General features: G+C 45.3%; 101 protein-coding genes and 3 pseudogenes (1 of these 104 running past the window's edge). 54 read left to right on the top strand and 50 right to left on the bottom strand.

Annotated features, from left to right (window positions below; translation table 11 throughout):
* The 3 genes from WFI24_RS02460 to WFI24_RS02450 all read left to right on the top strand — a co-directional run.
* A protein-coding gene (locus tag WFI24_RS02460) for a Gfo/Idh/MocA family protein (RefSeq protein ID WP_145321882.1) crosses the window boundary here: on the top strand, positions 1–647 show its 3' portion. Its footprint begins 526 nt before the window's first position; 647 of the gene's 1,173 nt are visible here — the last part of the coding sequence; the start codon falls outside the window, past its left edge; the stop codon is at positions 645–647.
* Between the two features lie 62 nt (positions 648–709).
* Positions 710–1,435 (top strand): ThuA domain-containing protein, encoded by a 726-nt coding sequence (locus WFI24_RS02455; RefSeq protein WP_336758478.1) that lies wholly within the window; start codon positions 710–712, stop codon positions 1,433–1,435.
* Between the two features lie 96 nt (positions 1,436–1,531).
* The gene (locus tag WFI24_RS02450; RefSeq protein ID WP_336758477.1) at positions 1,532–2,638 is read left to right on the top strand and encodes a Gfo/Idh/MocA family protein; all 1,107 of its coding nucleotides are present in this window, start codon (positions 1,532–1,534) and stop codon (positions 2,636–2,638) included.
* 161 nt (positions 2,639–2,799) lie between these two features.
* Here the strand turns inward: WFI24_RS02450 and WFI24_RS02445 are convergent, their stop codons facing one another.
* Entirely contained in the window at positions 2,800–3,618 is an 819-nt protein-coding gene (locus WFI24_RS02445) for an SPL family radical SAM protein (protein ID WP_336758475.1), read from the bottom strand.
* Positions 3,615–4,199, bottom strand: a complete 585-nt coding sequence (locus WFI24_RS02440) for a bifunctional transcriptional activator/DNA repair enzyme AdaA (RefSeq protein ID WP_336758473.1) — start codon at positions 4,197–4,199, stop codon at positions 3,615–3,617. Before WFI24_RS02440 ends, WFI24_RS02445 begins: the two co-directional genes overlap by 4 nt.
* Positions 4,200–4,580: 381 nt before the next feature.
* On the opposite strand from WFI24_RS02440, the gene WFI24_RS02435 reads away from it, so the two are divergent.
* The 3 genes from WFI24_RS02435 to WFI24_RS02425 are packed head-to-tail and all read left to right on the top strand — an operon-like array spanning position 4,581 to position 7,277.
* Entirely contained in the window at positions 4,581–5,561 is a 981-nt protein-coding gene (locus WFI24_RS02435; RefSeq protein ID WP_336758471.1) for a Gfo/Idh/MocA family protein, read from the top strand.
* Positions 5,562–5,600: 39 nt separating this feature from the next.
* A complete protein-coding gene (locus WFI24_RS02430; RefSeq protein ID WP_336758469.1) occupies positions 5,601–6,371 on the top strand; it encodes an SAM-dependent methyltransferase in 771 nt (256 codons plus the stop codon).
* A gap of 12 nt (positions 6,372–6,383) precedes the next feature.
* Positions 6,384–7,277: an NAD-dependent epimerase/dehydratase family protein gene (locus WFI24_RS02425; RefSeq protein ID WP_336758467.1), complete on the top strand. Its 894-nt coding sequence runs from the start codon at positions 6,384–6,386 to the stop codon at positions 7,275–7,277.
* A gap of 228 nt (positions 7,278–7,505) precedes the next feature.
* Here the strand turns inward: WFI24_RS02425 and WFI24_RS02420 are convergent, their stop codons facing one another.
* Complete coding sequence (locus WFI24_RS02420) at positions 7,506–8,522, bottom strand: LacI family DNA-binding transcriptional regulator (protein ID WP_336758466.1); 1,017 nt, start codon at positions 8,520–8,522, stop codon at positions 7,506–7,508.
* A gap of 413 nt (positions 8,523–8,935) precedes the next feature.
* On the opposite strand from WFI24_RS02420, the gene WFI24_RS02415 reads away from it, so the two are divergent.
* The 4 genes from WFI24_RS02415 (at position 8,936) to WFI24_RS02400 (ending at position 13,449) form a co-directional block, all read left to right on the top strand.
* Complete coding sequence (locus tag WFI24_RS02415) at positions 8,936–10,726, top strand: L-fucose isomerase (RefSeq protein ID WP_336758465.1); 1,791 nt, start codon at positions 8,936–8,938, stop codon at positions 10,724–10,726.
* Between the two features lie 19 nt (positions 10,727–10,745).
* A complete protein-coding gene (locus WFI24_RS02410; RefSeq protein WP_336758463.1) occupies positions 10,746–12,236 on the top strand; it encodes a rhamnulokinase in 1,491 nt (496 codons plus the stop codon).
* 68 nt (positions 12,237–12,304) lie between these two features.
* Positions 12,305–12,967, top strand: coding sequence for a class II aldolase/adducin family protein (locus WFI24_RS02405; RefSeq protein WP_336758461.1), 663 nt, complete (start codon positions 12,305–12,307; stop codon positions 12,965–12,967).
* A gap of 131 nt (positions 12,968–13,098) precedes the next feature.
* A complete protein-coding gene (locus WFI24_RS02400; RefSeq protein WP_145321862.1) occupies positions 13,099–13,449 on the top strand; it encodes a hypothetical protein in 351 nt (116 codons plus the stop codon).
* A gap of 317 nt (positions 13,450–13,766) precedes the next feature.
* Here the strand turns inward: WFI24_RS02400 and WFI24_RS02395 are convergent, their stop codons facing one another.
* Complete coding sequence (locus WFI24_RS02395) at positions 13,767–14,393, bottom strand: FMN-dependent NADH-azoreductase (RefSeq protein WP_336758459.1); 627 nt, start codon at positions 14,391–14,393, stop codon at positions 13,767–13,769.
* Positions 14,394–14,629: 236 nt separating this feature from the next.
* Here WFI24_RS02395 and WFI24_RS02390 point away from each other — a divergent pair.
* The 6 genes and pseudogenes from WFI24_RS02390 to WFI24_RS02365 all read left to right on the top strand — a co-directional run bounded on the left by WFI24_RS02390 (position 14,630) and on the right by WFI24_RS02365 (position 21,445).
* Positions 14,630–15,573, top strand: a pseudogene (locus WFI24_RS02390) (sugar-binding transcriptional regulator).
* A 219-nt stretch (positions 15,574–15,792) separates the two neighbouring features.
* Positions 15,793–16,443, top strand: a complete 651-nt coding sequence (deoC, locus tag WFI24_RS02385; protein WP_336758767.1) for a deoxyribose-phosphate aldolase — start codon at positions 15,793–15,795, stop codon at positions 16,441–16,443.
* Positions 16,444–16,655: 212 nt separating this feature from the next.
* Positions 16,656–17,846, top strand: a complete 1,191-nt coding sequence (locus tag WFI24_RS02380) for a NupC/NupG family nucleoside CNT transporter (protein WP_336758458.1) — start codon at positions 16,656–16,658, stop codon at positions 17,844–17,846.
* A 29-nt stretch (positions 17,847–17,875) separates the two neighbouring features.
* Positions 17,876–19,054 carry a phosphopentomutase gene (gene deoB / locus WFI24_RS02375; RefSeq protein ID WP_336758457.1) on the top strand — a complete coding sequence of 393 codons (1,179 nt, stop codon included), beginning with the start codon at positions 17,876–17,878 and terminating at the stop codon, positions 19,052–19,054.
* A gap of 137 nt (positions 19,055–19,191) precedes the next feature.
* Entirely contained in the window at positions 19,192–19,899 is a 708-nt protein-coding gene (gene deoD / locus WFI24_RS02370; RefSeq protein WP_017688193.1) for a purine-nucleoside phosphorylase, read from the top strand.
* A 244-nt stretch (positions 19,900–20,143) separates the two neighbouring features.
* Complete coding sequence (locus WFI24_RS02365; protein WP_076250401.1) at positions 20,144–21,445, top strand: pyrimidine-nucleoside phosphorylase; 1,302 nt, start codon at positions 20,144–20,146, stop codon at positions 21,443–21,445.
* 122 nt (positions 21,446–21,567) lie between these two features.
* Here the strand turns inward: WFI24_RS02365 and WFI24_RS02360 are convergent, their stop codons facing one another.
* On the bottom strand, positions 21,568–22,551 hold the full coding sequence (locus tag WFI24_RS02360; RefSeq protein WP_336758453.1) for a TIGR03943 family putative permease subunit: 984 nt from the start codon (positions 22,549–22,551) through the stop codon (positions 21,568–21,570).
* A gap of 82 nt (positions 22,552–22,633) precedes the next feature.
* Positions 22,634–23,668, bottom strand: coding sequence for a permease (locus WFI24_RS02355; RefSeq protein WP_336758452.1), 1,035 nt, complete (start codon positions 23,666–23,668; stop codon positions 22,634–22,636).
* Positions 23,669–23,891: 223 nt separating this feature from the next.
* Here WFI24_RS02355 and WFI24_RS02350 point away from each other — a divergent pair, with 223 nt between their 5' ends.
* The 7 genes from WFI24_RS02350 (at position 23,892) to WFI24_RS02320 (ending at position 29,417) form a co-directional block, all read left to right on the top strand.
* Positions 23,892–25,091, top strand: a complete 1,200-nt coding sequence (locus WFI24_RS02350; RefSeq protein WP_336758450.1) for a GTP-binding protein — start codon at positions 23,892–23,894, stop codon at positions 25,089–25,091.
* Positions 25,092–25,161: 70 nt separating this feature from the next.
* The gene (gene rpmG / locus WFI24_RS02345; RefSeq protein ID WP_036613813.1) at positions 25,162–25,311 is read left to right on the top strand and encodes a 50S ribosomal protein L33; all 150 of its coding nucleotides are present in this window, start codon (positions 25,162–25,164) and stop codon (positions 25,309–25,311) included.
* 48 nt (positions 25,312–25,359) lie between these two features.
* Entirely contained in the window at positions 25,360–26,067 is a 708-nt protein-coding gene (locus WFI24_RS02340; protein ID WP_336758442.1) for a metal ABC transporter ATP-binding protein, read from the top strand.
* Positions 26,013–26,912 carry a metal ABC transporter permease gene (locus WFI24_RS02335; RefSeq protein ID WP_336758441.1) on the top strand — a complete coding sequence of 300 codons (900 nt, stop codon included), beginning with the start codon at positions 26,013–26,015 and terminating at the stop codon, positions 26,910–26,912. Before WFI24_RS02340 ends, WFI24_RS02335 begins: the two co-directional genes overlap by 55 nt.
* Positions 26,899–28,026 carry a metal ABC transporter substrate-binding protein gene (locus tag WFI24_RS02330; RefSeq protein WP_336758440.1) on the top strand — a complete coding sequence of 376 codons (1,128 nt, stop codon included), beginning with the start codon at positions 26,899–26,901 and terminating at the stop codon, positions 28,024–28,026. The genes WFI24_RS02335 and WFI24_RS02330 overlap by 14 nt, the downstream gene beginning before the upstream one ends.
* A 163-nt stretch (positions 28,027–28,189) precedes the next feature.
* Entirely contained in the window at positions 28,190–28,672 is a 483-nt protein-coding gene (locus WFI24_RS02325) for a hypothetical protein (protein WP_336758438.1), read from the top strand.
* A gap of 43 nt (positions 28,673–28,715) precedes the next feature.
* A complete protein-coding gene (locus tag WFI24_RS02320; RefSeq protein WP_336758436.1) occupies positions 28,716–29,417 on the top strand; it encodes a M50 family metallopeptidase in 702 nt (233 codons plus the stop codon).
* Positions 29,418–29,479: 62 nt separating this feature from the next.
* On the opposite strand, the gene WFI24_RS02315 is transcribed toward WFI24_RS02320, so the two are convergent.
* From WFI24_RS02315 to WFI24_RS02295, 5 genes are all read right to left on the bottom strand, one after another.
* A complete protein-coding gene (locus tag WFI24_RS02315) occupies positions 29,480–29,851 on the bottom strand; it encodes a DUF4363 family protein (RefSeq protein ID WP_221821506.1) in 372 nt (123 codons plus the stop codon).
* Positions 29,852–29,877: 26 nt separating this feature from the next.
* On the bottom strand, positions 29,878–30,606 hold the full coding sequence (locus WFI24_RS02310) for a DUF421 domain-containing protein (protein WP_336758434.1): 729 nt from the start codon (positions 30,604–30,606) through the stop codon (positions 29,878–29,880).
* A gap of 142 nt (positions 30,607–30,748) precedes the next feature.
* Positions 30,749–31,612 (bottom strand): SDR family oxidoreductase, encoded by an 864-nt coding sequence (locus WFI24_RS02305; RefSeq protein ID WP_336758432.1) that lies wholly within the window; start codon positions 31,610–31,612, stop codon positions 30,749–30,751.
* Positions 31,609–32,676: a mannonate dehydratase gene (gene uxuA, locus WFI24_RS02300; protein ID WP_336758430.1), complete on the bottom strand. Its 1,068-nt coding sequence runs from the start codon at positions 32,674–32,676 to the stop codon at positions 31,609–31,611. The genes WFI24_RS02305 and uxuA overlap by 4 nt, the downstream gene beginning before the upstream one ends.
* Positions 32,677–32,716: 40 nt before the next feature.
* Positions 32,717–33,382 (bottom strand): GntR family transcriptional regulator, encoded by a 666-nt coding sequence (locus WFI24_RS02295; protein WP_336758765.1) that lies wholly within the window; start codon positions 33,380–33,382, stop codon positions 32,717–32,719.
* Between the two features lie 271 nt (positions 33,383–33,653).
* Here WFI24_RS02295 and WFI24_RS02290 point away from each other — a divergent pair, with 271 nt between their 5' ends.
* Positions 33,654–33,956: an ArsR/SmtB family transcription factor gene (locus WFI24_RS02290; RefSeq protein ID WP_076331658.1), complete on the top strand. Its 303-nt coding sequence runs from the start codon at positions 33,654–33,656 to the stop codon at positions 33,954–33,956.
* 92 nt (positions 33,957–34,048) lie between these two features.
* Positions 34,049–35,452: an aldehyde dehydrogenase gene (locus WFI24_RS02285; protein WP_336758427.1), complete on the top strand. Its 1,404-nt coding sequence runs from the start codon at positions 34,049–34,051 to the stop codon at positions 35,450–35,452.
* A gap of 48 nt (positions 35,453–35,500) precedes the next feature.
* Here WFI24_RS02285 and WFI24_RS02280 read toward each other — a convergent pair whose 3' ends face one another.
* A complete protein-coding gene (locus WFI24_RS02280; protein ID WP_336758426.1) occupies positions 35,501–36,412 on the bottom strand; it encodes an AraC family transcriptional regulator in 912 nt (303 codons plus the stop codon).
* A gap of 210 nt (positions 36,413–36,622) precedes the next feature.
* On the opposite strand from WFI24_RS02280, the gene WFI24_RS02275 reads away from it, so the two are divergent.
* The 9 genes from WFI24_RS02275 (at position 36,623) to WFI24_RS02235 (ending at position 47,606) form a co-directional block, all read left to right on the top strand.
* Positions 36,623–38,815 (top strand): glycoside hydrolase family 52 protein, encoded by a 2,193-nt coding sequence (locus WFI24_RS02275; RefSeq protein WP_336758424.1) that lies wholly within the window; start codon positions 36,623–36,625, stop codon positions 38,813–38,815.
* Positions 38,812–40,953: an alpha-glucuronidase family glycosyl hydrolase gene (locus WFI24_RS02270; RefSeq protein ID WP_336758422.1), complete on the top strand. Its 2,142-nt coding sequence runs from the start codon at positions 38,812–38,814 to the stop codon at positions 40,951–40,953. The genes WFI24_RS02275 and WFI24_RS02270 overlap by 4 nt, the downstream gene beginning before the upstream one ends.
* 76 nt (positions 40,954–41,029) lie before the next feature.
* Positions 41,030–42,103, top strand: coding sequence for an NAD(P)-dependent alcohol dehydrogenase (locus WFI24_RS02265; protein WP_442956180.1), 1,074 nt, complete (start codon positions 41,030–41,032; stop codon positions 42,101–42,103).
* Positions 42,104–42,268: 165 nt separating this feature from the next.
* Positions 42,269–42,535: an HPr family phosphocarrier protein gene (locus tag WFI24_RS02260; RefSeq protein WP_026081056.1), complete on the top strand. Its 267-nt coding sequence runs from the start codon at positions 42,269–42,271 to the stop codon at positions 42,533–42,535.
* Positions 42,536–42,679: 144 nt separating this feature from the next.
* The gene (locus WFI24_RS02255; RefSeq protein ID WP_062834756.1) at positions 42,680–42,931 is read left to right on the top strand and encodes a type B 50S ribosomal protein L31; all 252 of its coding nucleotides are present in this window, start codon (positions 42,680–42,682) and stop codon (positions 42,929–42,931) included.
* A gap of 399 nt (positions 42,932–43,330) precedes the next feature.
* On the top strand, positions 43,331–43,639 hold the full coding sequence (locus WFI24_RS02250) for a Dabb family protein (RefSeq protein WP_336758413.1): 309 nt from the start codon (positions 43,331–43,333) through the stop codon (positions 43,637–43,639).
* 155 nt (positions 43,640–43,794) lie between these two features.
* On the top strand, positions 43,795–44,556 hold the full coding sequence (locus WFI24_RS02245; RefSeq protein ID WP_336758412.1) for an SDR family NAD(P)-dependent oxidoreductase: 762 nt from the start codon (positions 43,795–43,797) through the stop codon (positions 44,554–44,556).
* A 258-nt stretch (positions 44,557–44,814) separates the two neighbouring features.
* The gene (gene poxB, locus WFI24_RS02240) at positions 44,815–46,542 is read left to right on the top strand and encodes a ubiquinone-dependent pyruvate dehydrogenase (RefSeq protein WP_336758411.1); all 1,728 of its coding nucleotides are present in this window, start codon (positions 44,815–44,817) and stop codon (positions 46,540–46,542) included.
* A gap of 308 nt (positions 46,543–46,850) precedes the next feature.
* Positions 46,851–47,606: an SDR family NAD(P)-dependent oxidoreductase gene (locus WFI24_RS02235; RefSeq protein WP_336758409.1), complete on the top strand. Its 756-nt coding sequence runs from the start codon at positions 46,851–46,853 to the stop codon at positions 47,604–47,606.
* 106 nt (positions 47,607–47,712) lie between these two features.
* Here the strand turns inward: WFI24_RS02235 and WFI24_RS02230 are convergent, their stop codons facing one another.
* The 4 genes from WFI24_RS02230 to WFI24_RS02215 all read right to left on the bottom strand — a co-directional run bounded on the left by WFI24_RS02230 (position 47,713) and on the right by WFI24_RS02215 (position 51,157).
* Complete coding sequence (locus tag WFI24_RS02230; protein ID WP_336758408.1) at positions 47,713–48,897, bottom strand: MFS transporter; 1,185 nt, start codon at positions 48,895–48,897, stop codon at positions 47,713–47,715.
* Between the two features lie 228 nt (positions 48,898–49,125).
* Entirely contained in the window at positions 49,126–49,410 is a 285-nt protein-coding gene (locus tag WFI24_RS02225) for an ArsR/SmtB family transcription factor (protein WP_336758407.1), read from the bottom strand.
* A 170-nt stretch (positions 49,411–49,580) separates the two neighbouring features.
* On the bottom strand, positions 49,581–49,922 hold the full coding sequence (locus WFI24_RS02220; protein ID WP_336758406.1) for a ribosomal protein L7/L12: 342 nt from the start codon (positions 49,920–49,922) through the stop codon (positions 49,581–49,583).
* A 35-nt stretch (positions 49,923–49,957) separates the two neighbouring features.
* Positions 49,958–51,157, bottom strand: a complete 1,200-nt coding sequence (locus WFI24_RS02215) for a cytochrome P450 family protein (RefSeq protein WP_336758404.1) — start codon at positions 51,155–51,157, stop codon at positions 49,958–49,960.
* Positions 51,158–51,380: 223 nt separating this feature from the next.
* Between WFI24_RS02215 and WFI24_RS02210 the strand changes: the two genes are divergently transcribed.
* The 15 genes and pseudogenes from WFI24_RS02210 (at position 51,381) to WFI24_RS02140 (ending at position 74,345) form a co-directional block, all read left to right on the top strand.
* The gene (locus WFI24_RS02210; protein WP_336758403.1) at positions 51,381–52,358 is read left to right on the top strand and encodes an aldo/keto reductase; all 978 of its coding nucleotides are present in this window, start codon (positions 51,381–51,383) and stop codon (positions 52,356–52,358) included.
* Between the two features lie 418 nt (positions 52,359–52,776).
* Positions 52,777–53,877 carry an ATP-binding protein gene (locus WFI24_RS02205; RefSeq protein ID WP_336758401.1) on the top strand — a complete coding sequence of 367 codons (1,101 nt, stop codon included), beginning with the start codon at positions 52,777–52,779 and terminating at the stop codon, positions 53,875–53,877.
* Positions 53,865–56,324, top strand: coding sequence for a DUF5682 family protein (locus WFI24_RS02200; RefSeq protein WP_336758400.1), 2,460 nt, complete (start codon positions 53,865–53,867; stop codon positions 56,322–56,324). The genes WFI24_RS02205 and WFI24_RS02200 overlap by 13 nt, the downstream gene beginning before the upstream one ends.
* A complete protein-coding gene (locus WFI24_RS02195) occupies positions 56,309–57,532 on the top strand; it encodes a VWA domain-containing protein (RefSeq protein ID WP_336758399.1) in 1,224 nt (407 codons plus the stop codon). The genes WFI24_RS02200 and WFI24_RS02195 overlap by 16 nt, the downstream gene beginning before the upstream one ends.
* A gap of 19 nt (positions 57,533–57,551) precedes the next feature.
* Positions 57,552–61,112 carry a DUF4132 domain-containing protein gene (locus tag WFI24_RS02190; protein ID WP_336758398.1) on the top strand — a complete coding sequence of 1,187 codons (3,561 nt, stop codon included), beginning with the start codon at positions 57,552–57,554 and terminating at the stop codon, positions 61,110–61,112.
* 4 nt (positions 61,113–61,116) lie between these two features.
* The gene (locus WFI24_RS02185) at positions 61,117–62,949 is read left to right on the top strand and encodes a hypothetical protein (protein ID WP_336758397.1); all 1,833 of its coding nucleotides are present in this window, start codon (positions 61,117–61,119) and stop codon (positions 62,947–62,949) included.
* A complete protein-coding gene (locus WFI24_RS02180; protein WP_336758396.1) occupies positions 62,936–63,214 on the top strand; it encodes a hypothetical protein in 279 nt (92 codons plus the stop codon). Before WFI24_RS02185 ends, WFI24_RS02180 begins: the two co-directional genes overlap by 14 nt.
* Positions 63,215–63,439: 225 nt before the next feature.
* Positions 63,440–63,982, top strand: a complete 543-nt coding sequence (locus tag WFI24_RS02175; protein WP_336758395.1) for a sigma-70 family RNA polymerase sigma factor — start codon at positions 63,440–63,442, stop codon at positions 63,980–63,982.
* A 13-nt stretch (positions 63,983–63,995) separates the two neighbouring features.
* Positions 63,996–65,411: a hypothetical protein gene (locus WFI24_RS02170; RefSeq protein WP_336758393.1), complete on the top strand. Its 1,416-nt coding sequence runs from the start codon at positions 63,996–63,998 to the stop codon at positions 65,409–65,411.
* A 134-nt stretch (positions 65,412–65,545) separates the two neighbouring features.
* Positions 65,546–68,053, top strand: coding sequence for a WG repeat-containing protein (locus WFI24_RS02165; protein WP_336758392.1), 2,508 nt, complete (start codon positions 65,546–65,548; stop codon positions 68,051–68,053).
* Positions 68,054–68,477: 424 nt separating this feature from the next.
* Positions 68,478–70,278, top strand: a pseudogene (locus WFI24_RS02160) (ABC transporter ATP-binding protein).
* Positions 70,275–72,023, top strand: coding sequence for an ABC transporter ATP-binding protein (locus WFI24_RS02155; RefSeq protein WP_336758390.1), 1,749 nt, complete (start codon positions 70,275–70,277; stop codon positions 72,021–72,023). The pseudogene WFI24_RS02160 and the gene WFI24_RS02155 overlap by 4 nt, the downstream one beginning before the upstream one ends.
* A 92-nt stretch (positions 72,024–72,115) precedes the next feature.
* The gene (locus WFI24_RS02150) at positions 72,116–73,078 is read left to right on the top strand and encodes an ABC transporter substrate-binding protein (RefSeq protein ID WP_336758389.1); all 963 of its coding nucleotides are present in this window, start codon (positions 72,116–72,118) and stop codon (positions 73,076–73,078) included.
* A 389-nt stretch (positions 73,079–73,467) separates the two neighbouring features.
* A complete protein-coding gene (locus tag WFI24_RS02145) occupies positions 73,468–73,665 on the top strand; it encodes a hypothetical protein (protein ID WP_336758388.1) in 198 nt (65 codons plus the stop codon).
* A gap of 311 nt (positions 73,666–73,976) precedes the next feature.
* Positions 73,977–74,345 (top strand): RDD family protein, encoded by a 369-nt coding sequence (locus tag WFI24_RS02140; RefSeq protein WP_336758387.1) that lies wholly within the window; start codon positions 73,977–73,979, stop codon positions 74,343–74,345.
* Positions 74,346–74,372: 27 nt separating this feature from the next.
* Here WFI24_RS02140 and WFI24_RS02135 read toward each other — a convergent pair whose 3' ends face one another.
* From WFI24_RS02135 to WFI24_RS02055, 17 genes and pseudogenes are all read right to left on the bottom strand, one after another.
* Positions 74,373–74,663: a hypothetical protein gene (locus WFI24_RS02135; RefSeq protein ID WP_336758385.1), complete on the bottom strand. Its 291-nt coding sequence runs from the start codon at positions 74,661–74,663 to the stop codon at positions 74,373–74,375.
* Positions 74,663–75,310, bottom strand: coding sequence for a hypothetical protein (locus WFI24_RS02130; RefSeq protein WP_336758383.1), 648 nt, complete (start codon positions 75,308–75,310; stop codon positions 74,663–74,665). The genes WFI24_RS02135 and WFI24_RS02130 overlap by 1 nt, the downstream gene beginning before the upstream one ends.
* 933 nt (positions 75,311–76,243) lie before the next feature.
* Positions 76,244–76,990, bottom strand: a complete 747-nt coding sequence (locus tag WFI24_RS02125) for a MerR family transcriptional regulator (protein WP_336758381.1) — start codon at positions 76,988–76,990, stop codon at positions 76,244–76,246.
* Complete coding sequence (locus WFI24_RS02120) at positions 76,965–77,891, bottom strand: DUF2268 domain-containing protein (protein WP_336758379.1); 927 nt, start codon at positions 77,889–77,891, stop codon at positions 76,965–76,967. Before WFI24_RS02120 ends, WFI24_RS02125 begins: the two co-directional genes overlap by 26 nt.
* A 222-nt stretch (positions 77,892–78,113) precedes the next feature.
* Positions 78,114–78,521 carry a hypothetical protein gene (locus WFI24_RS02115; RefSeq protein WP_336758377.1) on the bottom strand — a complete coding sequence of 136 codons (408 nt, stop codon included), beginning with the start codon at positions 78,519–78,521 and terminating at the stop codon, positions 78,114–78,116.
* Positions 78,522–78,751: 230 nt separating this feature from the next.
* Positions 78,752–79,135, bottom strand: coding sequence for a nuclear transport factor 2 family protein (locus WFI24_RS02110; protein ID WP_336758376.1), 384 nt, complete (start codon positions 79,133–79,135; stop codon positions 78,752–78,754).
* Between the two features lie 920 nt (positions 79,136–80,055).
* On the bottom strand, positions 80,056–82,572 hold the full coding sequence (locus tag WFI24_RS02105) for a glycoside hydrolase (protein WP_336758374.1): 2,517 nt from the start codon (positions 82,570–82,572) through the stop codon (positions 80,056–80,058).
* Positions 82,573–82,574: 2 nt separating this feature from the next.
* Positions 82,575–83,570 (bottom strand): ROK family protein, encoded by a 996-nt coding sequence (locus tag WFI24_RS02100; RefSeq protein ID WP_336758373.1) that lies wholly within the window; start codon positions 83,568–83,570, stop codon positions 82,575–82,577.
* The gene (locus WFI24_RS02095; protein WP_336758372.1) at positions 83,563–85,470 is read right to left on the bottom strand and encodes a class I mannose-6-phosphate isomerase; all 1,908 of its coding nucleotides are present in this window, start codon (positions 85,468–85,470) and stop codon (positions 83,563–83,565) included. Before WFI24_RS02095 ends, WFI24_RS02100 begins: the two co-directional genes overlap by 8 nt.
* Before the next feature lie 93 nt (positions 85,471–85,563).
* Entirely contained in the window at positions 85,564–86,490 is a 927-nt protein-coding gene (locus WFI24_RS02090; protein ID WP_336758371.1) for an AraC family transcriptional regulator, read from the bottom strand.
* Between the two features lie 835 nt (positions 86,491–87,325).
* Positions 87,326–88,030 (bottom strand): hypothetical protein, encoded by a 705-nt coding sequence (locus WFI24_RS02085; protein ID WP_336758370.1) that lies wholly within the window; start codon positions 88,028–88,030, stop codon positions 87,326–87,328.
* A 122-nt stretch (positions 88,031–88,152) separates the two neighbouring features.
* Positions 88,153–88,938 carry a copper amine oxidase N-terminal domain-containing protein gene (locus WFI24_RS02080; protein ID WP_336758369.1) on the bottom strand — a complete coding sequence of 262 codons (786 nt, stop codon included), beginning with the start codon at positions 88,936–88,938 and terminating at the stop codon, positions 88,153–88,155.
* Positions 88,939–89,084: 146 nt separating this feature from the next.
* Positions 89,085–90,506, bottom strand: a complete 1,422-nt coding sequence (locus WFI24_RS02075; protein ID WP_336758368.1) for a stalk domain-containing protein — start codon at positions 90,504–90,506, stop codon at positions 89,085–89,087.
* Positions 90,507–90,662: 156 nt separating this feature from the next.
* Positions 90,663–90,998, bottom strand: coding sequence for a hypothetical protein (locus WFI24_RS02070; RefSeq protein WP_336758367.1), 336 nt, complete (start codon positions 90,996–90,998; stop codon positions 90,663–90,665).
* Between the two features lie 231 nt (positions 90,999–91,229).
* Positions 91,230–91,445: pseudogene (locus WFI24_RS02065) on the bottom strand (M23 family metallopeptidase); the annotation flags it as partial.
* Positions 91,446–91,478: 33 nt separating this feature from the next.
* Positions 91,479–91,991 carry a hypothetical protein gene (locus WFI24_RS02060; protein WP_336758365.1) on the bottom strand — a complete coding sequence of 171 codons (513 nt, stop codon included), beginning with the start codon at positions 91,989–91,991 and terminating at the stop codon, positions 91,479–91,481.
* Positions 91,992–92,370: 379 nt separating this feature from the next.
* Positions 92,371–93,186 carry a CPBP family intramembrane glutamic endopeptidase gene (locus tag WFI24_RS02055; RefSeq protein WP_336758364.1) on the bottom strand — a complete coding sequence of 272 codons (816 nt, stop codon included), beginning with the start codon at positions 93,184–93,186 and terminating at the stop codon, positions 92,371–92,373.
* Positions 93,187–93,576: 390 nt separating this feature from the next.
* On the opposite strand from WFI24_RS02055, the gene WFI24_RS02050 reads away from it, so the two are divergent.
* The gene (locus WFI24_RS02050; protein WP_336758363.1) at positions 93,577–94,893 is read left to right on the top strand and encodes an erythromycin esterase family protein; all 1,317 of its coding nucleotides are present in this window, start codon (positions 93,577–93,579) and stop codon (positions 94,891–94,893) included.
* 178 nt (positions 94,894–95,071) lie between these two features.
* Here the strand turns inward: WFI24_RS02050 and WFI24_RS02045 are convergent, their stop codons facing one another.
* Complete coding sequence (locus WFI24_RS02045; RefSeq protein WP_336758362.1) at positions 95,072–95,788, bottom strand: alpha-L-rhamnosidase-related protein; 717 nt, start codon at positions 95,786–95,788, stop codon at positions 95,072–95,074.
* On the opposite strand from WFI24_RS02045, the gene WFI24_RS02040 reads away from it, so the two are divergent.
* Positions 95,782–96,264: a PepSY domain-containing protein gene (locus tag WFI24_RS02040; protein ID WP_336758360.1), complete on the top strand. Its 483-nt coding sequence runs from the start codon at positions 95,782–95,784 to the stop codon at positions 96,262–96,264. The two genes, WFI24_RS02045 and WFI24_RS02040, sit on opposite strands and share 7 nt — an antisense overlap.
* A gap of 348 nt (positions 96,265–96,612) precedes the next feature.
* On the opposite strand, the gene WFI24_RS02035 is transcribed toward WFI24_RS02040, so the two are convergent.
* The 4 genes from WFI24_RS02035 to WFI24_RS02020 all read right to left on the bottom strand — a co-directional run bounded on the left by WFI24_RS02035 (position 96,613) and on the right by WFI24_RS02020 (position 100,037).
* Positions 96,613–97,167, bottom strand: a complete 555-nt coding sequence (locus WFI24_RS02035) for a hypothetical protein (RefSeq protein WP_336758358.1) — start codon at positions 97,165–97,167, stop codon at positions 96,613–96,615.
* A 627-nt stretch (positions 97,168–97,794) separates the two neighbouring features.
* Positions 97,795–98,673 (bottom strand): CPBP family intramembrane glutamic endopeptidase, encoded by an 879-nt coding sequence (locus WFI24_RS02030; RefSeq protein ID WP_336758356.1) that lies wholly within the window; start codon positions 98,671–98,673, stop codon positions 97,795–97,797.
* A 157-nt stretch (positions 98,674–98,830) separates the two neighbouring features.
* Positions 98,831–99,073: a response regulator transcription factor gene (locus WFI24_RS02025; RefSeq protein WP_336758354.1), complete on the bottom strand. Its 243-nt coding sequence runs from the start codon at positions 99,071–99,073 to the stop codon at positions 98,831–98,833.
* 475 nt (positions 99,074–99,548) lie between these two features.
* Positions 99,549–100,037, bottom strand: a complete 489-nt coding sequence (locus WFI24_RS02020; RefSeq protein ID WP_336758352.1) for an NUDIX hydrolase — start codon at positions 100,035–100,037, stop codon at positions 99,549–99,551.
* Positions 100,038–100,747: 710 nt separating this feature from the next.
* Here WFI24_RS02020 and WFI24_RS02015 point away from each other — a divergent pair.
* Positions 100,748–101,353, top strand: coding sequence for a GNAT family N-acetyltransferase (locus tag WFI24_RS02015; protein ID WP_336758351.1), 606 nt, complete (start codon positions 100,748–100,750; stop codon positions 101,351–101,353).
* Between the two features lie 240 nt (positions 101,354–101,593).
* On the opposite strand, the gene WFI24_RS02010 is transcribed toward WFI24_RS02015, so the two are convergent.
* From WFI24_RS02010 to WFI24_RS02000, 3 genes are all read right to left on the bottom strand, one after another.
* Complete coding sequence (locus WFI24_RS02010; protein ID WP_336758349.1) at positions 101,594–102,352, bottom strand: formylglycine-generating enzyme family protein; 759 nt, start codon at positions 102,350–102,352, stop codon at positions 101,594–101,596.
* 395 nt (positions 102,353–102,747) lie between these two features.
* Positions 102,748–103,425 carry a hypothetical protein gene (locus WFI24_RS02005; protein ID WP_336758348.1) on the bottom strand — a complete coding sequence of 226 codons (678 nt, stop codon included), beginning with the start codon at positions 103,423–103,425 and terminating at the stop codon, positions 102,748–102,750.
* Between the two features lie 587 nt (positions 103,426–104,012).
* Complete coding sequence (locus tag WFI24_RS02000) at positions 104,013–104,672, bottom strand: TetR/AcrR family transcriptional regulator (protein WP_336758346.1); 660 nt, start codon at positions 104,670–104,672, stop codon at positions 104,013–104,015.
* A gap of 221 nt (positions 104,673–104,893) precedes the next feature.
* On the opposite strand from WFI24_RS02000, the gene WFI24_RS01995 reads away from it, so the two are divergent.
* Positions 104,894–105,892 (top strand): aldo/keto reductase, encoded by a 999-nt coding sequence (locus tag WFI24_RS01995; protein ID WP_336758344.1) that lies wholly within the window; start codon positions 104,894–104,896, stop codon positions 105,890–105,892.
* 437 nt (positions 105,893–106,329) lie between these two features.
* On the opposite strand, the gene WFI24_RS01990 is transcribed toward WFI24_RS01995, so the two are convergent.
* From WFI24_RS01990 to WFI24_RS01965, 6 genes are all read right to left on the bottom strand, one after another.
* Positions 106,330–107,289, bottom strand: a complete 960-nt coding sequence (locus WFI24_RS01990; protein WP_336758343.1) for an L-threonine 3-dehydrogenase — start codon at positions 107,287–107,289, stop codon at positions 106,330–106,332.
* Between the two features lie 37 nt (positions 107,290–107,326).
* Complete coding sequence (locus WFI24_RS01985; protein WP_336758342.1) at positions 107,327–108,517, bottom strand: glycine C-acetyltransferase; 1,191 nt, start codon at positions 108,515–108,517, stop codon at positions 107,327–107,329.
* A 605-nt stretch (positions 108,518–109,122) separates the two neighbouring features.
* Positions 109,123–109,311 (bottom strand): hypothetical protein, encoded by a 189-nt coding sequence (locus WFI24_RS01980; protein ID WP_336758341.1) that lies wholly within the window; start codon positions 109,309–109,311, stop codon positions 109,123–109,125.
* A gap of 228 nt (positions 109,312–109,539) precedes the next feature.
* The gene (locus WFI24_RS01975) at positions 109,540–109,728 is read right to left on the bottom strand and encodes a hypothetical protein (protein WP_336758340.1); all 189 of its coding nucleotides are present in this window, start codon (positions 109,726–109,728) and stop codon (positions 109,540–109,542) included.
* Between the two features lie 230 nt (positions 109,729–109,958).
* Entirely contained in the window at positions 109,959–110,264 is a 306-nt protein-coding gene (locus WFI24_RS01970) for a DUF3888 domain-containing protein (protein WP_336758763.1), read from the bottom strand.
* A gap of 158 nt (positions 110,265–110,422) precedes the next feature.
* On the bottom strand, positions 110,423–111,343 hold the full coding sequence (locus WFI24_RS01965) for an AraC family transcriptional regulator (RefSeq protein ID WP_336758338.1): 921 nt from the start codon (positions 111,341–111,343) through the stop codon (positions 110,423–110,425).
* A gap of 196 nt (positions 111,344–111,539) precedes the next feature.
* Here WFI24_RS01965 and WFI24_RS01960 point away from each other — a divergent pair, with 196 nt between their 5' ends.
* Complete coding sequence (locus WFI24_RS01960) at positions 111,540–112,277, top strand: SDR family oxidoreductase (RefSeq protein WP_336758336.1); 738 nt, start codon at positions 111,540–111,542, stop codon at positions 112,275–112,277.
* An 894-nt stretch (positions 112,278–113,171) separates the two neighbouring features.
* On the opposite strand, the gene WFI24_RS01955 is transcribed toward WFI24_RS01960, so the two are convergent.
* The 3 genes from WFI24_RS01955 to WFI24_RS01945 all read right to left on the bottom strand — a co-directional run bounded on the left by WFI24_RS01955 (position 113,172) and on the right by WFI24_RS01945 (position 115,194).
* Positions 113,172–113,984 (bottom strand): hypothetical protein, encoded by an 813-nt coding sequence (locus WFI24_RS01955; protein ID WP_336758334.1) that lies wholly within the window; start codon positions 113,982–113,984, stop codon positions 113,172–113,174.
* Positions 113,985–114,172: 188 nt separating this feature from the next.
* On the bottom strand, positions 114,173–114,535 hold the full coding sequence (locus WFI24_RS01950) for a hypothetical protein (protein ID WP_336758333.1): 363 nt from the start codon (positions 114,533–114,535) through the stop codon (positions 114,173–114,175).
* 239 nt (positions 114,536–114,774) lie between these two features.
* Complete coding sequence (locus WFI24_RS01945; RefSeq protein ID WP_336758332.1) at positions 114,775–115,194, bottom strand: hypothetical protein; 420 nt, start codon at positions 115,192–115,194, stop codon at positions 114,775–114,777.
* Between the last annotated feature and the right edge of the window lie 149 nt (positions 115,195–115,343).

The raw sequence follows: 115,343 nt of genomic DNA, 5'->3' as shown, positions 1-115,343 counted from the left end.
GGCGTCTGCAAAAAGAAGTGGCTGGCTCCGGATCCCATGGGGACCTGGGTGCGCACTTAATCGATCTGGCGCGTTTCCTCGTCGGTGAATTCCAGGAAGTCATCGGCATGAGCGAAACCTTCATCAAAGAGCGACCACTTGCATCTGAGATGACCGGACTAAGTGCCAAGGGCAGTTCCAATGCAGATGCACCGAAGGGAGAAGTAACTGTTGATGATGCCACACTTTTCTTGGCACGATTCGCTGGAGGTGCGCTAGGAAGCTTCGAGGCTACACGCTTTGCAGCAGGTCATCGCAGTACGAACTCGTTTGAGATTAACGGTAGTCTCGGTAGCGTACGATTTGATTTTGAACGGATGAATGAACTGGAAGTGTATTTTACAAAGGATGAAGAGGACGTACAGGGATTTCGCCGTGTACTGGCGACTGATCCGGCACACAAATATTCCGAAGCCTGGTGGCCTGCCGGACATACGATTGGATTCGAGCACACGTTCACACATGAAATGCTGGAGCTGGTGACAGCGATCTCTGAAGGACGACAACCATCACCGAGTTTCCACGACGGGGTCGCCTGTCAGGCTGTACTGGAAGCCGTAGAACGTTCGGTGACGGAGCGGCGCTGGGTAACGCTTGAAGAGATGTAAGCAAGTAAGGCAAGCGAGGGATGGAACCACAACTAAACTATCCGAAAGCGAGTGATTGAACGATGAGTAAAGCACTGATTGTATGGGGCGGCTGGGATGGACATGAACCGGAGCAGGTAGCGGCGATTTTTGAACGCATTTTGAAGGAAGAACAGTTTGAGGTTGAAGTCTCGAATACGTTGGAGTCTTATGCGGATGCCGAGAAGCTGCTGGGTCTGGATCTGATCGTGCCGTTGTGGACAATGGGACAGATTGAACAGGAACTGGTCAATAACGTATCAGCGGCTGTTCAGAGCGGCGTGGGCTTGGCTGGTATTCATGGTGGCATGTGTGATGCCTTCCGAAATAACGTGGACTGGCAGTTTATGACGGGTGGACAATGGGTTGCCCATCCAGGCAACGATGGCGTGGAGTACATGGTGAACATGAAGCGCGGCTCTAGCCCGTTATTGGACCATATTGAAGATTTTCAGGTGAAAAGTGAACAGTACTACCTGCACGTAGACCCGGCCGTGGAAGTGCTGGCAACGACTCGTTTTCCAGTGGTGACTGGGCCGCATGCGGCGAATGGACCCGTAGATATGCCTGTAGTCTGGACGAAACGCTGGGGCGCAGGACGGGTATTCTATAACTCACTGGGACACCATGCGGACATTGTGGACATGAAACCCGTAACTGAAATGATGCGCAGTGGCTTCAAATGGACGGCAGCAGGCAAAGAGCTTGCCAAGACCCGGGCGAGTGCAGTACATGAAGTGTACACAGGTATGGCGGACAATCAGAACTAATGAGATTGTAGTTTAATTGCAAACGTAATGTCAGTTTCAACGTTTCATCCTCAATGGATAAACCATTTCTGATCCACGGCGAAGGGAGCCCCAGGTATGAAAACAATGAAAGTAGGTATTATTGGCTGCGGTAAAATCAGCGGCATCTATATGGAAAACTGTCACCGGTTCGAGGTGCTGGAACTTGTTGCGGTTGCGGATCTCGACCGGAAGCGTGCCGAGGAGCAGGCAGCAGCCTATAATGTGCCTAACGTATACAGCGTCGACGAAATCTTGGCTGATCCCGAGATCGAGCTGATCATCAACCTGACGATTCCTTCCGTTCATGCGGATGTATGCTTACGTGCACTTGAAGCAGGCAAACATGTCTATGTAGAAAAACCGCTCGCGGTTACCCGTGAGGAAGGTCAAGCCGTGCTCGAAACGGCGAAGCGTAAAGGACTGCTCGTGGGCTGCGCGCCAGAGACGTTCTTCGGTTCAGGCATCCAGACTTCACTTCAATTGGTGGAGGAGGGAGTGATCGGCAAGCCGGTGGCGGCGACCGCATTTATGATGAGCCGTGGTCATGAGCACTGGCACCCAGATCCGGAGTTTTATTACGCGTCAGGCGGTGGGCCGATGTTTGACATGGGTCCATACTATCTCACCGCATTGGTCCAACTGATGGGCCCGATCAAGTCGATTGCAGGTATGACAGGTAAAGCCATGGAAGAACGGACGATTACGAGTGAGAAAAAGAGAGGCCAGACGGTTCCCGTCGAAATTCCAACTCACGTCACGGGTCTGTTGCAGTTTGAGCAGGGAGCCATTGGCACGCTGATTACGAGCTTTGATGTATTTGGCGGAAGTGCACTGCCACCGATTGAGATATATGGCACGCACGGTACATTGCAGGTACCTGACCCCAATACTTTCGGTGGTCCGGTTCGTTACCGCTTGCTGGGCGAACAGGAATGGACGGAAGTTCCGCTTCTCCCAGGCTATCAGGAGAATACACGCGGCATCGGTGTGGCCGATATGGCCTATGCAGCCCATAGTGGACGTGCACATCGGGCGAGCGGGGAACTGGCTTACCACGTCCTTGAGGCCATGTGGGCATTCCACGATTCATCAGATGAACAGACATTCTACCAGATGAAAAGCTCGTGTCAGCGCCCGGCTGCATTGCCGGTGGATCTGCCATTGTATACATTGGATAAATAAGATAGCCATTATTGCTTATGTCATAATGAACAGCCCCTTTTCCTTCGAACAAGGAAAAGGGGCTGTTTTTTATTAAATCAAAAAAATCTGAGGATAACAGCGATCAGAAGGTTGTTTTGTCATCGGAATGACCAGTGCTTTAATTCAACTTATATAGCTATTTAGGGCTCGAATCCCGCCTGACTGATCCAGATTTCATCTTCGGCAAAAACGTTTTTCATCCGCTGTACAACAGTCTGATACGCATCTGGATGATACCAATGCTCCATCCCCACTTCTTGATAGAGCGACTCCATTCCGAGTCGCCGGGTTCGCTTGCCCTCGCTGCCATCGCCCATGAAATAATCGTCAATGCATACACGCTGAACCAGAGGTCTCAAGATGGCTGCAAACTGTTCACTGCTGGGTAATACGGGAGCAATCGCAACCTGCGTGGGTATTCCGGCATCCCGCAACTGTTCCAGTGCACGTAATCGGCCTGCAATTGGGGGAGCGGAAGGACTGAAATTCTTGCGCATATCGTCCAGATCCGTCTCTACCGTCATGCTGACCCGAACCCGGTCACCTAACTGCTGTAGCAGATCTATATCCCGGGTAACGAGTGGACTGCGGGTCTGGACTAATACGAAATCTGGAGGATGCTGTACCATCGTTTCAAGTAATGAACGCGTGATACACTCCTTGTATTCGGCGGGTTGATACGGGTCGGTACTGGAGGACATGAACAGAGTGACTTTTCCTTTCATTAAGGCACGCTGCAATTCTTTGGCGAATACTCGAGAAGCCTCCTGTTTCACATCCACCCAGCTCCCCCAATCCTCTTTGCGAAATAAGGAAACAGGCATCTGTCTGACATAACAATAGGAACAACCGAAGGCGCAGCCTGTGTAAGGATTCAGCGTATGTGTATATCCATTAAGGAACCCTGTTCCCTTGTTGAGTAACGTTTTGGGGACTTTGTACGTAAGATTTGTCTTCATAAGTTCTCATGCCTTTCGCGGTAGTGTGCAGGTGTGAGACTTGTGTGTTTGCGAAATACAGTAATGAAATAAGCTGAGTTAGGTATACCGACATGGCGGCCAATATCGGTGACGGTAAGTCCGGTATGTTCAAGCAACTTCCGGGCTTCGGTGATTCGTTTATCCTGAATATATTGAACCGGTGTGCGGCCTGTAATCCGCTTGAACACACGATGCAGATGATAAGGACTGCCATGACTTACAGTGGCAAGGACATCCAAGGTTAGAGGTTCGGCGTAATGATGTTCGATGTAATCCGTGATCCCGTATATCCACTCCTGATCAGGTACCCGCTCGCCTGTAGGTTTACAACGTTTGCAGGGTCTGAACTTTTGTGCTAACGCTTCTTCAACATGGTGAAATATCAGCACATTTTCAGCTTTGGGTGCTCTGGACTTACAGGAAGGTCGGCAAAAGATACCCGTTGTCTGCACACCGTAAAAGAACGTTCCATCATAAGAATTATCGTTGTGGATGATGGCATGCCAATATTTTTCCTCTATAGATTCGGGCAGTGCGCGATCTTGATCTCGACTTTCCACGGTGATCACCTCATCTCTAATTATAACCCTGATTCCAAGGGAGTGACGAAGTTTCGACTTGAAAAGCAAGATATCAATACTTGGGATATAGTCCTTCCTTCAATCTGAACGAAATATGAGCTACAATATACAGGATGGTATACAGGTTATATAGGTTCAACTAAACTTTCTACACGAGAACGGAGAGGACAGAAATAACGTGAAGAAGCGAAGCGTTCGCCTTTATCCCCAGATTTTCCCATTTAAGAAGGGAATTAAAAAAATCTGGGGATAACAGCGATCGGAAGGTTATTCTGTCATCGGAGTGGTAAGTGTAAATATTCTTTAGTTGAACTTATATAGAACTCAAATGAAATTTATAGACGAAAGAGGTAGGTAGGCATGGTTCGTTTTGGCGTAGTGGGTACCAACTGGATTACAGAAAGGCTTCTGGAAGCCGCAGCACAGGTTGATGGATTCAAATTGACCGCCGTGTATTCAAGAACTGAAGATAAGGCTAACGCATTTGCAGATAAATATGAGGTTGAACATCGTTTCACCGATCTGGAAGACATGGCGGCAAGTGATGTAATCGACGCAGTCTACATTGCAACACCGAATACGGTTCATGCGGAGCAGGCTGAGCTTTTTCTGAGAAACGGTAAACATGTATTGTGCGAGAAACCTCTGGCTGCAAATAGCGCCGAAGTTCGGAGCATGATTGATACGGCACGAGAACATCAAGTTCTGCTCATGGAAGCGATGAAATCTACCCTAGTTCCCCAGTTCAAAATGGTGCAGAAGAACCTGCATAAAATCGGTCCTGTCCGTAAATACGTAGCAGGATACTCTCAGTATTCTTCGCGTTACGACAAGTACAAAGAGGGGATCGTCCTGAATGCGTTCAAGCCTGAACTCGCCAATGGTGCGTTAATGGATCTCGGTGTATATTGTCTCTACCCATTGATTACATTGTTCGGTGCACCTAACCGGGTTCAATCCCAAGCAATGATGCTGGAATCTGGCGTGGATGGACAAGGCAGTGTGCTGCTGGATTATGATGGGATGGATGCGGTTGTTACATACTCCAAAATCTCCAATTCTCATCTACCAAGCGAAATTATGGGGGAACTGGGCAGCATTATCATTGACAAGATTGGCTCACCGGAACATGCAGAGATACGATACAATGACGGTACGGTGGAGCAGCTCACAGTCGAACAAAACCATCCGGCGATGTATTATGAAGTGGAGGAGTTTGTGAATCTGGTTCATGAAGGCAAAAAGGAGTCTGACATGAACACGTATGAACGCTCCGATGTTACGATGCAGGTCATGGATCAGATTCGGAAGCAGATTGGGCTTGTGTTCCCTAACGATTGATTAAGCGCAGGAAAGGAAGCTGAGACGAGATGAGCAGAGATGAGCAGAGATGAGCAGAGCAAGAGTAGAGAGGGTCAGAAGAACAGCGGAGAAGATCAGCAGTCCAATGATTCTGGAGGTTTGGAACTGACACAGATTGTTTTCATAGGAAGAACCTTTGAGGAATATATGAAGATGTTCAACCTGACCGTGGAGGATCTTACAGGCAAGTCCATTTTGGATTGTCCAGGTGGAGCATGTTCGTTTAGTAGCAAGGCGCGCAAGTTGGGTGCAGACCCCATGGCCGTGGATATGGCCTACAAATATGAGATCGACGAGCTTGAGGTAAAGGGATTTCAGGACATTGAGCATACGATGAAACAGATGGAATCGGTGCAAGGCATATATGTGTGGGATCAATTTGGATCAATCCAGGGGTTAAAGGAAGAACGAACTCGTGCCATCACAGATTGCATTGTAGATATGAGAATGTTTCCTGACCGTTATGAGGCGTCTATGCTCCCGGATCTACCCTTTACGGATGAACAATTCGAGCTGACGTTATCTGCCCATTTCCTGTTTACGTATGCGGATCGATTGGATGTTGATTTTCATGTTGCAACCGTGATGGAGCTGCTGCGTGTGAGCAAACGAGAGGTTCGCATTTTTCCAACAGTGGATCTGTCTGGTGAACGTTACAAGCACATGGATGAATTAAAAGTAATACTCGAAGAGCGTGGGTGCATCGTATCCGAAGAACCAACAGCTTATGAGTTTCAACGGAACGCTCACACGATGCTTCAAATTGTTAAACATAATCGAACAAGATAGGAGGTTTTTTGGATGAATAAAGTACTTATACTTGGGGGTACACGTTTTTTCGGTAAACGTCTGGTGGATCACTTGCTGTGGGAAGGGAAGTCTCAGATCACAGTCGCAACTCGTGGTAAAACGGATGTTGACTTCGGACCCGAAGTCAACCGAATCAAGATGGATCGTGAAGACCCGGAATCTCTGGCAGAGGTTGCACAGACAGACATGTGGGATGTTGTGTACGATAATATCTGTTATTCCCCAGATGCGGCGAAAGCGGCATGTGAAGCTTTTGCAGGACGCACCAAAAGATACGTTCTGACATCCACACTCTCGGTATACGGTGATCCCCGACCTGGATTTAAGGAAACGGATTTTGACCCGTATACATATCCATTACAGTATGGGAGTGCGGAGGATTTTTCGTATGGAGAAGGCAAACGGCTTGCGGAGGCTGTATTTTTCCAGGAAGCAGATTTCCCGGTTGTGGCGATGCGTATTCCCATTGTACTCGGGATTGATGATTATACGAGAAGACTTCATTTTCATATTGAACATGTACAAAAAGGAAAACCGATCGGCATGCCAAATCCGGATGCGGAGATTGGATTCATCAATTCCACAGAAGCGGCAAGATTTCTCGCGTGGCTTGGACATTCGTCCATTACTGGTCCGGTGAATGCAGCATCCAAGGGTGCGATTACGCTGTCAGCCATGATGCATCTGATCGAGACGGTCACGGGCATGCAGTCCCAGATCCTTAAGGAAACTGTGAAAGAAGACATGTCACCCTTCGGGATCGAGCAATCATGGACGATGGAGACGACCAAGGCAGAACAAGCAGGTTATACGTTCGAAGCTCTGATGGACTGGTTCCCGGGACTCGTTCGTGAGGTCGCTCTCGCATTACAGTCGGAGCGGTAGAATATCGGCATGGATGGAACCATAATGAAACTGAATGAACCTGACGAAATGACCGGTTCGGACGAACAGGTCATCTAACGAATGAATATCAAAAAGGGTGTAACCAGAGCGTAATCTCCGGTGCACCCTTTTTATGTTGTACATTTTTCGAATTTGAACGGGACCTAATCCAGATAAGTGGGACTAATCATTTACACGATAATATTTGGTCAACTCTGGTGCTTTACTCTATTTTTGCTCACGTGGAGCAGTAGCTGAAGCCCGTATGCGCAGTTCTGACGGTAGAATGACGGTTTGGGCTTCGGAAGGGGCCATGCCCTCAATTCGGTCAATCAGCATCTGTACCCCTCGAAATCCAAAATCATATGCGGGCTGTGCAGCTACGGTAAGAAAAGGGTCAAAGGCGGAAGCCAGATCCAGATCGTCGAAGCACACAACAGAGATGTCTTCTGGTACATGCAGTCCTCGTTTGCGCAAAAGCCGAATGACCCCAATCGCCAGCATGTTGTTGGCGGCAAAAATGGCTGTTGGTTGATCCGGTTGAGAGAGTAGTCCATCCAGTCCTTCTTCATCGCTGAAATCCCGGTACCCGGTTCGAAGCACAAGCTCGGGATCGATATCAGCTCCGGCCTCACGTAAACCCGATATATAACCTTCCTCCCGCAGTCTGGCGGTAGAAACCTCCGAAGAACCATTGACCAGTGCAATGCGCCGATGCCCTAATTTCACCAAGTAACGGATCAATTCAATTGCACCTTCCCTGCTATCTCCAGCAATGATATCAGACGTAATGCCAGGTACCGTCCGATCCAGAAAGACAAATGGAATGTTACGTTCCTGCAACTGTTTCAGATGAGTGAGAGAACGATCTCCCGCTGGGGCATATAGTACACCATCCACGCGAGTAGACAGAATAGCATCCACGTAATCCTTTTCCTTGTCGTAATCCTCGTCACTGTTGCCGAATAAGAGCCGGTACCCACGAAGATGGGCTGCATCTTCAGCACCACGGGCCAGTGTTGTATAAAAAGGGTTGGTAATATCCGTAATGAGTAATGACAGCATCTGGGTTCGTTGAAGCACAAGGCTGCGTGCATTGGAGTTCGGAATATATCCAAGTTCGTCGATCACCTGTTGCACACGTTCGCGTGTCGCAGAACTTATGCGGCCAGTATGATTAATAACCTTGGATACCGTCATGGCGGAGACGTTGGCTTTTTTGGCAATATCGTAAATCGTAATCAATAGAATCTAACCTTTCCGCAACATAGTCTTACCATTCTATAGGATAATGCCAATTGACAGCAAGATAGGCTCATGCTATGTTAGGGTTACCGATAACCCTATGTGGGTTCTGAACGTCCTTACTACATAAACCATTTCGTTAAATTCGCTCATGCATGTTCCATCTTCTTGAATAGAGGAACTACATACAAGGCTGATTAATGAAATGGTTTATTGTTTTTTTGAAATTATGTAAACGTATTCAAATAGCGAAGAACTACACTTGTTCATTTGTGTAAGCAGGTCTTGCGTGTAACTCGGGTATCGGTTGTAATTCCGTATTATCTCATTCTAATCAATGCATATGGATCAGACAGAAGGTTTCTCAATTCATACCAAATTCTATGAAGCGAATTGAAGGAGGACATTCTCGTATGACACATCAGGATTATCGTTATAAGCAGGCTTTCCCCAAGATTGGTATTCGTCCCACGATTGATGGAAGACGCAAAGGCGTTCGGGAGTCACTGGAAGAACAAACGATGCGGATGGCGACGTCTGTGGCCGAGCTGCTTGCAGCCGAACTACGGTATCCTGACGGCTCAGCAGTAGAGTGTGTTGTTGCTGAGACCTGCATTGGAGGGGTAGCTGAAGCGGCCGCAGCAGCGGAACTGTTCAGCCGTTCGAACGTGGGTGTAACAATTACCGTGACACCGTGCTGGTGTTACGGTACGGAAACGATGGATATGTCGCCATCCACTCCAACAGCCATCTGGGGGTTTAACGGAACTGAACGTCCGGGTGCTGTATATCTGGCGGCAGTTCTCTCAGCCCATGCACAGAAGGGCATTCCTGCCTTTGGGATCTATGGAGAGGATGTTCAGGATGGAGGAGATACAACGATTCCCGATGACGTACGTGAGAAGTTGCTCCGTTTCAGCCGTGCGGGTCTTGCAGCCGCTACCTTGAAAGGGCAAGCCTATCTGTCGATTGGATCGGTATCCATGGGGATTGCTGGCTCGATTGTGAACGACTCATTTTTTCAGGAGTATCTGGGCATGCGGAATGAATATGTGGATATGAGCGAACTCACTCGTCGTATTGAAGAAGAAATCTACGACCCCGAGGAGTATAAGCTCGCACTGGCCTGGGTGAAGGAGAATTGTAGCGAAGGTCCGGACAACAACGCTGCCCATCTGCAAACGGATCGTAAACGTAAAGAGTACGAATGGGAAACGGTTGTGAAAATGACACAAATCGTGCGTGACTTGATGTCGGGCAATCCAAGGTTGGCAGAGCTTGGGTTTACAGAAGAATCGATGGGCCATCACGCGATTGTATCCGGCTTCCAGGGACAACGGCAATGGACAGACCATTCACCTAACGGAGATTTTCTGGAGTCGATACTGAATTCTTCCTTTGACTGGAATGGCAAACGTGCGCCTTATCTCGTTGCAACGGAGAATGATAGCTTGAACGGTGTGTCCATGTTATTTGGTTCGTTACTCACGCATACGGCTCAGATCTTCGCTGATGTGCGCACGTATTGGAGTCCGGATTCGGTACAGCGTGTGACGGGGCACCAGTTGGAAGGAAACGCGAAGGACGGCATTCTGCATCTGATTAACTCGGGTTCCGCAGCATTGGATGGCACCGGACAACAGTCCAGAGATGGGAAGCCTGTGCTCAAGCCTTTCTGGGAAATTACAGATGAGGAAGTTCAGGATTGTCTAAAAGCAACATCGTGGAGACCGGCATCCGTAGAGTATTTCCGCGGGGGCGGCTATTCAGCGGATTTCTTGACCAAAGGCGGCATGCCTGTAACGATGACACGTCTGAATCTGGTCAAAGGACTGGGTCCAGTGCTGCAAATCGCTCAGGGTTACACGGTCGATCTGCCTGAAGATGTACATGATACGCTGGATCAGCGGACAGATCCAACCTGGCCATCCACCTGGTTTGCACCTGTTCTAACCGGATCGGGAGCGTTTACTTCGGTATACGAGGTCATGAACCAATGGGGTGCGAACCATGGCTCCATCTCATATGGTCATATCGGTGCTGATCTGATTACGCTGGCTTCCATGCTTCGCATCCCGGTCAACATGCATAATGTCCCTGAATCGGAGATTTTCCGTCCACGTGCATGGGGATTATTCGGCACAAGTGAGCCAGAGAGCGCAGACTACCGTGCTTGCAGTGTGTTCGGCCCGCTGTATCGTTAAAGCAAGGAGGCATGGGAGAATGGGAAATCAAGCAACACATGTGCTTGCTGCAGATTACGGCGCTGGAAGTGGACGCGTAGTCCGGGGTTCTTTTGATGGCAACAGACTGTCTTTACAAGAAGTGCACCGTTTCAGCAATGAACCCGTGCAGCTGGGGGACGGATTGTATTGGGATTTCTTGCGACTTTTTCATGAATTAAAACAAGGCATTGTAAAAGGGACGCAAGGAGAGGCGTATGCGATCCGTTCCATTGCGGTAGATACGTGGGGAGTAGACTTCGGACTGGTGGATCGGACGGGAAGATTATGCGGAAACCCGCGCCATTATCGGGAGGCACGCAATGCGCAGTGGATGAGAGAAGTTCTGCACATGGTAAAAGAAGAAGAACTGTATGCCATGTCCGGCGTCCTGCCACAGCAGATCAATACGGTATTTCAATTACTAGGCAGTGTACGAGAGCATGCTGAAGGTATACGTCCGGAAGTGCGCATGTTATTCATGCCTGACTTATTTCATTATTATCTATCCGGTCAGCAGGCTTGTGAGTATACGATTGCCAGCACCAGCGGGCTATTGCATGCAGGCGAGGCCCGTTGGAATGAACAACTGATCGGGCGTCTCGGTATACCGGAAACATTATTTCCGAGGCTTGTTCAGCCCGGGACCATACTGGGGCAGTTAACGGATGACTTGTGCGCGGAATTACGGACTGGACCGATGCAGATAATCTCAGTGGGATCACATGATACCGCCTCTGCCTTGGCAGCGATCCCTGCGATGGATTCAAATTTCGCGTTTATAAGCTGTGGAACCTGGTCTCTTATGGGTGTAGAGCGTGATGCACCTGTGTTGGATGAACGAAGCCGTGTATTGGGGTTTACGAATGAAGGGACGGTCAGCGGCAAAGTCCGCACCTTGAAAAATCGTTCAGGCCTGTGGCTGCTGCAGGAATGCAAACGGCAATGGGAGCGGGAGAATCAACTTTTTACACATGAAGAACTGATTCAGCTGGCTACCTTGGCAACGCCGCATCAAAGTTATGTATCGCCCGGAGATGGCGTGTATTTGGCGCCAGGGAATATGGCTGAACGCATACGCCAACAATGCAGTGCCAGCGGACAGATTGTACCGGAAACGACTGGGGCGATTGTGCGTTGTATTCTGGAAAGCCTGGCCCTGGAATTTAGGCAGAACCTGGATGAATTGCAGTTGATCACAGGTACAAGACCTCGTGTCATTCATATGGTTGGTGGCGGTGTACACAATCCACTATTGTGCCAGTTTACAGCCAATGCAGCCGGTGTCCCGGTGGTGGCAGGCCCGGCAGAGGCGACGTCAGCCGGGAATTGCATGCTGCAATTCCTTGCACATGGAGAAGTGAGTAGCTTGGCCGAGGTCCGGGAGGTCATGGCTGCTTCCTTTTCCCCCGAGACCTATGAACCTGAGGATATAGAGCGGTGGCAGGAAGCTTATGAAAACTACCAAAGTCTGAATCAAGTCAAAAGGTAATGAACAGATTCTATGAAATGAGCATTGACGAAAATATACAAAGAAAAGTACGAGGAGTGGTGAGGAACATGTCTGAACAGCAAATAAGGGAAGAGTTGACGAAGTATGCCCGCAGAGCAGTTGCCCAAGGGCTTGTGGTAGGACCTGGTGGGAATCTGAGCGCCCGATCCGAAGGGACGATGCTGTTGTCTCCAAGTGGTTATGCACTTGAGGATCTGGAGCCTGAAGAGTGGATCGCTATTGATATCGAGACAGGGGCGACTAGTGCGGGATCAACACGTCCGTCTTCCGAAGTATTAATGCACCTGTACAGTTATCGTGTGAATCCTGATATCCAAGCCATAGTGCACACGCATCCGGCATATACCATTGCACTCAGTCTCGTTTTCGATGAGTTGCCACACCTGTTCCCTGATCAGTCGGCATTGGTGGGCGATATTGGGTTCGTTCCATATGTTCTGCCAACGACGAAACTACTTGCCGATGCAGTCTCTGCAAAGGTAGAAGAACATACGGCACTTATTCTCGTCAATCACGGATTGGTCACGACGGGCAAAAACCTCCGTGAAGCTTATTATCGCACCCAGGTAGTGGAAGAAAGCGCCAAGGTGTATATGATCGCAAAGGCGGCCGGGGAACCCAAAGTGCTTACTGCTGAAGAATACAAGGAAATTCAGTCCCTTGAAAGTGAAGCTTACCGTGTTCAGCTGTTGCAACAACTCAAGTCTTAAACGAAGATTAATCATTCGTCAAAACCTGACACGAAACTGGATAATCCACTATTTTTCTCGACAACTATTGCATAACCTGAAATACCGAGTATAATACTGGGTAAATAGATGAAAAGGGGATGCAATAAACGATGAAAACACATGCTGAATTGAACTCACTTCTTGTTGACGATTATCTGGATCTCCTGAACATAGCGAAACAGCTAGGTGATGAGGAATGGAAAGATGCTATTCTCCAAGCATTGAAGGAAGAAGTCGATGCGAATCATCATCTGGATTCAAAGGAAGTAAGACAGGATTTATGGAGTCAATTTGAAGGGATTAATGAACAGATGCATGATCTGTTAATGCAACTGAAGCATGCTGACAATCCAGAAGAGAAAGAGCAGATTATTGAAATGATCTGGGGATTGAAAGTGGACCGTCATGCCATCACACGTAAACTTGAAACCATGAGCCGTGCCAGCGCTGGACATCAATAAGCTCTAGGTTGATTATACATTGAAACCCGCGTGTTTCCTGGGATTATCCCCTAGGTCGCACGCGGGTTTTGTTTATGTTTTGATTGTTTACTACACTTTAAGTGAGTGTTCAAAAAGGTCGGTTTTCAGTACCGAGAAGATGGGATGAAGCTAGAAATGGAGTAGCCGAGCGTAGGGAACTACGTGAGCAACTACAATGTTTCCAAAGGAAACATACTTCGTAAGCCTCTGCTTAGTTCGGGTGAATCCCATATTCGATGCTGATGATGCCACTAGGCATAATTCGTAATCAAAAGCGGACTTTTTGAACTACCTTTCTAAAATTGTTTTGCGAGAGTGCGTGCCTGCTCTATAGCTTGTTGCTTGATCTCATCCGCACGATCTTTATACTGATTGTGCCCCTCAACAAAAATGCCATCAAGCTTCGGCACACCGAGGAATGACATGATAATGCTTAAGTAACGATGACCGGATTCCATCTGGGCCGCTGGGCCTTCGGAATAAATGCCACCACGGGCCTGAATATGCAACGCTTTTTTGTCAGACAACAGTCCAACAGGACCTTGTTCGGTATAACGAAATGTTTTGCCAGCTACGCAGATGGAGTCAACATAAGCCTTTAGGATCGGAGGGAACGAGAAGTTCCACATCGGGGTTACAAAAACATATTTATCTGCTGCGGCAAATTGATCCGACAGTTCATTCAAACGACTTACTTTCGTCTGCTCTTCGGCAGTCAGGTCACTGCCCGATTGCAGTTTGCCCCATCCACTGAAGACATCCGCATCGATATGGGGAATGTCCGAGCGATACAGATCGAGATGAACAACCTCATCAGAAGGGTGACTTTCACGATACGCGTCAATAAATGCTTTACCTGTAGCCATGCTAAAGGAGGTTTCATGATCATGAGGATGGGCAGTAATATACAATAAGGTAGACATGTTGTTCTTCCTCTCTATGCGATTCATGGGGGTGAACCGATGTTGGTAGCAATGAAGCGACCGCAGTAGTATGCATCGTTTGCCTCATTTTATACGTTAGAAATGAACCAGATGGAATGATCATGATACTGAATCAGATGCTATATAGTGACCAGATACTCAATCCATGTATAATATACAGGACGAGTATTTAATTTCCAAAGACAATAGGATGAGTGAGATGAGCGCACATGGGAATGGACCTGGAGAAGCAACGATTAAGCATTGAAGCAGCGAAATTGTATTATCAGTCCGATTACAGCCAACAGGATATTGCCGCAAGGTTGGGCGTATCGCGTCCAACGGTCTCCCGATTACTTCAGTACGCCAAGGATCGAGGGTATGTCCGCATTGAGATTATGGACCCGCTGGAGGATATCGACATCATTGCCGGAGAACTCAAGTCGAAATATGATCTCGATACGGCACGGCACTAGTGTGTTTTGCCCCTTTGAAGAGTGATGAGGAAATCCAGAAACATATCAGCAAACGAGCAGCGGATTATCTTCAGGAGACGGTTCAGGATGCAGATATCATCGGGGTGACCTGGGGAACAACCATGCATGCCGTAGCACGCCAGCTTCGTCCCAAACAGGTCAAAGGTGTCGAAGTCGTGCAATTGAAGGGGGGCGTAAGCCACTCCCATGTCAATACGTATGCCGCTGAGATTGTACATTTGTTCGCTGAGGCATTCCACACGGTACCAAGGTATCTGCCGCTGCCTGTTATTTTCGACAACATTGAAGTAAAAAACATGGTGGAAGCGGATCGGCATATCGGCAGAATCGTGGAACTGGGCAGACAGGCGAATATCGCCTTATTTACCGTAGGTACTGTGAAGGAAGATGCATTATTATTCAGGCTCGGTTACTTCAATGAAGAAGAGCAACAATTGCTGATGAACTCAGGTGCAGGCGACATTTGTTCACGCTTTTTCGATGCGGAAGGTCAGTTGATCAGTGAAGAGATTAACAGCAGAACCGTCGGGATTGATCTGGCTGAATTGAGAAATAAGGAAAAATCAATCCTGGTCGCCGGTGGACAACGTAAAATTGAAGCTATTCACGCCGCGCTTAAAGGTCATTATGCGAATATTCTGGTTACGGATCAGTACACAGCTCAGGCATTACTGCGATTCTAATTTCAAATGAAAATGTATGACAACATCTGCCACGACAAAAGGGCGGATGTTTTGCTTTTTTAGGCAGAAAATATAATATAACGAAGCAAGAACGACAAATGGACTTGTGAACAAAAGTTCAAGTTGATTTTTACATATGTTCATGTTAGTGTAAGGGTATAGAAAATAACTAGTTCAGATAAGGGAGAGATTCAATTGACTACACCACAATTAGCTAAAATGATCGATCATACGTTGCTTCGTGCGGACGCAACACAAAGTGAAATGGCCAAGTTAACCGAAGAAGCGAAACAATACCAGTTTGCTTCTGTATGTGTTAATCCCGGCTGGGTTGCTTATGCTGCTGAGCAGTTGCAGGGTTCTGGCGTAGATATCTGCACCGTTATTGGTTTCCCTCTGGGAGCGTCCACATCGGAGACAAAAGCTTTCGAAACTAAAGATGCGATTGCTAAAGGTGCAACTGAAGTCGATATGGTCATCAACATCAGTGCTTTGAAAGATGGCAAAGATGATTACGTTGAACAAGATATTCGTGCTGTTGTTGAAGCGGCTGCGGGTAAAGCTTTGGTGAAAGTCATTATTGAAACTTGTCTGTTGACGGATGAAGAGAAAGTACGTGCTTGTCAGGCAGCTGTGCGAGCTGGAGCTGATTTTGTTAAAACCTCTACAGGTTTCTCCACAGGTGGAGCAACGCCAGAAGATATCGCTTTGATGCGTCGTACTGTAGGTCCTGATGTAGGTGTTAAAGCTTCCGGTGGCGTACGTAGCCTGGAAGATATGCAGAAAATGATCGAAGCGGGAGCAACTCGGATCGGTGCAAGCTCCGGTGTTAAGATCATGCAGGGCGGTCAGTCTACATCTTCGTATTAAGCAAAAGCTTATGCATTAAAATGTAGTGGTATATTCTCTGTACTTGGGTATTCAACTCAGGTACAGAAGATACTCTTACACTTAGAATTTAAATAACTGAACTTATTGTAAGCGCTTCATAAGTTTTCTGAAAGGATACTGATTTAGAATCCTTAAGAACCCTTTGAGCTGAATTTTACTTCCGGCTTAACTACCTTCAAAGGAGAGATCAAATGAAATTTTTAATTGCCCTTATCGGCTTGCTCGTTGTTTTTGGACTGGCTTACATCGCAAGCAACGGTAAAAAGAAGATTCGCTACCGGCCGCTGGCCGTAATGGTTGTTTTACAGGTGATCCTGGCGTATGCCTTGCTGAATACAGGGGTCGGGACATGGCTCATTGGCGGCTTCGCCACCGTATTTAAAAGTTTGCTTGATTATGCAAATGAAGGGATTGCGTTTGTATTTGGTGATTTGACGAAGGTTGAAGACGCAACTGGCGGTGTTCCATTCTTCCTAAACGTCCTGATGCCAATCGTTGTCATCTCTGCACTCATTGGGATATTGCAGTATATCCGAATCTTACCTTTTGTTATAAAATATATTGGTCTGGTATTAAGCAAAATCAACGGAATGGGCAAACTGGAATCATATAACGCGGTTGCTTCGGCTGTATTGGGGCAATCTGAAGTGTTCATTTCTGTGAAAAAACAAATTGGGTTGTTGCCAAAACATCGGCTGTACACCTTGTGTGCTTCGGCGATGTCCACGGTATCGATGTCGATTGTCGGTGCCTATATGTCCATGATTGATCCGAAATATGTGGTTACGGCACTTGTGCTGAACCTGTTTGGCGGTTTTATCATTGCTTCCATTGTGAATCCTTATGAGGTTACAGAGGAAGAAGATATATTGGAAGTGCAGGAAGAGGAGAAACAGTCCTTCTTCGAAATGCTGGGCGAGTACATCTTGGATGGATTCAAAGTCGCCATCATCGTAGCTGCGATGTTAATCGGTTTTGTTGCTTTGATTGCACTTGTTAACGGAATTTTCAGCGCGGTGCTTGGTATTTCGTTCCAGGAGTTGCTTGGTTATGTGTTTGCACCATTAGCCTTTATTATGGGTGTTCCTTGGAAAGAAGCGATTCAGGCGGGAAGTATTATGGCAACCAAAATGGTATCCAACGAATTCGTCGCCATGCTTGCTCTAGCAAAGGAGACATTATTGTCTGCCAGAACAACAGGGATCGTATCCGTCTTCCTCGTATCGTTCGCTAACTTCTCCTCCATTGGTATCATTGCTGGTGCGGTGAAGGGACTTCATGAGAAACAAGGTAATGTGGTAGCCCGCTTCGGTCTGAAACTGCTTTACGGTGCATCGCTTGTCAGTGTATTGTCTGCGATCATCGCCGGACTGTTCTTGTAAACCGGATTATTGGAAGGAGTGCTTAGATTATGTCAACATTTAAAAGAGTACATGTGATCGTTATGGATTCTGTAGGGATCGGCGAAGCGCCGGATGCAGCAGAATTTGATGATTTTGATGTAGATACCTTCGGTCATATTGCACGTGAACGCGGAGGTCTGAAAATGCCTCATATGGCCAGTCTCGGACTGTCCAACATCAAAGAAATCGAGGGTGTCCCTGTAGCGGATGCACCTAAAGCGTATTACACCAAGATGCAGGAAGCATCCAGAGGCAAAGACACGATGACAGGTCACTGGGAACTGATGGGTCTTTACATTGATACACCTTTCCGTGTGTTCGAGAATGGTTTCCCTGATGAGTTGATTAAGCGCATTGAAGAGAAAACGGGCCGCAAGGTGATCGGTAACAAACCGGCCAGCGGCACGGAAATTCTGGATGAGCTGGGTGCAGAGCATGTCGAAACTGGTGCGCTCATCGTGTACACTTCCGCTGATTCGGTTCTACAAATTGCAGCACATGAGGACGTTGTTCCACTGAAAGAACTGTATGAGATCTGTGAGTTCTGCCGTGAGATTACACTTGAAGATCCGTACATGCTAGGCCGCATTATTGCACGTCCATTTGTAGGTGAAGCGGGTGACTGGAAACGTACTGCGAATCGTCATGACTATGCGCTTAAACCGTTTGGTCGTACTGTCATGAATGAACTGCAAGATGGTGGATTCGATGTGATTGCCTTGGGTAAAATTGCGGATATCTACGATGGCGAAGGGGTAACCAAGTCCGTTCGTACTGTCTCCAACATGGATGGCATGGACAAGTTGTCCGAAACGATGGATGAAGAGTTCACTGGACTCAGCTTCCTGAACCTGGTTGATTTTGATGCGCTGTATGGTCACCGTCGTGATCCGCAAGGTTATGCTCAGGCACTTGAGGACTATGATGCACGGCTGCCAGAGATTTTTGCCAAAATGACCAATGATGACCTGCTCCTGATCACAGCTGACCATGGTAACGATCCAACCTACCGTGGTACAGACCATACACGTGAATATGTACCACTGCTTGCCTACTCTCCGCGCTTCAGCGAGGGCAAAAAGCTTGATCTGCGCAGCACATTTGCTGACCTTGGCGCAACCGTAGCCGAGAACTTTGGAGTGAAAATGCCGGAATACGGTACTAGCTTCCTGAAAGATTTGAAATAAGTTTTGGTTAGATAATGGAAACTTTGGGGATTTAAGTATTCTTTCAAAAAATGAATTAGGGATGTCGGAGTAGCTGAGGCTGCTCCGGTTCCTGCCATCATAATAGAGATAAACATATAACTGGAGGAGATTCATTCATGAGTACACATATTGGAGCAAAACCCGGAGATATCGCAGAAACGATCCTATTGCCAGGAGACCCTTTGCGCGCGAAGTATATTGCAGATACGTACCTTGAAGATGTTGTATGTTACAACGAGGTTCGTGGAATGCTCGGTTACACAGGTACATATCAAGGACACCGGATTTCGGTGCAAGGTTCAGGGATGGGTATTCCGTCCTTCGCCATCTATGCTAATGAGTTGATCAGCGAATATGGCGTGAAAAACCTGATTCGTGTAGGAACTTGTGGCGGTATGCAGGAGCATGTACGTGTACGTGACGTCATCCTTGCACAAGCAGCATGTACAGATTCCAGCATGAACAAACACGTATTCGGTGGTTATGACTTCTCACCAATCGCTACGTTCTCCCTGCTGAAAGAAGCATATGACCGTGCAACAGCTAAAGGCATGAAAATTCATGTCGGTAACGTGTTCAGCTCCGATTCTTTCTATCGCGATGACCGTTCCGTAACCGAGAAGTTGATGAAGCACGGTGTACTGGGCGTAGAGATGGAAACAACAGCACTATACACCATCGCTGCTAAGTTCGGTGTTAACGCACTGACCATCCTGACGGTAAGTGACCACTTGCTGACAGGAGAAGAAACATCTGCCGAAGAGCGCCAAAAAACGTTCAACGACATGATGGTAGTTGCCCTGGACACAGCAATCACACTGTAATTGTTGCATTTTATATTCAATAATCATTGATTTGGATCGAAACTTTTGTTATAAGCACGTAGTGAAGGAACCGGAATCGATTCTGAAGAAGCGTCAGCGTTCGCCTTTGCCTCCAAGTTTTCTCCATTGCAAAATGGATCAAAAAAACTTGGAGACAACAGCGATCAAAAGAACGATCCGGGGCCGGAACGAATTAACATCAAAGTGTTCTATACAATCAATACACACACAAGGAGAGATCATCATGAGAATGGTAGACATTATTGCCAAGAAACGCGACGGAAAAGAACTGACAACGGCTGAGATTGATTTTGTTGTTCAAGGATACACACAAGGGGAGATCCCGGACTATCAAGTCAGCGCATGGGCGATGGCGGTATTCTTCAAAGATATGACAGACAAGGAACGCGCTGATCTAACGATGTCGATGGTGAATTCCGGTGAAACGATCGACCTGTCCGCCATCGAAGGCATCAAGGTAGACAAGCACTCCACAGGAGGGGTGGGCGATACAACAACACTGGTACTCGCTCCGCTCGTTGCTGCGCTGGATGTTCCTGTTGCCAAAATGTCCGGACGTGGACTTGGACATACGGGCGGCACAACAGACAAGCTGGAATCCGTTGCTGGCTTCCACGTAGAACTTGAAAAAGAAGAGTTCATTCGTCTCGTAAACGAACACAAGGTTGCAGTTATTGGACAAAGTGGTAACCTTACGCCTGCAGATAAAAAGCTCTATGCACTGCGTGACGTAACAGCTACCGTTAACTCCATTCCACTGATCGCCAGTTCCATCATGAGCAAGAAAATTGCAGCAGGTGCAGATGCAATCGTATTGGATGTTAAGACGGGTGCTGGTGCATTCATGAAGACAACAGAAGATGCCAAAGAATTGGCACATGCCATGGTAAGCATCGGTAACAATGTTGGCCGTAAAACGATGGCTGTTATCTCCGATATGTCCCAACCACTGGGTCTGGCGATTGGTAACGCACTTGAAGTGAAAGAAGCCATCCTCACACTGCAAGGTAAAGGTCCAAAAGATCTGGAAGAACTGTGTCTGGCACTTGGACGTCAGATGGTATTCCTTGCTGGCAAGGCAGATTCCTTGGAGCACGCTGAGGAGAAATTGAAAGAAGTGATCCAGAACGGTAAAGCCCTGGAGAAATTCAAAGATTTCCTGGCAAACCAAGGCGGAGACGCTTCGGTTGTGGATCATCCAGAGCGCTTGCCTCAAGCACAGTATCTGGTTGAAGTTCCAGCAGACAAAGATGGCTATGTTGCCGGAATCGTCGCTGACGAAATCGGAACTGCAGCAATGCTGCTCGGCGCAGGCCGTGCAACAAAAGAGTCCGAGATCGATCTCGCGGTTGGTCTGATGCTGAACAAAAAAGTCGGTGACCCAGTCAAAGCTGGTGAGTCCCTCGTAACGATCCATGCCAATCGTGAAGACGTAGCAGACGTCATCGCGAAGATCAAAGAAAACATTACGATTGCGGATCATGCCGATGCGCCTGTATTGGTTCATGATATCGTAACGGAATAATACATTCCGAGCAGACGAGATGTAATCTCACGTCTGACTGAACATGAAAGCCCCGAAGCGATGTAATCCATCGCTTTGGGGCTTTTTGTCGTTGAGGTGCACGTTGTTACTACTACTAGGAACTACTGGCTCTTTATTTTCTCATACGCCATCACCGAGTCCGCATTGGTATAAATGTAAGGCGTGGATGGCTCGGATACAGGTGTCACCTTTGTGGCCCGAATCTCAATCGTATCCTTACCGTTAACCTGTGCAGAGCCGATGCTGCCATCGATTTGTACCCAACTGTCTGTAGGAAAGCTATCCGCGTCGGGCATGTGAATCATTACACCGAAGGGGGCCGCATCAGCGGGGCAGCACATGACGAGAAATCGTCCCAGTGCAAAATGTGATTCGTGATCCATGCTTTTGTCCCGATAAACGAACCCGGTTAAGGAGATATCTTTGCCTGCAAATTGTCGCTGGAACATATCGATCGTGCCGAGGGTTTCAGAGAAGATCTCGGGATAGACTCGGATGACCTGTTCTGCATACAACTTCTCCGCCAGTTCAGCGAATTCGCGGCTATACTCGTCTGGGGGAATGAATTGTACTTTGGTAGCCGATGCAGGCTGAACGGTCGTTGGTTTTTGCGTGAGATCTTGTACATTCAATTGCGTTGCCGGATCAGGTAAAGGCTCTTTTCGACGAATCTCGGGAGGGGCATAGGTGAGAGACATTCCTTTCTGACTGGCCATGGAGCTGCCGAGCGCCCGATCAGGTAACAGAAATCCCAGCAACAGGGGGATAGCAATCAGACCATATACCAACGAGCTGCGTAGGAAACCGGAAGGAGGTGGATGTTCACAATCGCAATGAATCTCGTTACTACTGAACAGTCCATGCCAGGCCATGATAACAGCAATAAATAATAAGGGAACGGGACAGCATAACAGCAGTTTTTGCATCGTGGGTGCCAGATAATAATGAAGCGAATCACTTGAATTCAAGTGAATAATGTACACTGCCACCCCGCCGATCCAGCCCGCACGGATCAGGTTATGCCATTGAATGATGTGTGATCTTGGAACGGGAGGTTTGGTCATCGTATAGACCGTGTGATTCATATCATCACCTCATCTCTATTCATAGTCACTATGAAAGTTCATGTGATTAACCATTCAGGTCATGAAGTATTTGGCTCAACCTTTATACCAGCAGGTTAATCAACCATGAGCCAGCGAAGACGAGCGTAATAATGGCTAGACTTAGACCAATAACAAACCGGGTACGGAAGGTTGAGAGCAGCATCAGGGTGCTTTTGAAATCCAGCATTGGACCAAGCACAAGGAAGGATACCAGCGGCCCCAGTGCAAACGTATGTGAGAACGCAGAAGCCACAAAAGCATCAGAAGTGGAGCAGAGAGACAATACATAAGCAAATCCCATCATGAACACATAGGAGGCGACAGGACCATTGCCAAGTGAGATCAGATCGCTGCGGCTAATGAATGTCTGGATGCAGGCTGTAATCAGGGCACCGATCACCAGATATTTGCTCATATCGACAAATTCATCTCCGGCGTGAATGAAGAAACTGCGCCAGTTTTTTACATGGTTATGATCATGTGCATTTGCGTGCGAGTGAGGTTGCGCCATTTTAAAACCAGGATGTGTCTTAACCTCTGTCACTGCGACTTTTGGCATCCGAAGGGGATTTCGACGAACAAACACATACACAAGCATGCCTATGGAAGCTGCTACAGCAAAGGCCAGTCCCATTCGGGCAATGGTAATCTCAGGATGGGAGGGAAAGGCGAGCAAGGTTGCGGTAAATACGATCGGATTGACTACGGGACCACTCAAGATGAACGTCACTGCGATATAGGCAGGCATGCCTTTGTGCATTAACCGTCTTACTACCGGGATCATGCCACATTCACAGATGGGAAAAATAATACCGAGCAGCCCTGCGACCAGCACACCGCCGATCGGATTCTTGGGTGTAAGTCTGCGGACCATTTCTTCGGATACGAACCACTGCATGAGCGAGGACAATAACACACCCATGAGCAGAAAAGGTGCGGCTTCAAGGAAAATACCTATGAATACGGTTTTCATATTTTGCAAAGCTTCACTGTTCCATGCTTCCTTCAGGTCTGGAGCCATTGTGATCAACACGGGAACAAGAAATGCACAAGGGATCAGGAAGGACAGGAGCTTCAAATTGGCTGCCATTTTCATGAAACAGACCTCCACAACTAGGACTTTGCTAAAATATATGCTTGTACGTGCAGCAACATACATCATTCCTATGTTCTAATCAACATTTTTACGATTAATCAAGATTCTTCATCATATTAGAGTTGACAACCCAAAGAAATCTGCGGTATAGTTCGGATTGATCATCTTTAATAGTAATAATTACGATTAAAACCACAACTTAAACAGAGTGGAGGAAGCAGAAATGTCAGATCAACAGGTTCAACAGCGGGTTCCAGTAACCGTACTTAGTGGATATTTGGGTGCAGGCAAAACGACACTTCTCAATCATGTGCTTCATAACCGCGAGGGGATGCGGGTTGCTGTCATCGTCAATGATCTCAGTGAAGTTAATATTGATGCAGGTTTAATACGAGATGGTGGAGGGTTATCGCGCATTGATGAGAAGCTGGTAGAGATGTCTAATGGTTGCATCTGCTGCACGTTACGGGAGGATCTGTTGAAAGAAGTCGAGCGGCTGGCGCTGGATGGTTCTTTTGACTACATATTGATTGAATCCACTGGTATTGGTGAGCCGGTACCTGTTGCTCAGACGTTTACGTATATCGACGAGGAACTTGGCATTGATTTGACGAAATTCACCCGTCTCGACACGATGGTTACGGTTGTTGATGCTGCCCAGTTCTGGCGTGATTTTTATTCCAAAGAAACGTTGAAGGATCGTGGACAGGAAGCGGGGGAGGACGATGTTCGCGGAATCGTTCATCTGCTGACGGATCAGGTGGAATTCTGTGATGTGCTGATTCTGAACAAGTGTGATCTGGTATCGGAGGAAGAACTGACGAAGCTTGAGAAGGCCCTGCACGCCATGCAACCGGAAGCCAAGCTTATTCGAACAACACATGGGCAGATTGATCCGAGAGAGATATTGAATACGGGACGTTTTGATTTTGAAAAAGCAAGCCAGTCCGCGGGTTGGATCCGCGAATTGATGAAAGAAGAACATACCCCGGAGACAGAAGAATATGGAATTCATTCATTTGTCTATCATCGAAAACGTCCATTCCACCCGGAACGGTTACTGCGTTGGATTGCGAAATATCCAGATAGCATCGTGCGATCCAAAGGTCTGATGTGGCTGGCGACAAGAAACCATATGGCGATCTCTTTCAGTCATGCAGGTACATCCAAGCAGCTTGCGCCAGCAGGAATATGGGTAGGTGCGATGAGTGAGGAGGAAAGACAACTTCACTTTGGTGATACATTGCCAAGCATACCGGATTGGGATGATGAGTGGGGCGATCGGGTGACGAAATTGGTATTTATCGGCATTGACATGGACCGGGCAGAGATTGAACGTACGCTGGATGAGACCCTTCTTACGGAAGAAGAGATGTTGATGAACTGGCGTGAACTGAAAGATCCTTTTCCGGCATGGAGTTGACAAAAGAAAAACCATCAGCTAATATCATTAAATAGTAATGATTACGATTAAATAAAAGGAGGCAACAATCATGAGAGTCATTGTAACCTTAGCCTGCACCGAGTGCGGGGACCGCAACTACACAACAACCAAGAACAAGCGTAACCATCCAGAGCGTCTGGAGATGAAGAAGTACTCACCTCGTTTGAAGAAGATGACGATTCACCGGGAAACACGCTAAATTTTTTGTTCATTTTAAATAGTAATAATTACGAAAAGAGGGAGTGACATGATACTATCTTCCATGCGTGATGTTGTATTCGGATATGGCAAAGAGCCGGTCATTGATCAACTGTCGCTGGATATCCATGTGGGAGAGTTCATAGGCATTACTGGCCCTAATGGTTCAGCCAAAACAACCCTGCTAAAGCTGCTGCTGGGGCTGTTGAAGCCCTGGAGTGGCACGATACATATGAGTCCGCAGTTGAAACGTGGGAACACATCCAATATCGGTTATGTGCCCCAGCAGGTGGCATCGTTTAATAGTGGATTTCCCAGCACGGTGAACGAACTGGTCCGATCCGGATGTTATACCAGACTGGGACTTTTTCGCAGATTTACATCGGAACAGGATGCCATCGTTGAACGCAGTTTGCGTGAGGTCGGCATGTGGGAATATCGGAATACACGTGTTGGTGAGCTGTCCGGTGGACAAAAACAGCGGATCTGTATTGCCAGAGCCATGGCTGGGCAACCGCAGGTTCTGGTACTTGATGAGCCGACAACGGGAATGGACCGACGCAGCCGAGAGGGCTTCTACGATCTGATGCGCCATTATGCGGATGTTCATGGATTAACGATTATTATGGTTACTCACGGGCTGGAAGAAATGGGAGATCGATTGGACCGTACCATTACCCTGGAGCGGCAAGAAAGTGAGGAATGGCAGTGTTTGAGTACGAGTTCATGCAACGTGCCTTCTGGGCAGGTGGACTGATTGGGATCATAGCTCCGATCCTGGGTGTCTATCTGATGCTCAGAAGACAGGTTCTTATGGCAGACACGTTATCCCATGTCTCACTCGCAGGGGTAGCGCTAGGTTCGGTTATGAATCTTAATCCGGTCATCTGCGGATTCGCCATTGCCATGATCGGTGCATTACTGGTTGAACAACTGCGGCGAAGTTACCGAACCTACAGCGAGGTACCTGTGGCGATCATCATGACTTCGGGGCTAGCCCTTGCAGTGGTATTGATGAGTCTCAAAACCAATCTGTCCAAAACATTCAGCTCATACTTATTTGGATCAATTGTCGCGGTTAGCGATATGCAGTTGTGGATGATGGCAGGTGTATGTGTCACGGGTTTACTATTTTTCATCATTCTCCGAAGACCGCTCTATAGCTTTACGTTTGATGAAGAGACAGCTTCCATTGGAGGCGTTCAAGTAAAAGGATTATCGTTTGCATTTGCCATTCTGACAGGAATGACTGTAGCATCAGCCATGCCGATCGTCGGTGTGCTACTGGTGTCTGCTCTCATCGTATTGCCCGCTGCCTTGGCACTCCGAGTATCTCGCAGTTTTACAGCAGCGATGATCGTCGCGGTAATCACGGGGGTAATCGGTATTTTTAGCGGACTGACAACATCTTATCATCTAAATACACCACCAGGAGGAACGATTGCTCTCATCCTGTTGGTCTTCCTATTGACTGGAATATCAGCGCAAAAGCTGATTGCACGATACAACCGCAAGCGTCACCGTAAAGAGAGAAATCAACAAGGACAACGAGCAACGTTAGTTATCCATTCAAGGAGGAATACATCACATGAAATTCAGTAAAAAAACAGCACTTGGGCTGTTATTCAGTCTGACACTTATCGTCGCAGGTTGCGGACAGAAATCCGCTTCCGGTACCAGCGCAGCTCCGACGGGCGCTCCCGTTCCAGCCGAGACGGAAACCGCAAAATTAAACGTGCAGGTTAGTTTCTATCCCATGTACGAATTCACTAAAAATGTAGCAGGCGACCTAGCGGATGTACATACGCTTGTTCCAGCGGGTATGGAGCCTCATGATTGGGAGCCAACACCACAGGACATTGCCAGTATTGAGAAAGCGGATGTGCTTGTATACAACGGTGCGGGTATGGAATCATGGATTGATCAGGTCACCGGAAGTCTGAGTAACACTTCACTCATTCAGGTGGAAGCAAGCAAGGGCATCAACCTGCTTGAAGGTGGAGAGCATGATCACCATCATGAAGATTCAGAGGCAACAGAACATGAACACGATCATGACCATGCGAATGAAGCGACTACAGAAGAACATGATCACGACCACGATCATGCAGATGAAGTGACTACAGAAGAACACGTCCACGATCATGACGCCGAGGCAGAGGCAGAAGCAGGACATGATCACGATCACGGGGGACTGGATCCCCACGTATGGCTGTCACCTGCATTGGCTGTAAAAGAAGTGCGCAATATTGAAGCAGGTTTGGCGCAGGCTGCCCCGGAACATGCTGAACAGTTCAAACAGAATGCAGATGCTTACATTGCTCAACTGGAGTCACTGGATCAGGACTTCAAGGTGGCTGTGACAGATAGCAAACGCAAGGATTTCATCACACAACACGCTGCATTTGGTTATCTGGCGAAAGAATATGACCTGCAGCAGGTACCTATTGCCGGGCTATCCCCTGAGCAGGAACCTTCGGCAGCACAGATGGCATCCGTTATTGATTTTGCGAAAGAGCATCAGGTGAAGACGATTTTCTTCGAAACATTGGTTTCATCCAAAGTGTCTGAGACGATTGCAAGTGAAGTGGGGGCCAAGACGGCTGTATTGAACCCGATTGAGGGACTCACCGAGGAAGAAATGGCGGCGGGAATGGACTACATTAGCGTGATGAGACAGAATCTGGAGGCACTGAAACTGGCGCTGAACGAATAATAAAAGACCAATTTGATGCCTGTCACCGAAAAAGGTACAATAATACAACATGCTGAGGAATGGAGTGCCATTCCTTTGCCTTTTTGCGAAGCAGAGAGCACAGTGATGTGCTCTCTGCTTCGTTTAAGGTGACCCGATTGAGGAGAACAGGAGGAAGCAGTAGATGAATTCAAATGAAGAACATGAAGTGCTGTTAAGTGAACAGCCAGCCCATCTGTGGAAACGGCGCAAGCTGGAGCTGATGAACTGGACGGAGCGTGACAAACATACAGTATCTGCGAAGATAACGGAGATATGGAATGGCGTTGAAGTGGATGCCGAGCTCGTGAACGCATTGTCCATACTTCAGAATGCGGGAGTCAAGACAGAATTTTCATGTGCAGGGGTGAGTCCGCTCGATGAACCTGTCGATCATTCCCTTTATGCTTATGTTACTCTGATACAAAGTGAAGTTGCGGATCAATTCGTGCACTACGCGCTTAGTCGGATGCGGAATCGACTGCTCGTTACACTAGAGGCCGAAAAGGGCCGCTATGATCTGTCTTCTTTTTTCATTGGACACAATCGGAGCTTCTGCTGGTGGATGGAGCACTGCGCCTTACAGTTCGGAAGCCGAAACGAATCGAGTGAAAAAAGCGTAGTATAAAAGATAGACTTGTTTACTTAAAGGAAAAGGAGGTATGACACGATTGAATAAGTGGGTCAAAACGATACTTTTTCTACTAGGCTCCGTTTTTCTTACACGATTCATCCCATTCTCGTCCTTGTTCCGTAATCTGGATACGATGATTCACGAATTCGGTCATGCATTGATGACGCTGTTATTGTCCGGTAAAGTGCTGCGAATTGAATTGTACGCTGATCACAGCGGTGTAACGTATTCGTCCATGCTGACGCCAGGCAGATCAATTCTGGTTTCTCTGGCGGGATATATCAGTGCATCACTGTTTGCCTGGCTGTTGTTCTACTTATACCGCAAAGGCTTGCATATGTGGGGACTGGGGATCATGACAGCTGTAGCTCTGGTGTCACTCCTGTTATATGTAAGAGGGGAGTTCGGCATGTTATGGCTGACCGGGTTCATCGTTCTGAACGTTGTCATTATGATTTTTGGCGCCAAGATCGTGAAGTTCTATTATCTGTTACTGGCGTTTCTTACGTTGGAAGAGTCTGTTGTTAGTGCTGTATACGTTGGATTGATGTCCTGGACCCAGCCTTCACGGGCAGGGGATGCAGCGAATCTCGCTCAGCAGACATTCCTTCCCGCGCTGTTCTGGGGCACGCTGTTTGCTCTGTTTTCACTGTGGTGTGCGAACAGAGCACTCACTCTCTTTTTCCGCAAAGAAGGCACTTCGCGTGCACCAAGAGCTCGCCGAGTAAGAAGAGCGTAACGGCTAGAACGCTAAAAGGCACTTCCTTTTTCGACAAAGGAGGTGCCTTTTGATGCGGCCAATCAATCCCCCAAGTTGTCCCATAACACGTAGAAGTAATAGATTTCCTCCATAATCGCCTTGTCATCCTCTGCCGCAACGCCGCCCTTAATTCGGGCGAGAGTACCCAAAATATCGTATATCGTCTCACGTTCGACACTGAATTGAATTCGGTCTACGATTCGTTCCCAAGCCTGCATCGCATAATCAATCTGTGACTTGGCTGCCGTCCACTGTTTGCCCTCCACGTGCTTTTCCAGCGTTTGCACCGATTCGAGCAAGCGATCTTCCGTACCAAAGGGCTTTTTGAGAAACGATCCGCTGGCCATGATCGCTACGAATAACAAGATCAAAAAGATCGGAAGTACATATAGCAACCAGAAACGTGTTTTCATTCAACCACCTCCCGCTATGTGAACATTTAGAATGGTCCTTCATAGTCACCCATATCTGTTTTTTCTTTAAAATGATCATCGAAGAGATCAATGTACAATTTGTCATTGGGTAGAATGGCAGCAAATGCAATATCCTGAATCGTCACTTTCTGCTTCTTTAGTTGTTCGGTAAGCCACTGGATATCTTTATTTCTCTCAGACAGGTTCTGTTTGATCAGAACACCATCAATGATCAGTTCGGTCATCAGCTTGCTTTTCGGGGGATGCATATGCATATCTTTAGCTGTAAGAGGCTGATTCTCAGGTTTTAACACTACGGAGAGACTGCCATCAGGTTCCATGATTGCATAGTCAAGTGTAGTGATATCAAATACATCCTTTTGCCGCAACATTACGGTCAGTTCGTCGAACTTCACACGCATTTTATGCAGATTCTGTTCCAAAATTTTGCCGTTCTGAATGACCAGAGTAGGATCGGAATCCATCAGTTTGGAGAGGGTTCGGTTTTTCAGCGTTAAGAACTGAAAGACGATCGTAATGATTGTGAAAATGGTCAAGGCCACAAAATGAATCCACGCCTTGGAGGAGAGATCGGTTGCAAAAGTCCCCGCAATGGAACCGATTGTGATGCCGTTAATGTAATCAAAATACGTCAAGTTACCCATCTGTTGTTTGCCCAGCACCCTTGTGTAGATGATCAGAGTCAGAAAGGCAATAATAGACCTTACGGCAACAACCCATGTTTCTTCCATCATAATATGTATCACCTTCCTTTACTTCACTTCTCCAATTCTCTATAACAAGCTTTTCCTAGGCTGGAGGATCTTATGCTTGAACGCAAAAAACCGAAACCTGGATAAGTGTCCCAAGCTTCGGTTTCAATAAACTATCTAATCGTTAAACACCGGAATACGCCATAAACCCGCCATCTACAGGGATAACTGTGCCTGTGACAAAGCCGGATTGTCTTTCATCCGCAAGCCACATTAACGTGCCAAGCAGATCTTCCGGTTTGCCGAAACGGCGCATAGGAGTATGCGCAATGATTTTACTCGAACGTTCCGTAGGAGAACCGTCTGGTTGCAGCAATAGATTGCGGTTTTGCTCGGTAAGGAAGAACCCGGGTGCAATAGCATTGACACGAATTCCGGATTCGGCCAGATGAACGGCGAGCCATTGCGTGAAGTTGTTAATGGCTGCCTTGGCAGCACTATACGCTGGAACTTTGGTCATGGGTGACGGGGCGCTCATGGAAGAAATATTGATGACAGTCGCCGGAACATCGCGTTCAATCATATGTCTTGCAAAGATCTGAGTAGGAATGAGGGAACCGACAAAATTCAGATCCATCACCTGACGAAATCCCTCTACGCTTACATCAAAAAACGTCGTAACGTCCTGCTGTTCCAGATCTTCCAGTCTGAATATTTCATTCGTAGTATTGGCACTGGCGTTATTGCCACCGGCACCGTTAATCAGAATATCACAGGGACCGAGCTGTTCCAGCACCGCATCTGCTGCCGCTTGCACGCTATCGGCTTGGGTCACATCACAGGCTACAGCAATTGCTCTGCCACCGGCAGCTTCAATGGCAGCTACAACTTCCTGACCCTTGGACACGGTGCGGTTCAGAATGGCTACATTTGCACCATGCCGCGCAAGTTCTTCCGCCATGGAGCGGCATAGTACTCCAGCACCTCCGGTGATTACAGCCGTTCTGCCTTCGAGACGAGTTGAGCGTTCAAATTGATGTTCACTCATGCTTTTGCCCTCCTTTGCAACGAATCCCAGACACCCCACAGATACATGATTCCCAGAGCCCGGTCATAGAGCCCATAACCAGGTCGGCACTGTTCCCCCCAGAGATGACGACCGTGGTCGGGTCTTGCATAACCTTCATAACCAATATCATGGTAAGCCTCAACAACTCCCGCAATATCGACGCTTCCATCTTGACTACGGTGCGACGTTTCAATAAAGTCGCCGTTATCATAGATTTTGACATTACGAATATGGGCAAAAGGAATCCGGTCTTTGAATTCGTGAATCATCCCGATAATATCATTATCAGCATTCGCTCCCAGAGAGCCACTGCATAGTGTCACGCTGTTGTAAGGGCTATCATAAAGATTCAAATATTTCCGAACATTCTCCTGACTTGTAATAATCTTTGGTAATCCAAAGATTGGCCATGGCGGGTCATCCGGATGGATGGCCATGCGAATCCCCAGCCGTTCGGCTGTAGGCATAATCTCTTGCAGGAAGTAACGGGCATGCTCCCACATATGATCTTCTGTCACATCTTTATAGGCTTCGAACAGACCTGTTAAATATTGCAATCGCTCCGGTTCCCAACCTGGCATGGTGAGTGCGGAGTTTTCCGTAATGCGTCGAACGAGTTCTAGAGGTTCTATATCTGCGAGTTTACTGTGCTCATAGAAGAGGGCAGTTGAGCCATCCTCCATTTCCTTGTGCATATCCGTGCGAAGCCAGTCGAAGATCGGCATGAAATTGTAACAGATGACTTTCACACCTACCTGGGCCAGTTTCTCCATCGTTTTAATATAATTTGCGATGTACTTATCCCTTGATGGTAGTCCTAATTTGATATCCTCATGGATGTTCACACTCTCAACGACATCCAGATGTAACCCGGCCTTGTCTGCTGCCGCTTTGACCGCTAGTATTTTGTCCATCGGCCATTCCTCGCCAGCAGGAACATCGTGTAGAGCCCACACAATACCTTCAACACCCGGAATCTGGCGGATGTGATCCAGTGTTACCGTGTCATTGCCTTCGCCGAACCAGCGAAAAACCATTCTCATCACGTTCACCTCATCATGAATAGTAGTAAGAAGAATTCAGTCATTGAAAATAGGAAGGATATGTATCCTGCAGGACAGCCAAATCGGTGACAGTTAAATGCAGATGTTCCTGCATCAATCGTTCTGCCGTCTGGGCATCATGCTGCTGAATAGCCTGAACCATGGACCTGTGCTGTTCAATCAGATGATCCCACTGGTGATCCGAGGACAGACGAAGCATGCGGCTTCGATTCAAATGCACATTCATCTGCTGGATGACAGTCCAGGTGTTGCTTTTGTTGCAGCCTGCAAAAAGAGTGCTATGGAATTCCTCATCCAATTGGAACATTCGTTCATCATCCGGTTTGATCTTACATTCCTGTTGACGCGCAAGATTCTGTTCAAGTGCAATCATCTGTTCGTCTGGAAAGGTCTCGCAAGCGAGCCTGATTACAGCACGTTCAAGCTGTTCACGCATGAATCGTGCTTCCTCAACGAGATCGACCTGGATCAGAGAGACGTAGGTACCACGCTGTGGATACACTTCCAGCAGACCTTCCTGAGCCAGTCTTACGAAACTTTCTCGAACGGGTGTCCGGCTGACCTGAAATTCCAACGAAATTTCTTTCTCTGAAATGGCTGTTCCCGGAGGCAGCTTCAGACTCAAAATCAGCTTTTTAAGCGTAACGTACACCGCGTCCCGGGCGGAGTAAGACTGTTTGTTCATGGAAGACAGACTGTTCGCAGCAGGCAACAAACCGGCTTTGGATGATAACTTGGGGGTATATTCCACAACTTCAACTCCTTCTTTGACATACTACCATACTTGTATGGTAGTATGGAAGCGCTTTATCAACATTATGTTGAATTTGTTTAATGATTCACTTGCAGTTCAAGTGAGTAGAGAGTACAATTCAATCATTAGGTTCGAATGTTTAAACCAACAGACGTCAGACAGAGAACAACAATATACGAAGAATAGTGTAGAGGTGAACACCATGGGACAAAAAGCGATCAGCGTTTTTCAAACCTGTATCCCGTTATTTCAAGTATTAAGTGACAACCATCGTCAAGCCATTTTGCTGACACTTACCGAGAAGGGCAGAATGACGGTAAATGAAATTACCGAACAATCCAGCCTATCCCGGCCAGCCATATCTCATCATCTCAAGCTGTTGTTAGAGAAGGGGCTCATATCTGTTGAACAGAAGGGCACACAGCGCTATTATTCGGCTTCATTGAATGCATCGGTGGAACTGCTGAAGGAGCTGGTAGCTGCTTTGGAAGAAGAGTGTCTGTAGATTAATGATAATAAAACATGCTTTTTGCATGTGCCTTATAGGTTCGTAAGTTTAAACGCTTAATCTATAATGAAGTAGAGGAGTATACTTATATGATAACAACTATGCAGGAAGTAACTCGTCAGGAAGTTGAACAGATTTTGGAGCAGCAACGACAATTCTTTCGTTCGGGGGCCACACGATCGGCAGAAGCCCGAATTGCCCGTCTAACCCAACTGAAGCAGGCGATTCAAAAGTACGAGACCAGACTAACAGAAGCTCTCTATCATGATTTGGGGAAAAGTGAATTTGAATCGTATACGACCGAGATCGGATTCATGATGGACAGCATCACACACACCATTCGAAAAGTGAAGAAATGGGTGAAACCCGTTAAAGTCAAAACACAAATGGCACTTCTGGGTTCCAAAAGTTATATCATACCTGAACCCTATGGGGCCGTACTGATCATCGGACCTTTCAATTATCCATTTCAACTCTTGATCGAGCCATTGGTAGGCGCTATCGCGGCAGGTAACACAGCCGTGCTCAAAGCGTCAGAGAATACACCTGCGGTGTCCGCTGTAGTACGTGAAATGATTGCGACAGTGTTCGAACCGGCATACGTTCAGGTACTTGACGGTGCCAAAGATACAACGACAGCGCTAATCAACGCGCCGTTTGACTATATCTTTTTTACAGGCAGTGTACCGGTTGGCAAAATTGTGATGGAGGCAGCTGCCAAAAATCTGGTTCCCGTTACGTTGGAACTGGGCGGTAAAAGTCCGGTCATCGTCGATGAACAGGCGGATCTCAAAGTAGCTGCGGAGCGCATCATATGGGGCAAACTGCTCAATACAGGACAGACCTGCATCGCACCCGATTATTTAATCGTGCATGAACGCGTGAAGGAACAGTTAGTTGCGGAGATGAAAGCAGCGATCGTGTCTTTCTTTGGTTCAGATATCCAGCACAACAAGGACTATGGTCGAATCGTGAACAAGGGACATTTTAAACGTTTGACGACTCTGATCGAAAGAGATCAGGCCAAAGTGATATATGGAGGAGCTTCGGATGAAGAGGATCGCTTTATTGAACCTACACTAATTGATGCGGAGTCCTGGGATGCAGCGACAATGGAAGATGAGATTTTTGGACCGATTCTACCGATCATCAGCTACCGTAACCTGGATGAAGCTATTGTAGAAATTGTAAAGCGGCCGAAACCGCTCGCCTTGTATCTGTTTACTTCCAATACCCAGATTCAGGACAAAGTGCTTCGCGAAGTTTCATTTGGTGGCGGATGCATTAACGATACCATCACGCACGTAGCGAATCCGCGTCTGCCTTTTGGCGGTGTAGGTCATTCAGGTGTTGGCTCGTATCATGGGCAGTATAGCTTCGAAACCTTCTCTCATCTCAAAAGTGTACTGAAGAAAAGCACCAAAGTGAATCTGCCGATTCTGTATCCACCATATGATAACAAGCTGAAGTTAATTAAACGTTTGTTAAAGTGAAAGTTGCTTTACTAAAAATAAGAAAGGTGAACAGCCTGCTACTGGATTTCATTCCGGAGCAGGCTGTTCCTGTCGGTAACGGGATGGCGACATACCGGACCAGCGCTTGAATTGACGACTGAAGTGGGCAATGTCCTTGTACCCAAGCATGACCGCAATATTCTGAACGGACAGCTTCGGATTACCCAGAAGAAGCTTTGCTTCATGCAGAACCAACTGGGATAACACCGCGCGAGGAGACTGACCAAATACCTGTTTAAAGACGCGATTACAGTGAGAAGAACTGATGCCCAGTTCTGCTGCAATATCATCGATGCCATAATGGCTATCGGATTCATGTCCCTGTTTGAATTGTTGACTCATCAGGCCTTGCAATCGATTGCGAATCTGATGTGCGAGTTCAACCTTCTCGTATCCGTCGGTAAACCATTGCGCTGCCTCCTGAGAGACCGCCTCCCATAGATGGCCGAATAGTTCAAATACCGCAGATTGCAACTGCATGCGCTGCACCATTGTACTTGCTACTTCATCATCCGCAGATGACATCAATTTGCGCAAAACAGGCTCGATCTGCTGCGTAACCGGGCTATCTGCACTGAATAGTACTTGTTTGATGCGCCCAAGCAACGATAGGAACAACTGATCATCAATGTCAAAATGCATGCAAAAATAGGTGAATCCTTTACCGTTATGGCTCTGGCTGGAATGAATACTTCCCGGAGGAATCAGGAGCAGCTCGCCAGCCTTTTGAATATACAGGGTACCGTTCACCATCATGCGTTGCTCGCCTTCCGTAACATAATTCAATTCATATTGAGGGTGTTCATGCGCTGGATAATCCCAATCCGTGCCGACACTTCTCAGATGAATGGCGAATAGATTGACCGTTGTTTGCACATCTGGGTAAAAAACTTCATGTACACTTTCTCCCAAAGCGGGAGGCAAGTAAGTTGAAGACATAGAAGATCCCCCTTATAACTAATGAAATGCTGGGTTAACTTATGAGGTCAATTATAAATCATTTTTGTGTAACCGCTTTAATTCATTATAGTCTATCAGCTTGATTTGGGTAAATATCAGATTGATTTGATCATGGCCTGGGGTGAAACCACGTGGTAGGATGGGGCTAATGAAAACGTATGCATACCATTCTGAGAGGGGTTATGATTCATGAGTACATCCAAATCCATCTTTTATAATGCACATCACGCACCGATCGGTGCTTTTGCCAGTTTCACACTTGGATACAAAGGCGCCAAGGGTGGGCTGGGTCTGGAACTCGGCAAGCCGGCAGACCAGAACGTATATATTGGACTACAGTCTCGCGACGGAGAGAATTATCAGGCACTTCCTTTTTATGAAGCTACGGAAGATGAGAGCAGCCGTTATGATGTAGAGAAATTGGAGAATGGTGACACGGCTCCGCCCACGACACAGACAAAAGCTCAACAACCTCTTATTTCTGCTTTTCGTGATGAAGAGATTACTCGCGAATTCACCTCGGGAACGGATACTTGGACTGCAGGAGATCTGACGTTCCGCATCTATTCGCCTGTACGACCCGTACCAGATCCAACGAGTGGAGATCGTGAAGCCTTAATGGATGCACTCGTACCTGCCGTATTGGTAGAGATGACGATTGACAACACGCAAGGTCAACAACCACGGAAAGCCTACTTTGGCTATCAGGGCAATGATCCGTACGCTGCGATGCGTCTGATTGGAGGACCGGAAGGTGGCTCCATCACAGGTGTTGGACAAGGTCGGCTTACAGCCATAATGTCGGCAGATGACGGACTGTGGCCTGCGCGCGGGTTTACGTTGGAGAAGCTGTTACAGGAGAAGCATCGGGAGAATCTGGCTTTTGGACTTGGCGGAACTGCAGCATTACTGATGGAGGTACCGGCCGGAGAGAAACGCACATATCAATTCGCAGTATGTTTCTATCGTGGGGGCATTGTGACGACTGGAATGGATACGACGTATTGGTATACGCGGTATTTTGCAGACATCCAGGCGGCAGGAGAGTATGCACTGCAACGTTTCAGTGAGCTGACCGCTTCCTGTGCAGAGGTTGAACAACGCCTTGGGACAGCTGCGCTGACAGAAGATCAATCCTTCATGCTTGCTCATTCCATTCACAGCTACTATGCCAGCACTCAACTGCTGGATGCCGATGGAGAGCCACTCTGGGTGGTGAATGAAGGGGAGTATCGAATGATGAACACACTTGATCTGACAGCAGATCAGCTGTATTTCGAGCTTGCCTTGAACCCCTGGACGGTGCGGAACGAGCTGGAGTGGTTTGTAAAACGGTACAGTTATACGGACCAGGTACGTTTCCCGGGGGAAGAGAAGTTATATCCGGGCGGGATTACCTTTACCCATGATATCGGTGTAGCCAATGTATTCTCACGTCCCGGACACTCGGCATATGAGCTAGTTGGCATTGATGACTGTTTCTCACAAATGAGCCACGAGGAACTGGTAAATTGGCTCTGCTGTGCGACGGTGTACATTGAACAGACCCAGGATCAGGCTTTTGTAAAAGACATGTTACCTGTTATTCAGGATTGCTTCGAAAGTATGCTTAATCGGGACCATCCCGACGCAGATGAACGTAACGGTCTGATGGGTCTGGATAGCAGCCGGACACAAGGTGGGGCAGAGATTACAACCTACGATAGCCTGGATGTATCACTTGGTCAGTCTCGAAACAACATCTATCTGGCCGGGAAGTGCTGGGCGGTCTACGTTGCATTGGAGAAGCTGTTCGCTGCTGAAAAACTGGCTGATCTGTCCCATCAGGCAGGGCGCCAAGCAGATCGCTGTGCTGCCAGTATCGCTGCACAGATGACAGATGGTGGCTACATTCCGGCTGTAATCGCGGAAAATAATGATTCTCGGATCATTCCGGCGATTGAAGGTCTTGTATTCCCTTACTTTACTGGCTGCGAAGCAGCGCTGGATATCAACGGACGTTTTGGACCTTACTTGAAGGCACTCCAAACCCATCTGAAGACGGTTCTTGTACCCGGAACATGCCTGTTCGAAGATGGAGGATGGAAACTGTCCTCGACAAGCAATAACTCGTGGCTGAGCAAAATCTATCTGTCCCAATTTATCACCAGAGAACTGCTGGGTGTGGAATGGGATGAGACTGGGAAGGCAGCAGACGCCGCTCATGTCAACTGGCTGCTGCATCCGGAGGAATCCTACTGGTGCTGGAGTGACCAGATCCTGTCTGGTGTAGCAGTTGGTAGCAAGTACTATCCGCGTGGTGTAACGTCCATCCTGTGGTTGCTCGAAGGCAAAGGCAATCGCCTAGCACAGATCTATGCCAGTAAGGAGGCGGTACAATGAGCCAATCCGTCGTTCGATCTGGTCTGTCAGGTCCACAATACGATGCATGGCTGGGATATCACTCCACATTGTCAGGAGCGAATGGGTTTGCTAGGAAGACGGCTCCGCTCTGGAGCAGGCTGATTTTGGCCGAAGAAAATCATCAGATCATTACGACAGCTCTGACCGAACTTTCACAGGGATTGGAGAAGTTGTATGGAGTGAAACCAACGGTCAGTCAGCAGGTTGCTTCTCAGGCTAGTGAGCGAGATGAGCATGCTCCAGCAATACGAATCGGCACTTGGGCTGGAAGTGATTCTGTGGCGGAAGCGTTTAGCGAAACCGAGCGTTCTGCAGTGCAAGGGGAAGGGTATATCATTCGCAAGGACGAGGCAGAAGGAGTACTTGTCATTGGATCAGAGACTCCCCAAGGTGTGCTGTATGGTGCATTTCATCTGCTTCGAGAGATGACACTGGATCAGGAAAGTGCAAGCGAAACGGATGAAGCTGTGGACAAGTGGAGTTTTATTACCGAGCAGCCAACCAATGCGCTACGGATGATTAATCAGTGGGATAACGTGGACGGTAGTATTGAGCGTGGCTACGCAGGAGACTCCATTTTCTATGATAACGGCGAATTCACGCTGGACTTGGAACGTATCCGGGATTACGCACGTTTACTCGCTTCCACAGGCATCAATGCCATATCGATCAACAACGTTAACGTCCATCGGCGTGAGAGCCTGTTCCTGACAGAGCGTTACTTGGGTGATGTGGCGAAGGTTGCCGCTCAATTCAGAGCCTATGGCATTCGACTGTTCCTGAGCGCCAACTACGCAAGTCCAATCGAGATTGGTGGATTACGTACAGCTGATCCGCTGGATGCGCAGGTAAGGGAATGGTGGAACATTCAAACGGCTAAGGTGTACGCAGCTATTCCGGATTTTGGAGGTTACCTGATCAAGGCAGACTCCGAGAATCGTCCGGGACCGTTCACGTATAACCGGGATCATGCCGATGGTGCGAACATGCTGGCTGAAGCCCTTCGTCCCTTTGGTGGCTTGGTGATCTGGCGTTGCTTCGTATATAACTGCAAGCAGGACTGGCGGGATCGTTCCACAGACCGTGCACGGGCAGCCTATGACCACTTTACGCCACTGGATGGGCGTTTTGCCGACAATGTCATTTTACAGATCAAGAACGGACCGATGGACTTTCAGGTGAGGGAAGCGGTATCCCCGCTGTTCGGCGCCATGGAGAATACGAATCAGGTGATTGAGTTCCAGATTACCCAGGAGTATACCGGGCAGCAGCGTCATCTGTGTTATCTGGTTCCCCAATGGAAAGAAGTGCTGGACTTTGACACGTACGCTAAAGGAAAAGGCTCAGAGATCAAACGAATCGCGAATGGTTCTCTGTATAACCGACCTTATAGTGGCTTCGCCGCTGTATCCAATATCGGCGCAGATGCCTGTTGGACAGGACATCCACTTGCACAGGCTAATTTGTATGGATACGGAAGACTTGCGTGGAATCCGGAGCTGTCCGCGGAAGAGATTGCCGATGAGTGGGTGAGACTCACATTTGGACATGAGGACGAAGTCGTGCTGCAGGTTACGGGTATGCTTTTGAATTCACTAGGTATCTATGAAAATTATACGGCACCTCTCGGTGTAGGCTGGATGGTTAATCCGGAGCATCATTATGGGCCGAATGTGGATGGGTATGAGTATTCCAAATGGGGGACGTATCACTTCGCCGATTGTCACGGCATTGGAGTAGATCGAACCGTGAAGAGCGGCACAGGGTATACCTCACAGTATTCCCCTGAGAATGCTAAACGTTATGAGTCCTTGGATACCTGTCCGGATGAGTTGATCTTGTTTTTCCATCACGTGCCGTACACCCATGTTCTGCATTCGGGTAAGACAGTCATCCAGCATATTTATGATACACACTTTGAAGGCGCTGCGCAGGCTGAGGCGTTAGCGGAGACATGGAGACAGCTGGAGGGAAAAGTGGACCCCGTTATCTTCAGCAAAGTTGCTTCATTACAGGACAATCAGGCCGAACATGCGAAGGAATGGCGGGATATGATCAATACGTACTTCTACCGCAAGAGCGGAATTGCGGATGAACAGGGACGAACAATCTATTGATTGGTGATGTGAATAAAGAACATACCTTGTTTTCTTTGATGTAAAATAGACAGCATGGACATACCTGAGGAGGAGAATGCGTATGGGACAACATCAACTGCCCAAGACCATGAAGGCGGCTGTCATGACAGAGCCAGGACACATCATTATTGAGGAACAAGCTGTTCCCCAACCGGCTGCGGATGAGGTTCTTATTCAGGTGATGGCCGTAGGCGTGTGCGGATCGGATGTGCATTATTTTGAACATGGGCGCATCGGCAGGTTCGTGGTGGAGAAACCGATCATCCTGGGACACGAGTGTGCGGGGATGATTGCTGCAGTTGGCGAGAAAGTATCCCGTCTGAAAATAGGAGATCGGGTTGCCATTGAGCCTGGGGTCACCTGTGGACGTTGCACAGCATGCAAGGAAGGTCGCTATAACCTGTGTCCGGATGTACAGTTTCTGGCGACCCCTCCGGTGGACGGGGCATTTGTACAATACATGACGATGCGCGAAGATATGGTATTCCCGATTCCCGACCATCTGTCCTATGAGGAAGCGGCTATGAACGAGCCATTCTCCGTTGGGATTCACGCGGCTCGCCGGAGCAAGCTGGCTCCGGGTACAACGCTTGCGATTATGGGGATGGGGCCCGTTGGACTGATGGCTGTTGCGGCTGCAAAATCATTTGGCGTAGAGAAGATCATTGTTACGGATCTGGAGGAAGTCCGATTGGAAGCGGCTCGCCGTATGGGTGCAAGGCATACCATTAACGTGCGTAATGAAGATGCACTGGCCGTGATTCGTGAGTTAACCCGTGGTGTCGGTGTGGATACCGCATGGGAAACTGCCGGGAATCCGAAGGCGTTGCAAACGGCTCTGTATTCACTTCGACGTGGAGGCAAACTTGCTATTGTGGGCCTGCCTGCACAGGACGAAATTGCACTGAATGTTCCATTTATCGCAGACAATGAAGTTGATATCTATGGGATATTCCGATATGCCAACACGTATCCTGCAGGGATTGAATTCCTGAGCTCTGGCCAACATGACGTGATGTCTCTGATTACAGATCGTTATTCACTGGAAGAGACACAGCAGGCGATGGAACGTGCATTACACAATAAGAGCGGCAGCCTGAAGGTCATGGTATATCCGAACGGGATATAAGCTCGTACTGAAAGAGTCCTGAACTTCAGGACTCTTTTTTGTTTTTTTCGCAAAATAAGGAATAGACAAGCTCCCAAAACATGGTATAATTCATGATGATTTTAATATATAAAATGATACACACCATATAGGTGAATACGTACTTAGCGAAAGGAACTGAAGGTTGTGAGAGTACATGAATTTATGATACACGCTGATTTTCATCGGGATGATCTGATGTCGGTATCTTCTCAAGCGTCACGTTTTTCCTCGGATATTATCTTGTCGTATATGGAGTCTGAGCATGAGCATCGAGTAGATGTCAAAAGCCTGCTAGGGATGGCGTTACTCCCCATTCGATATGGTAGTGTTGTTAGATTGCAGACAAGAGGCAGGGATGAACTGGAGGCTTTGGAGTACATGCTGAATGTACTGGAGAAAGGGACGGCGTAACACCTGATGAGGTGCAAAATCATAGAACTCATAATTTTTTTAGCTATTCCTCAAATCCTGCTGGTACTTTGTACAAAAAAAGAGTATAATAAAATTTAGTTTGATTCTAAAGAAGTACCCATATTAAAGGAGTGTAAATAGATTATGCCAAAAGTTGACATCCATCCAAAGACACAACTCGTAATTTTTTACGATGCAAGTGCTGATTTCAAATTCCTGAGTTCTTCCACGAAGTTCTCTAACGAAACTATGGAATGGGAAGACGGTAACTCTTACCCAGTAATCCGTGTGGACACTAGTTCCGCATCCCACCCGTTCTTCACTGGTAAACAAAGAAACGTGGATATCGGTGGCCGTGTTGATAAATTTAACCGTAAATACAACATCAACAAATAGTTTGTCCATACATTACAAGAAAACCTCGGGATTCGTCCTGAGGTTTTTTTGTGTACATAACCAGGGGGTAACCCTCGTGAGTTTTAATTAATATTTGTAACTATATAAATTGAACTAAACATTTACACAAAACGGAGAGGAAAGAAAGAACCTGAAGAAGCGGAGCGTTCGCCTTTATCCCCGGATTTACCCTTTATAGAAGGAATCAAAAAATCTGGGGATAACAGCGATCGGAAGGTTGTTCTGTCATCGAAGTGACCAGTGTAAATATTCTTTAGTTCAATTTATATAGGAATATCCATTTTCATTAAAAATTAATTCAACCAATTATTGCGCTTACAACACAATCGGATGTACACTAGAAAACAGAGTTAGAACATATTGGAGGAGGAAATAGAGATGAGCAGCATCACACATATGGTAACGTTTACACTATACGCAGGTAAAGATACACCGGAGGCGGAAGCCTTTTTAAAGGAAAGTTCAGATGCACTTGCAGTCATTCCTGGAGTAGAGCAGTTTCAGGTTCTGAGACAGGTAAGTGAGAAGAATGAGTTTGACTACAGCTTCTCCATGGTCTTTGCGGATCAGGCTGCGTATGATGCATACAACAATCACCCGGTTCACCGTCAATATGTAGAAGACCGTTGGGAAAAGGAAGTTAGTCGCTTCCAGGAAATTGATCTCATTCAACATAATCATCAATAATCCCCACACATATTGAAATAAAGCTGAACTGCCATATACAATATACAGCATTGAACAATGCTGTATATCTCTCTGAATGAAGTTGATTTGATGAAAATTATAACACTTCACGAAATCGTTTTCGATAAAATGAATTCAAGGAGGTTTTCGCTGTTATGCAATTGGATCTCACAGGAAAAACGGCTCTTGTTACAGGCGCAACCGGACAACTGGGGAGAGTCATCGCCCGCACGTTGGCAGCCTGTGGCGCCAATCTGGCCCTACATTACATCAATAATGATACGAAAGCACGGGAGCTTCAAGGTGAAATTGAGGCATTGGGGCGTCAGGCTGTCATTGTACAGGGAGACATTACGAAGCAAGACACGGCATTCCGGATGCGTGATGAGATCCAGGCTGTCCTCGGCGGAGTGGATATTGTTGTTGCCAATGCAGTCATTCAGTATGAATGGACAACGGTGTTGGAGCAATCTCCTGAAGACTACTTGAGCCAGTTCGAATCTTGTGTCATGCAGAGTGTGTATCTTGCCAAATCTTTCATTCCGCATATGCAATCGGTTAAAGCTGGTCGCTTCATTGGCATCAACACAGAATGTGCGATGCAAAATTTCGCTCATCAGTCGGCCTACACCGCTGGTAAGCGTGGAATGGATGGTGTATATCGCGTGCTGGCCAAGGAAGTTGGCGAGTATCAGATTACCGTGAACCAGGTTGCCCCTGGGTGGACGATTAGTGAGCGTGATCGCTCCAGTGAGCCTGGACATGATGAGGCATATACGCGTACTGTGCCGCTGAAGCGTAGGGGTGAAGATCAGGAAATCGCCAATGCGGTGGCTTTTCTGGCATCGGACCTATCCTCATTTATCACAGGTGCCTATATCCCGGTAAGTGGCGGCAATGTGATGCCTGCCATCTAGTTACCCTTTGGATTCGCGAATGAATGCATATAAAATACGAATCAATATAATTTAACCGTAATCCGTTTGTCATTCGACAAGCGGATTTTTTGGATTTTGTTAAAACTGCAATAATGATTTAAGGGGCAGTTCTTTGTTTCATATATCTAGAAATACATATGATTTGGTTCGGTTTTTAGAAGATTGGGGTATAAGAATAGGTATATTAACAGAGTGGAAACATAATCAAAATGAGCAATTAAAGGAGACCCATCCCTCATGAAAAAAACAGTTGCAGACGTTCTGGTTGAAGCCTTGTTGAACGCTGGCATCAAACGCATATATGGCATTGTTGGAGATTCTTTGAATGCGGTACTCGACTCGATCCGTCGTTCGGGCAAGATTGAATGGATTCATGTACGACATGAAGAAGTGGCTGCATTTGCTGCTGGGGCAGACGCTGAGGTCAGTGGAAGTATCGCTGTCTGCGCAGGAAGCAGTGGACCGGGCAATATGCATCTGATTAACGGTCTGTATGACTGTCACCGCAATCGTGTTCCTGTACTCGCCATTGCCGCACATATCCCAAGTGACGAGATTGGTAGTGAATATTTTCAGGCGACCCATCCGGAGTATCTGTTCCAGGAATGTAGTGATTATTGTGAAGTCATTACGACAGCGAAACAGATGCCGCGTTCCCTGACGATGGCTATTCAGACAGCAGTTGCACGTTCTGGCGTGTCTGTTGTTGTATTGCCGGGAGATGTAGCTGGATTGGAAGCGGCGGATCTGCCTGTACCTGAGCATGTGTATCATGCGACCCATCCAGTGGTACATCCTTCTGAGCCGGAACTGATGAAACTGGCCGAATATCTGAATCAAGGTAAAAAAATCACGTTGTTGTGCGGTGCAGGATGCGCGGGCGCCAGGGAACCTCTCATGCAGCTCTGTGACCGGTTGAAATCCCCGATGGTTATTGCGCTACGAGGCAAGGAATATTTGGAGTATGACAATCCGTATTCCGTGGGCCTTACGGGTCTAATCGGGTATTCGTCCGGTTATCATGCGATGATGGACTGTGATGTACTACTGATGCTGGGAACGGATTTCCCATATCGTCAGTTCTATCCCGAAGATGCGACTGTGCTTCAAGTCGACATTCAATCTTCCCACCTGGGTCGGCGCACGAAGCTCGATTATGGCGTGTGTGGGGATGTGAAAGCGACCATAGAAGCCTTGCTTCCTTATCTAACAGAAGAACACAATGATAAACATCTGCAGAAGAGTGTGGATCGTTATGTGAAAGTACGTAAAGATCTGGACGAGCTTGCGGTTGGGAAACCAGGTAAAAAGCCTATTCATCCACAGTACTTAACCAAGATCATTAGTGAAGCCGCAGCCGAAAATGCCATCTTCACCTGTGATGTCGGTACTCCGACAGTATGGGCGGCCCGTTATATCGAGATGTCTCGTAATCGCAGGCTGCTCGGTTCATTCAGTCATGGTACGATGGCAAACGCTTTGCCACAGGCAATTGGCGCTCAGGTCGCTGATCCGGGCAGACAAGTCATCTCTTTGTCGGGTGATGGTGGTATTACGATGTTGATGGGTGATCTGTTGACACTGAAACAGCATAATCTGCCGATCAAAGTTGTGGTATTTAATAATGGAGCACTCGGTTTTGTTGAGCTGGAGATGAAGGCGGCCGGATTCCTGGAATCGGGAACAGAGCTTGTAAATCCCAACTTTGCGATGGTTGCTCAAGCCATGGGCATGGAGGGGATTCGGGTTGAAGATCCCGCTGAATTAGAAGGGGCTGTGCAACGCGCGCTTCAGCATGAGGGTCCTGTGCTGATCGACGTGGTGGTGAACCGTCAGGAATTGTCCTTGCCTCCGAAGATTGATATCAAACAGGCGGAAGGATTCACCCTATGGATGATGAAAGCCGTGCTTAACGGACGTGGGGATGAGCTGATTGAATTAGCTAAAACCAACTTGCTACGATAGGCGATTATTGCTTCTTGAAGAGGTCGAGAACAGCGACGTTATAGCGTTATATGTTTAAAGAGATGAGCATGCAACACGAAATCATGGTGCATGCTCATTCAATATAATGCTGAATGTGTGACAATTGATATAGTATGAATCCATATTATATGATTTGTTTTTATGTCGAAAGTCTATTAGAATAGGTAAAGTCAGGAAGGTTTTATGACATTTTTGACCTACATATTGCATTGTTACATGTACGAACGTTTCATATCGTATTCATCGATCCAATCACAAGATGACACACACACATGGAGGAGATCAACATGAGTCACGTAGGAAAAGTAGCTATTATCACTGGAGCAGGAAGTGGATTAGGCCAAGCAGCGGCATTGAAATTGGCTGAAAAGGGCGCATCTATTGTTGTCGTGGATCTTGTCGAAGAGACAGGTCTTGACACGGTTAAGCAGATTGAGAAGCTGGGAAGTAAAGCAATTTTTGTACAAGCAGATGTGAGTAAAGCACCTGAAGTTGAGAACTACGTGAAAAAAGCAGTCGAAGAGTTTGGACGAATCGACATGTTCTTTAATAATGCAGGCATTGCGGGTCCTGGAATCAAGTTGATCGAACATACGATTGAGCAGTTTGACCAGATTATTGATATCAACCTGAGAAGTGTGTTTTACGGGTTGAAGTACGTGATTACGGAAATGCTCAAAACCGGCGGAGGTTCCATTCTGAACACAGCTTCCACTGCTGGTATTGTGGGTGTACCCGCGGTTGCACCTTACGCAGCAACCAAGCATGGCGTGGTTGGCTTGACCCGTACAGCTGCGATTGAATATGGCAAGGACAATATTCGTGTAAACGCGATTGCGCCAGGTACAATTGAGACACCGATGGTTGTTCAGTTCGGTAAAGACAACCCTGAAGTGTTCAAGGCAACCGTTGACAGCATTCCATCCGGACGTCTGGGCAGACCGGAAGAGATCGCGAACCTCGTTTCCTTCCTTCTGGGAGATGAAGCGCCATATATTAATGGTGCAGTATATCCGATCGATGGTGCAGTTACAGCCCAATAAGAGTTCGCTTATCGGCAATATAATAGCTGTTAAAATGTTTAAAGAGAGGTCACTGTATGCGTACAGTGACCTCTCTTTTTGGTTTTATTTGTACTACGAATTCATATCAGGCAACGTTGTGCGATGTATTGGTTTGTGTACTTTTGACAGGTGTTGAACGATACGAGCCTATAACGATGATGACGGCAACAGCAACCCCGACAGCGCCAATCCAGGTGATGGATGACAATGAAACGCTGCTGACCGCCATTCCACCAATACCTGCGCCGGCAGCCATGGCTAATTGCATGACCGAACTATTCAGACTTAGCATAATGCCAGAGGATTCCGGAGCCATGGTGACCAGGTTATATTGCTGAGTTGGACCTGAGGACCATGCGGCAAAAGACCACAAAATCAGAACAAGGAAGATAGCAAGATGAGAGCTTGCCGTTATATTCAACAGGACCAGACTCACGATATGCAATGTCATGCCTGTGACCAGCGTTCGTTTGACACCCGATCTGTCAGCACTGAATCCTCCAACTTTTGAACCGATCAGACTTGCTATGCCAAATGCGAGTAAAGCTGAACTGAGTAGTGCTTCGCTCATTCCTGCGACGGATACAAGGTAAGGTGAAATATACGTGTAGGCAATGGAATAACCACCTAACCAGAAAAAGGTCACCAGCAGTGCCAGTACAATTCGTGGCTGTTTGAGCAAAGAGAGTTGTTTCTTCAGCGGAACATGAGCTTCTGCTTTGGAAGGCGGAATGGCGGCCGCGATAACCAGCATGGCGAGAACACCAAGAACGGCGATACCGGCAAAAACAAGTTTCCAATCCCAAGATGCAGCCACAAGCCTTCCGAGCGGAACGCCAACAATCAAAGAAGCCGTAAATCCAGTGATTACTGTGGCGATTGCACTAGCTTGTTTGCCCTCCGCTGCTATTTGGGAAGCAACCGTTAATGCTGTGACAACAACAACACCCGCGCCCAAAGCCATCAACACTCGTGCTGCGACGAACAGTCCATAACCCGGCAACAGATAGGCAAGAACATTAGCCACAACGAATAGACCGAGAAAGTATAGCAACAGCTTGCGACGGTCCCAGCGCGAAGTCAATGCAATAATGACAGGTGTACCTAGCGCATATACGAGTGAAAAAATCGTAATGAGCTGTCCGGCAGCGATTAAAGAGATATTCATGGTATCTGCAATGCGATCCAAAATGCCGGCAATGACATATTCGGACGTTCCTACAAGGAAGCTGACCAAGGCAAGAACATAGATTTTGAGCGAAGAAGACATAAAAACATAACCTCTTTCTGATTATAATTATTATATTTTTAGAAATATAGAAATAAAGACAAGAGGACAAGACATGCATACTGTGAATGCAACCGATCTGCAAACAGTGATGTTACAACCGATAATGAATATTGGTATAAAGCGTAAACTTACGTGAACTAGTTCTATCAATAAATGTTGAGTGTTGTTTCAATATTTCTAATTATATAGAAATATAACTCAAATTTTTTATTTATTCAGCAGATAGGGAACAAACTTTTGTGCAGTCTCCGTGTTCAGGCTGTAATAGATATACGTACCTTTCTTCTGCGACGTGAGCAGGCCGCAATCGGATAGCTGTTTCAGATGATGAGACAGAGTCGATAGGGCAACCGTAACAAGGCGCCTCTCCAGATCGGCAGGACACAGGTTGCTTTCGCCCGATAAAATCTGAATGATTTTGTAGCGTGTTTGCTCGCCCAGTGCTTTATGAATTTTGACGACTTGTTCAATCTCATTCGAGTTTGATTGCATGATGATCTGTCCTTTCGTCTTTATTTCTTACTTCTAGTAATATAGAAATAACAGTAGCATATGTCGTTTGAAAAGTAAACTCTCGGACGGAAATTCCATACTTTCTACTGCGTTTGGTTAACAGCCGAAAGTCTGGAGTAACTTCCCCCGAGAGTTATGTGAGTTGTTTATTACCGATCCAGGGAATCAACATAGTCTTTGGCTTCCTTCAACGAAAGACCTCTGGCTTCACGTAGTCGTTTGATCGCCATAATTTTTTTCCCTTGTTGTATAAGTGCAAGCAACTCCTGATCGAGATCGGAAGGCCCCGTTGGACTTACGTAGGAAGGGGATGCTTCCTTCGGCGACAAGGTATAATTTAAGTCGGAGCGTGCGCTTGCGGTTGAACCGTTCTCCAGACGCTCCACATCTCTTTTCAATTCATTCAGTTGACGTTGCAGGCTCGTGACTCTGAACAGTAACACAAGGATCAGAAGCAAAAAAACGATCCATACCAAGGTGTTCATTTCCATGATGTAAGGTGCCTCGCTTTCAATTATTCATGCCATTATTTAAGTTGAACCGGGATCTCCTTGACACCACGAACAATCATGCCGGGTCTCCATTCGAGTTCATTCACATCAGCCTGTAGCTGCATATTCGGAAAACGATTCAGAAGCGTGCTGACGGCAATCTCACCTTCCAGACGTGCAAGCGGTGCTCCGAGGCAGAGGTGGATGCCTTTGCCAAAGGCCAGATGCGAACTCTTCTCGCGCGTAATATCAAAGATATCAGCATCTTTGAACTGCTCCTCGTCGCGGTTAGCCGAATCAAGCGCAACGATGACAAGTTCACCCTGAGCAATATGCTGTCCACGGAATTCGATATCTTCCAGAGCCCATCGAGATGTACTGAACTCCACCGGTCCATTGTATCGCAGCATCTCCTCAATGGCGTTGTGAATAAGCTCAGGCTGTTTAAGGAGCAGCTCACGTTGCTCAGGGTACTCCAACAGAGCAAGAATTCCATTGCCAATGAGATTAACTGTCGTTTCATGACCGGCAATAATTAATAAGGAGACAACGCCAAGCAGTTCTTGTTCAGTCAATTGCTGCCCGGATTCTTCTGCAATGACGAGCTGGCTGATCAGATCAGTGCCGGGATTTTTACGTACTTTCTCGAACCAGGCTGTCAGGTAATCCGTAAACTCCTTGGCATGCTGCTCAAACAGCTCTGCACTCTCGGCTGTTGAAGCATCGATTACCGTATTGGACCACATGCGGAATTTGTCACGATCTTCATGAGGGACTCCCAGAATTTCACTAATGACAATGATGGGCAGCGGGAAGGCAAAGTCATCAATCAGATTCATTTTTTCCTGTGAAGGAAGGTTGTCCAGCAGATCATCCGCAATGTCCTGAATATGGCTTCGCATGTCTGCGACCAGTTTGGGTGTGAATGCTTTCTGCACAAGTCCACGCAGACGGCGATGATCCGGCGGATCCGAGAACAACATATTATTGGAGAAGATGCTTTGATTATCAGGGCCATAACGTCGGACCATGTCTTTGCTGAAGCGTTGATCTTTCAGCACCTGGACAGCATCTTCATACCGAGTAATGATCCAGCCGAACTCTCCATGCGGAAACATGACTCTGAAGACGGGGTCCTCTTTTCTTAATTTTTCATATACCGGATAAGGATTACGTGTAAATTCTGCGGTAAAAAAAGCGGACGTTGAGGTTTCATTAGTTTCATTCGTATTCAAATGTGAAATCTCCTCTCATATGGCTTTATATAACCTGCACCCTATATATATTCAATACGTATCGCTTTGAAACCTTGTTTTGATTTGGAGATGGGCTTGCATCATGATGCGGTTGTATTATGAATTGCCAACAAAAGCAGGAAAACACAGGAAGATCCAAGAAAATAACAGGAAGAATTCTGAAATGCGCTTGGATTAATATGAAAACGAGGTGAATACTGACATGTCATACGCACAAATTCCCTTGCATCATCACCAGATTCCCGCAAGTCGAATTGTTCTTGGCTGTATGCGGTTTGGGGGTGAATGGGACGGCCTGCCCATAACTTCAGATCTTGTGACGGAGGGTCATCGGGCGGTAGAAGCAGCAATCGAAATAGGCATTAATCACTTTGACCTGGCGGATATATACACACGTGGTAAGGCGGAGCATGTATTGGGCCGAGTTTTATCCGAAACTCCAGGTTTGCGGGAACAGATCATTATACAGTCGAAGTGTGGCATACGTCTTGTGGGTGATGATGAAGGACCGCAGCGTTATGACACCTCAGGTGCACATATCCTGGCGAGTGTGGATGGTATCCTGGAACGGCTCGGCATCGATTATCTGGATATTTTGCTGTTACACCGTCCTGATCCGCTCGCGCATCCGCAAGAGATTGGGGAAGCACTGGCTGAACTTCATCAATCCGGTAAAGTGCGTCATTTTGGTGTGTCCAACATGGGTTCTGAACAGATTCGCCTTCTTCAGCTCCATAGTAGAGTACCTCTGATTGTGAATCAGTTGGAGATGAGTTTGGACAAAAACGGATTCGTAGAAGCTGGAGTGACGGTGAATCGACCTCAAGCCAGAGACAACGTATTCCCTTATGGCACGATGGAATATTGTCAGGCAGAACATATTCAACTGCAAGCTTGGGGTCCACTTGCGCAAGGTAGATTTAATGGCAGGATCGTCGAGGGACAACGGCCGGAGATTGAGCATACGGCTCAATTGGTTGATCGAATGGCCATGGAACGTGGTGTTACATCCGAATCCATCGTACTGGCTTGGTTAATGAAGCATCCGGCAGGCATTCAACCCGTGATTGGTTCGATTCGGCCAGAACGTATTCTTGCATGTCGTGACGCGACGAAGGTTGAGCTAACCCGATATGAGTGGTACGAGCTGTATTCGGCTTCATGTGGGCGCAGAATGTAATCAGGGACATCTGAGAGATGAGTAATATCCGATCACAATTCTTAGAAAATTGGCCGTAAGTTAAGCATATCAGAAGACACAGGCTGCTGGCCTGTGTCTTCTTTATAATGTTCGGCTTCATTTGGTTGAAACACAATACGGGAAGTGTAATGAATCATAAGGTCATATGGCCTACAATACGAACACATTTGCAATAAGGTACTTATTCGGGGCCGAAACCAGAGTGTGGGCACGACTCTATCAATATTTCACCTTCATATTTGTGCTAGAGGCTATGTCCATGGACTTAGGAAAAGTGCTGATAAGAAGGACGTTTCAACCATTTTTACCGTTTTACCGGGTAGTTGTTGGAGTGCTGTGATAAAATGATAGGAATAAGAACATACGATCTGTTTATGTGAGAGGAGACACCTTGACGATGGAGATGCTTAAACCACCCGCCGAGATATTATACGAGTCAGAATTACGTGCACTGCGAGAGGAGGATCAGGGGAAACGTCCCCCCAACTGGCTGTTATCTCCCGCCTATGTGCGCGATTTCATTATTGGCAGGGATAAGCCTGCCATTTTGAATGGAGAAGAGATCCCGATTACCCGCAAATTTTATGGCAATGATGTGCTGATTGAACGTGCAGTGGTCACTCTGGCAGGCAATCGGGGGTTAATGCTCGTGGGAGAACCCGGTACCGCCAAAACCATGCTTAGCGAACTGCTGACCGCAGCGATCTCCGGAACCAGTCTGAACACGATTCAAGGTACGGCAGGCACAACGGAAGATATGATCAAGTACTCATGGAATTATGCCATGCTGCTTGATAAAGGTCCTTCGGAAGCCGCGCTTGTACCATCTCCGTTATATAACGGAATGAAGAAAGGCATTCTTACCCGATTTGAAGAGATTACACGTTGTCCCGCTGAGGCGCAGGATAGTCTGATCAGTATCCTCAGTGACAAGGTCATGAGCATTCCTGAATTGGACGGCGGTGTACTGTTTGCCCAACCGGGGTTTAACGTGATTGCTACAGCCAATATTCGGGATAAAGGTGTAAATGAAATGAGTGGTGCGTTGAAACGTCGGTTCAATTTCGAAACGATCAAGCCCATTCATAACGTCAAGATGGAAGCCAAAATTATTGAATCCCAGGCACGAAACCTGTTATTACATAGTGGAATTGAGATTGACATTAACTCGGATGTGGTTGAATTGTTGGCTACGACATTCATGGAACTGCGCACCGGCATGACACGGGAAGGTTACAAGCTGGATACTCCTCAAGCATCGATGAGCACGGCAGAGGCGGTGTCTGTCTATGTCCAGAGTGCGATGACTTCCTATTATTACGAAGATAAGGCTATTGCGCTGGATCGGTTGGTGCAGAACATGCTGGGGACCATTGCGAAAGAAAACGACAAGGATCTGTCCATTCTCAAAACCTACTTCTCCAAGGTCGTAAAAGAGCGTTCCAGGGAAGAGGGAATGTGGAAGGACTATTATGAGGAGAGAAAATGGATCGGTTAGCAGCAGTAATGGACGCTGATGTGGATCAGTTACAGTCCTTGTTCGAGACCCAGGTATATAACTTAAGTAACCCTACCGTCTATTATCCAATAAGACACCATAGCCCTGCATGTTCGTATCACTTGTTACGATTAATTGGGGAGTACAAGCCGGATATCATTTTGATTGAAGGACCTGAGAGCGGTAATCCATTAATTTCAGTGCTCAGTGATGAGGCAACCATACCTCCTGTCAGCCTGTACTATACCTATGAGAGTGAAATGGAGAGAGAATCCTGCTATTACCCGATGCTTCGTTATTCTCCTGAATATGTCGCGTTGAAAGAAGCAGCGCGTCTGGACATTCCGGCAAAGTTTATCGACTTGGATTATCATCATTTCTCCAGTCGTGCTTCCAAGTCCGGGCAGACAGAACAAAAAGAGATTTCCATCCAGGATGAAACCTTGCTAGCAGGGTCTGAGTTCATTAGCCGGTTGTGCCAAAAAACAAACTGCCGCAGTTTTGATGAATTGTGGGAAAAAGTGTTTGAGATTGGTGGTCTGGACAAATCCACTCAGGAGTTCGTACAGGATGTATTCACGTATTGTACGTTATCCCGAATGTGCTATTCCACGGAACGATTACAATCTACAGGTGATCTGGCAAGGGAAGCGCATATGAGACAACGTATCAAACAAGTGGTACAGGAACATGACCGTGTGCTGGTCATTACCGGTGGATTTCATACGTATGGACTGTTGATGTCTGAAAAAAATGAATCGGACTTGGAACGGCTGAAGATGGATAAACAACAGGCGGATCAACCTCTAGTTGAACAAGAGACGTATTCAAAAGATACGGATGATCCAACTGCGGTTCATCAACAGATGTACCCGATGGTCTATACCTTTGCTGAAGCAGATCGGCTCAATGGTTATGCGAGCGGCATGCCTTATGTGAATTATTACGATCAGATCTGGAACCAGCTCACTCGCAAGAAGAGTACACCATACAATCTAACGGCTCTGGACTTGTTATCCCGGCTGATGCGCCAATTACGGGATGGTCACGAACATGTATCAACCAGTGATGCGATTGAGGCGTACAGTATGATGCAGGGTCTTGCGGGACTTCGGGGTAAACGGGAAGGCGGCGTCTATGAGTTGATGGATGCAGCACTCTCTTCCTTTGTGAAGGGGGAGCTTACCTTGGCGACCGATAAACCTCTGCAAGAGTTACAGCAGTTATTGACAGGAGACGTCATTGGAAGCGTGGCTCCCAATTCATTCAGTATTCCCATCGTGGAGGATTTCAAGGCGCGTTGTACAGGGTACAAACTGCAGATTCGCACAACAGGACAACACAAGAAAGTACTGGATCTTTATGCGAAACCGGAACACCGCCAGATAAGCCAATTGTTTCAATGCATGATGTATCTGGTTCCGGAATTCGCCAAACGACAATCCGGGCCAGACTGGATCGCAGAGCGTGACATGAATCTTGTACGCGAAACCTGGGTGTATATGTACACCTCCCGTATTGAAGCCAGATTGATAGAGAACTCTCTCTATGGGGGAACGCTTGCCGGAGCGGCTACACGCAAAATGGAAGAACAGATGCAGGAAGTACCGGACCATCACAGTGGTGAACTTGCGCGATTAATGCTTCAAGCGCTGCTTATGGGACTTCAAGACACAGCGATGAAACTCTATGAACAGGTCCGCTCAGCGCTGAGAACCGACGGGAATTTTCTATCCTTATGTAACAGTCTGCATGTCTTGAACCGAATTCATCAACACCAGAGACTTTTGGGTTTGTCTGACGAGCAACATCTCCCTGATCTGGTATCCGAAGCTTACAGGAACGCTGTAGACAAACTGCTACAGCTCTCCAGAGCCAATCCGGATGAACATGAAGCCATTATTCAGGGACTGAAGCTGCTAGCCATGCTCGCGGAGTCATCAGAGGAGCGTTTTCAGAATGAGACATTCCGAATTCACCTGAGCGAACTTCTGTCTGATCACCAGCTTCCGGCTCAACTGGAGGGTGTGTGTGTGGCTATCTCCTCAGGACTCGGTGACAGGCCCAGGGAAGAGATTGTTGATCGCGCACGCGGGTATATCCGTGGAACACCGGATCAGACCCGTCAAACGGCACCTTTTTTACAGGGAGTGTTCTCTGTAGCACGTGACGCTTTTTTATATGAAGATCAGCTGTTATCCGAGTTGAACTATCTGATTGAACAGCTGTCATACGACGACTTCATCAGTATGGTACCGGAATTGCGGCTGGCATTTACCTACTTTACACCAATGGAGACGGGTTTAATTGCTGAGCGTGTGGCAAGTCTGCATCAGGTTGAACCGGAGGAGATGTTAAGGCCTGCGGTAGATGAGCAGATGCTCATTCAATCCAAAGCATGGGATGAAGCGCTTCGAAAGGAGTTCGCCGCATGGAAGCTGATATGAATGAAGCGAAACGGATAACGGAAGAAACCAGAGAAACGGACGAGATTTCCAATCCGGATGGAAGCAACCAAGAGTCGCGACAGTCTGTTGAAACCTTGAATCGGTGGCGTCTGATTCTGGGTGAATCTGCTGAAGAAGGATTGTGCAATACAGATCAATATACGTCGGCTGAATTTCAATATACGGAAATGGATGAGATTCTGGGTTATCTGTATAACCGTGAATACGGTGAAGAACAAGGTTACCGAAAAGAGGGCGGACGCGGTGCGTCTAACCTGACTGTACCGAAATGGTTGCACAAGGTCAGGGACCTATTCCCGAAACCAACGGTAGAAATATTGGAGAAGCAGGCGCTTGACCGCTATGGGCTAACAGAATTGTTAACGGACAAAAAGCTGCTTGAATCCCTTGAACCCAACATGAATCTGCTCAAGAACATTATGCATTTCAAAGGACGGATGAAGGGTGAGGTATTAAAGAGCGCCAAGGAGATCGTGCGAACTGTGGTTGAAGAGCTCCGCAGTAAGCTGGAATCTCAGACCCGAGCCAGTATCATGGGCAAGCGCAGTCGTTATACCTCCAGTTCAGTACGATCCTTGCGCAATCTGAATTTCAAACGAACCATCACCAAGAACCTGAAGAATTACGATAAAAACAAGCGAAGATTTGTAATTGATCGTCTGTATTTCGACGGGAATATACAGCCCCATAACAAGTGGAACATCATTATTGGTGTGGACGAAAGTGGCAGTATGCTGGATTCAGTCATCTACAGTTCGGTGATGGCCAGTATCTTCTACCGTTTGAATGCGTTGCGCACCCAATTATTCATATTTGATACGCAGGTTGTTGATCTGAGCGACAGACTGGAAGACCCTGTAGATGTACTTATGAATGTACAGTTGGGCGGGGGGACACATATTACCAAAGCGTTGCGATACGGCGAGACGCTAATCGATAATCCGGGCAAAACCATCTTTATTCTGGTCAGTGATCTGGAGGAAGGGTACCCGATTGCGCAGATGTACAAAGCTTGTAAAGATATCATCGATGCAGGATGCAAGCTGCTGGTTCTCACTGCCCTCGATTTTAACGGGGATTCCGTCTATAACAAACACGCAGCACAGACGTTAACGAATATGGGAGCGCATGTAGCAGCGATTACGCCTAACGAACTCGCGGATTGGATTGGCGAGATCATCACTTAAATTCAAGGAGGAATGTGTAATGCTTACTGCAGACCGTGGAATAGAGACTTTGGTGGAGAAGTTTGCTGAAATGTGTTCGAACGATTACTCGCTTAAAACGGATCGGAGTCAGGAAATCATTGATTATGTCCTCGGAACAACGGACAAGTTTCCTGAAATGATGGGTAATTCCACTCATTATGTCTACTATACGACGGAAGCACTTATGAAGTTTGCTAAGAAAGATGATGGAGATATATTTTTCCGGGCAGGAGCTATCGTCATTCATCTGGAATCTCAGTATTCCAGACGTAATTCGTGGAGAACAGATGGTTTCACGATCTGTATCGGACCTGAATCAGCAGTTTACGGATTAAGCGGAAAGAGCAAAAGCCAGGATCGAATGGGCGGTTTACTGTTCCGCTTGGAGAAAATTCGTCAGTTTGCCGGCGAGAAAGAAATCGTGGAGGAATTAAAAAGCAGGCTAGGTCTCGTTAAGACCTTTATTGAATCCAAAAAAGGAAATGGTTATGGAAACCACCAGGGGGAAATTATTGACGCTTTGTTACTTCTGAACCTGTATTCCAAATTGGAAGGCATGAACCCACAGGCTGAACAAGTACAATTACTCAGTCAAAACCTGCACGAGGTACTTCAACTTGTACTCGTTGACGATGCAGAACAGCTTCGTCCAACGTTACATAAGCTTATAGAACCACTGGTTGTATGCTCTGTCCAGAGCCGTTCAATGCAATCTGTCCGTGATCTGGATCCGGAATTCCTTCAACAAAAACGGGATCAACTGATTGCAGAGCAATATCCGAATACATCATTAAATAAAAAGGATCAGTTGTCGCAAAATGTGTTTCACCAAACGATGATATTGCTAAGCAGTTCGTTATTATATTTGATTAATATCAATGGCGGCAAAGAACGATTCCTTGAGAACAAAGGGGAAACGGGACAAGTTTTACTGGAAGTAATCCATCAATTGCACGAAATCTATCCTTTCGAAGTGCGCATGTACCTACTGAGTTTGGACTCCAGAGCCAAGAATGTAGACAACCTGTTTACGGGTCTTCTTCCGATCGATGAACCATACCAGTTGATCGAGCTACTGAATTACGAACTTAACATGTACACTATATCGTGGCCTAACCTGCAGTTAGCCGTTGCAAGTGAGCCTGATCGATCAAGACGAGCATATAAGCTGCTCAAAAACCCATATCTCAAGCTTATGATACACAAAATCATGGGGGATCGTGAACTCGAGCTTCCTGAAGCTGAAGGAACGATTGAAGAAGCCGTTTATGCTGTACTAAGAGAGCCATTGGATGGTGGACGCAGTGGTCTGGCTATCGCACGGTATCTGGAAGGTAAAACTTCGTTGGAGGAATACTGGAACGATCCAAACAGCCGCGGTCTCTTCAATAACCTGAATCGTGACAAAAAACGTATTCAGAGTTTAATTGCCATCAGCTTCCTTCCTGAGGAATCAGAGGCAATGCGCCGGTTCGTCGTTATGGCTACTTATCCTGACTGGACCATGGATATCGTCTCAGACATGTATCGATCCTATGCATTTAGTGGTGAAAAGCTTCTTCAACGTTACGGTCAAGATCCTGAGGTACAGCATGAGAAACTGTTGACCAGTCTCATCTCACTAAACGGCATGACGGATTATAGATACAATTCAATGCCCAAGGATGAGTATCGCCGTATCATTCAGCAGAATCTTGAATATGCGCTGAAACAGTATAAAAAACTTCCAACGGACACTCGTGTTCTCGTATTGGAAATCACCTTTGAGCAGCGTCAGGAACTACCCAAAAAACAGTTATCTGAAGCGATTCGTGCCGGATTGCAAGATTCGTCGAAGAAGGTCAACGGTGTGGCGCTTGCTGAATTTAACCGGATTCCTGATGAAGAGTTATACTCGCTTATCTACCGCTCGGAGAAAAAGGTGGGTATCAAAGAGATGGCTCTGACTGCTATCCGCAGTCTTGAGAACAGCAAGGAGCTGTACCGTGATCTTTTGAAGGATGAGAAGTCCGACGAGTGGAAGAGTCTGATCCAAATTCTGCTGGATACCGCAGATCTAAGTCCGGAGTATGCCCACGCTGCACTCGCTGATCAGGCAGATGCCAAAAAGTTGTCGAGACTGAGCTGGTTGTCCTTGAAAGATCTTCCTTCCCTAAAACGTATTGAAGACAATCAGCCTTTGGATGATCGGATTAAGCAGTATGCTTTGGTCCAATCGTTGGATCATACCTCTGGTCCTAATGAACGATTGAATGAATTACGGGATTACGTAAGTGAGTCCTCGCTCGCTCGTTTTGCAAGTGAACTGCTCCAGGTATGGATTCAAGAAGGGGCCCCCGCGAAAGAAAAGTGGGTGATGTATGTTTCAGCACTTTTTGGCGATATTCAGATTGTTAATATATTGGCTCCGCAAATTAAGGAGTGGACGGAAAATAGTCGTGGGGCTATCGCAGCAGATGCTGTGAAAGTACTGGCTTATCTGAAAGATCCATCCGCTCTTATGGCGATTGACAAGATCAAACGTGGCGTGAAGAACCGCCAGGTGAAAGGTGCAGCAGAAGAAGCGTTGCAGCTTGCCGCGGATAATATGGGACTTACCTCGGAACAACTGGAAGATCGTCTGGTCACCACGCTTGGTTTTGATGAAAAAGGAACCATGCAGCTTAGCTATGGTGAGCGTTCCTTCCTGATTAAGGTGAATGGAGACTTGCAAGTCGTTGTCTTGAATGAAGAAACGGGAAAATCCGTGAAGAGTCTGCCTGCTCCTGCACAGAAAGATGATGCTGAATTGGCAGCCCAGTCCAAGGCGCGTTTCACGCAACTCAAAAAAGATCTCAAATCCATGGTTAGCATTCAGGCACAACGTCTGGAAGAGTCATTGTCCAAACAACGTCTATGGTCTGCCGATGAGTGGAAAGCCCTGTTTGTACAAAATGTTATTATGCAAAAATTCGCTGTCGGTCTGATCTGGGGAACGTATGAGAATGGCGTTCTGATCAGCACGTTCCGTTATATGGAGGATGGTACATTCAATACCGTGGATGAAGACGAGGTTGATCTGCCTTCAGATACGCAGGTTGGACTTGTACACCCGCTGGAACTGGATCAGTCCACACTCGAAGGCTGGGCAACGCAGTTGGAGGATTACGAGATCAAGCAGCCATTCGAACAACTGAATCGCGAGATTCATCAGCCTGAAGATGAAGATAAAACGAAGAACGAATATGATCGTCTGCCCGAGTCTGATTTCTCGCCAACGGCATTCCCTAAAGCACTGGAGAAATACGGTTGGATCAAAGGACCGGCACAAGATGGCGGCTGGTATCATGAATTTTATAAAGAGTACGGAGATCTTGTTGCAGAATTGCAATTCAGCGGTACGAGCATCACGTATTACGAGGGATTGGATGACATTACACTGGACTCCCTGCATTTCTTCAAACCAAGTAACAAGCAATATTATTACTATGGTGACAACAAATCCATTGCTCTGGGCAACGTTCCAGGCCGGGTGTTCAGTGAAACGATCTATGACATTCTAAGAGCAACGGGGCGTTGATGAAGTGAGTGGATTTAAGGAGAAATTCCGAAGTTTTTCGAAGCTGTGTACAGAGGATTATCTGATTCGTTATGCCAACAAGGGGTTGTACAAAAGGTCTTTGAAAGAGTTGGACAACGGTGTGAGTGTAACGTACACATGGAACGAATCATCCGTGAGTTGCCAGCTCAGTGACGGGACACACTGTACGCTCGAAAATACGCTGGATCATTGGGATTGTTCCTGTCCGTCAGACCATATCTGCAAGCATGTACTGATTGCCATACTATACGATCAACGGGAACATTCAACAGAGGATTCGATGAGTGCGGACGAGAAGCATGCGCTGGATAAGGACTCAGGGATATCGGATACTGATCCGTTGGACGTACCAAAAGACGTATCCTTAACAGACTCAGTGTCAAACTTAGTATCAAACGTGGACGATCCAAGCGAAGATCCGCATTCAGTGTCTCGTGAGAGTGAGTCTCGTTTTCGCTGGATGACGGAGTCTGACCTTACAGTGTTACTTAAATCGTATAGTTCTTCCATGGTTGAGGAAGTCGTGTTCCGATTTAGGTACCCAGAAGAAATTAAGATCATTGAAGATTCACTTCTTACGGTGCATCTAACCAATCAGAATATCGAAGTGTCTTTTACGGAGGAACCGAACCTTGCAAAAGCACTTTGTAAGGTGCAGCAGACAGCTGGGAAAATGGCCAAGCTTGAAGCCTTGTTACGTTACCGGAACCTAAAAGGCCTGGATGATATGGATGCATTAAGTGGACGGGTGTACGAAGCCAAGTTCTCTCTTCACACGGTGCAGGAATGTCGCGTTATGCTGGCAGGATTGTTGAAGACGGGACTGGCCCGTATTCCTCAGTCCTATATGGCACAACTGGAGACTTTGGCAATCGCAGCTCATAGTGGTAATCTGCCGGATATAGAACGCAATTTACGAGGGATTCAAGGAGAACTACAGTTATTTTTTAACAGACATGTACGTTTCTCCATGCAATCCATGCTGGGTCGGGTGAGTAAGCTGTATCTTGCGCTCCAGGTTCTTGAAGAGAAAAAGGTGTCTGCCATTCAGCAGAGCCAGCTCATTGGCAGTTTTCGCAGTAAATATTTCGCTGTCCCTTCACTCCATCTATATGGACTAGGGGCTGATGCGTGGGAGACACGATCCGGGTTCCGCGGAATCACATATTACTTCTATTGTTTTGATGATGAGGAAATCTACACGTATAGCGATGTGCGTGCTGTGTATTATGACGATCAGCAGTTCTCGTATACAGAACATTATGGTGCATTCACACCGTGGTTGCCACATCTGACCTTTCGCCAGTTCGCAGGGGAAGAAGTTCAATTCCATTCGGTGAAAGTGAATGAAGAACGACGGATATCTTCCGGAGAAGGTGCAAAGCTTGAGATATTGGCACGAACGGGTGTAGAAACGTTGAATATGGGCAAATACATGCAAGATGTCTCGTCTATACTTCGTGAGGAATCACGTTCGTTTGACTTGTTTGCTGCTCCTAAAGAACGACTGGCCATGATCAAAGTTGCTCGAATCGTGGATCATCGTTTTGTCAAACAAACGCAGGATCTTGTCCTGACAGTCGAGAATTCTAACGGAGAACGATTGGCACTTACTCTCCCGTATTCAACGGACTGGCCGACGATGATCCAAAGACTGGAGTCAGGATATGGTTCCCAATCGCTTGAACACTTTTATGCCTTTGTTCGTGTGGAACCCAAACGGGTCTGCCCGATTAGTTTCCTGAAGAGTCAAACGATGCTCAGTCTGAAACTGGATATCGGCAATGGAAGGATGGGTAGACTTGGAAGAATATGATCAGTTCATGCAGAAGATCAACGCCTGGTCAGAAGAATTATTGCTGCGCGGGTTATCCCAGTTTACGGTCCGAGATATTGAGTTACTTGAGCAGCTCGCAGCGGAATCCTTACGTTTGCAGATGAGCTTCCTTCATGAATTGCTGAATCACGTTATCGAGGAAGGGCGTAGCGTGGCTCTTGGTCAAGGTGATGAAGAACTGTTGTTATTTCAGTATTGTCGTCTCATCCAATATGTACAGCTCAGTGTACAAGAAGAGGCATAGCATGGGTTAGTGGAAGAACCCATCTGTATATGAGAGCAATAAGATTTATCAGATAAGATGTATATAAAATATAAGAAGATTTGCAGAAGGCCACAAGGCCACTGCAAATCTTTTTTTATCGTGGAGTAAGTAAAGGTCATTTTCTCAACGAATATAGGTAGGAAGCGCTGAACAACACGAGCATTCGTGATCATATCTAGCATGGAAGGGAGGGGGCATGTCATCGTGGAAGAAGAACAAATACGGAGGGCAGTAGCGAATCGTGATCCTGAGGCCATGGAATGGGTGATGAACCACTATGCAGGTTTGTTATGGAAGATTGCTCAGTCCATCCTGTATCATGCATCGACAGAAGAAATTGAAGAATGCGTAGCAGATACATTTATTGCTTTTTGGCAGAATCCGGATGGGTTTCAATCCGGGCGAAGTAGCTTGAAAAATTATCTCGCGACCATCACAAAACATAAAGCAATTGATCGCTACCGGAAACTCAATCGAAGATCTGAGATTACATATGAAGAGGAGATTCATTCGGTGCAAACGGAAGATTTGTTGGTTCAGGTGGTCAGTAAGGAGACGTATACGGAACTTAATGAAATGATTGAATCTTTTCCCGAACCGGAACGTGAGATTATGAAACGTCGATTCTATGAAGGACAGAGACCTCATGAGATATCGGAAGCATTGTCCCTTCACGTTAGACAAGTCCATAACAAGCTTTATCGCTCCAGGCAACGATTGAGGACATGGTGGATGAACAGGAAATAAAGGAGGCGATCCAATGCGGAAATCCGAAAAAGAATTTACTGAGCAGAACCTCTTTAATATTAAAAAGTTGTTCTATGATAAATTGGCGATGAATGAACCAACGACCATTACGAGATCAACGAGATCAGATTCATCATTTTATCCACCTGTATTATATCCATCCGCACAGACCAAGAAGTCCATGAATAGGGGAAGAAAGTATCGCAAAGCCATCTATATTCCTGTAACCGCTGCGTTATCGTTATGTCTTGTTACAGGTGCAGTTGCATCGGTGGGCATCATTGACCTGCCTTCTATTCTTCATTTTCTAGGTGCAGATCGGATTGGCATTCTTCAGCCTGTTCATCAGGTGAGTGAAGATCAAGGGATTCGAATGGAGGTTATCGGTGCTGTCAGGGACGGAGATACAACGGAAATCTATGTTTCTTTGTCAGATCTGACGGGTCAACGTATTGACGAGACGCTGGATGTATATGATTACAGGGTCACCGGAGGTAATGCAAACAACGCTCAGATTATTCATTATGATGAAGCTAATAAAACGGCTATTGTCCGATTCCTCATTCAAGGAAAAGTCAGCAAAAATCGAATTACCGTTCAGATTAATACGCTGATGTCGGGTGCATCTCGACAAGATGGTTACAACGTACAAGTGGACTGGGAGCAGCTGCTACAAGACAAAAAAAACAATAGCTATGATCTTCTGGATCGAGATCGTATAAGTGGCTTGGGAGGTAAAACCGATTTTCAATTGGAAAATGATCCAATTCCGGTACTGCATCAAGATGTAACGAATGTCGCCGTTGAGGGTATTGATTGGATGCATATTTCTAATATAGGTTTTGTGGAGGGCAAGTTACACATTCAGATTAATCCGGATAATGAGATAGGCGAGTATAATCATGGATATTTCTACTTCACGGATGAGCAAGGTCAAAAGCTCGATATACCTGAATATTCCGTTAGCTATGGACATTATATGAAAGATGGGGTCGGGTATGGGGGAGATTATGAGGAGTTTGTGTATGATCTGTCTGCTGTTGACGATTTAGATAAGCTGAGACTTCAAGGCAGTTTTACGAGTATTAGTGAAGTTGTTCAAGGGAAATGGAAAACGACCTTTAACTTGAGTCAACATGCTTTAAGTAAAGTGGGAAACACTCGCCTCAATGCATATGGGGGCTTACAGGTAAATGTTACTGTGTCTGCCGTTGGCGTTACCCTTACAGGTGAGGCACTGAGCAAGATTCGGATGGAGGATCTGAGTATTGAAGTGCATATGAAGGATGGTACTTCATTAAATGCTGCATCAGGTTTCCTCCAACTGGAACAGGATGTCATCAAGTGGATATCCCCTACAACCATTCCGGTGAACGATGTGAGTTACCTGCTACTGAATGGGCAGAAAGTAATTTTGCAGGATAAATAATATAAAAAGTGAAACAGTTAACTGCTAACCTTCTATGCAAACGATGATGAAAGACCTAGAAATGAATTACATGTCATATCCCGATTTATGACGCATACCATTAGGCGAATGCGGTCATAAGGGAGGAAACTAAGATGTCCATGAGCGAACCGCTATTAACACAAATTGTGAATCAACATATTCCGGCTGGTGCAACGGTCGTCACTATTGATAAACCTGTCAAACATCCAGCGATCTACGCGGCAGACCTTACCGGGGATGGTTTGCCGGAGATTGCTACAGTCTACCAGTTGAATGGTGAGCTATACTTGCTTATTCTAAAATTTTATCAAGGACACTGGATCAAAATGGCTCTAATTAAGGGATTGGGGTACGGGGTGACTCTAATGACCGCAGCCCCAGTAACTTCAACGGCAAGGAATAATCTCATCATCGGGTGGCGGATTGGTGCGATCTGGTCTAAGCTTGCCGTATATGAGTGGACTGAATCTGGACTCAAAGATCTGGCGCCTGACGATCAATACTATAGCTATGCAGAGATTATAGATATGCCCGGTCCGCATGGCCGAGATGGCAAGGTGGAAATTGCCCTGTGGATTCACGATACAGGGGAAGCCTATCGCGTGGAGATTATCCGATGGCAAAATGGGAAATGGGTTCCTGCATCGGACGTATATGCAGCCTATTATCCGAAAGTGGTGCAATATTATGAACAACTAACTCAGCATTATCCTGATTATATCTTTTACTGGTATTACCTTGCGGATGCTCAGTATCATGCGGGTCAGTATCCGGCAGCACTCGCTTCAGTTCAAAAAGCACTCAGCTTCCCGGAAGCTTATCCTTCCAGAGAGGTACTCCTTGAGTTGGAGAAGAAAATCAAGCAGGCGATGGTCCCGATAAGCCATGCTCGGGTAGCGACATGGTTATATCCGATCTCCGTTCGAACAACAAGCGGCACCCGCTGGGGTTATATGGATGCACAGGGACATGTTCGGCTTGAACCAGTGCTGGATGACGCCCATGAGTTTCAGCCCAATGGATTGGCTGTTGTGGTCAAGGATGGTCGTGCCGGTGCTATTAATTTGAATGGTCAATATGTGGTTCAACCTGTATACGATTCCATCAACCCCTTTTCCGAAGAACGGGCGATGGTGATCGATGCTCAAGGATTTAAGATGATTAATGAACAAGGTACGGTCCTGACCAAGCGGGCGTACCCGTATATCTCGAATATGAACGACGGCCGAGCGTTATTTTACGATTCTAATCCTGGTCAGGCAGATGGTTCGGTGAGTCTGTATGGTTATCTGGATGCCTCAGGCAATGAGGTGATTCCGGCGCAGTTTGCGTCAGCGAACGATTTTCAAGATGGCAAGGCGGTTGTGCAGATCAAGGATAATGAATACGCGCTCATCAATCGGAACGGGCAGCGGATTGCGACATATCCATATGCCTATGTGGGGCCGCTTGGCGATGGACTGCTCGCATTTCAAAAAGAGGCCTCGGGCAAATATGGGTATATCGACGAGCGGGGGAATATTCGCATTCAGCCCAAGTTTTCATCGGCATTTCCTTTTAACGACGGGCAAGCGATTGTCAATACAGCGGAGGATTACAAGTCCATCTACGGCGTCATTAATACGCAGGGTTCATTCATCATTCAACCCGCCTACAATGACATTCGCGAACTAGGAGAGCAACGTTATGCGCTGGGGCAAGCAATTAATCCGGAGCAGCCTTATATTGGCTCTGTCTACGCGATTGCTGACACTAGTGGTCGAAGACTTACTGAGTTCGTATATCGTGATGTTGGCAATTACAAGAATGGTCTCGCGTCCGCATCAGATGGAAGACAGACGTATCTGCTGGATCTGAGTGGAAGACCTGCTTCCGGGTATCCTCATGTAGAAGGTTCGGGTACGCTAGAAGTCGTGGCACCAAATCTGATTAAGGCGTATGTAGACCAGCGCTTATCGTATGTGAATCGGGCTGGACAGATCATCTGGCGGCAAAATACGATCGTTCCGCTTCATCCGCCGTACCGTGTACGCGAAGAGAAGTACAAACCGAACAGGGATTACCTCGTATATTATCCGCAGGTGGAGGGATTGACGAACCAAGCGGAGCAGCTTGCGCTAAACGCCAAATTGAAGCAACTCTCGCAGGTGAAGCCGATTCCTGCCGATCAGCAGCTGGATTACACGTATACAGGGGATTTTGATATTACGTTTTATCGGCAGCAACTGCTGCAACTTCAACTTACAGGTTATAACTACCCGGCGGGTGCAGCGCATGGTATGCCTACGATGATCTATGCGATCATTAATCTGACGAATGGTCAGTTGTATGAGTTGAAGGATCTATTTAAGCCGAATAGTGACTATGTAAAAGTGTTAAGCCAGATTGTAGGAGATCAGATTAAAAATGATCCTCAATACTCGTATGTGTTTCCGGACACTTATAAGGGGATTAGTGCAGATCAGCCGTTTTTTGTTACAGCGGATGCTCTGCATCTCTACTTCAATCCATATGATATCGCGCCCTATGCGGCAGGGTTTCCAACGTTTACGATTCCTTTTGTGCAGATCAAGGACATCATTAATACAGAAGGTTCGTTCTGGAAAGCTTTTCATAGTTGAGTGCCCATTCACAGTTAAGCGATGAAGCCATATATCCAATATGGCTTCCTTTTGGATTCAATAGGCGACAGTTTAATGATGTAAGTAACCCTCGTAATATTTATCCATACTAAATGGGAAATATTACGAGGGTTACAGATCAAAGAAGTCATATTTATCTATACAAGTAAAAAACGAAAACTTTCTCCAACAACACTTCTTTTGCTTGGCGAGAATGTAAATACTTCACCAGTCATTCTCAAGTTAAGCGACGAGGTCATATGTCCAATATGGCTTATAAGAAGCTGTGAGACAACAATAATCCGGGAAGAGGTATTATTGCTCCGTGAAGAGGTAGTGATCATTCAGGGCTCTATGAGATATTAATGTGCGTATATAGCACTGCGCTATATTGAGAATGATTATTAATATCAGGAGGGGTGAGATGAACAACACGTCTGAAGTGTCCGGACTAATGCAAGTAACGAAGGAGCGCAAAGGTCTGCTGATTATAGCAAGTATCTTCTCGACCCTGTCGAGTCTGTTGCAGATTGTTCCTTTTATCGGGGTGTACAAGATCGTCGAGGAACTGCTAACTCATGCGGGGCAACCCTCTACCATGGACAGAGATCTGTTGATCTATTGGGGGATCGTCGCGTTCGCAGCCCTGATCGCAGGGTTAATTGCGCTCTACATCGGGGGGATGTGCTCACACATCGCTGCGTTCAACATTTTGTATCAGCTCAGAGTGAGACTTGCTGAACATGTTGCCAAAGTACCCATGGGCTATCACACTCGGACGGCAACCGGTGAGCTGAAGAAGATCATCGAAGTCAGTGTGGAGAAATTTGAGAAGTTTATCGCCCATCAGTTGCCGGATCTGGTGAGTGCGATCGTCATTCCGCTGATGCTGCTGGGATATCTGTTCTGGGTCGATTATCGCATGGCGCTGACGTTGCTCGTTCCGATTGGGATCGGGTTCTGGCTGCAAAGTCGTCTCTTCCGCAACGAACGAGGCCGACAGGCTTATCGTGATTTTCAGCTAGCCATTGAAGAGATGAATGCAACGGGTGTTGAATACGTGAGAGGTATGCCTGCGGTGAAAGTATTTGGGATTACAGCCGATTCGTTTCTGACGTTCAAACAGGCGGTGACGCGTTATCGGGATATTTCATTGAGAATAACAGATTTGTGTAAAACATCTTACGGGCTGTTTTTTTGTGATCATGATCTCGTTATTCACTTTCATTGTTCCGGTGGGTATTCTGCTGTCGAGTGGAAATGCGGGCAATCAGTCGTTTGCCATCACGTTTATTCTGTTTCTGATCATTACCCCGAGTCTATCTGCTCCCTTATTGAAGTTAATGTATCTGGGTAGTGGGATGCGAGAGATTGTGGAAGGACAGAAACGGATTGAATCGGTGTTTGCCGAGCCAGTTGTTCATGAACCTGAGTTGCCCAAAGTTCCCGATACATATGAGGTTGCTTTTCGTCAGGTATCTTTTGCTTATGAACACAAGGAGAGCGAAGCGTATAAACCCGTACTTGAACAGATTGATTTTGTAGCCAAAGCAGGAGAGATGACCGCACTTGTCGGACCTTCTGGTGGAGGAAAGTCGACCATTGCGAATCTATTGCTTCGTTTCTGGGATGTGCAAGAAGGTGAGATTACGATTGGCGGGGTTCCGATTCAGGAGATGGGGACGGAGAAGCTGATGGATACGGTGTCCTTTGTATTCCAGGATGTACATCTGTTCTACGATACGATTGAAGAAAATATTCGGATGGGCAATACATCGGCTTCACGACAGGACGTTATAGCTGCGGCGCGAACTGCCTGTTGTCATGAGTTTATAGAGAAAATGGATGCCGGTTATGACACCAAAATCGGAGAAGGCGGCACGTACCTGTCCGGCGGTGAAGCACAGCGAATCGCAATTGCACGGGCGTTGCTCAAAAATGCTCCCATTCTGGTCCTGGATGAGGCGACAGCTTACGCGGATGCAGAGAATGAGCACAAGATCCAGCAAGGATTGGCCCAATTGGTTCAAGGCAAAACGGTACTGATCATTGCTCATCGTCTAACAACGATTCGTGCAGCAGAGCAGATTCTGGTGATCCGGCAAGGGACGATTGCCGAACGTGGGACACATGATCAATTGCGTGCATTGGGCGGAGTATATGAGCACATGTGGCAAGCTCATATCAGTGCAGCTTCCTGGAAGCTTGGAGGTGCAGTGCGATGAGGAATTATTTATACAATATATCTGGCGGTAATCCTCGTAGTCTGCTTCCTTCAGTGATGGCAGCGATTCTGGACGGAATTGCGAAGATTGTTCCTGCGGCGCTGCTTGTGGACATATTCAATACGATCTATATGTCTTTTGCTGAACCGGACAAAGGACTGGATATTAATCGTATGTGGATGGTCTGCTGCATCCTGTTTGCCTGGCTTCTGGTGGAATATGCGGCTTACGCTTCACTCTATGACAAGACCTATCGGGCAGCATACAGCCTTGCGGCCTCAGGACGGTTGAAATTGGCGGAACATATTCGCCATCTGTCGCTAGGTTTTTTCGGAAAACGTGATCCTGGGGATCTGACGAATCTGATTCTAAGTGATTATGGCCAGGTTGAGCACACGATCTCTCACAATCTGTCACAGCTAATCAGCGCGATTGTGCTTCCGGTGCTTGCTTTTGTCGGACTTCTGTTAGTGGATTGGAGAATGGCCGTAGCTATGTTTATTGCGGTTCCCTTAGGTGTGGGTCTGTTATGGCTTACGGATTCCGTTCAGGCACGACTGAGTGAGAACCATGTTCGAGCCAAAAACGAAGCCGCCAGTCGGCTGCAGGAATACCTGAGCGGTATTCGTGAGATTAAGGCCCACAATATGGGGGGCAAACGTTTTGAACGGCTGCGTCGTTCTTTTGACGAATTGAAATCAGCTTCCATTCGGTTGGAAGGCATCATGGGACCGATGATCATGGGGGCGATGTTGCTCGCAAGATCAGGGATGACATGGATGGTTCTAGTGGGCAGTTATTTGCTTGCAGGCGGTGAGTTGTCCTTACCGGTATTTTTGTTGTTTTTGCTGGTGGGCACGAAGGTATTTGAACCGTTAACGGTTGTACTGATGAGTTATGGGGAGATGCGGTACTCCGCATATAGCGCAAGGCGCATTATGGATGTGCAGCAGGAAGCTCCGATGGCAGGAAAGGGAGATATAGAGCCTAATCAGGCCATTTCGTTCGGTCAGGTGACCTTTGGATATGATGACCAGCAGCCGGTGTTGAAAGACTTGTCGTTTACGATTGAACCGCATACCATTACTGCTCTAGTTGGCCCATCCGGTAGTGGTAAGAGTACAGTCACACGTCTCATTGCCCGCTTCTGGGATGTACAGCAAGGAACCATTCGCATTGGCGGCAGACCCGTTGATCAGATGGACCCCGAGAAGCTGTTGCAGGATATCTCTGTGGTCTTCCAGGACGTGTATCTGTTCCAGGATACAATCGGCAACAATATTCGTGTAGGAAAGAAAGACGCTACGCAATTCGAGATTGAGGAGGCAGCACGGAGAGCTTGTTGTCATGCGTTTATCTCCAGTCTGCCGCAGGGATACGATACGCTTGTTGGCGAGGGTGGATCGACGTTATCTGGTGGGGAGAAACAGCGTATTTCCATTGCACGTGCCTTGTTAAAAAATGCATCGATCGTATTGCTTGACGAAGCCACCGCTTCACTTGATCCGGAGAACGAAGCCGCGGTGCAGCAAGCGATTAATGAGCTTGTGGCCGACAAGACGGTCATTTTGATTGCACACCGGTTAAAAACCATTCAAAATGCCGATCAGATTATTGTATTGGACCAAGGTCAGCTCGTAGAACAGGGAACGCATGCGCAATTGCTAGGTTACTCGGGCATCTACGCTCGTCTGTGGCAATTACAACAGGATGCGGAAGGCTGGCAGGTAAAAGTGAACGGATAATGTGGCCGATGAGATAGATAAAGAACTGAAGTAACAGAAGTAAATAAATCTAATGTGGCTAAATGAACTGATATAAAAGGAGAATGACAACCATGTTTAAACGAATTCCTGTATGGATTGCATTATGCTGTATGCTCACCTTGGCGGCCTGTGGAACAATCCAGACAACCAGCGAAGTGAACATCCCCTCCGAGGGAGCGGTGAAAGCAACGACCAAAGTGATTACCAATCCAAATGGAGAAGAGATTACAATTCCCTTGAGCCCGGAGCGCATTGTCGATCTATCCGGCTCGACAGAAGAGCTACTGATCCTTGGCAAAACGCCTGTAGCGACGATGAGCGCTGACTATGGTAATCCGGAGGAGATCACGCCAACCATTAAGGATCAACTGAGTACAGATACCGTTAATTTGGGCTGGTATGGTTTCCCGTTCAGCATTGAAGCTATAGCGGGTGCTAATCCGGACCTGATTATTCTGGGTAAGGATTTTAACACGGATCAGTATGAAACCTTATCCAAAATTGCGCCTACGATTGCATTGCCTTACTCATACTATGATTGGAGAGAAAGATTGACATTCCTGGCAGATACGTTTGAAGAAGAAAGCAAGAAAGATGACTACTTGGCCCAATATGATGCGAAATCTGCAGAGTGGAAACAAAAACTGACTTCGGCTGTGAATGGTGAATCATTTGCCGTGATCGAAACATATCCAAACAATCTGGTCATCTATTCGAATAAAGGTGCAGCCGAGATGTTGTACGGTGAATGGGGTCTGAAGCGCACAGAAGGTATCCCTGATCCAGAGGGCTGGGGAGGCAAAGAGATCGCCTTGGAGGCTCTAGTTACCGTTAATCCGGATCGTCTGCTGTTGATGGAGAATAGTGAGAATAAGATGGTAGACAGCAAGGTGTGGGATAACATGAACGCCGTGAAGAATGGCAAGATCTACAAAGTTTCCAATGTCGATAACTACAATTATTCCTACACAGCCATGGGAAGAATGGAGCTTATGGACCGGCTGGGTACGATGATTTTGGAAGGACAAAAGTAGTTGGATTAGAGCGTTCACTATAAATTACCGCTAACAGAACGTTAAAGGCCGGCTATGTGTAATTGTTCGAAATCATGTAACTTAAGCGGTTCTGGCTGCGTTTAGACATTGGGGTGATCTAATGTTGGTGAACGCGGTTCAACGGTACATGGTATTAGGACTTGTGTTTATCGGAATAAGGTGTAACGGCATTCCTCATTCTCGAAAGGATTGAAGGATACTATATTACAACGACAGAGTATTATGGTTTACGTAATGCGGGGGGGCTGATATATATATTGTCGCTCATCCTGGGATTCGGTCACTATTTACTCGCTTTTTATGTTGTTATTCTAAGCCCGATCTCATGGCTTTTGCGGAAATATGTATGCTTTCCTATGGTGAGAATTATGATCTATGCAAGCGGTTTTGGATGGGGAGGGCTGTGGGTTTTTGATCTCATGTACAGTCCATATTTCGTAAATGGATATCATCTTAACCGAATGACTTCCGTCTGGATCTTTGCAGTCGCCGGTTTAGTCTATGCCGTCGTGGATAATAAGGTGTGGCGAAGAGGGCAGATGCAGAATGAACAGAAGGTTACTTAACAAAAGTTGAGTAGCCTTTTTGTTTACATAATTATTATTGTGTTGAATGATTGAGGCAGAAGCCAAATTAATAAAAAGGGATTAAGTAGAGTATGTAGGTAAACATGAACAACAACGGTTAAGATAATTCGAGAGTTTGTTATAAAATTCACAAAGGGTGCGAGTGAAAAGGAGTTATATCGTAAATTAAATAGGTTGAAATTTTCTGTTATACTATCTGAGTTGTATACATAAAGTTAGATATTTTATGAAGGGAGTTCATGAAGTAATTTAGGCGTTTAGTTTAAAATTGTAGTTTGGAGGAAAGCATTTTGTATAAAGCAGGTTTTTGGATTAGATTAGCAGCAAGTGTGTTGGATAGTCTTATTATTTCAATTCCATTAGTAATTATTGCAGGTGTGTTGACGGGTAACTTTGATGCGGATGAGCCGATTGCCAAACTACTTAGTGCGTTATACTCAATTTTATTACCAGTTTACTGGTATGGTCGAACCATCGGAAAACGTATATGTGGAATTCGAATCCGCCAATACGATACACACGAACCGCCAAAAATTGGTACGATGCTGATGCGAGTTGTTGTGGCTGGACTTGTGTATGTGTTAACTTTGGGTATCGGAATTATTGTGATACTGTTTCACAAAACTCGTATTTTGTACATATGTAGTTTGGAAAATTAAGCACCATTTTAAGCATTGGTGGATCAATTAACTTCCAAATTTTTGTCGGAGCGCTTTTATCGTATCAAGTCTGGCCCATGCTTGAACATAAGTTCTTCCAAGTCTTTTGTTTTCATCCATTAATGTCGAAGTTGAGAGAACTACTGTACTCCAACCATTAACTGCTTGAGTACTACCTCCAATATAAGAACTGTATTCATTCCCTTTGTGATGTAATTGGGGGTTAGCGTGTGCGTTAGGTGAAAAGGTTAGTACTATCGTTATAGACGCAACTATTAGTGAGATGATACTCTTGTTCAAAACCTTATATTTAGACATTAAAGCTCTTCCTCCTCGACGTTACCTATCCCACGAACAATGTTATAAATTTCTTCTGTACCAAAACTGTCATCACCAAAAGATAGTACAACGGGGCCTTCCTCAAGAGTTCCCATAGCTACATAAAAGAATTGATCTCCAGTTTCGACGATGCTTGTAAAACTAATTGTAGTAGGAACTTTTTTCCCATTTGTATCCGTTATTTCAGTTTCAAGACTACCTGTTAACAGATTTTGACCATTTTTCAGTTCAGCATGAGAAATGTTAGAACTATTAATTATGAAATAATGTTTCTTCCCTTCAATAATAAGTTCCCCAGTCCCTCCTTCTCCGACGTAATAATCTCCTTCTTTCTTAATCTCTTGATTAATAGTTAGAGAACTACTATTATTGCTATTTCTAGCGAGTTTAGCGGTTTCGTTACCCTCTATGCCCAATCTTTTGGCAGTTGCAGCATTGTTTGCGTGATCAAAACCAGGTGGTACCTTTGTAGCATTGTAGTTTTTCTTCATATTAAGCTTTAGTGTACTAGATGCATCAAATGTATCTGGAGTAGATGCGCCACTGCCAAACATTAAGGCAACGCTTGTCACAACAGCAATACCTAAAAATCCTCCTGCAGTTAAAGTTGCTCTCTTTTTGTTCATTAAAACCCTCCTAATTCTTTGTGTCTTTAGGACTGCAACCCTAAAAACAACAGGAATAAAGGTATCATAAATAAAAATGGAATAAAAGGAATGATTTTATACGAAGATTAAAACCATCTTAATGTATGTATTTTTAACCTTGTTAACCGCAATAATTAGCACGACAAGGAAATAATCACTAAAGTTAATGGTGAATATCCATGAGGAGATAAATGTTTCAAACCATGTGATAAAGCAGCTAGGATATTGAAAACTCTGGAAAAGAGTAGACGGGAAAAGTGAGTTCCCGTCATCATCGTTCAAAATTAAATTAGTGTGGGAATCCAAAACCTTTGTTTCTTTTGTAGAACATCACTTACCGAGAAGCCGGATTTTTTTCGGTTAAACTCAGCTCTTTTATTTAAATGTTCACTAAGTTCATGCCGTTCATTATGTTCTTGTTCTTTCTGTAAATTCTCCTGATTTTTCTTTTCCTCCTCTATCTTCTCATCACAAGCTTGTGTAACCAATTCATTTAGTCTAGCCACCGTTTTTTATTGAAGTAATAATAAAAATAACATTCACAAGTACTATTGCACTCAATATCATAGGTACATCTCCGGCCATTAATCTGGTCAGTTATTTCGCTAGCGTATTCCAACTGTTCTTTGTAGACCTTTAACTTGTTAGCTTCATTTTTTTATTCTCTGATAATGAGAACTTTATTTATTTACTCACTCGAAAGTATGTTAAATCTTAGAGAAAATAATTAAGCTCTCCACAGGCATAAAGTTTAAGGAGCCTTTTTTCGCTTAATGGTAAGGTGTCCATGCATTCTAGCAGCATTAGAATATACTGTCTTATCCCGACTATAGGTTATGTCACATAGACGATCGTCATGGTCCAAGCTACCTTGGGGAGTGATTGTTGAGCATTTACCATTCATTGAGATGATTACTGATTGATATTTTGCATAATTGCGCTGTAAAGAAAATCTGCTAAATCCTCATTGCCATATTGATTAAAGTAGCTTTTGAATCGTGCATCGAATTTGTAGGTATGGGCAATGCAAGCCAGTAACTCTGCATCGCATGTCATGAATTGCATTAGATTTTCTTTCCACTCTTCGATTAATCGCTGCACTTCATCGGAGGAAGGATCCTGATGGATACAATACGCAATTTGTTTGTATATTTCTTCCATGGATTGAAAACGTTCCTCTTTTTCATCCGGTGATAAACTTTCCAACGTCTCATCAAACTCTTTATACGTTTCTGTTTCACCATAAATGAATTTCGCCTCATTTGAATATTGTTCTTTCAATGGCAAAACGGAGGAACTGTTGAAGATTTGCAAGTTACTAATATCAGTCCCCGAAACGTATTCATCGAGAGCGGTCATGATGTTTTCCAGTCTTTGTTTTCTCGCTAATAAAGTTTGTCTCTGCTTCATTAATATTTGATTCTGTTCTTGCCTGGTTAGCTTTAAAATGTCCGCAATTTCTTTCAAGGAAAAATCCAATTCCTTTAAGATCAAAATGGTTTGAAGTTTTTCCAAACTGCTTCGATCATATAAGCGATACCCTTTTTCCGTTAGATGTGTCGGTTTAAATAAATCGATTCTATCGTAATAATGCAGAGTCCGGGCTGTAATGCCTGTAATCTGAACAATATCTTTAACCGCTAATAATGGTTTCTTCATCCCAAAATCCTTTTACTTCGTCTAGTATTTGAGCAGCAGGCGTTATTGTTGCCTCAAAGATAGTTATTCCTGTTTTTCTTAAGTAATACTGGATTAAATGATATCCGCAAGCGTAGCCGGCACTGTATGGCATATTGACCGGTTTAAAGTTCTGAAGTTCTGCGATCTCATCACCGTAAAGATACGGAGCAAATTGATCAAACCCCGTTAATTGCAATTGCTCTCGGAGCACGGGCTTAATACGCCTGTTAAGTGTTTCCGCATTTGTTTTCGTTACCCAAGGGCCGAGCAATTCTTCTCCAAACATGAATGCAGCAAAGTTTTCAGCTAATCCTTCACTTACAATGAGCTCGCCCAAATTAACGGTGTGATCCCACTGAATAAATTGATATCTCACATTATGGTTGCATTCGTGCGCCAGCGAAACCTTCATTCGAGGAATCGTGTACTCATTTGGCAAGAGTGTACCCCAGATAAACCCAGGAATGCCCCCAAATCCGCTATATCCTTCGTTTATTGTTAAAGCACGGTTTTCCGGATTCCCTAGTTGAACGGTAAACAAATATTCGGATACAGGGAGATTTATTTCATGTTCAATAAATAGACGAAGGCTTTTCCTTACAGCATCCTCGCACTCTGACCAAAAAGAATCTGACGAAATCAACTCTATCTCAGATGAGATCTGCTGGGTAATCTGAGCAGGGGATCGATGCATCATACTATTAAACGTGACAACGTCAAAACCATTTGCCTCTTCAGCTTTAAAAGGGATCTGTTGAATTTGCCATTGTTTCATAAAGGGGGCCATCAATTCGTTTCGGAATAATTCCAGTTTTTCCTCGGGCGAAGCTTGGGCAACTTTTTGATAAATTTGGTCTGAACGCAGTGATCTTATGTTCATCTCTCTCACTCCTAGTTATGAATTCTTAGAGAGAATTATGCACTATGACCTAACGTCATAGTCAAGAACCTTGAATCAAAATTAATTTACACGTTCTTAAAACTATCCTGCCCGTTAGCGCAGCGAAGGCAGCCGATCTTAGTCGTTGGCTGCCTTCGGGTCATCATTAAGCTATAGTTTCCCGTTAGTTCTAAAAGCTGACCCATTAATTAAGTTATTCACCTAAAAACTCTCTTTCGGCTTTTCCCCAATTAAGCCCATCAAAAACATTTGAGAAAAAGCGAACCCTTTATACGTTTTCGATAGACATGAAGGAATTGTCATATCAAGGTCCATGTAGGTGGTTAGTATCCGCTGTGTGAATTCTTTTTGATTCGTTAAGGAATATTCCTGCAATTGTTTTGCAAACTCATTGCTTACGTTTTCTCTCCCGCCAAGCGCTTCTTGTAATTGGTACCCTGCCATATATAGCTCAGCTGCTATTTCTTCATCAACTCGCTGATGTTCAGATATATACGTTGAAATCCAGTCACGCACTAGTGACGAGGTATCTTTATTATTATCCTTAGCAACCTGTTGAAAACTTTCTTTCATGTCTTTTGATATTCGTATTTGTAAATTCGTATCCATTTAATTGATTCCCCCTTAGCCTGAATATGTTAATTGTAACCCAACTGTAATTACAATGTCAATACATTGTAATTACATAAATCAAAACACTATTACCCTGCTTCATATGGTTCGTTATTCCGCTATACTGCCCGTTAGCTTAACGAAAACGGAGCAGTTGCCAATCGGCGAACTGCTCCATGCTAATCTGAACTAACGTTTCCCGTTAGCTTAAAAAACGTGTGGTGTATTCAACTGTAATCTTCAATCAAAGAAATTTTTCCTTCCTTAATCTCAAATGTTGTCTTTCCTTTTAATTGCAGCTTATCCCCACTCTTTAATCCATTAGGAAAATCCACGGCAAGAATACCTTCATAATCGATTCCTACCTCTACTTTGTTATTTATAACACAGTAATTGGTAATAGTCTGGCGACGGCTGGAGAACATCGTTGACGACTGTTCTGCCAACTCCCTAAATGCTGTTATTCCTCTGGTCTCCGTTGTAGTTTCTCCATTGGAAATATTCCTGAATATTATGTCATTATGTAAAAGTCCGACCATTTTTTCAATTTCAAATGAATTGTATGCTTCAAGATAATTTTCAATTATGTCCCTTATTTCTTTACTAACCATAACCATACTCCTCTCCTTTACAAAAAAGATGGTACCCTTGTTTACCTAGGCAACTTATTCTCAATGTAATATTACCATATATTGCAACTAATCTGCCCGTTAGTTGAACAAAGCAGCCGATCACTTTGATCAGCGTCGAGTTCGCCGGGAACAGAAAAGGAATCCACCCGGACCTTTCTTCTATCTCTCCTATTAATAGGTAGAAGCACTATCGTTGCGATTAGTAGAATCATATATTAATACATACAACATGAATAACTTTAAAGGAAGTGATGAGATGTTGGATTGTGCAATCCCCCCTTCAATGGATGAATATAATATAACAAGGTTATCTACCTTTCATAATGTTCTGTTCCTGTCGCACATATTTGAAGAGAGAGACCAGAGAAAAATACAAATAATCATCCTCTCTTACTCATGCCCGCACATCGCTGGGTGAGCGTCTAATCCGATATCCTTGAGCACGGCCGTAGAGTACAACAATACCCAAGAAGCAGACAAAGACGGACAAGTCTATATTGACACGAGTATGTAGGTATAAGATGGACTTCAACTTGCCGGACGTAAGGGATTTTTTCTCCCCGAACTTCAACTTATCGTGCCCAGTTAATTAAACAAAAGCAGCCGATCACGTTGGTCGGCTGCCCTTAATAAATTCGACAACCGGTTCATCGTTCAGATCTCCCTTTACCAGCTTGTCATTTAGTGCGCTTGGAATTTGCGGATTGGTTTGGTGAAAATTCCGATGAATTAAACGTCGTGAGTACATACAATTTAGCTTATAATGCTGGGCAGGAACGCTTTATAGCAGTACAAAAAGGCACCCCAAGAATTTCATTGGTTAAACCATGGGTTTATTCAATGTCTGTTCTAAAGGGTGCACTTCAATATGAGTCCGGGCTTTTGCCTATCGGTTTATTTTATTTTTCGTTGACCCGGGCAACTACAAACGGTTCGTTCAGCGCTTGCAGAGCTGCGGCCATATCTTCTGCCAAAAGTCTGCCACCGGCCGAAATAGAATATTGGAATTCATAGAAGCCGCCCAAGGTGGCCTTAAAATTCGTTTCCCAGTAATTCGTCATCAGCCAGGCATAGGCTCCTGGTTGAGCATCGGGCGCTTGCTGGGTGTGTACCTTTCGGAGTCCGTAATCCAGCGTCCCCCATTGCACAAGCGGCGTGTCCGGGACAGCAAGCAGTAGGCTGCGGTCGTTATCCTGCCAGGCAATGCCCGACTGCACAGAGGAATAATCCAGGCAGGTTCCCGGAATCTGATCTTTCCACGGGCGAACCAACCCTCCCGGCTTGTCAGCAAACAGGGTAACCGGCCCCGTGCCTCCCGAGGTGAAAGGTAAAGCCAGATATACGTTTTCTGGATTCCAAACGCTCTCTTTATGCAACCGTACCGAAATATCCAACCGGTTTTGCCGAGCATAGACCCGCAGGAACAATGAGAAATAGGCGATGCCCTTTAGCTGATAGCCTAGCTCAACCGTAGCGAATAGCGGTCCATTATCCACTGCGCGGACAGAGACGAGCTGACCAACCGAACGATCCACGTTCAGGCCTTTACGGTTGCGCCCCATTCTTGAACGGATGCTCCACACCTGGGAAGCATCCGCCGGATTCGCCGGATTCGTCACCTCATAGATGGGTGTGAAAGCACCATACGAATCATCCGGCTTGAGCAGTTCACGGCCAGTCTCCTTATCGATCCACGAGAAAACACCTCGATCTTCCGACCATGTCAAGTGTATAAAAGGCGACTCCAGCCCGTTTTGAAAAACGGTGATTGGCGCTTGCAGGCTGCTCTGCGTCAACGTATACATATCCTCCATATCGTACACCTGATCGGCACCGATCAGCTTGGAGTTGGAGGTTGACGTTAAGCAAGATTGATCCAGCTGCGCTACCAGAAGCGGGCGCAGAATCAGTATGCAATTCTCCATACTTTGAAGCTTAAGTTCCACTATACTCGTCTGCGGGTGAGTTGACTGCTGGATCAGTACTTCTCCCGTGTCCTCCCGGATCACCTCTACTCCGTTCAACAGTTCATCCGGCTCCCATCCTTCGAGATTCAACTGAACCAACTCGGTTACCTCCCGCTCCGACAGGTTCGTGACTTTGAAGCGGTAAGGCCGTCCTGGGTACAAGGTGGCAGCATTATCGGCCAGCAGCGCCTGATCCAGCGCGCGGTAAGCAAGCCTGCTTGCCTCTGCGGCGTGTGCCGCCTTGCGAACCTCAAGCAGCTGCACATTTTTGTGCCAAGGTTCATACACAGAGGAATGATAACCCCAGGTGTGCTCGGCATAGAGAGCAAGCGACTGCTCCACAGCCTCAATGTCCTGGAGACTGACGCTTTTTTGTTCAGGATCGAGCTTTTCCACCTTACGGAGCGTACGCTGCGCGTCCCGATAAATCTGGGTATGCATCGGCGTGGAGCTAACGCCGTCCGTCCACCAGTCGGGCCAATCTCCTTTATGAACAGGCAGTCCGTCTGTCCCTTCCTCCTTCAGCCGGGCAAAAAAACTGCTCAAGGTGATCATCTCCACGGAGACCACCTCCCCGCTTCGTCGATTCCACGCCTCGATCCATTCTATGATTGCGCTGTTGGGAGATCCGTTATCCGTAGGCAGCCCGGACAGCATCACCGGTACGAAATCATACGGATACCGCTCCGCCTCAAGCTGAGCCAAGTAGCGGTGGATGCGAGTATTGGCGATTGGATCGTGAATGTGTGCCGGCTCCATCCGTCTGTGGCCAAATTCATCACGAATCATGTATTTGCCAAGCGCACCGGGGCATAAGCCAAGTTCGTTGCCAAGCATGTAGTGATCTCCATTCCAGACCAGCAGGCGTTCCCCGCTTGGGGCCTCCCACCAGAAGGGAGACTGCTTGCGTCCCAGCGCATACATACCGTGATGGGTATGTATACAGCTGAATAAATGCCGGATCCCATTATCCAGCAGGCTGTCGGCATATCCCCAACTGTAGCCGTTGATATCCGCCGTCATCGCGCTGTCTATTTGGTAACCGATAGAGTCGGCATAACGCTGTGCCTTGCCGTGTATTTTGTTCAACAACAGCATGTCGGGCAGTTCGGTCATATTCAGATAAGTACCGGATAACTCAATATCACCGCGCCGCACGGCGTCGGCAAATGCAGCTTTCTCCTCATCCCCGGCTTGCTTCAAAAATTGTTCCACAGCCCAGAATGTCTCACAGGTCCAGTGGAATCCTTTCCATTCGGGTTTTATTCCATTATGGGCCTCATTAACAATATGCAGCGCCTGACGGATAAAATCGACATGATATTGCTCAATCTTTTCCTGTCGATCAGTATAACCAAGGTCGGTATGGGAATGGTGAATGACGTATATTTTCCATTCCCGATCAAGCGTAGGGAGAACTGCCTGTTTGATTTGTCGTTCGAGCGTCATATTTATTTTTCTCCTTCATTCGTGGAATAGGTACCGCTTACAAGTTGGGAAATCCCATGAAACACATGCTCCTGCATTTGTTTCTCATAATGCAAAGGAACCTTCTCGGGCAACAGTGCTTCTGAAAGTGCGCGACCAAACAATTCATGGGTGCCGGCAATTTGTCCGCCCAGGATCAGACGTGCGGGGTGAAACGCTGCCACGTACGGACGCAGCATTTCCCCGAGCAGCTGTCCGTAAAGCTGCCATACACGGATGGCGGAGGAGACTCCCTGTCTGGCCTCCATGGCCAGACGGTACACGTCTTCTCCGTCCCTTCTGGCACCAAGGCGGTCCGCCAAGGCCAGAATTCCTCGAGCTCCAAACAGATCATCGGCGGTTTCTCCCTTGAATCGCTCAGCATATAACATGCCTGAGTCGGGAATGCCCCATTTTCCACTGACAATTGACCTGCTCTCAATAAAAGCCGAGCCGAGGCCCGTTCCTAGCGTAAGGCACAGCAACCTCTCTTGAGGAAAAAGCCTGCTGATTCCCAGGGCGAACAATGCAGCATCATTGCCAAACCGAATATCTGCGGCAGCCAGCCGGGAAATCCATGCGGGAGAGGTGCTTTCCGACGCAAGCTTCATTAATTTATGCCGCAGCAGCGTTTTTAAATTCAGATCGTAGAGTTGCTCGTATTTATTCAATCCCCGGATATGGGAAATGCCTGTTTCGTATTCAAAGGGACCGGGGATAGCAAAGCCGATATGAAAGTTAAGAAAGCTGGCCGCTTCCGCGGTCTCTTTATCGGAATCACCCCGCTCCATGTAGGCGACGTAGGCAGCGGCAAGTTCCTGAATCACGGCTGCCAGATTAGCGGTGATTTCGTAGGGGCTGCCATCGGAGTGCGACGGCCTTGTGACATAGAGCTCGGGCAATAGATGCCCCCCTCTTAGAACGCCAGCCTTCAAAAAAGTTCCCCCAGCATCAATAGCGATGGTGACGTCGTTATTCATCCGCGTTCACCGGATTCCAGTGATGAGGAAGCAGGGGGATGTTCCAACCTGGTGAAACCCGTGCCCGAATCAGGGTGCACGGCAGGTCGCCCAGCGACTCAAGGCGAAAACCGCCGACTGAAGCGGGAACGATATACGCTTCTGCGTACCCCCACTCCACGGCCGCTGCCTCGTTACCAAGCGGAGTAAGCCGCACACGGTTGCCTTCTACGAGGTTAAACATGAGAAACACTCCACCCGTATCGTCGATCCACTCTCCGTCCAGCTTCAATCTTTTCACCTGAAAAAGCAGATCCTCCCGCTCACCCAGCAGCTCTTCGCTGCTGGCTCCCTGGATTCGGCATTCTTTTGGGACGGCTACCAAATGTTTATGAACATAATGGGTGTCAAATTGCTCCAGTATGTTCGGTCTGGCATGATCGCTGTTAATCGGCCGCGGCCGCCCGTCTCGATCGAGCCGCAAATGGTCATAAATTTTGAAGGTAAACCACCAGGTTGTCGAAGAGATCTCCAGTACCAGATTATTTTTACTCAAAAAATGAACAGCTCCCGGCGGGATCAGGAACAGATCACCCTTATTCGCATCCAAGATGTTCACATATTCATCGACCTTCAGCGGTTCTCCTGAGGCATGTGCGGCTTCAACCGCCTGAATAAGTTCCTCCCCGGTTGTTCCTTCGGTGAAGCCCAGCGCCACAAAAGGTTGGGGGCCTTCCTTTTGCTCCATAATGTAATAGGATTCCTGCTGCGTCATCGTTTCATTGAAGGTCTGCTCGATGTAAGTCTGCTCTGGGTGAACCTGCAAAGACAGATGATCCCCGTCTATCGTATCGAGATAATCAAACCGGATTGGAAAATAGTCGCCAAACAGTCGAACATTGCGCTCTCCCAAAATTGCTACCGGATGAGCGGATAGCAGAAGCGAAAAGGGAAGCTCCAATATAAAATCCCGATATCCAATTAAAAGGGTATTTTCCGGCGCGACAGGTTCAAAACCCCAAGCGCAGTTATCCCATCCCCGGGGCAGGCCGCATAACGCTTTCAAATATTGTCCGCCCCAAATTCCCGGCGCAAAAAACGGCTTTACTCGAAAAGGCTGTCTGGCTGCAGAAGCCAAAAGTCGTTGAAGCATGGAGACGGTGACCAAAACCGGCTGTTCCCGATTGTTCATATCTATATAGTAGTCAAAATTGTATAAGCGGCGTTTCCGATATGTCTCCCAGACGGGCCATTCCAAAAACAAGGCCTGTTTGTAGGTTTCGATCATATCCTCGCATGGTCCCAATCCCAGGGAACCCATCCCCTGCCGGTGCAGGTTCTGTTGAGTCTCTCTGGATAAGTCGCAAAAAAGAGAAACGTTAGCCGACTCCGCTGCTGTTGATAGGAAGCCGGCGCCGGGCCCGAAGGTCACAACGATGGGGGCCGACTGATCACTATTTGGCAGGTGGGGCTCTGCATTATCGGCGTAACCATAAAGCTGCAGCTGATACTCCATATCGCTGAGCCAAGCCGCCTGTGCGTTTGGCCTGAAATAATCCTCAACGGTTACGTCCGATGCCACAACGCCAAAAGCACGATTATCGGTCAGATAAGGGTGAAACTGCTTCAGCAGATCTGCTGAAGGCTTCAAATAATCAGTGCTGTCTATTTCAATTAAAACCCTGTTCTCCCGGCGGCAGCGCGACCGGAGCCTTTCCATACATTCGCTGAACGGGGCACCGTGTGTACCGTCAATGATCATATAAACGGGACGCAAACCGCTCCGGGCACCGTCGGACCAAATTTGCTCAAGCCATTCTTCATACCCATTCCAGATCCCGGACTTGGTCTCGTGATCTGGCCGAAGACGGATGAAATTGACGGGGTCGGCGTTAAAGGTCAAGGGGGTTATTCGTGGCATGCCTGCACCTCCAGCTCTCTATCGATTTATGTCATTATTGTATAGGGAGTTGGAGGGGCTGTCTTTGAACGATCAAGCTCTGTTTTTGTACAATCAGGACATCTTAGGAGGGTAGTGCAATTGGCCGGAACGGCCTTCGGCAAACTGAATGCGGCGGAATTTGGCCGGGGAAACGCCAAGCTCGCGTGTGAAAATCCGGGTAAAATAGTGCACGGACTGGAACCCGCACTGGATGGCAATATCTTTGATTGGAGTCTGTTCATTTAACAGGATCCAGGCGGCATGTTGCACACGCCGTTCCTGGATATAGTGAACGAAGGATTGCCCCAGGTTTTCCTGAAACAGCCGGGTTAGGTGGCGGGACGAAATGTGAAGGTGCTTTGACACCGTCACAAGCGTAAGCTCATTGTTCATATTATCATCTATATACCGTTTAGCCTGGCGGAATAATGTATTGGTTTCCGCTGGTTGTTCCGCTGTGTCGGCCGAATCTGCTGGTGCAGGAGCGTGCAAATCCGCTATGGATAACAGCAGAGAAGCCGAGATTTGCTTCACAGCAAGAGAAAGCGTTGCCCCCGGCAAGTCAAAAGAAGCAATAAGAGCCTGCCATAAATGGCCGGTCGGCGTAATGTCTGCTTGCGGGACTACGTTCTGTCCAAGCTCGGCAAGACGTCGGAAGGATTTGGCATAATAAGCATCTGTGGGGACTTCATCCAGCTCAAAAGCGACGTAACAAAGCGTCAGACCTGTCTGGCTGCGGATTTGATGCCATTCGCCTGGAAGAGATAGAAACGCTGTACCTTTATTTAAAGCATACTGCCGATTTTGTTCAAAGTAGCTTCCTTCCCCGTCTACCACATAACAGGCCTCGAAGAAGGAATGACGGTGAAGGGCATTGTCGAAATGGTCGGGCATGAATCCCCAATATAAAACGGACACTGAAAGCCCCGCCTGTTCCACTTTCGTAATATAACGGTTGCATATGTGATTGGCCCGGCGAAAACTCGATTCGATAGTCATAGCCCTCTTCCCCCTTCAAGCTCTCATTATACGTTTGCACAACAAAAAGGCAAACCAGAAGTCAGTCTGCCTTTTTGTATATTTTCTCCACTAAGAAAAAGATAAAATTCGGTGCCGGAGAACCACTACAGCGTAATACGGCACCATTCCGGGATTCCCAGAAACGATTCTTGAATTTCGTACCACTTGATCTCATTCACTTAAAGCTTAGGTGGAAAGCTGGAGCCATCACTGTGGTAAACGACTGTTTCCTTTAAGTATTATTCAAATCACTTCAATGCTATGCTTTCGGAAACTGAAAACAAAATGAGAACTATGAGGCCCTCTGTCTAAACCCACTTGAGATTGTAATCATTAGCATTTTAAAATAGTTCTATGAATCACTCTTGGTCTTTTCAGCCTCAAAAATGGTCTCGATCAGCACAAGTACTCTATGGACTTCATTATGCTTAATGGCACACAAGGCCTTACATCTAACGACAGAAGATTTAACCTGATCATGCAGACAGATGGCAATCTAGTGCTTTATAAACAAGGGAAGTCGCTATGGTCTACAAAAACGAGTAGTTAACAATGGACTAACTCCAGCTACCAAGTTAATGTACCAGCAGACCTAAGTGTCGATACATTGGTTTTTCAGGACGAATTTGTTCTTTATATCCGCCTATCTCTGGAAAAAGTCCTTTATAATGCTGCCTATTGAGGTTTTAAATACATCACTTATTATTTAAAAATGCATCTCATCGACAATCGGACTATGTTCTTGTCCATCGATCTATTTGGAAAGACGTTACTTAATACATCAAAGACTCAGTAAGATCGAGATATCTGTTCCCTAATTCGTCCAAAGTTCCTTAACCTGCTCTGCCAGATTATTAAGTGTTTTTCCATCTGTTTGTTTCGTAAAACTCTTCATCTCTTCACTTTCCCCTTGATAAGCAGATAAAACATAATTCTCATCAACAACATAATAGGTGGCATACCTCGTAAAAGAATAACTTCCTTGCTGTTCAGGTGCGGTTCCCTTTTTAACAGAAGCAACGATCTTCATGCCGGGTTTCAAATCTGGTTCGATTCCAATGAAATCAGCATTATAAAATAAGTTCATGGTATCCTCCACATCTGCTCCCACGATCACTTCGTCCACTTTGACTTCATACGAAACAAATGTTGGCTTATAAGGCTCTATACCTCGGGCTTTGTCTTTCTCCGCAGCATCACCTTCTGGAGTCCCTGGTTCAGCAGTTAAGGTAGATTTAAAATTAGGATTTTGCTTAATAACTTCAGCAATAATTACTGAATCTGACAATTCGAGAATTTGATCGAAAGGAACGTCTACGGTTTGTGCTAGACTAGGATTTCCTTGAGAAAGTGGGTACTGTTTGCGAAGTTCTGCTATTCTTTCATCAGAAAGACTTGAGGCGATTTGTTTATCACTAGAGCAACCCAAAACGACTAACACTAAGCTGAACAATAGTATTGTTAATGGGATTTTCTTCAACGTTTTCTCCTCCATTTCAGTATTTATTTTTAATTTCATTCATTAAACTATCCTGCCCGTTAGCTGAATAATAACAGCCGATCGATGTGGATCGGCTGTTCTAAAACTCCCTATGAAGTTATCGTCCAAAATTCTGTTACAAACTCTTGCCCTCGTCCGTATTATGGCTCAATAATTTGTCTGCCTACATTTACATCGTCTACCTTCCATAGGTTATCAACGAATTTATAGAATACAAAACGATCAACGAGCTCGAGATTGATAGGACCGCTTTCAAAGTAAGATGATTGGTGCATTCTAGCCGCCGTGGTACTGCTGTAGATAATATCAGCCTTTGTTGTTAGTAGAGCATTATTTTTAATGCCATTACTGTGTATGATCTTATTTATAAATGAGTCCGTAAAATAAGGTCTGAAATGTGTTCGAATTTGCGAATAACCTGAGAGATCGGTGGCTTCATTTATCTTTTCATTAAGTATGTTTATTCTGTCTTGATTCATTCTCCATGGCTTGAGCGGCTCTGTATGGATAAAGACCTGTTGCAGACCGATCGTTATGGTTGCTTTTCGTTCTTGTTCGGACCACAGCGCTGTTCCGCCAAAGGTTTCAGCAAAAACACGTGCGGGGACATAAGTTGTTCCATTATCGATTTTTGCTGGCACATCAAGGATGAAAGCGGCGTTATTTAATAAAGCTGTGCGAGAATTAACACGCAGCGACAGTTCTCGTTTGCCACGAATAATCGTAATGCTTTTTTTTGCCTGGTTCCAAGTTACTTCTGAATTGAATCTCTCTGAAACAGCACGCAATGGAATCAGCATTCGTCCATCTTCAATTTTCCCATTGTCAACCGTATTCGAAAAATTATCGGCGAAGCTTATCGCTGGATTACCGATTAGTATGGTACATACTAAAGAAAGTATTATTGCGAGTATTGTTTTTTTCATAGATGACTCCTCCCACGGTTCTAATAATGCAGCCCTAGCTTAATCTAAATGGATAATGGTGTAAATCGGATCGCTTCACACTAAAGTCTATAACACAAAACCCTCCAGCAAATGATGCCGGAGGGATCAAGCAGTACGTAATGAAGCTATTTTTGCTCAAATATGATTACAGTTTTGGGGTTCGCCATGTATTCTACGGGGGTTCCTAGCAACTCGGACACTAAGCGTACGGGTACAAACGAACTATTCTTCTTCAACAGTAAAGCTGCATCAAATAATACGGTTTTTCCATTCACGTTTGCTTTCTTCTCATTCACTTTCCAACGGATCGTCGTGTTGTCTTTGCTGATCGTTACCTCTTGTTTGCTTTGGTTCCAGCCTACCTTCGCACCCAATCGCTCGGATACAAATCGAATGGGGACATAAGTACGGCTCGATGCAATAAACGGAGCTTCGCTTAACTTAAAGGAACTCTCTCCAACGTAAGCAGTTTTACTCCCTATTACTAATCGCTGGGCTTTCAGTTGGGAATAGAGGGATCCTTCTCCATCGAGCTTATTGAGAAGTTGATACGTTTTGGTCGTACTTCTTAAATCCAAATAGTTACCGCTTAATTGCAATGCGTATCTTAGCGCTCCCGTGTCATAATGAGTATCGAACGTATGATTTCGAATGGGATCCAAATTCCATACACGGTTATCCGCTAGATATAAATAATGGAGTTCGCTTAGGGACTTCAAAGGCTCAAGATTGTAAACTAAATTAGAGTTTAGATTCAAGGATGACAGGTTAGACATTTTTTTCAGTGGATCTAGTTTCTTGATCTGATTGTTTTCCGCGGAAAGAGATGTCATGAGTGTCATCCCTTCAAGCTCACTGAGATCCGAGATTTGATTGCTTCCGATATCAAGGCTCATTAAACTTTTGGATAGCGGCTTTAGTGGACTCAGGTCCGAAAATTGGTTGCTCGCTAGCTTTAAATTCTTTAGCTTGGTTAATCCGCTCAAGGGCTGAATATTTGTAATCAGGTTCTCGTTCATTTCTAGCCATGTTAATTCTGTGGCCGACGATAATGCGGTAATGTTCGAGATTTGATTATCGTTCGCTTCAAATGTATGCAGTCGCCCAAGCTGCTTGATAACATCAATTGACGAAATTTGGTTCCGGTTTACGATCAACATTTCCATATCCGCCATGGCAGACAAATCCTGAATTGAAGCGATCTGATTGCTCTTAATATCAAGTTCGCGAATCTTAGTCAATGGCTTAAGTGGCGTAATATCTTTAATCTCATTTCTGGACAGGTCCAGATGTGTCAAATTTGAAGCATATTGCAAGCCTTCAATGCTTTTAATTCCTCGATTTGAAAGATCAACCAAGGTTAATGATTCCATATCTTTCTGCATAATGGCCGCACTTTCATCTTTTTTTAAAATCTGCTTTATGGCTTGCTCCAACTGCTCGTCCTGAAAATTTACTTCTAGGGGAGCCTGCTCCATATAAGCCTTTCCTGGTAAGCTGACCAAAATCACCAAAACTAATAATAGTCCTGATAAAACCTTATTCATTTTGTTCCTATCCCCTCTTGTACTGGTGTCTAATGGTAATTACGCTTATAACCGATAAAATGTTGCTGTCCAACTTTTTCCATTATGCCAAAAGTTCTTTGAAATTACATTTTGCTTGTTCAGTCAGCTTTCGAGGTACAGTTCAACCACATAATGTTAGTTGGAGCGAAACCAACGAGAATGTCTAAAAGAATCTTCTGTTTTGAAATATATAGAGTCTGTTTCTATTGAGCTTTGCACGGCTCTAACCTCAAATATCTTACTAATGCCCTTGATCATCTCATAAACCTGATCAATTCGCCTAAGATTCGCCGATTCATTTTCTTCCAGCTCCCTGGCCTTACGCCATAAATACTGATTAAAGAGCATCAGATCCGCGCAGTGGCTTTCTATACCTTGTTTCTCCATAACAGACCAATATAGTTCTACATCTGCCCCATCCTCTTGCCAATAGGCTTCTATAATGGGCATAGATCGCTCAGAAAAGCTCATTAAAGTTTTTCTTCCTGCACGATCCACTGACGCTCTGTAGAGCGCTTGAACGGCTCTACAAAGTCACTTCTGCCAAGCTTATAACATGTCAGGTATTCAGCATCACTCAAATGACCAATTGGATTCCGGAAAATAAAAATATCACCTTGTCGGGCAACCCCAACAGTCTTGCCTTATATCCAGGGACGTGTTCCTTTACCCGCACAATGATTTTTTCATTTAGCACGTCTCTTATCCCCCCACAAACGGCAAAGGATTTACTTTTCTGCCATTGATAATGATTTCGAAATGTAGATGGTTCTCGGTGCTGCTGCCGGTTGACCCACACCCGCCAAGCAAAGTTCCCGCAGCTACTTGATCCCCTACACGAGCATTGATCGAAGACAAATGGGCATAGGTAGTCACATAGCCGCCCCCATCATCCACACGTACATACTGGCCGTAACCTTTACTGGGGTTACTCGCATCTTGCCAGCTAGGCTAACGTACTTGCATGAGTTTGGCCGTCCTGATCGGTATGCTCCACCTCAATGTCTGCATTCTACCATTGTTCCTGCAATCCTCTTTCTGCGGTTTCAGATCTACATTGATCAGCTTGGTTCTGACGATCGTTAGTGTACGCCGGCGTTGCTCCTGTTCTAATGCATTATAGAAATTATCAGTTACATAAGGCTTAGACTGTTCTAAAAAATCAGTTGGACTTTCAACATCGAACGGTACGTACACCTTCAGAAATTCCGGAATAACTTTTTGGATCTCCGTTTGCATTTCTTCCGTTGGGGCCGCTACCTCTTCAGCCTCCTTCTCTGATACGGCTTGCTCATTTGGGGTGTACTGGCGAACCGGCTTCTCCTGAGTAACAGGCTGCTGCTTCTGTTCAGCAGCAGCCCGTTCTTTTTCAATGCGATTCCCTTCAAAAATCGATCCAATAAGTAAGGCTATCATACCTAAAGCTATAATTGAGCCAAGCCATGTTTTCACTGGTCCCTTCATGACTCGTCGCCCCCCCTCGTTGATAGAAGGATTTAACGGAATATTCTTAGGTGTGGAATCGGCATGATCTGCTGCTTGACGTTCTGCGCTTCAGTTCCCAAGAGATTCTACCCCTCTGGATGTTCGTATTCTCTCTGGCTGCGGTCTTCTTGGACTTGAGCTTTGGCTTGGGCTGTGTTCCCGTCTTGTGCCAGGAATGACGTTAAGAGGTACCGTCTGTGGCGCTTGTCCACTATTAGTGGTGCTATGCGGCACATGCGAGTCTATCGCTTGATCCTCATTATGCAAAGACGCAAATAATGAAGCGTACATGTTCGCGATCGAGAGGTCCATTAATAAGATCATTATCAATCTATATAACTTTTTTCTCATTAGTTAATTACGGCATATCCCCCTTCCAATCAGGCTTGGGATATATGAAACTTAAGAAAATTCCGCCTAATGCAGATGGAAACAATACAAAGGCCGTGAATTGGAGTGCTTTCATGCCTTCTATCCATACATACCCATGAATTGGACCTAGGAATTGGGCAAACGTCATAATGGCTGTATGAAAACCGATCGCAACCCATACTGTTCCTGACACTGCTCGGAGATAGCCTAGGATTAGAGCGAATCCAGGTATAAATTGAATCTGTTCTGAAGAATACAATGCACCGATTACCCAGGCAAACAATGAAAAGAGTACCGTTTGAATCATCACAACAGACCACCAAAGTGGTAGAATTGATTGCAGAAGTTTAAAAACAAACCCCCTAAAGATCAATTCCTCAGGTAGTGCCTCAATGAGAAAAACGGAAATCATGAGAAGTCCAGCACCTAACAGCATATCGCTAATAGGAGTATTTAATATGCTGACATTACTCCAACCTAGAGTGATACATAGTGTCACCCCAAATGTTGCGGGTATGAGCCAGATTAGAAAACCGGTAATAAATGAACTTAGTTTTGTTCTAAATGAACGATGTTCCCTCCATTTTAAGTTCTCCTTACTGCATCTCCCGGCAATATACAACGTTATCAATACCAGGAGAGTTATAGTTACGCCCATGAGAAGATGATGTAATTGGCTATAGCCAGACTTCATATAACTTTGTTGAAACCACAACATTAGCCGCCAGTATAGCGAGGCTGACACCAGAATAATCATTATACTCACGATAACTCTACGTAACCTAAACAGATGGTCAATCACTGTTATCCCCTCTCTCTGCTCAGAAGTTATATGTGAATACTACATTTCAACCTAGTCTCAAATTTTCGTTTGGCGAATCATGCATGGTGCTGTTTTCAGCCCTTATTGCCAGTACGGACACACTGATCTTCTGTTAGGCTGAGGAACTGAACAGATCCAGGTTAAGGCAGCCTGACTTTAAATGTGCGCATCGCTGACTTAATTCATTTAGCAATCGGTTCGTTGCCATCCGCTTCCGCACCACCGCGATGTAACTGAGCATAACACCCTGGTAATCGGACGAAGTCCTGTTCCTTCATTAAGATTATAAACTACGAAAGCTTAATTTGGTTATTAAATGGGCAATTCGGAAATAATTCACTCATACCGCCTATAGGAGGGAATAACTTTATGAATTCTAATGATTCTCAATCATCAGAGCAGAATGCTTATGTGAAAGAACTGAACGCCCTATTTATCCCTTTGGATGGCATGGAGAATCTGGACCGCATGGTTGACGCGATCGGAGATGCAGATATTGTATTGCTCGGCGAAGCAAGCCATGGGACAGCTGACTTCTACCGATATCGTGCCGAACTATCGAAGAGACTGATTGCAAGTAAGGGATTCAATATCATCGGCGTGGAGGGTGATTGGCCTGCTTATCGGCTGAACCGGTATGTGAAAGGAATGTCGGGATCCGATTCTTCGGCATCCGATGCACTGGGGGATTTTACCCGCTGGCCAACCTGGATGTGGGCGAATACGGATATTTGTGATTTTGCCGAGTGGCTGAAGGAGCATAATGCAGCGAATCACACTGAAAGCAGTGAACGTCCGAAGGTTGGATTCTATGGTATAGACATGTATTCATTGTGGGAATCGATGGAGGCCATTATCGGTTATTTGGAGGAAACAAAGTCTCCCCAACTGGAACAGGCACGCCGTACATACGCTTGTTTCGATCCTTACAGTAAGGATCATCAGAGTTATGGCATCGCGGCAGGATTACTTTCGGAGAGCTGTGAGAATGAAGTGGTTGAACTGCTAAAACAAATGCAGAACCGGCGCATGGCGCATCCAGGTAGTGAGGAAGAACTGAATGCTGAGGTCAATATGCTGGTTACTTCAAGCTCCGAGGCCTATTACCGTACGATGGTCCGAGGCGGTCCGGAATCCTGGAATGTTCGGGATAAACATATGGTTGAATCGCTAAAGAGAATCATGTCCTTTTATGGAAAATCTGCCAAAGCCATCGTCTGGGAGCACAATACTCATATTGGTGACGCGCGGGCAACGGATATGATACAGGATGGCATGGTGAATGTGGGTCAGCTGCTGCGAGAGGACCCGGAACACCGTGTGTTTGCCGTTGGCTTTGGAACCTATCAGGGTGAGGTACTCGCGGGAAGAGCTTGGGGAGATCCTGTGGAGAAAATGATTGTTCCACCTGGAGAGCCAGGAAGCTGGGAGGATTACATGCACCGGGCAGGTGAAGGCCGGGATGGCCTGGTCATGCTCTCCGATGCATCCTCCGTCTTGCATAAAGTCATTGGCCACCGTGCGATCGGTGTGGTATATAATCCTGATCATGAGCGCTACGGCAATTATGTACCTTCCAACATGGCGGATCGTTATGATGCGTTTATTCATATCGATCGGACCAGCGCTCTTCAGCCACTGCAAGTGCATCAGCCCGTTGCAATAGAAGCTTTATTTTCAACATAACGGATCTTCCTAAACGTCTGGTGGTGTCGAAGGCAGATTCCAACATAAAAGCAGCAGTCTCTGAATCGTTCAATCGAAACGGGAGACTGCTGTTTTTTTATTGGACTATCGTTTAGCGTCAGTAAATGAATAAAGAACTAACATGGTCAGCTCCTTCGAACTTAGTTCCGAATCTTAACTATGAAAAATATCGTCTTATAATATAACTTGGAGTACAGCTCCATGCGTGGCAATAGCTATTGACCAAATTACTGCCGTAAGGAGAAAACGTTTTGTCTTCCGGGTCATAGAGCTCCCAAAACGTGTCTGCTCCATTTTTCAGCATACCGCCCCAATATTTTCGGATATGTTCCATGGCTTTTTCCCTTTGCCCGCTCAGAACCAATGCATCTACGTAATGATGAACCATATACGGGGTGGCCATGCCAATGGCATTTTCGTTGCGTTCCAGTCGTTCGAGCAGCTTCCTGGCAAGAGGCGCATCAACAACCTCGGCAAGAATCATCCATACCTGAGATGCCCAGGACACCTGTCTCGCTTCCCCACTAATGAAATATTCCTGTTCTTCGTCCCATAAATATCGTATTTGAACCCTAATCCAGGCCTCCTGCTCCGATTTTCCCAGATCATGGGCGATCTTCAACGCTCTTCTCATGTTGTAAATGAGCACTGCCTGGGCACCAGCCTGCTTGTTAAGTTCATCATGCCAGTCGAGGAAGCAATACCACGTGTCATCATCTTGTACAAGTCCATGCCCTTCTAGTCTGGCAAGTGAAATGTGAATCTGCTCGTATGCCACCGGCCAGAGTTCTTCCAGCGTATCCCGGTCCCCGTTCGCTTCGTAGTAATTATACTGCAACACTAAGTAAAAGCGGATACGTGCTCCATGTGACACGCAAAGGCCCGATCTCCGAAAAAGAAGCTCTAGAGCAATCTATGGACTTAAAGCAGGTTATCGCAGTTGCCGACACTTGGATGGCGCGCTGGTCTGACGAACGTCTGACATTGGTAGCGAAAGAGATTAAAGATACCTTCATTTATCTCACGTATATTCCAGTAAGGGAGCAAGTCTCCATTCCGCAGATGAAAGTCGTATGGAAATTTGATCGCCGTACCGGTGTATTGAAGAGCTTTGATGCGTCTAATTATTATTCCAATTACAATAAAACCTTCCCAATTCACCCGAAGCTGACAGCGGAGCAAGCCTCCGCGAAGCTTGGCCCAAAAATAAAGGCCTCGGGTAAGCCAAAGCTGGAGCTCCACAACGACAAGCTCGTATATGCATTCCCCGTCACTGGAATCGAAGGGGTTTCTCACGTATACGTAAACGCCCGCACAGGCGCTGGCGAAGGCATCGATTACAACCTATAACTACAACAAAACTAGGCAACCCCACGAACACCTCACTACGGGCAGCCTAGATTTTTGCGTACCGATGTGGGGCCACCACTTCTTTTCATTTATGCTTCTCCTAACTCGAATAATCTATTATCTTCTCAATATACTATTTAATTCAACTATTCTGCCCGTTGGCTTAATGAGGCATCATCACTCTAATATAATTTCTTCGTTCTCTACCGTTCCTAAAGGTATACAAAAAGGATCGTCAGCATTTCTGCAACGATCCCTATTATCAAACCACTAGTTGAAAACAGCGGCCTATCACGTTTATACCTTCTTAGTTTATGAACTAATGTTTCCCTTTTAAGGATGAGAACCCTACTTTAAATTACTAAAATCGTCTACGTAATACCCTTCAGAATCCCAGTAATCTTCGTATTCTTTATAAATATCAATTATCTTCTCTTTAGGCTTTCCGCAACGTTCAAGAAGCCAATTCATTATATAATGGATATCTTTATTTTCATCTTCCCAAATAAAATCTAGTACCCCTGACTCTCTTGCTCCACTGTCCGGTACATAAATTGCATATTCTGATGAAAAATAACGGGCTAAATCGAAAGCAACTTTCTTTAAATAAAGCTGAAGCTCCTCCTCTAGGAGAAAGCTTCTCCATCTTATATAATGATGAAAATAACAGACCTTTTCCGAGAATGTAAAATCCATCCCGCAAGGTCCACTGATTTCCAAAGTGCCACCAATTCCTTCATGAACCGTAAAAGGCTTATCCTCATCCTTAGGGTTATGTGGAAGCAGGAAGTTAATGAATTCATCAACGTGCTTTAATGATCTAGAATTTAGTGCATGACATAATATTTCAATTTTATCTCTATTGAACTTATGGCCTATGAAAGCTGTGAAATCTGCCCCCATCTTCTTCCGCTCCCTTAAATCAATTTCAAAAACCTCTTGAATAAGAAGGTACTGCTCCTAACAAACTCATTTTAACACATACTGGAACTACAATCGGTACAAGTTCTTGTCCTCAACAGCTAGTTAAAGTACCAATTTAATACCTAGCTTGATCTTGACCCCTCGACCACGCGAGCACATTTCATTTTCTACTGCTTGGTTAGTAGCTGGCTCCTGCTGCGAGTTACGAAGCATTTCCCTGATATGCGGCTTAAGTTTAGTTTAGACTCCAGCAGCCGGACCTTTTCTTAAGTAAATACTGTTTTCTCATAATGATGTTCTTAGTAGTCTGAACAATTGGAATGGTCTTGGTGGTCGAACACTCGTTCCTCATCCTATGAGGAGTAGGATACAGTTTAAGTGCAAAAGTATTTTTTATATACGGATATTCGGAATCCGGTAGTTACCGTTTCTTTTGTTACTATCTAGAAGTGAATTTACTTGGTAACTAAAAAAATACCCGCATTAAGCGGGTGAGGGAAACTATGATAAAGGAAAAGTCTCCCTTATTAGTCTGAAACAACGAGGCCATCAAAGGTTTCAGGACATATTCTGTCTACAACCTAGCTAATAAATTCTGTACATGGCTTATGTGAAATTCGGTGGCAGATTGCGATTGCGAATAGCCCCATACAGCATAGGAATGGAAATCAGAAGACTGATGATAACCGGAACCACAGACCCCTCCAGTCCAAAATCACCTCCAGTGAGAAGTGAAGGACCATGCACTTTCACAATAAACAGACCGGCTGAACTGTGTCCAGAAACAGGAATGCCAAGCAAACCTTCAAGTGCATTCCAGGAAAAATGTAGCCCCATAACAAACCACAGATTTCGTCTCCATAAATAAGCGGCTCCGAGTAGAAGACCCGCTTCTAATGATAAGGCGAACGCGCTCCATAATGTTGCTCCTGTATTCCCAAGATGGGCTATTCCAAAGAATAGAGAAGTGACAGCGAGCCCGGTCCAAGTTCCCAGCAATTTATTTATGGCTTGAAACACTAGTCCACGAAAGATAAGTTCCTCGACAATGGCTGCGCCTAAAGCTGCTTCAATAGAAACGATTAGAACAGTAACCGTGTCCGCATCATTTGCCCATTGAAAGGTGTAACCTCCCAATAAAACAATAATAATAGTAGATAGGGCAATAAAGATAAGCCCGGTGAGTGCTCCCATAACAGCTTCAACTCCTGCGCCCTTTCTTGATAATTCAGGAATGGACCGACGAGCCAAATATTTCATGATGAGCATATAGACCATGATCGCCAGAAAGCCCAACGTTAATGTCAACAGAAGAGAAACCAAGCCCGGTGCTTGCTCTACTAGCGGCCGGATGAGCGCATCCACAAGAATTATACCGATGGTCCCCGCTATCATCCAGATGATTGGGAAGTGCCAAAACAAATTCCATTTGCTTAATTTTTCATCCATCTGCGAATGTTCTTTGTGTGCAGATCTTTTCTTCATATCTTGAGTCAGCCCCTTTATAGATTGATGATAGTTATGAGTATAGGCTGAAAAAGTCATAAAGTGACAGTGCACTTTTGTCATGATAAAGTCATGTGACTATACCCCTAAGAAGCCGGCAACTATATAAGTTGCCGGCTTCTTAGGTATGTTTATCTTAGTTATTCATGATTCCCGGGTCTCTGGCTTTGCGGGCCGCGCCTTGTCCTCCCTTTACATTGAGTTTTGAGTAGATCGCTGAAATATAATTCTTAACCGTTCCTTCACTAAGATACAAAGCCTCTGCAATTTCTTGATTACGCATGCCAGAAGCCAGCTTATGTAATACTTCAATTTCACGGCTACTAAGCCCATATTCATTATTTTTAATAGCGGATACCGTATTCATACTTTTGATCATTTTACTCGCCATCTCCTGCGAGATTAACGTCCCTCCCGCATGAACCACCCGTCATCCCGGCAGTTAGTCCTGTCCGATGACCCGCCTCAGCAGGATCTGCTCACCGGAGACTGGAGCTTCGAAATTCCTATGAAGAAAAAATTATGAATGAAAAGCCAACGGCCAAAGCGCGCCCTTACAGGATTCAACCAAAATGTAGTGGACATCGATAACTGCAGGCTCCTCTTTAGCCCGAATCGTGCATAGTAAGAATGCGTCTTTTGCTCAGTGTTGGATATAACACCTGCCCTCTGTTTCTCCCAGGCAAACGAACCTTGTTTATCTCGGACCTATTCATTGTACTCCCTAAACTTCAACTTATAGTGCTAACTAAATGAACAAAAAAACAGCCAGTCACGTTATCGGCTGTTTTTTGTTCATTTAATTTTATTGAGCTATCGTTCCCGTTTGCTTAATACACTATACCCTAGTACAACTAAACACTTCTTTGAAGCTTGACATCAAACTCTGTCGTTGACGCAGTAATATACTCCATATAATTCACAGATCCGTTAAAGTTCAAATAAGCTTCATAACGCATGCGGATTCCAGGTAAAGTAATCAAATCCAGAACATTTTCCTGTGGTACCCACCTACATTCGCTCGTTTCATTAGAAGTAGCTAACTCTCCACCCACAGCTTTACACACGAAATCAAACATGACCTTCGTAGGGACATCAGTCACACCGTCATACCACTTATGGATTGCTGTATTCGAAACAACACTAATCAAATGGCTAACCGTGGCATCTATTCCACTTTCCTCTTTGATTTCACGAATGACGCCATCAATCAGGTTTTCTCCTACTTCAGTTATCCCACCAGGATACACCCAACCATCGTCATGAGCTTTTACTAAAAGGATATTTCCAGTTCCATCTTCTACAATTCCGCCTGCAGATACAATATGTGTCGGGAACGCCATTTTACAACCTCCAAATAAGATAAAGTTGTATATTTATTCCACACAATTCCTACACTTTCCTGCCTTTGTGGATTTCTAAAAGATACTGCCGGCATGATTGAACCAACCTGCCCGTTGGCTTAATGAGGCATTATCACTCTAATATAATTTCTTCGTTCTCTACCGTCCCTAAAGGTATATAAAAAGGATCGTCAGCTTTTCTGCAACGATCCCTATTATCATCCACTAGTTGTAAACCGCAGTTGATCACGAGGATGCTTTAAGCTAACATTTCTACGTCCTCGTAAAGTTCAAAAGTTTCAGCCCATTAGAGATATATTCAAATGGCGGGAAACCAAGATTGTTATTTGAAAGCTGCTTCCGAAGTTTTAACATTTCACAAATTTGTTCGTCAATTTTATAAATTCGTTCGTCATAATGCTCCGTTGGACGTTCAAAGGGCATTCGTTTCAACATTGATCTTCCCAGTATAACTAAAATTTATTAAGTTACCTTGGTTTTGTTATTGAATTCTATCTGAATTTATCCTCCACCTTCACTAAACTATCCTGCTCGTTAGTTGAACTTAATAGAACACCTGTAGAGAATTTGTGATGCATGAAAGTATAATAATTCAACGGTTAATGCATTCAACGTCGATACCAATAAATATATACTAATCCCACCACGTTAAGATAATGAATCACAATGGAATCGGAGGTGTAAATGCCATGAATCAAAATGTTACTTTAATAGGCAAGACAATAAAACTCTTACCCCTAGAATCTAAACATAAAGAAGATTTACTTGAAACACTGATGAATCCAAACATATGGGAATTTACTTGGAGAAAAAATGCAACATATGATGATATTAAGCATTTAATCGATCAAGCCATACAAAACCAGCTTCATGGTACCCAACTCCCTTTCGTCATCGTCGAACTCATGTCGGAAAAAATTATTGGAACCACAAGAATCGGAGATATTGATATGATCAATCAAAATGCGGAAATCGGCTGGACATGGCTAACACCAACTTACTGGCGTACAGGTGTAAATACGGAATGTAAGTTTTTACTGTTAAATTATTGCTTCGAACAATTAGCGCTAGTCCGCGTGCAATTTTCCATCAGCGGCTATAACATAAGGTCACAGCGAGCGATAGAACGGATTGGGGCAACTAAAGAAGGCATATTTAGGAAGCATAGGCGGGATACTCAAGGTAGATTTCATGACAATGTTTTTTATAGCATTACGGATAACGACTGGCCTGAGGTAAAAAGCACTCTTGAACATATGATCCATATAAAATACTCGCCAAAAAACACAAGATAGATGTTTGTACAAAAGAAAGTAAAAGAAGCACCCTGATATTTTCCTAGCCAAATGCCATTGGTAAGCTCAATAAAAGCCCATCGTAACAAGGGCCTTATTTAGCTATTCTGCCCGTTACTTGAACAAAAGCAGCCGATCACGTTGATCTGGCTTTCTTTGTATTATTGAGCTATAGTTTCTTCGTTAGTTGAACACCTACCGTATGCTCAACGACTTGAGCATACGGTAGGTGTCGTTTTCTCAAGGATTTGTAAGTGCTATTCTAAAACCAAGATCATCTATTTTGAAATTGGGCATGCTTTTCCTTCTACTCGTAGAACCACAATTGTTCTCCACTTCAGCCCAACTGCCTCCCCTGAAAACTCTATAGTTCCCATATCGTTCAGCATCATATAGATCCCAGCACCATTCCCAGACGTTACCGATCAAGTCATAAAGTCCCCATGGATTAGGAAGCAACTGTCCTACTTTATGAACAGATCCATTGGAATTTCCTTGATACCATGCAATTTGATCAATTCTTGCATACCGATATTCCGTTGATCCTGCTTTGCATGCATACTGCCATTCAGCGTCTGACAGTAATCGAAATCCATTCGCTATTTTGTTATATATTGTGTTCTCACTTTCGTTTGTAACTGTGTAACATTCCATCCTGCCAAGCTTTCTCGATAACTCATTACAGAAAGCAATAGCATCCATCCACGACACTTCCGTAATTGGCAGCTTACTCACAATCGGCTCTATTTCTTCTTCATGCATGACAAAATGATATAACTGCTGTGTTACTGGATACTTCATTACATGGAATGGCTCTATAGCTTCAGTCCACGTTATAGTCTTTTTACTACTTCCTGGGTTAGATAAAGTGTAATCAGTACTAAGCCATTTATCTGTATTAAGAAAATCGCGTAGTTCAATTGATCCGCCTTTTATGGGTACCATCAAATCCATTATTTCTTTTAGAAAACGTGCCTTGTCACTTCCGTACTTTTCCATATCTTATTCCCACCCCACTCTAACTTACCGCCAACCAAATTCGACCCAGAAACTGTATTACCCTGCTTAATAGTTGCTAACGACGATAAACTCGTCGATACTTTTAGTGTGGTTCACCGCGTCTAATCTTGAAAGTATCCTGCCCGTTACTTGAACAAAAGCAGCCGATCACATGGATCAGCTGTTTATTATGCTAATGTTTTCCATGACTAAATTCAGTTCAGAATTTCTCCCTGAATCGCTAGGCTTCCAATCGCCTTAAATCGTTCTACCTCCATGGTTTTGCCGAAATAATCGGCTGGATCAACGTCTTCCATCAGTCCCCATTCGACCATATTCCTCGAATCTTCTTTCGATGAAATGTTGAATAACCGCCCCGTAAAGGGGCGGTTTTCTTAGGCTTGCATAAATGCTTCTAACGGTTCCAGAATCGCAAACGTCTTCTTTGCATCCTTCTTCCGTTGCTCATTATAGAGATTGGTCAACTCTTCGAATGATTTAGCTTTAATCTTCGTATAACTCGATTTGGTGTATCTGATTATGTACGTCTTTACCCCTTCCTCTTCACTCCACTCGTAAACGACATCATATTTGTCCCTCAAATTCTTTAAATGAAGTGACCGGCGCAACACTGCAAAGTGTTCTTCAATGGCTTCATCGCATTCCTCCATAATCTTCTCGTATGTGCAGCCAACTCGCATCTGAATCTCCGATGCCCGTTCATCGCCGTATCTCGCGAGAAATTCCTTCAACGAAACCAGCGCATATAGCAATATTTGTTCCTTGTCATTCGGATTCCTGTATTCATAACAGCCTACAACCAAATTGCGGTCGGTCATCTCCTCCTTACTGAATTGCATATTAAACAAATACTCGAGTGTCTTTTGCTTCATAACGGTTTCCAACATCTGTTCTTTATCAATCCTGATGCCCGTTGTCACCCACGGAAACGGTAGTTGGCCGTTACCTTCACGCGGTATGCTACCCCTAAGATTCAAAATCGGCATACCCGTAGCAATTGCGTACGACCTGTTATATCCTTCGCCCGCGAATTTTTCCTGTTCTTCTAGCATGTGTCCTGCCTCCTTTTAGTACCGAGTTCCATTCGGCGACTATTGCATATCCATAAAACTACCACTTTTTTGTGCTGGTCTCTTATTAGTTTATCAGTGCTTTTCATTAACCCACAGATATTTCTGGGATATATTGTATCATATGAGAACAATAAGTCCATCTAATGGTTCCGTTATCCTGCGCGTTGGCTAATGCCGGCTGCCAGTCTACAACTTTATTTTCACAGAACAGCTGAAGCCCAGGCGACCGACACGCCACTGCTCTCTCCGATCCGGACGAGATCCACGCAGCTTCTTAGCCCCCGCCGGCGTTGCTCACACACCCAGGACGTTCCTATTAAGCTAACCTGCCCGTTAGCTTAATGAATTAACGAGGAAAAGAATCGTTTAGTTTTATGCCTAATCGGTAATCGGACTATGTTCTTGTCCCTCGACATCCTTAAAACAAAAAAGCCGCTAAATGAGCGACTTTGAATGTTGTGCAGCCGTCCTTTTTCTATGCTCCTAATATATCACGGAAAAATGCCCAACTTAAGCTTAAGACGTGTTTACTTTATAGAAAATTAGATAATCCAAATTTGCTAAGATTAATATAAGTTTTTTGAAATTTTTTGTGCCATGCACTCAATTTTAGGGATCATCAAGTTGTCATCCATCATTTTAATTTTATCAGGTTTAAACAACTGAATTTTCTTTAGATTGTAATAGTCAAATAGCACCTGATACACTGTCAAATGGTTCTCCATCAGGTACTTTACATCTAAAACGTTACTTAGAATCTCATCTTGCATAATGATAAGCCTACCATCAATCTTATTAAAAAAACCCTCTTTTATTCCTTCATCATAAAAAGCCAATTCCTGATATTCTCGTTGCTTCATGGCTTCTTTTAGTCGCTCATAGTTCTCAGGATAACTATTTTCAAGTTCCCTTAAGAAAATGTCTGTGATGAACTCTTTTAATAAGATTGTTTGTTCAAATGTTTGCTGAAATCGCTGAACAAATACTTGATCAGCATCAGAATCTTCAATAATTCCGTGGATGTATTCGACAAATGTACTCACAATAAACGAAATAATATCTTCTTTGGTAGAGAAATATTTATATAAAGTCGCCCTGCTTATATCCATAATCTTTGAGATTTCATCCATTTTCAAACCTTGAAACCCATTTTTACTAACGTGTAATAACAATCTATTAGTAAGCTTTTGCCTCATCTGATGTTGTTTTTCAATCTGCCGTTCCATCTAACTGCCCCCTTATAAATTATATTATATCTCATAATCATTATTTTAAACAAATTATACTAAATAGACACTTTATATACTTATTGTTTACTTCATTCAACTCCCATGATATTATGTTTTTGTTCCTATGAAAAACAGTGATGAAAATTCATATTGAACGAGCTAGGATTGGATACGGCTATAAACATTTAGGTGATAGAATTATTTAAGGAGGAACAAAAATGCAAACCCGAAGTCTTGGTCAACAAGGTTTAAAAGTCTCTTCTATTGGTTTGGGTACGATGGGGATGACAATGGCATACGGTCCTTCAAATGAAGATGAAGCAATAGCAACTATTCGTCGAGCTTATGAGCTTGGAGTTAACTTTTTTGATACGGCAGAATTATATGGATATGGAAATGGTCACAATGAACAGTTGCTGGGTAAAGCTGTAAAGGATTTTCGTGACAAGGTAGTACTGGCCACCAAGTTTGGCTTTGATATGACAGCCGAGCAGATTGGAACACGTTTTAACAGCCGGCCAGAAAATATTCGTAAGGTAGCTGAGAACAGTCTTCGCTATCTGCAGACTGATTACATTGATGTGTTCTATCAGCATATCCCAGATCCCGATGTTCCTATCGAAGAAGTAGCAGGGGTCGTCGGAGACCTTATCAAAGAAGGCAAAGTTAAATATTTCGGTTTGAGCAACACCGGTTCAAACACAATTCGTAAAGCTCACGCGGTTACCCCGGTCTCTATGCTTCAGACTGAATACTCGATATTCGAACGCGAGATTGAGGACAACAATATACGAAAGACATTGAATGAACTCGGTATAGGTTTAGTGCCTTACTCTCCTCTAGGCAGAGGGTTCCTGACAGGTGCTGTTAAACCAGCCCAAGAGTACGCGGAAGACGATATGCGCCGTTACGACGAGCGCTGGCAAGGCGAAAATTATACCTACAATTTACGAGCAACGGAACAACTTAATGAACTGGCTTCTAACAAAGGTATTTCTGTAGCCGAATTGGCACTGGCTTGGCTTCTCGCCCAGGGAGAAGATGTCGTTCCGATCCCGGGTACACGAAGTGCTAAGCGGGTTGAGCAAAACGTTGCTGCTGCTTACGTTAAACTTACAGAAGCTGATCTTCAACGTATTAAGGAGATCCTTCCACACGGATCAGCCGGTAGCCGGTATCCAGCTGGAATGATGGAGAATTTCACAAGAGATTCGTAACTTCTATAGAAAATTAAAAAGATGAATAAAAAACAGCTAACTAAGGACATAGTCTTAGTTAGCTGTTTTTTATCAACACACTTAAAACTCCGTATCATCCTGTTCAACTGAGTATCATTTTTGCCTCTTGTACCGATAAAATAAAAAAGCTGCTAAAATAGCGACTTCAATGGGATCATGTTCTTGTCCCTAGACAAACTTGTAATAAACAGCTCCCTTTCTTTCACTTCTGTGTTTTATTTTGCATACCTCATACCTCGGTCCGTCCTGTTGCAAACTTTATGCCGTGTTCTTTATCTGAAAAGCCACAGACACGGAAATGTCTGGGCTGGAGGATGAAAAAAGAAGCTGCAACAAAAGGTCGGGGTATCGTCAAACCTCTTGATGCAGCTTCTTTTGTATTTCTACTCGCTTTGCACAGCGAATTCATAATAACTTTAAGCCTTGCGAAGTATTTGTCTCTCGCTTAGCTGTGAAAGCATATCCTTCGTCATCGCCTTCAGGTCGTAGCGGGCATGAAATCCCCATTCTGTTTTCGCTGCCGTCGCATCAATGGAATGCGGCCAGCTATCGGCAATCGCCTGTCTCTTCGGATCAACGTCATAATCGAGGATAAAGCCTGGAATCTCATCCCGAATCGCTGCAGCGATCGCCTCCGGATCCACGCTCATTGCGGTGACATTAAATGAATTTCGGTGCTTCAACCGGGAAGAATCCGCTTCCATCAATTCGATGATAGCGTTCAGGGCATCCGGCATATACATCATGTCCATGTTTGAGTCCTTGGCGATATAAGATGTATACCGGCCAGCCGTCACGGCTGCGTAATAAATTTCCACCGCGTAATCCGTCGTTCCTCCGCCGGGAGGCGTCATATAAGATATCAAACCCGGGAATCTCAGCCCCCTAGTATCCAGGCCGTATTTGTGAAAATAATAATCACAAAGCAGTTCGCCGGACACTTTGTTCACGCCGTACATCGTATTGGGCCTCTGGATCGTATCCTGCGGGGTATTGTCTTTCGGAGTCGAAGGACCAAAAGATCCAATGGAGCTTGGAGTGAAAAATTGGCAGCCGAGCTCCCTGGATATTTCAAGTGCATTCATCAATCCGCCCATATTCAAATTCCAGGCAAGCAGCGGTTTCTCCTCTGCGGTAGCCGACAGCAGCGCAGCCAAATGGATGACGGTATCAACTTCGTACCGCTTGGCGATTTCGAACATCGCCTTATCATTCGTCACGTCCAGCAGCTCGAATGGCCCGGATCGGGTAATTTCGTGGGCTGATGACCTGAGATCCGTAGCAACGACGTGATCCGCACCATAAATTTCACGTAATTTAACAACTAACTCAGAACCGATTTGGCCCAGTGCTCCGGTCACCAAAATCTTGTTCATAAGACATTCCTCCCGAAATATACTCCCGCGAATGCAGCTAAATCAGCTTCATTTCCTTGCCAACTTTCTCATAAACGGAGATCACCTGGTCGAGCATCTCCTTGGTATGGGCAGCTGTCGGCATGTTGCGTATTCTTCCGGTTCCTTTCGGAACCGTCGGAAACAGGATTGCCTTGGCGTAAACGCCTTCTTCATAGAGCCTTTTGCTGAACTGTTGGGTGGTTACTTCATCGCCAATGATACAAGGTGTGATCGGCGTTTCGCTTAGGCCTACATCATATCCAAGCTGGCTCAAGCCATTTTTCAAATCATTTCCATTCTCCCACAGCTTCTCGATCAGCTCTTTGTCATTCATCAAAATGTCGACAGAAGCGCTGCAAGAAGCGATTACAGCCGGAGGTAGCGATGTCGAGAACAGAAACGGACGGCTTCTCAGCTTCAACCATTCGATCAGTTGTTTTTTACCCGCCACATAACCGCCGACAACGCCGATCGCCTTGGAAAGAGTACCAATTTGAAAGTCAATGCGGTCGGACAATCCAAAATGCTTCACGGTTCCCGCACCTGCTCCGAGAACGCCCGAACCGTGGGCATCATCTACATAAGTAATCAGATCGAATTCTTCTGCTATTTTCACGATTTCGGGCAGCTTTGCTATATCACCATCCATGGAGAAAACCCCGTCCGTGATGACCATAATTTTATGGTACTGACCGGATTCCTTGGCATCTTTCGCCTGCTGTCTTAAATCATTCATATCCGCATGCTTAAAGCGAATCACCTTGGCTCTCGACAGGCGGCAGCCATCAATAATCGAAGCGTGGTTCAGCTCATCTGATAAAATCGCATCATGCTGGTCCATTACCGCGGATATAGCAGCCATATTGCAGTTAAATCCCGATTGATATACGATAACGGCTTCCGTTTTTTTGAAACGGGCCAGTTTTTTTTCAAGCACAATATGAAGATCCATCGTACCATTAATTGTTCTCACAGCCCCTGCGCCTGCCCCGTATGTCTGCGACGCCTTAACTGAAGCATCAATCAGGCGGTAATCTGTTGCCAGTCCCAAATAATTATTGGAAGACAAATTGATTAGGGACTTTCCGGCGATACGAATAACAGGACCATTTGCACCCTGCAGCGTATCGATGACGTTATATAGACCTTTAGTCTTTAGATCTTCGATGTTCGAACTTAAAAATTGGTCCAATGCTTGACTTGACATTCCATTCCCTCCTCGATATACGTATGTCCTTGTGCAGGAGACATAGTATTCATCCGAAAAACCCTGTTATAAAAGGAATTAAACTAATTTCAATGTATCATCTTTTTTATTTATTGTACACATGTGGCGGACAAAAAATAAAAATATCCGCAAAAAAACATAGCGATTGCTTTCCCCATTCCCGGAAGCAATCGCTACTAACTTTGCTTATATCTTTTGCTGCTCGGTAACTTCTTGTGCAGACATTATTTCTTTTGCTTATTCCTTTAAATCAATCGATTTACCCCGGTTCAAATGGGATTCTTCCGCGGCAAACGCAATGAGATGACTCCGTACGGAAGCGCTTGCCGAGGTTAGGCTCTCCTGACCACTATAGTTCCATAGCTTAAGGTGCTAGCATTACCCATGCCAACAGCGCTGTTCGGATCATCATGTTCGCCTGTAGCAAAAGCTGCCTCTTCAATATAATAGACACTCGTTTCTTTTGAAAAAGTCGACGCTTTCAAGCAAGTCATATTTGTCAATAAAACAGGTTATGCCATAAATAGCGACTTTCACTGAACTAATGTTCTTGTCCTTATACAATTTTTCTAACGACAATATTATCAGTGTTCTATGGCTACCAAATACTTTTCATTGCCTTTTTTATTTATCAAAGCAACTTCAAAATCAGATTCCCATTTAAGTTCGCCTAAATGTTTAGCACAGGCAAATTCATCTGGTTGTTCTGATACGACCTTTTCTAAAAGTGCTTGCGTACCATCTCGTTGTAGAATAGATATGAATATATCCATGCTCTCTACATTATGATGGCATATGACTTTTGCATTGTACTTCTTATTAGGACTCTTTACTATTTCTTCCAATTCTATTTATTTACATAACCTAACTCTTCTATTTGTAATGCTATTTCTCTAAATGGATCAATCTGCCAACTATTACGTAGAGCAAGTTTCTCGATCCCGTCCATGAGTAGTCGAAGCGTAACCTTTTTTTTCTCCAACTCATTTTTTGCACGAAAGTCATTCAAACTGAATTGGACTGGCGCCGAACACACCCAATCTAAATGAACGTCTTTTCCATTTCCAATTCAATTCATAATCTAATTTTGTTGCTTCGTTGTACTCACATTTTTGTATTTTCATTATAGATTCAATGCTTTCGTCATTCAGAATATACGGTAAATCTAAATCAAATTCTTTTAGATACATCTGATCCTCTCCTTAGATTATTCCAATGGGCGTGGCCTTTGATATTTACTCATACTCATTGAATTCCCCTTGTTTCGATTTATTTTGAATATAAAAAATTTACTTGAACAAAACAGCCGATCACGATGGTCGGCTGCTGTCTTACTATTATTAAGTTATCGTTTCCCGTTAGTTCAATCGGTTTTAATAATTTCTTGCCAGTTTGGAGGCAAGTCGTAATCCTTAATGTGCTAATACTCTTGAACCACTATTGATCCGGAGTTATCTATACTAAATCTCATCGAGTCGATCCCCACATCCAAATGAGGTCCTACGTACGGGATTGTTTTAACCCGGACATCAATATGTGAAGAATAATATTTAACGTCTATATCGGTTCCATCTAAAAAAGGCGTAAACATAGGTGATACGGTTAATTTATTTTTATAGTATCGGTTAATCTGTTCCTGTATTTTTGGAGTTAACAAAGTAAGTACAAGCCGTTTCAATGGTTCATCGTTATCGTTTAGCTTTGAAAAAACGGGCTGAATTGTCATCAAGAAAATGATGACCGTTAGCAATGATCTGATAAATCTTTTCATTTCTGAAACCCTCATCCCCAGGATTTTTAAAGGCATTTTTCACTAAATGAAGATAATTTATTTTGCTATCTTGCCGTTTGCTGAAGAATAAGTAATCCAAGAGATTATGGAAATCATTGATGACCATATAACGAATCGCGGAGGTGCTTAACATCACTTATCGGCGGACGTCCGAATAAGCGGGCGTATTCCCGACTGAACTGAGAAGGGCTTTCGTAACCAACTCGAAAACTCACCGTAGCCGCATCCAATTTTTCCATGATTAGCAGTCGGCGTGCCGTTTGCAACCTAATTATCTTTTGATACTGCAACGGACTCATTCCTGTTACTCTTTTGAAATGCTTGTGCAATGATGTAGGACTCATACTAACATTTTTTGCTAACTCACTAATGACAAGAGGCTCAGAATAATCTCGTTTAATGAGGTGGATCGCTTCAGATATGCCATGTGCATAGCTTCCGGCCAGCGCAAACTGACGGAGCAATGCTCCCTGCTCGCCCTGTAGCACCCGATAAAATATTTCACGTATGGTCAGTGGAGCAAGCATTGGAATATCCTTAGGTGTATTCAAAAGTTGGACAAGTCGAAGTACTGCATCTAATAAAGAGAGCGTAGATGTATTCACCAATATTCCTCGTCCAGTCTCCCTGCTTCTCTGGGGACTGATCTTATTGGCGATTTCCAGAAGAACATCTGGATTAAGCGTTAATTGCAAACTTAAATAGGGCAGCTGCGGTGATGCATCAGTAATTCTACCGATAACGGGTAAATGGACGGAGGTTACCATATAAGTAGCTGAATCGTATCGGATATTTTCACCAGCCAAAGTGGCGATTTTAGAGCCTTGGACGATCACGTAAAGGGAGGGCATATTGACAGTATGCGTCGGCTCCATTTCGCTCGATGCCCTTCTGAAATATAGCTCAGCAATGGCTGTATTGTGTGTACCATCTATCGGTGCATGCAGTTGAATTAGTCGAGCCAACTCTTGCTGATAGGTTGAAATGGTAAGCCTCGGGAAGAGTTGTTCCATAATTCCCCCTCCTTATTCTGTAGATTTTTTAATTTTATTGTAGCCAGACAGACAGGATTAGGCAAAAAAAGTGCAGTAATCGTCTACCTGATATTAATCACTCTTTTATATACTTCTACTAGTGACGTCAACGACACTTGCAAACATAATCAGTAGAAAGAAGGATTTAACCATGAGCGTAAAAGAGAACATAATTATGTCAGGAATCAAAAACAAAGTCATCGTTATTACAGGCGCAAGCAGTGGAATTGGCGAAGCAGCGGCACTCCTGCTTGCCGAACGCGGTGCTAAGATTGTGCTTGGAGCGAGAGGTGCGGAACGACTAGAAGCACTTGCGAGGCGCATTATGAAACGGGGCGGTGAGGCCGTTTATGTAAGCACAGATGTAAGACGGCGAGAAGACTTGTCCAGGCTTGTCACGCTAGCCTGCGAACAGTACGGCAAGCTTGATGTATTCATTAACAATGCCGGCGTTATGCCGATTTCACCTCTTGATGAATTGCGTGTTGAGGACTGGGAGTCAATGATCGATATCAACATGAAGGGCGTGCTTTACGGTATCGCAGCTGCGTTGCCTATTTTTCGTAAACAGGGTTTTGGTCATTTTGTCAACACTGCTTCTACCGCTGGACATAAAACAGTACCGAATCAATCTGTCTATTCTGCCACGAAGTTCGCTGTTCGTGCAATTTCAGAGGGGCTTCGCCAAGAGGCTGGCAAACAATTACGTGTAACAATCATATCGCCAGGAATAGTGCATACAAATTTCACGGAGGGTTTAACAAATAAGGAGGTAAAGGACCGTCTCACGGCTATTCGAGACGAGTTGGCGATGCCGCCGGATGCGGTTGCTCGCGCTATAGCATTCGCAATAGAGCAACCAAATGATATTGATGTGAATGAGATTGTAATCCGACCGACTGCACAGGTCTAAGCTATACAGTTTGAAAATGAGAATGATTTGAACTTCAGATGTGACTAATCTCGGAAGTATATATTTGTCTATTCCAAATTGAATTCTTCTACCCTTTAAGGAAATGAAGCTGCTGATCGTGTGGGAGAAACTTCGGCCTAGCTGTCTTTAAACTCTCCTGCCCGTTATAGCTTAATGAATTAACAAGGAAAACGTTTAGTTATATGCATAATGGTAATCGGTACAAGTTCTTGCCCACTGACTATTTAAGGCTGAATCAATGCCCTGTGCAATAAAATAAAAAGAACGCTATATTAGCGACTTCAATGGGACTATGTTCTTGTCCCTCGACACCATTACTCTTATGTAACGGCAAGTTTAAAGGCCATCCTTTGTGGGATGGTCCTTCCTTTTCTAGTATCGTTCCCGTTAACACAAAAAGTCCATATCAATATAGGGAGTGTTATTTAACAAATTTTCATAGTAGAAGCGTCGGGCTTGCTCATCCCATTCGCTCCAATCAGGAGCGTTAAAATCTCAAAACTTCTAATTAAACAGTGGATGTGCAGTCTTTTTTTCTCTAACTCACTTTTTGCCACAAAGTCGTTTAAACTAAATTGAACTAAATCTCAATGATGTCATCCATTTCAAATTTAAAGTTTATGCCTTCTTCTGTTCCAACAAATAGGCAGCCCTCATTAATTCTTTAGAAACACCAAGGAAAAATTCATCTTGATTATTAACTTTAAATACTTTTGAACGTTGTACTTAAAGTATCCTGCCCGTTGGCTGAAAAAAAGCAACCGATCACATTGGTCGGCTGCTCCTATTCAATCATAGATTACCCTAATCTAACCTTATGCTTTCTAGACATTGTGAGTTAGCGCAAGCAAGCCCCGAACTGCTCTTGATTCTCTATATCATAGAATTGGCAAGTTTGAGTAAGTCTGTTGCTTTAAACTTCGCTTTCAAAATTTTCTTGTTTCCAATCGCAAGCGTATATTGCATCCCGTTTTTCTGGAATCGAAGTTCATATCCCAATTCGAATTTAGGCCGGTATATTGCTTTCGTTCCGTCTTTTAGTTGATAATACACATCGTCCTTTCCTTTGTACCGCTTCAGTTCTACTACGACTGGGAATACTTTGACCCGGAAGAAGCCATTCAGTGCTTTGTTTCGATAGATTAGTTCAAGTGATTCATGACCATCCACGTATCCGTCGAAGTGAGTTATCTCGAACGGAAACTCAGAGGGTACCAGTACGTCCCTTTTGAACCTCAGTTGGTATTCCCTGATCAATCGGGCCTCATCGACGAGCGGATTGGCTCCGTCGAACAGAATGCTAATTTTAGTGATTCGATTTTCCTTTATGATTAGTTCCCATATGAAAGCAAGTCGTTCTTCCTCTAAAAATTCATCATTAAAATGAGCTAGTAGGTATTTCACATCTGACTTTGGTGAGGAAACGAGCTGTACTCCGCTGATTTGGGAATTCCCCCTTATCTCGGGGATTTGCACATAATCCTTTTCTACATATTTTTGTGCCTCATCAAGATCGTTTCGAAGTATTGCTTTTGCAAACCGATTAACTGGTCCCAGGCGAGTTTCGCCCTCAGTGGGGGCTGCCACAAATTCGGATGATTCTATGTTATAGGCTGTAGCAGTGCTCGACAGCATCGAATAGAACAAACTTATTATCATTAGAAGAAACAGTGTCTTAACTCTCATAATATCCTCCATGATAAGATTCTACTCGCAGAAATAACTTCTCACCAATGCGAGTAGTCTACCCAATGACTGGAAAGTTATTCATTAAACTAACCTGCCCGTTAATTGAATAGAGACACCCGATCATGTTGACCGGCTGCCCCCGTTGTGTTATTGAGCTATCATTTCCCGTTAGTTTCATCTTGTTTCTAAGTAGTAATCACATTAATATCATCTACCTTATAGCCATTAAGACCATCTCGTCGAAACGTCATTTGGACTATTTCTGGCTGCTCTCCTTTCATAACTGTCATTTCCAAAATAAAATTAGCCTCCAGATTATCCGTACCTTGGATTGGTAACACGCGGACGTTCGCGTACAAAAAGTTGTCGTGGTACTTTTGACGAAGAGTACTTATTATTTGAGGATTTAATTCAATTATCAGCGCCTGTTGGATTAAAGAGCATTTCATTGTATGTTTTAATGACAGGGTTTCTTCGCCTGAAGCTGGAGTTTTGATTAGCGAAGTTAACCCAAGCGCTAGAACGATTGTCAAAATTAACTTTTTCAAATGCAAGCACCTCTTAGTTGGGATGTTTTATTTTTCCCAAAAAGAGGAGTTGAATACGGTTTTGAATAAAACTGTCCATTACATGAACAAAGGCAACAAATCATGTAGATCGGCTGCCCCCTTGTTTTATTAAGCTATAGTCTCCCGTTAGTTGAATGAATATTTTACTTTTATAATCTCCAAATCCTCTCTTCTCTAAAAATAATCAAAAGTGGGGCTCGAATATTAATATGTTCTTATTATGTTGCATTAAGAATGAATTGTCCTTCTTCAGCTTTAATTTCAAAGAAGTACTTTGTATCTCTAATCAGGCCATCTAAATGCTTGCTGGTCCCAGGAGATACTTGGAATTCCTCAATAACAATAGCCCCTTTTGCATCTTTAACTCTCAATAACACGTTTCGGTCACTATTTGCATCATTAATGATGGCCTTATCCCAGAAAACAGTATCGTATTCAATTGAGTCTTTACCATCAAATATTATAGGATTCCATTCGTCTCTGGTATCTTCAGCATCAAAAACAGATGTTAATTTTGGCGAAAAATAATGATGAACATATCCTACATTGAGATAAATCTGATAAGAACAAACAAGAACTACTGTTACAATTAGTACTGAACCAATAAGGCCAAATATCTTAGATTTACTATTAACCATTTTTTTGATTCCTCCTTGTTAATTGTATTGTTAAACGTAAAAGGAGTGCAATTGCCCAAGAAGTTAATTTACTTTAGTTTACTTTTCTATAAAACTTAGAAAAAACCCTTTTACAACAGAACTAAACTGCTCGTTAGACGAACAAAAGC

It is taken from the genome of Paenibacillus sp. USHLN196 (genome assembly GCF_037144955.1).
Lineage (GTDB): Bacteria > Bacillota > Bacilli > Paenibacillales > Paenibacillaceae > Paenibacillus > Paenibacillus xylanexedens_C.
The sequence above is the reverse complement of the archived record's forward strand: the minus strand, read 5'-3'. Positions and strand labels throughout refer to the sequence as shown.

Coding starts and splice junctions, on each gene's coding strand:
- WFI24_RS02455 (WP_336758478.1), top strand. CDS start 710: ATGAGTAAAGCACTGATTGTATGGGGCGGCTGGGATGGACATGAACCG.
- WFI24_RS02080 (WP_336758369.1), bottom strand. CDS start 88,938: ATGAAAAAAACAATACTCGCAATAATACTTTCTTTAGTATGTACCATA.
- WFI24_RS02355 (WP_336758452.1), bottom strand. CDS start 23,668: ATGAAAATGGCAGCCAATTTGAAGCTCCTGTCCTTCCTGATCCCTTGT.
- WFI24_RS02435 (WP_336758471.1), top strand. CDS start 4,581: ATGGTTCGTTTTGGCGTAGTGGGTACCAACTGGATTACAGAAAGGCTT.
- WFI24_RS02395 (WP_336758459.1), bottom strand. CDS start 14,393: ATGTCTACCTTATTGTATATTACTGCCCATCCTCATGATCATGAAACC.
- WFI24_RS02290 (WP_076331658.1), top strand. CDS start 33,654: ATGGGACAAAAAGCGATCAGCGTTTTTCAAACCTGTATCCCGTTATTT.
- WFI24_RS02305 (WP_336758432.1), bottom strand. CDS start 31,612: ATGAGTGAACATCAATTTGAACGCTCAACTCGTCTCGAAGGCAGAACG.
- WFI24_RS02035 (WP_336758358.1), bottom strand. CDS start 97,167: ATGGGGGCAGATTTCACAGCTTTCATAGGCCATAAGTTCAATAGAGAT.
- WFI24_RS02380 (WP_336758458.1), top strand. CDS start 16,656: ATGAAATTTTTAATTGCCCTTATCGGCTTGCTCGTTGTTTTTGGACTG.
- WFI24_RS02075 (WP_336758368.1), bottom strand. CDS start 90,506: ATGAATAAGGTTTTATCAGGACTATTATTAGTTTTGGTGATTTTGGTC.
- WFI24_RS01990 (WP_336758343.1), bottom strand. CDS start 107,289: ATGAACAAGATTTTGGTGACCGGAGCACTGGGCCAAATCGGTTCTGAG.
- uxuA (WP_336758430.1), bottom strand. CDS start 32,676: ATGAGAATGGTTTTTCGCTGGTTCGGCGAAGGCAATGACACGGTAACA.
- WFI24_RS02350 (WP_336758450.1), top strand. CDS start 23,892: ATGTCAGATCAACAGGTTCAACAGCGGGTTCCAGTAACCGTACTTAGT.
- WFI24_RS02015 (WP_336758351.1), top strand. CDS start 100,748: ATGAATCAAAATGTTACTTTAATAGGCAAGACAATAAAACTCTTACCC.
- WFI24_RS01980 (WP_336758341.1), bottom strand. CDS start 109,311: ATGGATATATTCATATCTATTCTACAACGAGATGGTACGCAAGCACTT.
- WFI24_RS02220 (WP_336758406.1), bottom strand. CDS start 49,922: ATGGAAATGAACACCTTGGTATGGATCGTTTTTTTGCTTCTGATCCTT.
- WFI24_RS02095 (WP_336758372.1), bottom strand. CDS start 85,470: ATGCCACGAATAACCCCCTTGACCTTTAACGCCGACCCCGTCAATTTC.
- WFI24_RS02090 (WP_336758371.1), bottom strand. CDS start 86,490: ATGACTATCGAATCGAGTTTTCGCCGGGCCAATCACATATGCAACCGT.
- WFI24_RS02085 (WP_336758370.1), bottom strand. CDS start 88,030: ATGAAATTAAAAATAAATACTGAAATGGAGGAGAAAACGTTGAAGAAA.
- poxB (WP_336758411.1), top strand. CDS start 44,815: ATGAAAAAAACAGTTGCAGACGTTCTGGTTGAAGCCTTGTTGAACGCT.
- WFI24_RS02275 (WP_336758424.1), top strand. CDS start 36,623: ATGAGTACATCCAAATCCATCTTTTATAATGCACATCACGCACCGATC.
- WFI24_RS02130 (WP_336758383.1), bottom strand. CDS start 75,310: ATGAACAAAAAGAGAGCAACTTTAACTGCAGGAGGATTTTTAGGTATT.
- WFI24_RS02120 (WP_336758379.1), bottom strand. CDS start 77,891: ATGAACATAAGATCACTGCGTTCAGACCAAATTTATCAAAAAGTTGCC.
- WFI24_RS01995 (WP_336758344.1), top strand. CDS start 104,894: ATGCAAACCCGAAGTCTTGGTCAACAAGGTTTAAAAGTCTCTTCTATT.
- WFI24_RS02445 (WP_336758475.1), bottom strand. CDS start 3,618: ATGAAGACAAATCTTACGTACAAAGTCCCCAAAACGTTACTCAACAAG.
- WFI24_RS02060 (WP_336758365.1), bottom strand. CDS start 91,991: ATGAAGGGACCAGTGAAAACATGGCTTGGCTCAATTATAGCTTTAGGT.
- WFI24_RS02205 (WP_336758401.1), top strand. CDS start 52,777: ATGGAGATGCTTAAACCACCCGCCGAGATATTATACGAGTCAGAATTA.
- WFI24_RS02400 (WP_145321862.1), top strand. CDS start 13,099: ATGAAAACACATGCTGAATTGAACTCACTTCTTGTTGACGATTATCTG.
- WFI24_RS02450 (WP_336758477.1), top strand. CDS start 1,532: ATGAAAACAATGAAAGTAGGTATTATTGGCTGCGGTAAAATCAGCGGC.
- WFI24_RS02280 (WP_336758426.1), bottom strand. CDS start 36,412: ATGTCTTCAACTTACTTGCCTCCCGCTTTGGGAGAAAGTGTACATGAA.
- WFI24_RS02210 (WP_336758403.1), top strand. CDS start 51,381: ATGTCATACGCACAAATTCCCTTGCATCATCACCAGATTCCCGCAAGT.
- WFI24_RS02410 (WP_336758463.1), top strand. CDS start 10,746: ATGGGAAATCAAGCAACACATGTGCTTGCTGCAGATTACGGCGCTGGA.
- WFI24_RS02315 (WP_221821506.1), bottom strand. CDS start 29,851: ATGAAAACACGTTTCTGGTTGCTATATGTACTTCCGATCTTTTTGATC.
- WFI24_RS02245 (WP_336758412.1), top strand. CDS start 43,795: ATGCAATTGGATCTCACAGGAAAAACGGCTCTTGTTACAGGCGCAACC.
- rpmG (WP_036613813.1), top strand. CDS start 25,162: ATGAGAGTCATTGTAACCTTAGCCTGCACCGAGTGCGGGGACCGCAAC.
- WFI24_RS02430 (WP_336758469.1), top strand. CDS start 5,601: ATGAGCAGAGATGAGCAGAGCAAGAGTAGAGAGGGTCAGAAGAACAGC.
- WFI24_RS02265 (WP_442956180.1), top strand. CDS start 41,030: ATGCGTATGGGACAACATCAACTGCCCAAGACCATGAAGGCGGCTGTC.
- WFI24_RS02360 (WP_336758453.1), bottom strand. CDS start 22,551: ATGAATCACACGGTCTATACGATGACCAAACCTCCCGTTCCAAGATCA.
- deoD (WP_017688193.1), top strand. CDS start 19,192: ATGAGTACACATATTGGAGCAAAACCCGGAGATATCGCAGAAACGATC.
- WFI24_RS02310 (WP_336758434.1), bottom strand. CDS start 30,606: ATGATGGAAGAAACATGGGTTGTTGCCGTAAGGTCTATTATTGCCTTT.
- WFI24_RS02000 (WP_336758346.1), bottom strand. CDS start 104,672: ATGGAACGGCAGATTGAAAAACAACATCAGATGAGGCAAAAGCTTACT.
- WFI24_RS02250 (WP_336758413.1), top strand. CDS start 43,331: ATGAGCAGCATCACACATATGGTAACGTTTACACTATACGCAGGTAAA.
- WFI24_RS02200 (WP_336758400.1), top strand. CDS start 53,865: ATGGATCGGTTAGCAGCAGTAATGGACGCTGATGTGGATCAGTTACAG.
- WFI24_RS02340 (WP_336758442.1), top strand. CDS start 25,360: ATGATACTATCTTCCATGCGTGATGTTGTATTCGGATATGGCAAAGAG.
- WFI24_RS02365 (WP_076250401.1), top strand. CDS start 20,144: ATGAGAATGGTAGACATTATTGCCAAGAAACGCGACGGAAAAGAACTG.
- WFI24_RS01975 (WP_336758340.1), bottom strand. CDS start 109,728: ATGTATCTAAAAGAATTTGATTTAGATTTACCGTATATTCTGAATGAC.
- WFI24_RS02145 (WP_336758388.1), top strand. CDS start 73,468: ATGATCTATGCAAGCGGTTTTGGATGGGGAGGGCTGTGGGTTTTTGAT.
- WFI24_RS02425 (WP_336758467.1), top strand. CDS start 6,384: ATGAATAAAGTACTTATACTTGGGGGTACACGTTTTTTCGGTAAACGT.
- WFI24_RS02115 (WP_336758377.1), bottom strand. CDS start 78,521: ATGGATACGAATTTACAAATACGAATATCAAAAGACATGAAAGAAAGT.
- WFI24_RS02165 (WP_336758392.1), top strand. CDS start 65,546: ATGTCCATGAGCGAACCGCTATTAACACAAATTGTGAATCAACATATT.
- WFI24_RS02405 (WP_336758461.1), top strand. CDS start 12,305: ATGTCTGAACAGCAAATAAGGGAAGAGTTGACGAAGTATGCCCGCAGA.
- WFI24_RS02150 (WP_336758389.1), top strand. CDS start 72,116: ATGTTTAAACGAATTCCTGTATGGATTGCATTATGCTGTATGCTCACC.
- WFI24_RS02155 (WP_336758390.1), top strand. CDS start 70,275: ATGAGGAATTATTTATACAATATATCTGGCGGTAATCCTCGTAGTCTG.
- WFI24_RS02025 (WP_336758354.1), bottom strand. CDS start 99,073: ATGATCAAAAGTATGAATACGGTATCCGCTATTAAAAATAATGAATAT.
- WFI24_RS02195 (WP_336758399.1), top strand. CDS start 56,309: ATGGAAGCTGATATGAATGAAGCGAAACGGATAACGGAAGAAACCAGA.
- WFI24_RS02415 (WP_336758465.1), top strand. CDS start 8,936: ATGACACATCAGGATTATCGTTATAAGCAGGCTTTCCCCAAGATTGGT.
- deoB (WP_336758457.1), top strand. CDS start 17,876: ATGTCAACATTTAAAAGAGTACATGTGATCGTTATGGATTCTGTAGGG.
- WFI24_RS01955 (WP_336758334.1), bottom strand. CDS start 113,984: ATGAGAGTTAAGACACTGTTTCTTCTAATGATAATAAGTTTGTTCTAT.
- WFI24_RS02230 (WP_336758408.1), bottom strand. CDS start 48,897: ATGTCTTCTTCGCTCAAAATCTATGTTCTTGCCTTGGTCAGCTTCCTT.
- WFI24_RS02010 (WP_336758349.1), bottom strand. CDS start 102,352: ATGGAAAAGTACGGAAGTGACAAGGCACGTTTTCTAAAAGAAATAATG.
- WFI24_RS01945 (WP_336758332.1), bottom strand. CDS start 115,194: ATGGTTAATAGTAAATCTAAGATATTTGGCCTTATTGGTTCAGTACTA.
- WFI24_RS01970 (WP_336758763.1), bottom strand. CDS start 110,264: ATGACAATTCAGCCCGTTTTTTCAAAGCTAAACGATAACGATGAACCA.
- deoC (WP_336758767.1), top strand. CDS start 15,793: ATGATCGATCATACGTTGCTTCGTGCGGACGCAACACAAAGTGAAATG.
- WFI24_RS02105 (WP_336758374.1), bottom strand. CDS start 82,572: ATGACGCTCGAACGACAAATCAAACAGGCAGTTCTCCCTACGCTTGAT.
- WFI24_RS02270 (WP_336758422.1), top strand. CDS start 38,812: ATGAGCCAATCCGTCGTTCGATCTGGTCTGTCAGGTCCACAATACGAT.
- WFI24_RS02005 (WP_336758348.1), bottom strand. CDS start 103,425: ATGCTAGAAGAACAGGAAAAATTCGCGGGCGAAGGATATAACAGGTCG.
- WFI24_RS02335 (WP_336758441.1), top strand. CDS start 26,013: ATGGCAGTGTTTGAGTACGAGTTCATGCAACGTGCCTTCTGGGCAGGT.
- WFI24_RS02110 (WP_336758376.1), bottom strand. CDS start 79,135: ATGGTTAGTAAAGAAATAAGGGACATAATTGAAAATTATCTTGAAGCA.
- WFI24_RS02030 (WP_336758356.1), bottom strand. CDS start 98,673: ATGAAGAAAAGATCTGCACACAAAGAACATTCGCAGATGGATGAAAAA.
- WFI24_RS02330 (WP_336758440.1), top strand. CDS start 26,899: ATGAAATTCAGTAAAAAAACAGCACTTGGGCTGTTATTCAGTCTGACA.
- WFI24_RS02020 (WP_336758352.1), bottom strand. CDS start 100,037: ATGGCGTTCCCGACACATATTGTATCTGCAGGCGGAATTGTAGAAGAT.
- WFI24_RS02070 (WP_336758367.1), bottom strand. CDS start 90,998: ATGAGCTTTTCTGAGCGATCTATGCCCATTATAGAAGCCTATTGGCAA.
- WFI24_RS02235 (WP_336758409.1), top strand. CDS start 46,851: ATGAGTCACGTAGGAAAAGTAGCTATTATCACTGGAGCAGGAAGTGGA.
- WFI24_RS02295 (WP_336758765.1), bottom strand. CDS start 33,382: ATGAACAAACAGTCTTACTCCGCCCGGGACGCGGTGTACGTTACGCTT.
- WFI24_RS02190 (WP_336758398.1), top strand. CDS start 57,552: ATGCTTACTGCAGACCGTGGAATAGAGACTTTGGTGGAGAAGTTTGCT.
- WFI24_RS02255 (WP_062834756.1), top strand. CDS start 42,680: ATGCCAAAAGTTGACATCCATCCAAAGACACAACTCGTAATTTTTTAC.
- WFI24_RS02100 (WP_336758373.1), bottom strand. CDS start 83,570: ATGAATAACGACGTCACCATCGCTATTGATGCTGGGGGAACTTTTTTG.
- WFI24_RS01965 (WP_336758338.1), bottom strand. CDS start 111,343: ATGGAACAACTCTTCCCGAGGCTTACCATTTCAACCTATCAGCAAGAG.
- WFI24_RS02050 (WP_336758363.1), top strand. CDS start 93,577: ATGAATTCTAATGATTCTCAATCATCAGAGCAGAATGCTTATGTGAAA.
- WFI24_RS02285 (WP_336758427.1), top strand. CDS start 34,049: ATGATAACAACTATGCAGGAAGTAACTCGTCAGGAAGTTGAACAGATT.
- WFI24_RS01985 (WP_336758342.1), bottom strand. CDS start 108,517: ATGTCAAGTCAAGCATTGGACCAATTTTTAAGTTCGAACATCGAAGAT.
- WFI24_RS02325 (WP_336758438.1), top strand. CDS start 28,190: ATGAATTCAAATGAAGAACATGAAGTGCTGTTAAGTGAACAGCCAGCC.
- WFI24_RS02125 (WP_336758381.1), bottom strand. CDS start 76,990: ATGAAGAAACCATTATTAGCGGTTAAAGATATTGTTCAGATTACAGGC.
- WFI24_RS02225 (WP_336758407.1), bottom strand. CDS start 49,410: ATGCAATCAAACTCGAATGAGATTGAACAAGTCGTCAAAATTCATAAA.
- WFI24_RS02135 (WP_336758385.1), bottom strand. CDS start 74,663: ATGTCTAAATATAAGGTTTTGAACAAGAGTATCATCTCACTAATAGTT.
- WFI24_RS01960 (WP_336758336.1), top strand. CDS start 111,540: ATGTCAGGAATCAAAAACAAAGTCATCGTTATTACAGGCGCAAGCAGT.
- WFI24_RS02170 (WP_336758393.1), top strand. CDS start 63,996: ATGCGGAAATCCGAAAAAGAATTTACTGAGCAGAACCTCTTTAATATT.